An 81745-nucleotide genomic window follows, 5' to 3' on the forward strand; every position below is an offset into this window, starting at 1 on the left:
GTATCGTGATTTACGCAAATACGGTACTGTTCCACATTCAGGCTTTGGTTTAGGTTTTGAACGTTTAATCGTTTATGTAACAGGTTTACAAAACATTCGTGAAGTTATTCCATTCCCACGCGCACCAAGAAATGCGAATTTCTAATTCTATTAAACGTATAACGTGGGCTTTATAGCCCACTTTTATAAACCAGTTCATCAGAACTGGCTTTATTATCTCAACGACATTGTGCTTTAAAGCGTAGCAAATGATCTAATAAAACGATGGCTACCATCGCTTCTGCAATGGGTACAGCACGAATACCGACACAAGGGTCGTGTCGCCCTTTAGTAATCAGCTCTACGGCTTCGTTGTTAAGATTTACGCTACGTCCAGGAATTGTAATGCTTGATGTTGGTTTTAGCGCAATATGAGCGATAATTGGTTGCCCTGAACTAATCCCACCTAAAATACCGCCTGCGTGGTTTGAACAAAAACCTTCAGGAGTCATTTCATCACGATGATCTGTCCCTTTCTGCTCTACTACCCCAAAACCATCGCCAATTTCAACGCCTTTCACTGCGTTAATAGACATTAAAGCGTGTGCAAGATCAGCATCTAAGCGATCAAAAACAGGTTCTCCTAATCCGACTGGCACATTTTCTGCGATTACAGTCAATTTTGCACCGATTGAATTACCTTCTTTTTTAAGTTCTCGAATTAGCTCATCAAATTTTTCAACCGCTTGTGGATCAGGGCAAAAGAACGGATTGCTATTAACTTGTTGCCAATCTATTTTCTGAATATCCGCAATACTGCTCGGATCAATTCTCACAGAACCGATCTGTGATAAATAACCACGAACTTCAACCCCAAATTGTTCCTTCAAATATTTCTTTGCAATCGCCCCTGCTGCAACTCGCATTGCAGTTTCACGAGCAGATGAGCGTCCACCACCACGATAATCTCGGATACCGTATTTTTGCTGGTAGGTAAAATCTGCGTGTCCTGGACGATATTTATCCATAATATCCCCATAGTCTTTTGAGCGTTGATCACCATTTTTAATGATTAAACCAATACTTGTACCTGTGGTTTTACCTTCAAATACACCCGATAAAATTTGCACTTCATCGTCTTCTCTACGTGGTGTTGTATAGCGTGATGTACCTGGTTTTCTACGATCTAAATCGGGTTGGATATCTGCTTCGGTCAAACTCATATTAGGCGGTACGCCATCTACAATACAACCTAAAGCGATGCCGTGAGATTCACCAAACGTCGTTACTTTAAATAATTGTCCAATACTGTTTCCTGCCATTTTCTCTTCCTTATTGTGTTAGTTGCATCATTTTCGCTGGTGTATTTGCATTATGAAGATGCACATCCATCTGCTGAAATGCAATTTTTATTTGATGTTGTTTAAATAATTCGTCTATACGATGATATAAGAAATTACGCGTTTCTGAACGGTCGTCCAATTCTGCAACATAAACGTTCAATTCGTGTTCTATCCAGCCTTCCCCAAAACTCAGTAAATTAACACTTGTTGATGGTTCAGTCATTACTTTTGGTGCTTCTGAAGCTGCTTGGAATAAGAGTTTTCTTACCATATCTAAATCACATTGGTTACTAATTTTCATCTGAATTTGAATACGCGTAATCGTATTATTCAGTGTCCAGTTAATAAAGCGATCGGTTACAAAAGCTTGGTTAGGTAGTACTACTTCTTTGTTTTCATCATCAATCAATGTTGTTGAACGTAAGCGAATTTTGCTAATTACCCCAGTAAATGCTCCGACTGTTACCTTATCTCCCACACGAATTGGGCGTTCAAATAATAAGATTGTTCCTGATACAAAACTACCAAAAATTTCTCGAACCCCAAAACCTAGACCGACTGAAAGTGCGGTAAAGACCCATTGGATCTTACTCCACGAGATCCCTAATGATGTAAAAGCCGAAATACTGCCAAAAGTAACAATGAAATAAGTGAGAACAGCAGTAATTGTATGTGGTGTTCCTTTAGATAACTTTATCCGAGAAAAGAAAGTTACTTCTAAAATACCTGCAATATTTTTCACCAATACATAGGTGATTACAATATAAATGCTCGACCGTAATAAATTCAGTAAAGTAATTGATTCTACAACAGTACCTTTTGCGGTGGTTTCTACTTGTTCCCACAAAATAACACCATTGAGATAATAAGCCACACTAATTAAATCTGACCAAATTGCATAGAGCGAAACAAACAGTAACACCCAAGCAATTAAATCTGCCATTCTGAAAATTTGCTCATTAACCGTAGAGATTTTAATCTTTTCTTCTCTAGGCTCTTCTTTACTTGGCTCTTGAGCCTGCTCGCGAATTTTTTCTCGTTTATTTTGTAAACGGCGATATGCCATTCTACGAGAAGAGATAGTCAATGAACGATAAGCAAAGTAACGTCCAAAAACCCAAACTAATGCAACCAAATAACTCTTAATAATATGCTCAATAACATAAACTGCTGTATAGTAATAACCTAAAATAATCAACACAATCAATGTGACTGGCACAACAAATAGTACTAAACGCAAGAGCTTAAATAACCCTACACTGCGTTTCGTTCCATCTTCTAATACTGCATTTTGGTATTCTTGAATCCCCCTATCAAGCAATGGTCTAATGACAAATAAACATAAGAGTAATGCCAGAATAGTCATTACTTGACCAATGACATCATTGCTGAAATCAATACTATCGACCTGAGAGAAAAGCGATGAAACGACTAAAAGTAATACAACAATCCAAATGGATTGACGAATAATTCGTTGGAAGATCTCATTACTTGCTTGTGGCATTCCAAAATGGCTATAAGCAATACCATTATGTCTTAATAGTTCTAGTACTGTTGCAAAAAATACCCAATAGCCCGATACAGAGGTAATCCATACGGTTGTTGATAATGGATTAGTAAAAAATATAGAAAGCAAAATCGTTGAAATAATCAAAAACAGTAAATTACCTGGTAATGTAAGTACAACTGTCCATAACATTGCTTCAGGTGTATGCCAATGGCTATCATTTTTTAAAGTATTAACTTGGCTAGCTAATTTTGCTAAACGCTGTTTAATCGCTGGTTTCTTCCAAATTATAAGCCCATATAGTAATAATAACGTTAAAATGAACGCTAATTTAGATGGTAAATTTTGTTTAATATTTTCAAAACCAATATATTTAGTTAATTCACTAATTTCCTTTAGCGCTAATTTAGGAAATGTTTCTAACCAAAATAAATCAATTGGATTATTGCTTTGTACCCAAAAACTCTGTTGCTGTAGTTTACTTTGTAATGAGTCACTAAGCTCAATAACTTTATGTTGTATTGATTCAATTTCATTAGATAAATTGAGCTGAGAATTTAATGTTTTAACTAAATCGACTAAAATCTTCTCACGCTCTTTTAAAATATCATTCAATATTTGTCTTTCATCATCATCAAATAATATTTTATTCTTCGTTTGTAATTTATCAATAACATTCGGAATATTATATAGTTCATCTCGCTTTTGTGTAATATCAAACAATTCCACCCGTAAAGTTGCAATATCTTTTGCCAATCCTTTAATCACACTATCTGTTGGCAAACTTTGTTTTTGTTGGTTAATTACTCGAGAAAGGACTAATGTTCCTTGTAACGCACTAATTTGCTCTTCAATATTACGCTTTGTATGTGTTAATGCGTCCAAGACATTTTTTGCTCTTAAATTATCTTGAGATAATCTATTTACTTTTTGTGTCTGCTCAACAAGATATTGGCTTAAATCTGTATTTAAAGTTAATTCTTCCTGAATAATTGGGTTTTCAATCTTATTATTTGCTTTTAATTCTTCAGCTTGTTTAGCTTGTGCTTGATACTCTTTTAAACGATTCGCATTTAATACATCTTGTAAAAAAGAGAGCTGTTTTTGTAATAATTGTTGTTTAAGGTTAATTTCTGTTTTACGAGATTCATCAATTGAAATCAACAAATCAATATTTTGCCCTAGAATTAAATTATAGCGATTATTCACCTCAATATATTTTAATTCTGCATTATATTTATCAATCAGTGATTTACTTGCTTGACTATTATATTTCCAACGATTTAATTTCTCTGCTTGTGCATTATTTTCGGAAATCTGTTTACGAGTAAAATCTAGAGCCGAGCGATAACTAGCTAGACTTGAGCTGACTTCATTTAATTTCGTTTGATTATCTTGCAGTTGTTGATGAATAGTATCTTGCCTATTTTCAACAGCCTCATTACTTAAAGCTGTAAAATTATTAACGCTAGATTCTAATTCTTCTTTTAATTGCTGAATACTCGTTTGATATTTTGCAAGCGTATTAGGTGCATCTTTAATTTTCTTTTCTAAATTTTCAATATCAGCTTGCTGTTTTTTTGTTTTTTCAATAAAAGATAATGCCCCCTCTAGATTTTTTGCTAGAAGAGTCATTTCATCATTTGTATTTGATTTTAAAGCGTCTAATTGTATCTTAATATCGTCTGCAGAAACAAAATTCTCTACAGCTTGAATAGGGTTTACCGCTACTAACCACAGGCAACTTATTATCCCCCAAATTCGTTTATACATTTTTTTCTCTCTTAAATTGTAAAGCGATTTCTTGTTGTAATTTTTTTCTCGGATATTTTATCCCACCTTGAATATGTGATGGGAATGGAACATAAGCAATCGGTAATTTAAATTTTTCTAAATGCTGTTTTGCAAAATCTTCTAACAATCTGACCGCTTGTAAATTAAATAATTCAGTAAATTTCACAACTGCAACAGGTCTAAAGCCAAATTCATTATCACTAATTGGAATTATCATTACTTGCTCAATTAAGCCTGATGATAATAATATTTTTTCAATTTGTTCAGGTTGGATATTTTCTCCACCCGAAATAAACATATTATCTAAACGCCCCTCTACTACTAAATGATTTTGTTTATTCCAATACCCCTTATCTTTTGTTTCAAACCAACCTTGAACATTGATAAAGGGAACAATCTGTTGATTAAGCCAGTAACCTAGCCCTAAACCTGCACCTCTCACCCAAATTTCATCGTGTTCAATTAGGATTTCTCTCTGCCATAGTGGACGACCAACATTATCATTTTCCGCTTTCACCGCACAAACTGTCGATGCCATTTCAGTTAGCCCATATCCAGCATAGGTTTCTATACCTTGTTGCATTGCTTGTGTAATCAATTCACTGGGTATAAAAGCCCCACCTAATAGTATTTTTTGTTTTTTTACACATCTTTCTGTTTGAGCTAAATAACGTTGCAGTTGGGTAGGAACTAAAGAAGCGTGACTAGACTGAGCTAAGCCTTGCCAGAAATCTTGCTTATTTTCAACCAGCATCAATGTTGCCCCTACCGAAAGCCAACGCCATACAATGCCTTGCCCAGAAACGTGGAATAGCGGTAAGCTCAATAACCAGCAATCTTGCTGTTTAAAATCCATTAGTTCGCATACGCCTTTAGCATTATCCAAATGCTGTTGAATTGTATGTACAACGGCTTTCGGGTTACCTGAAGATCCTGATGTTAATGTAAAAGTAGCTGGCAAATTAAAGTGATCTATTTGGTTACAATTTGCTTGTAACATATAAGCGGTAAGATCTTGAGAAAAATCTGCAAAATGCTGATCAGTAATCAAAACTTGTACACTATTCTGTGATAAACAATATTTCAACTGTTTTTCAGGCATCATAGGAGAAATCTGTAATAGCCTCGCTCCCATTGCTAATGTAGCACAATAACATAATAGCCCTGCTAAACGATGAGATCCTTGATAAGCAATCAATGAATTAGACTTAACTCCAATTTGAGCTAAGTATAGCTGAGTAGAAAGTACTAATCTCTGCCACTCAGCCCAAGTAATCTGCTCAGCTATATTTGGAAAAAGTGTCGATGATAAAGATAAAACAGAATTTTCACCTTGTGAATTGCCCTTTTTCCAAATGATAGCGACTTCATTTGGCTGATGTTCCGCCCAATAAGCGGTGGGAAATTGCAAAAATTCTGCGACCATTGACGATAAATCTAAAACTAGGCTAACGAATTTTTGACAAGCTCAATCAATGTTTCAGGTAGTTCCATTTCCTGCATAATTAAACCTAAAATAATCCCTTTACGTTCAGTATTATTATTTGTAATTACCCAAAATGGAGAGTCAGGGATCTGCTTCGCTTTAACACTGCTGCCCGTTGCTAAAATTGTTTCTTTATCTCTTGCAAAATAAATACGTTCACTGCCTTGCACATTCTCAGTAGCGTGTGCAAATTCTTCAGGATTCATTACATAAAGTGCTGAAAGTATTTGTAAAAAACGATTAACAACTTTAGTTTCACTTGTAAACTTACTTGAAGCAATAGTAAATTCTACACGTTTAATCAACTTTTCCTGATCTGTAAGCACTTTCTTGGTTTTCGGTAACTTTGCGAGATCTTTGAGTTCATTGATCATATTTTCTTGCACAAGCACAAATGGCTGGGGCGATGCTGGCAAACGCAATAAACGACGCAGAATATCGGAGGCACTTTCGCCAATTGCTTGAGTACGACTTGCAATATAGTGATATAATTCGTCATCAACTTCGATGGTTTTCATCTTTTCCCCTTAAATATCTTGATTACAAAAAAATTCTAGGCATTATACGCATTTCAGATCTAATTTACAGGATCTGATTTGAATTATTTAGATAAATTTTAGTGAATTTTACAATGGAAAAAATCTATCTCAACTACCAGTTTCAAAAAGCAACAAATTCAAACGATAAAACTCAAACGATGGTATTTATCCACGGGCTATTTGGCGATTTGAATAATTTGGGTGTCATTGCTCGAGCCTTTGCAGAGAAGTACCATATTTTACGTGTAGATTTACGCAATCACGGGCAATCATTTCACTCCGATGATATGAACTATCCGAAAATGGCAGAAGATCTGCGTGATTTACTTCAGCATCTATCCATTCAAGATGCCATTCTTGTGGGACATTCGATGGGTGGAAAAACCGCAATGACTCTTGCAGATTTAGCTCCTAGCTTAGTTGAAAAATTAGTGGTAATTGACATTGCACCTGTGGCTTATCAACTTAATCGCCACGATAGTATTTTTGCGGGGTTGTTTGCGGTGAAATCAGCAAAACCAGAGAATCGCCAAAGCGCCAAAATTGAGATCGCTAAAGGGATAAAAGATGAAGGTGTTCAGCAATTTATGCTGAAATCATTTGATCCTACAAGTCCTGAGAGTTTTAAATTTAATCTATCTAGTTTACATAAGAACTACGCAAATCTAATGGGCTGGCAATCGGTTTCAGTACATAAACCGACTTTATTCATCAAAGGCGAGCTTTCTGATTATTTACAAGAAAAAGACACCCAAACTGTACTAAATCAATTCCCTCAAGCAAAATTATTCGTTGTGAGTAACGCAGACCACTGGGTTCACGCTGAAAAACCTGATGCCGTTGTTCGAGCAATTCAGAAATTTTTAGGTTAATCTGTGTTTATCTAAGAGTAAAAGTCAATGAAACACTTAACATATGGTTTCATTGACTTTTATCGAAAATAGGTCGTAACTACTCTACTCTGTTGCCAAAGTTTCTAAAGGTTTATCTAATTTAATATCTGTTACAATGCCTTTTGCATCAAAATAAACCAATAATGTATGTTGAATTGGATCATTATGCCCTTCACGTTTAATAAAAACATAATCCCAACGATTATCGGCAAACATATCTTTTAACACAGGTGTGCCTAATAAGTATTGCACTTGCTCTTTATTCATTCCAACTTGAAGTTGAGAAACTTTATCTTGCTCTAAATAATTGCCTTGTGGCACATCAATTCGATAAACCACTTTTTTTACGGTTGAACAGGCACTAACGCCCAAGCCTAAGAGTAAAATAGCAACAAGAGATTTCATTTTCATAATCGTAACCTTATAAGTCTCAAAATTAGGTAAATCATACCGAAACTGTGTCAAAAATGCCATTATTTATTGCGAGTAAGCTGGTCGCGTAAATTGGCAGGCAGTCCTTTGATTGTCAAAGTGTCATTTAGTTCATCCCAAATAATACGTTGTGATAATAACTCGGCATCAAAGCTAATTGTTACCCCTTTTCCCGAACCTGAATATTTAGTGAGTGTTTTCAACGCATTGCGTACAGGAGGAATATTTTCTTCTAATCCATATTCTTGATTTTGTGTAAATGTTGCAAAATCTTGTTCATTAAGAGTAGGTAAAGCTGCAGAAAGTTCTTCAATCGCAATTTCTTCACCACTATTGATTTGTCCTTTACAATAATCAAAGACCTGCTTTTTCACCGCTTGGGTTTGATTGCTATTCAGTTCCCCTTGTTCACAATAATCACTAACAGCTTGTAATAATGTCTGATTTTGTAATTGTGGATTTAGCCCTTCATCTGCACTCAGAAAATCCATAAAGAAATCCGCAACTTTTCTCCCCACTCTACCTTTAATAAAGGTAAGATAACGGTTAGATTGTGCATCTAATTTCAACTCGGTGAGATTGATCCGACAAGCAATATCATACTGAGTAATTTCTAAATATTCCGTCCGTTTTACCTCTAGGTGATCATCAACTAAAATTGAACTACGACTATCAATTAAGCCGATAAATAAATATTCAGTGGCTAAGAATGTATAACGGCATAAAATAAAAGTACCACCTGATGCAAACGGATATTTGGCTAACTCATTAGCTAACATTTTGGCAGCACTATGGCTAAAAGGTAAAAAGTCAGTTTCTTGTTCTAATAAACGATTAAGTTGTTGAGCAAAGATAGATTCCGATCTAAATACGCCATAGGCTTTTGCTTTTCCTTGATAGGTTTGGTGCAGCTGTAACATCATTTGCTCAGCCTCTGGTGTAATAGCTAATAAATTTTCACGCAATACGGTATTCAGTTGCGGTGGTTCATCTTGGGTTTGGTGAAGTTGATGTAATACGATTTCTGTAACTGTGATGCTCATAATAATCCTTGTAAGCGGTGAGATATTGTAAATTTTTGACAAATTGACTATCTGTGATTATAAGCTATTTACAAATGATGAAAAACCTTTCAAACTCTGTTTGGAATTTTTATTCACTTTAGAGAGGAAAAAAACTATGACAAAAGTAATTCATACTGAAAATGCACCAAAAGCAATCGGCCCTTATGTTCAGGCAGTAGATTTGGGTAATTTAGTTCTCACTTCAGGTCAAATTCCTGTTAATCCACAAACTGGTGATGTGCCTTCAGACATTGTGAAACAAGCTCGTCAATCATTAGAAAATGTAAAAGCGATTATTGAACAAGCGGGTCTAACAGTTGCTGACATTGTGAAAACAACCGTTTTTGTGAAAGATCTGAATGATTTTGCAGCAGTAAATGCTGAATACGAAGCTTTCTTCCGTGAGAATAACCACCCTGCATTCCCTGCACGCTCTTGTGTAGAAGTGGCTCGTTTACCAAAAGATGTTGGTATTGAAATTGAAGCTATTGCGGTAAGAAAATAAAGAACCACTAAAAATAAGGAACAATAATGAAAGTGATTAAACCAACGTGGTCTGTACCAAATCATATTCACGCTTTTACTACAGTAAGAGAAGGAGGTGTAAGTTTACCACCTTTTACGAGTTTTAATTTGGGCGATCACGTAGGTGATGATCCATTATTGGTTAAACAAAACCGCCAAATTCTAACAGAACAAGGCGGTTTACCCCATTTTCCTATTTTCCTTACTCAAACCCACAGTACCAAAGTACTTCGTATTCCAACTAAGAGTAATGACTTAAATGCAGATGCGGTTTATACCAACCAACCTAATCAAGTTTGTTTAGTAATGACCGCAGACTGCTTACCTGTCATTTTTTGTAGCCAAGATGGAAAAGAAATTGCAGCAGCACACGCAGGTTGGCGTGGTTTATGCGATGGTATTTTAGAAGCTACTGTTAAAGAATTTGCTTGTAAGCCATCACAAATCACAGCGTGGTTAGGGCCTGCAATTGGCCCAACAGCATTCCAAGTTGGTCAAGAAGTTATTGATCAATTTTGTGCCGTTGATCCACAAGCTCAAGATGCTTTTATAGCTGATGAACAAACAAGCGGTAAGTTTCTCGGCAATCTTTACCAAATTGCTACACAACGCCTTAATAAGTTAGGCATTACACAAATCTCTGGCGGTGATTTCTGTACTTATTGTGATGAAAAACAATTTTTTTCCTATCGCAGAGATCAACAAACAGGGCGAATGGCAACCCTGATTTGGCGAGCAGCATAGCTTATCTATTTTTAATGTAGGAGTGTTAAATGTAATGTTCCTACATTTCTCTCAAAAGATTTCACCATTCAAAGCATTTCATATTCTCAATTTTCATTCGTTGCAGTTAGTGGTACAATCTCCAACTATTTTTATTAACTGAAGAAGACTTATGAGTCGTACAAAAAAAACACGCCGAATTACCGATATTATGCCTGCAAGAAAGGCAGATAAACCTTTTGAACAACCAAAAGCTAGACCATCAAAGAGCCGAAAACCGAGTCGTTATGAGTTGGATCTACAAGCTCGTGAAGAAAAGAAAAAGCGTAAACATAAAGGGTTGCCATCAGGCTCTCGTGCTAACGAAGGTGTAGAACAGAAGAAAGCGGTTGCAAAGGAAGTTAAAGATCCTCGAATTGGTAGCCGTAAAAAAGTGCCATTAATGGTGGAATTTGTAAATCAGCCAGAAAAAGGTAAAACGATCAAGCCTGTAATATTAGAAGTGGAAAAACCTCGTCTTTCACCAGAATTAGAATTAGAGCAATTAGAAAATAATGAGTGCTTAAATCAATTATTAGATGATTTAGAAGCTGGCAAAACATTATCTGCTGAAGATCAAAAATTTGTTGATGAATGTTTAGACAGAGTCCACGAATTGATGACCGAATTAGGTATTGAAGATGAAGAAGATGATTCTGAAGCTTTATTACGTCAATTTGAAACAATGGATATAAATAAATTCCGCTAATTGATTAGTAAGGTCGGCTTTAGCCCACCATTTCGATATTATTGCTTTAAATATGATGGGCTAAAGCCCATCCTACGATTATAGAGTTTAACCAATGATGCGTTTTTTCTTACTTATTTTGGCTGTTTTAGTGCTTATCTCAATGGCAGGTTATGCGATTTCATTATTTATGAAATTAAATCGCCAGCAAAAGCAATTAAAACAAGCAAAAAATGCTCGTTATCTTAATATCTTAGACAGTATAGATGTAATTGCACGAGCAATGCTTGTTGAACAGTGTGATTTTTCCGAAGGTGTCTTACGATTAAAACCTTTACTTGATGTATTAGGCAAGAAATTATCTCAATTTCCAGCAATGTGGGAACTATATCAAGTCGTTGAATCAATGCCTATTTTAGAAGAGCGTAAAACACTTAAACGTAATGAGCGAATGAAGCTTGATTTAGAACGTGAAGCAAAAGAAGCGGAATTGGCAGAACAGATTAAAACAGAACTCCAACAGTTATTAGCTGAAATGGAGCAATTTAAACAAGAGTTGAAGTAGGTTATCAATGTCAGAAATTATTTGGGATCTCAATCTCATTCAAAAATATAATCAATCGGGGCCACGCTATACTTCTTACCCAACGGCACTGGAATTTAATGAATCATACAATGATGATGATTTCCAAATTGCCGCTGCACGCTACCCAGATAAACCACTTTCCCTTTATGTACATATTCCATTTTGTCATAAACTTTGCTACTTCTGTGCCTGTAATAAAATTATTACTCGCCACCAGCATAAAGTAGATATTTATTTAGATTATTTAGAGAAAGAAATTAAATATCGTGCTGAGCTGTTTAAAAATCGCCGAGTAACGCAAATCCACTGGGGTGGCGGTACGCCAACTTATCTCGATGAAGAGCAATCTCTTCGTTTGATGGCAATGTTGCGTAAACATTTTAATGTCAGTGAAGATGCAGAAATTAGTATTGAGATGGATCCGCGAGAGATTGAGCTGGATATGCTAGATCACTTACGTCAAATCGGGTTTAACCGAATTAGTATGGGTATCCAAGATTTCAATAAAGAAGTTCAGAAACTAGTTAATCGTGAGCAAGACGAAGACTTTATATTTGCTTTGATGAAGCGAGCAAAAGAATTAGGTTTTACTTCTACTAACATTGATTTAATCTATGGCTTGCCAAAACAGACGGTAGAAAGTTTTCTCTTTACATTAGAGAAAGTAATTGAGCTAAACCCTGATCGAATGAGTGTGTTTAACTATGCACACTTACCAAGTCGATTTGCAGCTCAAATCAAAATTAAAGATGAAATGTTGCCACCGCCACAAACTAAGTTAGATATTTTACAAAAGACAATCGAAACATTAGGTAACGCAGGTTATAAATTTATTGGAATGGATCACTTTGCTAAACCTGACGATGAATTAGCTGTCGCTCAACAACAAGGTATTTTACATCGTAATTTCCAAGGTTATACCACACAAGAAGATGCTGATTTACTAGGAATGGGCGTATCTGCGATTAGTTTATTAGGCGATAGCTATGCTCAAAACCATAAAGAGCTAAAACAGTATTATGCTGAAGTTGAAAATCGTGGTATTGCTTTGCAAAAAGGGCTCACAATGACTAAAGATGATTGCTTACGTCGAGATGTCATTAAAGCCTTAATTTGTAACTTTAAATTAGACTATGTTTCATTTGAGCAAGAGTATCAAATTGATTTTAAAGTATATTTTAAAGAAGATTTGGAATTGCTTGCTCCATTAGTACAAGATGGTTTATTGGATATTGGCGAAACAGGGATTAAAGTTTCACCAAAAGGACGATTACTTATCCGTAATATCTGTATGTGTTTTGATATTTATTCAAGACAACAAGCGAGAAGACAACAATTTTCACGCATTATTTAATAAACAAGCGGTGAGATTTACAAATTTGTTAGCAAATCTTACCGCTTGCTGTTCCACAAAATGATAGGACGATATATGAAACAGCACCATTACAATTTACTTTCACTTGCCGTAATGACGGCTTGTTATAGCAATTATGCAATGGCAGAACAAGAGACAGAGAAACCAATCAATGCTTTACAAGCACAATGTTTGCTTGGTGTTCCACAATTTCACGGTGAAGTCGTGAAAGGTGATCAAACACAATTACCTGTCTATATTGAAGCAGATAGTGCTTTAATCAACCAACCTAAAGATGCAACCTACACAGGTGATGTAAATATTCAGCAAGGTAATCGTACGATCTCAGCCGTTCAAGTTCGAGTAGAGCAAGATGGTGATAATGCTCGTTATGCTTATTTACAAGGCTCATTTGATTATCGTGATAATATTATCAATGCCAAAGGGCGTGATGCGACAATTAACTTAATAAGTAAAGAATCTAATTTGGCTAATGCAGATTACCAGTTAGTCGGTCGCCAAGGTCGTGGAACAGCACAAAATGTTTCGGTTACAGATGAACAACGTGTAATGAAAAATGCGACTTTCACTTCTTGTTTACCAAATGACGAGTCTTGGTCGATAGAAGCAAATGAAATGATTCAACACGTCAAAGATGAATATGCGGAATTATGGCACGCTAGATTTAAAGTCTTAGGTGTGCCTGTATTTTATTCGCCTTATTTACAATTCCCAATTGGTGATCGCCGCCGTTCAGGGCTACTTATTCCAAATGCAGGACATTCAAGCAGGGACGGTTATTTCTATTCTCAACCATTTTATTGGAATATTGCTCCGAATATGGATGCAACTTTTACGCCTACTTATTTCAGCCGTCGTGGTTGGCAACTTAGTCCTGAATTTCGTTATTTGACAAAATTGGGGGAAGGTAAATTTGCGGCAGAGTATATGCAGAAAGATCGTTTACCTGCTTGGACTGAAAAACAAAAATCTCGCCATTTACTGTTTTGGCAACATACCGTTAATTTCGCAAGTAACTGGCGTTTTTCTGCAGACTACACTAGAGTAAGTGATAGACGTTATTTTTCTGATTTTGTATCAAATTATGGAAATAGTACCGATGGTTATGCCACCCAAAATTTTAAATTAGGTTACTATCAACCAAACTATAATATCTCAATTGCAGCCAAACGATTCCAAACTTTTGATGAATCAGGTAGTACTCCATATCGAGTATTTCCACAAATTGATTTCCATTATTACAAAAACGATCTAGTAAAAAATGGGGATTTCTCGTTCTTTGGGCAAGCATCCTATTTTGCTAATGATAGTAAAACAATGCCAACAGCTTGGCGTTTTCACGCTGAGCCTGTAATGAATTTCCCATTTGCAAATCGTTTTGGGAGCGTTAATTTAGAAACCAAATTATATGCAACGCAATATCTTCAGAAAAAGGGTGAAGATGCAAATGCTGAAGATATTCAGCGTAATGTAACGCGTGTATTACCACAATTTAAACTAGACTTGAAGACGACATTAGAAGCAAAACGAAATCTTTTTGATGGTTTTGACCAAGTTTTAGAACCACGAATTCAGTATCTTTATCGCCCTTATAAAGACCAATCAAACATTGGTTCGCAACGTCAGCAAAGTTTAGGGTTAGGCTATGACTCAGCACTATTACAGCAAGATTATTTTTCGCTTTTTAATGATCGCCGTTATAGTGGTTTAGATCGCATTGCATCAGCTAATCAAGTTACTGTTGGGGGAACCACTCGTTTCTTTAACAACCAAACAGGCAGTGAAGTATTTAACTTTAGTGCAGGACAAATCTATTATCTGTCGCCTTCTAAGATTGATAATATTTCTGCCAACAGCACAACTAAACGTTCATCATCTTGGTCATTAGAATCAAACTGGAAATTCCACCCAAAATGGAATTGGCACGGTTCATATCAATATGATATACGTCTAAATAAAACAGCATTAGCCAATACATCTCTACAATATAAGTTTAAAGAGAATAATCTTGTGCAACTTAATTACCGTTATGCAAGCCGTAACTATATTGACCAAAATTTAAGTTCTAACCGTTATGGGCAAGATATTAAACAAGTTGGTGCAGTGATAGGTTGGGAAGTAACAGATAAAGTAGGAATAATGGCATCACATTATCACGATATAGCGTTGAAAAAACCAGTAGAAAGCCAATTAGGTATTACATATAACACTTGTTGTTGGAATGTCTCTCTTTATACTGCAAGACGCTTAGTTGCAACGCCAACGGGTAAATCAGATACGATTAGAGATTTCTACTATGACAATCGTTTTGGCATTAATTTTGAATTACGCTTTGGTAATAATTACAATAGCGGAGTTTCAAAAATGCTTAAACGAGGAATTATTCCTTATACAGAAGCATACGATATCAATTAAAAAGATAGAAAACAAAATGGTTGTTAATAATTTTACTATCTATAACTATTAACAATCATTTTGCTTATTTCACAACCTTACCTATTTTAGCTTTATAGGTGTAATGGACAAAATAGTTGCTGATTTACCCATTACACCTCCATTACACCCCAAGAGATAAAACGGCAAAAATAAACCCACCTTGAGCAGAATGTCTGTAAAGGTGGGTTTGTCAGTGGTCTGAAATGGGGAGCTTGTTCCCCATTTTTGTTTTTGATATTCCTATTTTACTACTGCATCACAGATGAAGATTTGGTTTTCTTCACTTTAATACTTTTTGTACTTAGTGGAATGATCTCAATCCCTGTTGGTGGATTTTGTAATGCAATGGCTAGCACTTCATCAATAGTTTCAACAGGGTGAATGGCTAAGGCAGATTTAGCATTTTCTGGGATCTCTTCCAAATCTTTTTCATTTTCCTTTGGAATAATCACTGTTTTTATGCCACCACGATGTGCTGCCAGTAGTTTCTCTTTTAAGCCCCCGATTGGTAGTACTTTACCACGCAAGGTGATTTCACCTGTCATTGCCACATCAGCACGCACTGGGTTACCTGTTAAGCTAGAAATCAATGCGGTACACATTGCAATACCTGCACTTGGGCCGTCTTTAGGGGTTGCACCTTCAGGGACGTGAACGTGAATATCTCGTTTTTCATAGAAATCTTCCGCAATGCCTAATTTTTCTGCTCTTGCTCGTACCACCATCATTGCAGCTTGAATTGACTCTTTCATTACATCGCCTAGTGAGCCAGTGTAAGAGAATTTGCCTTTACCTGTTACTGATGCGGTTTCAATGGTTAATAAATCGCCGCCTACTTCTGTCCAAGCTAAGCCTGTTACTTCACCAATACGGTTTTGGTTATCCATTTTACCGTAGTCAAAACGCTGTACGCCTAAATAATCTTTGAGATTATCTTGATTTACCGTAATCGTTCTGAGTTTTTTATCAATCACGAGTGCTTTTACTGCTTTACGGCAAATTTTAGCGATTTCTCTCTCAAGGTTACGCACGCCAGCTTCACGAGTGTAATAGCGGATAATGCCAAGAATTGCACTATCTTCAATTGTCAATTCATTGTCTTTAATGCCGTTATTTTCTTTCTGTTTTGCAATAAGATGCTCTTTCGCAATATGCATTTTTTCGTCTTCGGTGTAGCCAGAAAGACGAATAACTTCCATACGATCTAATAATGCAGGGGGAATATGCATTGAGTTAGAGGTTGCAACAAACATTACATCAGAAAGATCATAATCCACTTCTAAATAATGGTCGTTAAAGGCTTTATTCTGTTCAGGATCAAGCACTTCTAATAAGGCTGATGCCGGATCACCACGCATATCCTGTGCCATTTTATCAATTTCGTCTAATAAGAAGAGCGGGTTACGCACGCCAACTTTTGCCATTTTCATCATTAACTGACCTGGCATTGAGCCAATGTAAGTGCGGCGGTGTCCACGAATTTCGGCTTCATCACGCACACCACCTAGTGCCATACGCACATATTTACGCCCAGTAGCATTTGCAATAGATTGTCCTAAAGATGTTTTCCCTACTCCTGGTGGTCCAACTAAGCAAAGAATTGGGCCTTTTAGTTTATTCAAGCGACTTTGTACCGCAAGATACTCTAAAATACGTTCTTTCACACGTTCTAAGCCGTAGTGGTCTTTGTCCAATACTTCTTGAGCTTTTTGCAAATCTTTTTTCACAACTGACCGCTTATGCCAAGGCATTTGTAAAATCCAGTCGATATAACCACGCACGACAGTCGCTTCAGAAGAACTTTGTGGCATTGCTTTGAGTTTATTAAATTCACTATCTACTTTTTCTTTTACTTCAGCAGGGAGTTTTGCCTCTTCAATTTTGGCCTTTAATTTATCTAATTCGCTCTGTTCTTGTTCTTCGCCATTACCAAGCTCTTTTTGGATCGCTTTGATCTGTTCATTGAGATAATAATCACGCTGATTTTTTTCCATTTGTTGTTTTACGCGATTACGAATACGACCTTCCATTTCAAGGGTATCCATCTCTGTTGCCATTGCAACTAACAAGGCCTCAAAACGAGCAATTAAGTTTACTTCTTCAAGTAGTGCCTGTTTTTGTTTTACCTGAGCGACTAAATTAGCTGCCATTGTGTCAGCTAAACGCTCTTCAAAGGTGATTTTTTGTAGTTTTGGCAGAATTTCTGCAGGCACTTTTTTATTACTTTTAACGTAATTTTCAAATTCGGTTAATGCTGTTTTCGCAATCGCTTTTAATTCATCGTTATCTTCTTGATATTCAGACATTAACGGTGTAACACCTGCCCAAAAACCATTTTCATCATCGTGAATGTGTTCGGCTTTCGCTCTTACTTGCCCTTCAACCAACACTTTGACTGTGCCATCGGGTAAATTCAACATTTGGATAATGTTTGCCATTACCCCTACATCGTAAATATCTTCAACGGTTGGATCTTCTTTATTCGGGTCTTTTTGTGTCACTAAAAAGAGTTGCTTATTGGTTTCCATCGCTGCTCGTAAGGCTTGGATAGATTTATCTCGCCCTACAAATAACGGCATTACCATAAATGGGAACACCACAACATCACGCAATGGTAATAACGGTAATTCAATCGGTTTCTTTTTTCTTGCCATTTTCTTTACTCTCCGAAAAATGTAATTCGCTCATTATGGGGTCTTATTTTGGAAATACAAGGGAAAAATAGGAGAGAATTGATAATAAAATAAAAGCATTCAAAAAGCCTTGAAAAAATGCTATATTCCTTAACATTTGTGGTATATCACCACTATTTTTAAACATAACTATCAACATAGCTATCAAAGAAAGCTACAAAGAAAATCATACAAAAAATGGCGAATTATTCAGATATTAGTATTGCCCTAGCAGGTGTTTGCCAAGCGGCAAGTTTAGTCCAAAATTTTGCACATCAAGGTAGTGCAGAGAGAGAAATCCTCGCTCAATCTTTAAAAAGCCTACTCGTTTTACAACCAGATTCAACCCTTGCTGTGTTTGATAATGATCTTCAACATTTAAAACAGGGATTAGAAACGATATTTGCTCAATTTGGTGGAAAACAAGGGAAGTTAGATACTGAAATCGGGCGTTATTGGGTAGGTATTTTAGCGTTAAGTCAAAAGCTAGATAAAAATCCTCAAACTAAAAGTGAATTAGCACAGCGTTTGCTCCAACTTGAGCGTCAATTATCATTATATGACAATGACATTTTACACGAGCAGATGATAGCTAATATGGCGAGCATTTATAGCGATTTGATTAGTCCGTTAGGCTCTCGTATTCAAGTATTTGGTCGTCACGATTTACTTTCTCGCCCTGATATTCAAAATCGTATTCGTGCCACTTTATTAGCAGGTATTCGTGCAGGTATTCTGTGGCAACAAGTTGGGGGAAGTCGTTGGCAATTTTTCTTCTCTCGTAAAAAAATTCTTAATGCAACTCAATCTTTATATTCATCGTTATAACTGGAGAACATTTTATGCAACTCAATGCACTTACTGCATTATCCCCGATTGATGGTCGTTACCAAGATAAAGCAACGGCATTACGTCCTATTTTTAGTGAATTTGGTTTACTCAAATTCCGCGTTACGGTGGAAGTTCGCTGGTTACAGAAACTGGCATCTCACGCTCAAATTCAAGAAGTTTCAGCTTTATCTCAAGAAGCAAACGATTACTTAAACCAAATTGTTGCGAATTTCTCTCTTGAAGATGCAGAACGTATCAAAACTATCGAACGTACAACTAACCACGACGTAAAAGCGGTTGAATATTTCTTAAAAGAGAAAAGCGAAGCCTTGCCTGAATTAGCGAAAGTGAGTGAATTTATTCACTTTGCTTGTACTTCAGAAGATATAAATAATACATCTCACGCACTGATGCTTAAAACAGCGAAAGAAGAAGTGCTATTACCAGAATGGAAGAAAGTGATCGATGCAATCAAAGAGTTAGCCACTCGTTATAAAGATATTCCATTACTCTCTCGTACGCACGGACAACCCGCTAGCCCAAGTACTATCGGTAAAGAGATGGCGAATGTAGCATATCGTTTACAACGCCAATATAAACAGCTCGAAAACTTAGAAATTTTAGCGAAAATCAATGGTGCTGTAGGTAACTATAATGCTCACCTTTCGGCTTACCCTGAAATTGATTGGCATACTTTCAGTCAAGAGTTTATTGAGTCGCTTGGGGTTACTTGGAATCCATATACTACTCAAATTGAACCGCACGATTATATTGCAGAATTTTTTGACTGTGTGGCTCGTTTTAATACGATCATTATTGATTTTGACCGTGATATGTGGGGCTATATTGCTTTAAATCACTTCAAACAACGTACAATCGCAGGTGAAATCGGCTCTTCTACAATGCCACATAAAGTAAACCCAATTGATTTTGAAAACTCAGAAGGAAATTTAGGTTTAGCGAATGCGGTAATGAGCCATTTAGGACAGAAATTACCCATCTCACGTTGGCAACGTGATTTAACGGATTCAACCGTATTGCGTAACTTAGGGGTTGGCTTAGGCTATGCGTTAATTGCTTATGCAGCAACCTTAAAAGGTATCAGTAAATTAGAAGTGAATGAACAACACTTGCGTGATGAATTAGATCAAAACTGGGAAGTGTTGGCAGAGCCAATTCAAACCGTAATGCGTCGTTATGGTATTGAAAAACCATACGAAAAATTAAAAGAATTAACTCGTGGTAAACGTGTTGATGGCGAAGCAATGCGTCAATTTATTGATGGTTTAGAGCTACCACAGCACGAAAAAGATCGCTTAAAACAAATGACTCCTGCAAGCTATATTGGTTATGCGGTGGAGTTGGTTGAAAAATTGTAAAACTTTTTTGAAAATCGACCGCTTATAATAGGCAGGCTCAGATTATTGATAAACCTATTTGTTGTAGGGTGGACTTTAGTCCACCGTTTCATCTATTGATTGTATATGGTGGGCTAAATCCCACCCTATACATTTTATTGTTTGTGTTTATTAGCGGTCTGATTTTATCAATGTTTTACCAATGACAAACAGGTAACGTTATGAAACAGTCTATTCGTCATCAAAAAATTATTGAGTTAGTCAATCAATCAGGCTATGTCAGCACTGAAGAGCTTGTTGCTATTTTGAAGGTAAGTTCACAGACTATTCGCCGTGATTTGAATGAGTTGGCGGAAAATAACCTTATTCGCCGCCATCACGGTGGAGCTGCATCTCCATCTAATACAGAAAATAGTGATTATAGTGAACGTAAACAATTTTTCTCAGAGCAAAAAAGTCGCATAGGGAAAAAGGTTGCAGATATGATTCCAAATGGGGCATCGCTGTTTATTGATATTGGCACAACACCTGAAGCGGTAGCGTATTCGTTACTGAACCATAAAGATTTAAGGGTGGTTACGAATAACTTAAATGCCGCACATATCTTATTACAGAAAGATAATTGCCAAGTGACTATCGCTGGCGGTGAATTGCGTGCCGATGGCGGTATTATTGGTGAGGCGACAGTAAACTTTATCAATCAATTTCGCTTAGATTACTGTATTTTAGGTATTAGTGCAGTGGAATCAGATGGTTCAATGATGGATTATGATTACCACGAAGTTCAAGTTAAACGTGCCTTAATGCGTAATGCTCGTAATATCGTATTAGTAACCGATCACTCTAAATTTACACGCAATGCAATTGTGCGATTAGGCGATATCAAAGAAGTGAATTATCTATTTACTGATCGCCCGTTACCATTAGAATTACAACATTATTTAAGCCATAGTGATGTGGCGGTTTATATCTGTAACGAACAATAATGAAAAATCATTTTACTCGAGATAAATGGCTTGCATACGCTCAGCTAATGCGTTTAGATAAGCCTATCGGCACATTATTACTATTATGGCCTACGTTATGGGCTTTATTTACCGCTGCTAAAGGTGTTCCTCCTTTACCTATTCTAATTATCTTTATATTAGGCGTTATTGTAATGCGTGCAGCAGGGTGTGTAATTAACGACTACGCAGATAGACACATTGATGGTAGTGTGAAACGAACATCGCTACGCCCACTTGCTACAGGACGAGCCACAGCGAAAGAAGCTAAAATTTTGTTTGCTACATTACTTCTTATTGCATTCTTATTAGTTTTACAATTAAATTTTTATACTATCGGATTATCCTTTATTGCTGCAGGACTAGCTATTGTTTACCCTTTTATGAAACGCTACACGCATCTGCCACAGTTTGTGTTAGGAATGGCGTTTGGTTGGTCTATTCCGATGGCTTTCGGTGCAGTAAATCAGAGCCTACCCTTTGAATGCTGGTTACTCTTTTTTGCTAATTTAGCTTGGACGGTAGCTTACGATACTCAATATGCAATGGTTGATCGTGATGATGATTTACGCATTGGCGTAAAATCTACGGCAATTTTATTTGCACAATATGATAATAAAGTTATTGCATTATTGCAGTTTATCACCTTAATTCTCTTAACTTTATTTGGAAAATGCCAAGGTTATCCAACCGCTTATTTTATTGCTCTCGCATTTACAGCAACTCTTTTTATTTATCAATGTAAATTAACTAAACAACGTGAGAGAAGCGCTTGCTTTAAAGCATTTTTGAATAATAATTATGTGGGCTTAGGAATTTTTATCTCTATCTTAATTGGAATTTTTGCTCAATAATGTCGAAAATACCTACAACTGAATTATTCTCGACATTTCTTGCTTGCATAAAGAGAGTAAGGTTTTTATAATCACGCCCGTTACCACTTCTTAAAGCCAGTGTGACGAAATTGGTAGACGTAGCGGATTCAAAATCCGCCGCCCTTAAAAGCGTGTCGGTTCGAGTCCGACCACTGGCACCAAATATCCAAATTCTAATTACTTTCCCCTTATAGATCTAATCTTATATTGAAATGTTCAGTGTAATGAACAAGGGTGTAATGGACTCGATCCTTTACTCAATACCCCTTACCTAATTTTTATCAATTAGCCATTCATATTTATTGTCCGATTTCTGAGTAATAGATAAATCGCCTTGTTGTTGGCAAAGTAATTCAAAATCAGAAAAAATAGTGTAAGGGGAAACTTTCAATAATAAGCGTTCCCCTTTATTTAATTGCTGAATAGCCCTTTTAGTTATCAATAACGGTAAAGGGCAAGAGTAGGCGGTAAGATCGAGTTGATAATCCATTAGGCTTTACGGCGTTCAGCCATTATTTTACCCATTGCATCAAGTTCATCGTGATTTAAATGCGTACGACCAAGCTCAAATAATGGTTCTTCAATCGCAATATGCTGATCGTAACCTGCAACGAAACGAGCAATCAATTTGCGATCTACATTTTTACGTTGCCCTAGTAATAGCTCGTTTAACTGAAGTGACAATAAATCCCAATTATGATGCAGATCGTGATGTTGCTCCGCTAATGTATCCACTGTTTGCTGAGTTTCAGGTAATTGCTTAATTAAAGCGGGAAAGAAATCCTTTTCTTCATCATCGTGATGTAAAGGGGCTGATTGATTAAAATAATTTAAGATCTGCTTTACATCATTCTGTACTGCCTGATTACACCCATTTTGTTCAATATAATCAGGTAATATTTGTAACTGTCGGCAAAAACTTTTCACTTTACTATGACAAGCATAAAGCATATCAATCGGTTGTTCCCAACTAGCAAACTGTTGTGGTGATAAATTAAGCATTTTCATTTTCCTGATTGATTTGTAATGGTGGCACTTCTTTACCAATTTTTTGGTAAAACTCTACCACAAACTGCTCAAAACGATCATCTTCAATCGCTTGTCGAATTTGCTCCATTAAGCGTTGGTAATAGCGTAAATTATGAATAGTATTCAACCTCGCCCCTAAAATCTCGCCACACTTATCTAAATGGTAAAGATAGGCTTTAGTGTAGTTTTTGCAGGTATAGCAATCACATTCAGGGTCAAGAGCGGTTGTATCATTACGATATTTTGCATTACGAATTTTTACAATACCATTGCTGACAAAGAGATGTCCGTTACGAGCATTGCGGGTTGGCATTACGCAATCGAACATATCAATTCCACGACGAACACCTTCTACTAAATCTTCGGGTTTACCTACGCCCATTAAATAGCGAGGTTTATCTGCAGGAATTTGTGGACAAACATACTCTAAAATACGATGCATATCTTCTTTAGGTTCGCCAACCGCTAAACCACCAACAGCATAGCCGTCAAAACCGATATTAACTAAGCCTTCTACGGAGATTTTACGTAATTCTTCATAGACACCTCCTTGAATAATACCAAAGAGTGCATTTGGGTTTTCAAGTTCATCAAAGCGATCTCGGCTACGTTTCGCCCAACGTAATGACATTTCCATTGATTGTTTAGCATAATCAAAAGTGGCAGGATAAGGTGTACATTCATCAAAAATCATCACAATATCTGATCCCAGATCGTACTGAATTTCCATTGATTTTTCTGGCGATAAGAAAACTTTCTCACCACTAATTGGATTTTGGAAATAAACCCCTTCTTCCTTAATCTTACGCAATTTCCCTAAACTAAACACTTGGAAACCACCTGAATCCGTTAAAATAGGGGCGTGCCATTGCATAAAATCGTGTAAGTCACCGTGCTGACGCATAATCTCTTGCCCTGGGCGTAGCCAAAGATGGAAAGTATTCCCCAATAAAATTTGCGCCCCTGTTGCAGCCACTTCTTCAGGTGTCATACCTTTTACTGTGCCATACGTCCCCACAGGCATAAAAGCTGGAGTTTCAACGTGAAATTCGCCTTTAGGGCGAGAAAAAGTCAAACGCCCACGACGAGCATTTCCACTGGTTGTTTTTAATTCGTACTTCATTTTTCCTACAAATAAACAGTTTGTAAAATAAAACGCAGTAAGAGCAAATGGCTCTACTGCGACCGTTAGTTTCGTAGTATAGCTTAATTACCACTAAAATTCAGCTTGAAATCATAAGCGGTAAGTTTTAAGTTATTTTTTGCAAAAGATTCGGAAAAACTTACCGCTTGCATTGTCATATAGCATAAAATAAAAAATCTACAAATCAATTAAGCCCTTTGATTTAATAAAGTTTAATTGAATTGTAGATCAGCATAATTTAATAGATTTGTATTTAATTTTATTCTGGACGAACACCTAAAGTATGGCAAATTGCGTAACTTAATTCAGAACGGTTTAATGTGTAGAAATGGAAATCTTTTACCCCTTCCTTTGATAAAATTTTCACCATATCCATTGCAATGCTAGCGCCAACCAAATTACGAGTTGTTTGGTCATCTTCTAAACCTTGATACATTTTTGTCATCCAACTAGGAATTTTTACATTAGTGATTTTAGCCATCTTTTCAAGTTGTTTAAAATTCGATACAGGTAAAATTCCAGGTACGATTTCCACATCAATTCCTACTGTTGCACAACGGTCACGGAAACGTAGGTAGCTATCAATATCAAAGAAAAACTGTGTAATAGCTCGGTTTGCACCTGCCTCAATTTTTTGTTTTAGATAAAGTAAATCAGATTGTGCTGATTTTGCTTCAGGGTGAACTTCTGGATATGCTGCAACGGAAATCTCGAAATCGGCAACATCTTTTAATAACGCGACTAAATCTGATGCATAAAATGGCTTTTTTGCATAGCCAGCAGGCTCATCACCACGCAATGCAACAATATGGCGAATACCGCTATCCCAATAATCTTTTGCGATTTGACGTAATTCATCAGGTGTTGCATCAATCCCTGTTAAGTGTGGTGCTGCGATAATACCCGTCTCTTGTTGAATTGTTTTTACAATAGAGTGCGTACGATTACGTTCTCCTGAGTTTGCTCCATAAGTTACAGACACAAATTTTGGTTTAAGTACCTTTAAACGATGAATTGAATCCCACAGTAATGTTTCCATCTTCTCATTTTTTGGTGGGAAAAATTCAAATGAAACATTAATTTTGCCATTTAAGTCAGCAACACTTTGATTCAAGAGATCAATTTCTTTTGCGTAGCTCATAAGTACCCCATTGATACATTTATTTGTTGTGTTTAATTATTATATATGATGTTTAATTTGCATACTGTACGCCTCTTTGGACGTTTAGATGGCTAAACTTTAATAAGTTATACCTATTATGTCAATTCCATTATTTTCATTTTATCTATGAATAAAATTCATAATAAAAATAAGCTATATGTAAGTTGATTAAGTTTTGAAACAAAAAAGCGATCAAATGTACAACTATTTGACCGCTTTGGATTTACTATTTTTTATTAGCGTTTCTTCGCTTTTGGATTTGGAAGGTCGGTAATTGAACCTTCAAATACTTCAGCTGCTAAACCAACTGATTCGTGTAATGTTGGGTGAGCGTGAATGGTTAGTGCAATATCTTCTGCATCGCAGCCCATTTCAATAGCTAAACCAATTTCACCTAATAATTCACCACCATTTGAACCCACAATAGCACCACCAAGTAAACGATGCGTGTCTTTATCGAAGATAAGTTTGGTCATACCTTCTGAACATTCGGATGCAATTGCACGTCCTGAAGCGGCCCAAGGGAATTTAGCAACTTCATAGTTTAAGCCTTCTTGCTTACACTCTTTCTCTGTTTTACCTACCCAGGCAACTTCTGGCTCAGTATAAGCAATTGATGGGATCACTTTTGGATCGAAATAGTGTTTTTGCCCTGCAATAACTTCCGCTGCAACGTGTCCTTCGTGAACACCTTTGTGTGCTAACATTGGTTGTCCAACAATATCACCGATAGCAAAAATATGTGGTACGTTGGTACGCATTTGTTTATCAACGTGAATGAAACCACGCTCATCAACTTCAACACCCGCTTTACCCGCATCAAGTAATTTACCATTTGGTACACGACCGATAGCAACTAATACCGCATCGTAACGTTTAGTATCGTTACACGCTTTACCTTCCATTGAAACATAGATACCGTCATCTTTTGCTTCTACTGCGGTAACTTTGGTTTCTAACATTAGTTTGAATTTTTTCTCGATCTGTTTGGTGTAAATCGCAACAACATCTTTATCCGCTGCAGGAATTACTTGGTCAAACATTTCAACAACTTCAACTTCTGAACCTAACGCATTGTAAACCGTACCCATCTCTAAACCGATGATACCACCACCCATAATGAGTAATCTTTTTGGCACTTCTTTTAATTTAAGTGCATCTGTTGAATCCCATACACGTGGGTCATCGTGTGGAATAAATGGTAATTGAATTGGACGAGAACCTGCTGCAATGATCGCATTATCAAATTTAATTGTTGTTGGATTACCATCACGATCACGAGCAACTAAAGTATTTGGATCGGCAAATGTTGCTTGACCTTCTACCACTGTTACTTTACGAGCTTTCGCCATACCTGCTAAGCCACCTGTTAATTTAGATACAACGGCTTCTTTACCTGCACGAACTTTGTCTAAATCAATAGTCGGCTCACCAAAAGTAATACCGTTATGCTCTGCGTGTTTAGCTTCTTCAATCACTTTTGCAACGTGAAGTAATGCTTTAGAAGGAATACAACCTACATTTAAACATACCCCACCTAACGTTGAATAACGTTCAACTAATACTGTTTCTAAGCCTAAGTCTGCACAACGGAATGCTGCTGAATAACCCGCTGGACCAGCACCAAGTACTACCACTTGAGTTTTAATTTCTTTGCTCATTTTTACCTCTGAAGTAAATTGTTTCTCTTAACCATACCGTTATTTTAACGGTTTTAACAATTTTGTAACGAGAACAAGATCACAGAATAGAAAATAAGCGGTCAGTTTTTAAAAAATCTTTGCAAATTTTTTTATCAATCTAACCGCTTTCCTTCTATTACATTACTAAACGGCGAATATCCGCTAATACACCATTGATATAACTTAAGAATCTCGCACCATCTGCACCATCAATCACTCGGTGATCGAATGAAAGTGATAATGGAAGCATTAAGCGTGGCGTAAATTCTTTACCATTCCAAACTGGTGCCATTTCTGATTTAGATACCCCTAAAATTGCAACTTCTGGAGCATTAACAATCGGTGTGAAGTGAGTTGTACCGATACCACCTAAACTTGAAATAGTGAAACAGCCACCTTGCATATCAGAGCCTGATAATTTACCATCACGCGCTTTTTTCGATACTTCCATTAACTCACGAGAAAGTTCGATGATGCCTTTTTTGTTCACGTTTTTAAATACTGGAACAACTAAGCCATTTGGTGTATCTACTGCCACACCAATGTTGATATATTTCTTAATTGTTAGTTTTTGGCCATCTTCAGAAATTGAGCTGTTGAAACGTGGATATGCTTCCAATGCTTTCGCCACAGCTTTCATAATGAATACCACTGGAGTGATCTTCACATCGAGTTTTTGTTTTTCTGCAAGTTTGTTTTGCTCTTTACGGAAGTTCTCAAGCTCTGTGATATCCGTACGATCAAAGTGTGTAACGTGTGGAATCATTACCCAGTTACGGTGTAAGTTTGCACCAGAGATCTTATTGATACGACTTAATTCAACTTCTTCCACTTCGCCAAATTTGCTGAAATCAACTTTCGGCCAAGGTAATAAACCTAAACCTGCACCATTTGCCACTCCTGTACCTGCAGGTGCTTTTCCTGATTTCACTTCCTCAAATACTTTCACCGCTGTTTTCACATAGGCTTCAATATCTTCTTTAACAATACGACCTTTACGGCCTGTACCTTTCACGTTATCTAAATTCACACCAAATTCGCGTGCTAGACGGCGAATAACTGGTGTTGCGTGAGCATAACCTGCACTTGCTACCACTTGTTCTTGGCTTAACCCTGATACATTACCTGATTGTGCTGGTGCTGCTTGTGGTGCAGCTTGTTGTGGTTGAGCTGACGCTACTGGTGCTTGCTGTACTGGTGCAGGTGCTGCTCCTGCCACTTCAAATTTCATAATTAAAGTGCCAGTCGATACTTTATCGCCCACTTTAATTAAGATTTCTTTTACCGTTCCTGCAATTGGTGCTGGAACTTCCATTGATGCTTTGTCGCCTTCAACATTGATGATTGATTGATCAACCGCAACAACATCGCCTACTTTTACCATAATTTCGGTTACGTTTACTTCATCACCACCGATATCTGGTACATTTACATCTTGTACTGCTGACGTTACCGCTTGTGGTGCTGGGGCAGCTGCTTCTACTGGTGCAGATGCAGCTGGGGCTGTGCCTGCAACTTCAAAACGCATTACTAATGAGCCTGTTGATACTTTATCACCAACGTTAATTAAGATTTCTTTAACTGTTCCTGCGATAGGCGCTGGGACTTCCATTGATGCCTTGTCACCTTCAACATTGATGATTGATTGATCAACAGTAACAACATCGCCCACTTTTACCATAATTTCAGTCACGTTTACTTCATCGCCACCAATATCAGGTACGTTTACATCAACAACTGCACTTGCAACAGGTGCTGATGCTACTGGTGCTGCCGCTTTTGGTGTTTCTGCTGCTGAAGTTGCCGCTTCTAATACAAGCATAGGCGAACCTGTTGAGACTTTATCGCCTACTTTTACTAATACTTCTTTCACCACGCCCGCTTCTGGTGCTGGAACTTCCATTGATGCTTTATCACCTTCAACGTTGATAATGCTTTGATCAACAGCAATGGTATCCCCTACTTTTACCATTACTTCTGTAACGGTAACTTCATCGCCACCGATATCTGGTACATTGATTTGTTTTGACATTTTATCTTTCTCCAAAAATCAAATTATAGGGCGTTGTAAACGCCCTTAATGATTACGCATATAACGGGTTAATACGATCCACATTTAAACCAAACTTCGTAATTGCATCAGCAACAACTTTCGCTTCTACCGTACCTTCTTTTGCTAATTGCGATAATGCTGCAACAACAACATAACGCGCATCTACTTCAAAGTGTTCGCGTAAATTTTCACGACTATCTGAACGACCGAAACCATCAGTACCTAATACGTGGTAATGTTTGCTTGGAACGTATGCACGAATTTGCTCTGCATATAGTTTCATATAGTCTGTTGATGCAACCGTTGGTAAGTCTGCTAATACTTGTGCAACATACGGTACTCGTGGAGTTTCTGTTGGGTGTAATAAGTTCCAACGTGCTGCATCTGCACCTTCACGACCTAGCTCATTAAATGATGGAGTACTAAACACGTCTGCAGTTACACCATAGTCATTCGCTAAGATTTGTGCAGCTTCACGAACGTGGCGTAAAATCGCACCTGAACCTAATAATTGAACGTGTCCTTTTCCTTTACCTTCAACTGTTTCAAATTTATATAGACCTTTACGGATACCTTCTTCTGCACCTGCAGGCATTGCTGGTTGATCATAAATTTCATTTAAGGTTGTGATGTAATAGAACACATCTTCTTGTTTCTCACCATACATACGGTTAATACCGTCTTGTACGATAACTGCAACTTCAAATGCAAATGCTGGATCGTATGTTACACAGTTAGGAATAACGCCTGCTTGAATATGGCTATGACCATCTTCGTGTTGTAAACCTTCACCATTTAAGGTTGTACGACCTGAAGTACCGCCAATCATAAAGCCACGCGCTAATTGGTCACCTGCTAACCACATCATATCGCCTACACGTTGGAAACCAAACATTGAGTAGTAGATGAAGAATGGGATCATTGGTAAGTTATTCACTGAGTAAGATGTTGCAGCCGCAACCCAAGATGCTGTTGCACCTAACTCATTGATACCTTCTTGTAATACTTGACCATCTTTTGCTTCACGATAGTAAGCCACTAAATCACGGTCTGATGGTACATAGTTTTGACCAAATGGGTTGTAAATACCGATTTGACGGAATAAACCTTCCATACCGAAAGTACGAGCTTCATCGGCAATAATTGGAACGATTTGCTGACCGATATTTTTATCTTTTAATAATGTATTTAATACACGAGAGAATGCCATTGTGGTTGAAATACCACGCGGTTGAGCATCAAGTAATGCTTGGAATTCTTCTAATGCTGGTACTTTGAAATCTACGGTAAATTTCGGTGTACGTTTAGGTGTATAACCATTTAATGCTTGACGTCTTTCGTGTAAGTATTTGTATTCTGGTGAACCTTCTGCAAATTTGATGTATTCTAAATTTTCAACCTGTTCATCAGTTAATGGTAGGTGGAAGTAGTCACGGAAACCTTTAAGGCTTTCGTATGACATTTTTTTCGATTGGTGTGCAGTATTTTTACTTTCAGCTTCAGGAATTTTATAACCTTTAACCATATGCGATAAAATCACCACTGGTTTATCTGATTTCTGTGCTTTAGCAAATGCCGCAAACATTTTTTCTGAATCGTGACCACCACGGCGTAAATGCCAAATCTCATCATCAGTCATATCTGCAACTAATGCCGCAGTTTCTGGGTAACGACCGAAGAAGTGTTCGCGAACGTAAGCACCATTTTTTGATTTGAATGTTAAGTAATCGCCATCAACAACTTCCATCATCAATTGAGCAAGTTTACCTGATGTATCTTTAGCAAAGAGTTTATCCCAACCACTTCCCCATAATACTTTGATAACTTCCCAACCTGCACCACTGAATAAGCCTTCTAATTCTTGAACGATTTTACCGTTACCGTTTACAGGGCCATCTAAACGTTGTAAGTTACAGCTAATCACGAAAATTAAGTTATTTAATTTCTCACGACCAGCAACAGTTAATGCACCTTTAGATTCGATTTCATCCATCTCACCATCACCAAGGAACGCATATACTTTTTGATCTGAAGTATCTTTTAAACCACGATTTTCTAAGTATTTTAAGAAACGAGCTTGATAAATCGCATTAACAGGACCTAAACCCATAGATACTGTTGAGAATTGCCAAAATTCTGGCATCAATTTCGGGTGTGGGTAAGAAGATAAACCATCTACGAAAGCTTCTTGACGGAAATTATCTAATTGCTCTTCCGTTAAGCGACCTTCAATAAATGCACGAGCATAAATACCTGGTGCTGCGTGACCTTGAGAGAAAATTAAATCGCCACCATTTTTATCTGTTGCGGCTTTAAAGAAATGGTTGTAACCCACTTCATACATTGTTGCTGCTGATTGGAAAGTTGAAATATGTCCACCGAGATCCAAATCTTTCTTCTGGCTACGTAACACCATCGCAATCGCATTCCAACGTACCGCTGAACGAATACGGCGTTCAATTTCTTTATCACCAGGGTAAGCAGGTTGTTCGTCCACAGAAATGGTATTTACATAATCAGTGGTTGTTCCTGTTGGTAATGAAACACCCTTTAAACGTGCTTTATCAATAAGTTGCTCAACGATATATTGTGCACGTTCAATTCCTTCTTCACGAACTAATGAATCAAGTGCTTGTAACCAATCTTGTGTTTCGATTGGATCTACGTCATTACGCAAAATTTCTGACATAGTCTTTTCCTTTTATGTGAGTTAAATAATAAAACATAAGCCAATAATGACTTATTCGTTTGCTAAAATATTAAACAAAAACCAACAATGATATTTGCTTTAGATCAAACAAACGCTAAACATCATCTGTTTCATCTTAAGCAAACACCATCACTAGTTAATGCTATCTACTTGATTTCTAACAACTTTTAAAAGTTGTTGAAAAAATGTAGATAAATTTGCAATCAAGATAACAAAATCTACCTATTTTGTCTATTTTTACCTATCCACAAATAGTGATAAAGGGTTTAAGCATAAGCACTTTTTTAAAGCAACCGTTTGCCTTTTGTGATATGCTAACCACATTATTTTGACTTAAAGGTTTAGAAAAATGAAAAAAGCTGAAATTGCAATTGTAATGGGCTCAAAAAGTGATTGGGCAACAATGTCGGAAGCGGTGCAAATCTTAGAAAGTTTTGCAATTCCTTACCACGTTGAAGTGGTTTCTGCACACAGAACGCCAGATAAACTTTTCTCATTTGCAGAAAGTGCCGAACAAAATGGCTACAAAGTCATTATTGCAGGTGCTGGTGGTGCGGCACATTTACCTGGAATGATTGCGGCTAAAACTATTGTGCCAGTATTAGGCGTGCCAGTAAAAAGTTCAATGTTAAGTGGTGTAGATAGCCTTTATTCTATCGTACAAATGCCAAAAGGTATTCCAGTTGGGACATTAGCGATTGGTCCAGCTGGTGCAGCTAATGCAGGATTATTAGCAGCTCAAATTCTTGCTGCGTTTGATTCTGAGCTTGCACAAAAACTTCATCAATTCCGCCAACAACAAACACAAAGCGTGTTGGATAATCCAGATCCTAGAGTTGAATAGGTTATAAGAAATGGCAAAGAAATTACTGATTCTTCATACAGGCGGTACGATTTCTATGAGTGAAGGGGAAGATGGAAAAGTGTCCCCTTCCGCTAAAAATCCATTACTTGCCGCATTAGATAAACTTAATCACCCAGCAAAACTTTACCAAGAATCATTGCTGAACGTTCCCTCTCCTCATATCACATTGGATCACTGGCAAATATTAAAAGAACGTATTGAACACGCAGTCCAAGCGGAACAATTTGATGGTATCGTAATCACGCACGGTACTGATACGCTTGAAGAAACCGCTTATTTTCTTGATTTAGCCTTAAATACCAAAGTTCCTGTTGCGATCACAGGGGCTATGCGTTCAAGCAATGAACTAGGTGCAGATGGCTTAATCAACTTACAAAGTGCTATTTTAGTTGCCCTGTCTGACGAAAGCCAAAATAAAGGCGTTCTCGTGGTAATGAATGATGAAATTCACCACGCTAAATTTGTCACTAAAACACACACAACCAATGTTGCGACATTCCAAACACCTACTTTTGGACCTTGCGGTTTAGTCACCAAAAACCAAGTGATTTACTTTCAACATCTTTCACAATATGAACATTTCCCAATCGAACGCTTAACAAAACGCAATGTTCAGCTTGTCAAAGCCTATGTCGAAATGGATAGTTTTTTACTCGAACAACTGGCACAACATCAATGCGATGGCGTTGTAATTGAAGCACTGGGTGCAGGCAATTTACCACCGTCTTGCTTATCAGGGGTACAAAAACTATTAGATGCAAAAATTCCTGTGGTACTCGTTTCGCGTGCATTTAACGGAATTACTCAAGATGTCTATGATTATCTTGGTGGTGGCAAGCAGCTCAAACAACAAGGTATTATTTTTACCAAAGGGTTAAGCGGACAAAAAGCCAGAATTAAGCTATTAGTGCTACTCAATCAATCATTAGCTCAACCTTTAGCTAATTATTTTTAACTTAAAACATATTGAAACTTCTACAAGCGGTCAGATTTATTCAAATTTTTGCAAAAAAGCTGAATAACCCCACCGCTTGACATAATGAGAAATAACAATGCAAAAAAGTATTACTTACCCGACTGTATACGTATTAGGAAATGGGCAACTCGGCAGAATGCTCCGCTACGCTGGAGCACCTTTAGATATTGACGTGCGTCCATTAGCTTTTGATGCCCCTGTTTTCGACATTGAACCTAATAGTTTAATTACCGCAGAAATTGAACGCTGGGCTGATACTCCACTTACACAATTACTCGGCAACCATCAGAATTTTGTGAATTTATCGGTATTCGGGCGTTTAGCTGACCGCTTAACCCAAAAATCTTTACTCGATCAATTACAACTTTCTACTTCACCTTGGCAATTACTAGAATCACCAGAACAATGGCAACAGGTTTTTACCAATATAGGCGAAAAAGTTGTTGTCAAACGCCGTACAGGTGGCTATGACGGACGTGGACAATGGATTGTTACCCCTGAAAACGTAGAACAAATTACGTCCGATTTATTCGGTGAAGTGATTGCAGAAAAGTTTATTCCATTTGACGGCGAAGTTTCGCTTGTAGGTGCTCGTTTCCGTAACGGTGAAACACGTTTTTACCCTATTACACATAACCTACAACAAAATGGCATTTTGCGTTACAGCGTAATGAACTTAGAGTTACCAAACCAACAAATTTTCCAACAACAAGCCGAGAAAATGTTATCTGCGATTATGAATGAGCTTGATTATGTTGGCGTAATGGCAATGGAATGTTTTGTAGTTGGCGATAAACTGCTTATCAATGAACTTGCCCCTCGCGTACACAATAGCGGACACTGGACACAACTAGGCTGTTCGATTAGCCAATTTGAATTACACCTTCGTGCCTTATTAGACTTACCAACCCCAGTTTTAACGCCTATCGCACCAAGTGTGATGATAAACCTAATCGGCATTGAACATAACAATGAGTGGTTAAACGTGCCATTTAGCCAACTTCATTGGTATGGAAAAGAAGTCAGAGCAGGCAGAAAAGTCGGGCATATCAACTTATGCCATACAGACAAAACGCAACTTGCTCACTACCTGAAAGAATTTAAACCGCTTTTAACCGATGATTTCCAATCAGGGTTAGAATGGGCTTTAGGGAAATTGGCTTAGACTATTAAACGGTAAAATGAAATAACCTTGTCTATTTTTGTCATAGACAAGGTTATATTTTAAAGTAAGTAGATAATCCTATTTTTCTATCCATAACATAAAATCTGCAACAGTATGGAAAGAACCAAACACTAAAACGATGTCTCCACTACCCGCTTGCAAAAATGCGGTTTCCGTTGCTTGAGCAACGCTATTGAAACTGACCGCATTAGCATTAGGCAAGACATTATTCAGTTTTTCAAGTACCTGTTCGCCAAGCTGACCACGATAGCCATCTAATCCTGCACAATACCATTTATCCACTAAAGTCGATAATGGCTCCACAATACCAGATAAATCTTTATCAACTAATACACTAAATACGGCATATAGTTTTGATTGTGGTTGTTTTAACGCTTGTAAGCGGTCTGCTAAATAACGTGCTGCGTGTGGATTATGTCCTACATCAACAATCACTTGTGCAAGCGGTGGGTTTTGTGAAAATTTTGCAAAATCCTGTTGAGTCAGGGTTTGAAAACGCCCGACCATTTGCGTTTCTGCAATACTTTGTTGCAAAATCTCATTGGTTATTGCAAAAGGCAATTGGGTAAGCACTGCAACGGCTGTTGCACAATTTGGCACAGGAATTTTTGGCAATGGCAAATCTAAATTAACATTTGCAGACTGCCAATATAAGCGGTTGGTTTCGATAGAAAATTTCCAATCAACATCTCGGCGAGAAATTTGGCAATTTAAACTATTTGCATATTGTAAGATGCTTGCTGGGCAATCAGGTTCGCCAATCACTACTGGGATATTTTGACGGAAGATTCCCGCTTTTTCTCTCCCTATCACTTCTCTATCGTTGCCTAGAAATTCAATATGGTCAATATCAATGGACGTAATCACCGCAAAATTAGGATCAACGATATTTGTCGCATCTAAACGCCCACCTAACCCCACTTCCAAAATCGCAACATCTAGTTTAGCTCGGCGAAATAGATCAAATGCAGCCAAAGTTCCAAACTCAAAATAAGTTAAAGACTGTGATTTATGCTGTTCAATATAATCAAAGGTTTGAATAAAATCAGCATCGCTTACTGGTTGCCCTTGAATTCTCACTCGTTCATTGTAGTGAATTAAATGTGGCGAAGAATACACACCAACACGCAAGCCTGCTTTTAAGAGTGCTGTTTCGAGTAATTTACAAGTTGAACCTTTACCATTCGTACCTGCAACGGTAATGACATAAGGTGCTGGATTAAGTAAATTTAGCTTTAACGCAACATCACGAATACGCTCAAGCCCCATATCAATCGGTTTGAAATGGCTTTTTTCTAAATAGGAAAGCCACGTTTCCAATGAATCCGTGGCTTTTGGTGAAATTAATGTTGTCATTTATGCTTCTTCTGACTGTACCAATTCTTCTGACTGAATTTCTTCAGCTTCAACTAACTCGCCTGTTTTAAATGGCGTTGGTTGATTCGTTAATTTAGCAACTAAACGAGTTAGCGTATCACGCATTTCTTTACGATGAACGATCATATCAATCGCCCCTTTCTCAAGGAGAAACTCACTACGTTGGAAACCTTCTGGTAATTTCTCACGCACTGTTTGTTCAATAACACGTGGCCCAGCAAAACCAATCAACGCTTTTGGCTCTGCAATGTTAATATCGCCTAGCATAGCCAAACTTGCTGATACGCCCCCTAAGGTTGGGTCTGTTAATACTGAAATGAAAGGCACGCCCTTTTCACGCATTTTTGCTAATACTGCACTGGTTTTTGCCATTTGCATTAACGAGAAAAGTGCTTCTTGCATACGAGCACCACCCGATGCAGAGAAACAGATGAAAGGCACATTATGTTCTAAGGCGTATTCTGCTGCTCGCACAAATTTCGCCCCAACAACAGATCCCATTGATCCGCCCATAAATTCAAAGTTAAAAGACGCTGTTACCACAGGCATATCGTATAATTTACCCGTAATAACGATGAATGAATCTTTTTCTCCCGTTTGTTTTTGAGCTGCAGTTAAACGATCTTTATATTTTTTGAGATCTTTAAACTTCAAAATATCTTGTGGCTCAAGATCTGCAGCAAGCTCTTCTGCTGAATTTTCATCTAATAATGTAACTAGACGAGTACGCGCATCAATACGCATATGATGTTCACATTTTGGGCAAACTTGCATATTGCGTTTTAATTCTTCGGTATATAACACCTGTTCACAACTTGTACATTTCGTCCAAACACCTTCTGGAATTTTTGACTTACTTGTTGAAGATGAAGATGTTCTACCTAAGATTTTTTCAATCCAACTCATTTTTACACCTTATTTTGTGTTGAGAAAATTGCCTGTATTAAAGCATAAAATTGCTTTTTTGGGTATTGAAAAAATAGAAAATGTGACTACTCCGACAAGAATAGATAATTTTGTAAATTTTCTTCAAGAACAGACCGCTTGATACTTGCTAAAAAGTCAAATTAGTCGTATAAAATAACAATTTTGCAACACAACTCAATGAGGAAATCCAATGTCTATGTTTAGTCATATTCAAGCAGCACCTGCTGATCCAATTTTAGGTTTAGGCGAAGCGTTCAAAGCTGAAACTCGTGCTGAAAAAATCAATTTAGGTATCGGTGTTTATAAAGACGCAAAAGGTCAAACCCCGATTGTTAAAGCAGTAAAAGAGGCAGAAACTCGTTTGCTGGCTAATGAAAATACCAAAAACTATTTAACCATTGACGGTATTGCTGATTTTAATAAACAGACACAAGCTCTACTTTTTGGTGAAAATGCCGATGTGATCACATCTGGTCGTGCAAAAACTGCTCAAAGTTTAGGTGGAACGGGAGCATTACGCATTGCAGCCGAATTTATTAAACGCCAAACGAGTGCAAAAAATGTGTGGATTTCAACACCAACTTGGCCAAACCATAATGCTATTTTTAATGCGGTGGGTATCAATATTAAAGAATACCGTTACTATAACAAAGAAACAAAAGCGTTAGATTGGGATAATCTCCTTGCCGATCTTAGCCAAGCTGAAGCTGGCGATGTTGTCTTACTACACGGTTGCTGTCATAACCCAACAGGGATCGACCCAACACCAGAACAGTGGAAAACCCTTGCAGATCTATCTGCTAAAAAAGGTTGGTTACCATTATTTGACTTTGCTTATCAAGGTTTCGCCAATGGTTTAGAAGAAGATGCCTTTGGCTTACGCACTTTTGCACAAAATAACCCAGAGCTTTTAGTTGCAAGTTCATTCTCAAAGAACTTTGGTTTATACAATGAGCGTGTTGGTGCATTTACGCTTGTTGCTACCAATGCTGAAACAGCAAATAACGCATTCAGCCAAGTTAAATCAATTATTCGTGTACTTTACTCTAACCCATCATCTCACGGTGCAAGTGCAGTTGCAACAGTGTTAGCTGATCCAGAACTAAAAGCAAATTGGATTGCTGAATTAGCCGAAATGCGTAACCGTATTAAAGAAATGCGTGCTAAATTTGTTCAGCTTTTAAAAGAGAAAGGAGCAACACAAAACTTTGATTTTATTATTGCTCAAAATGGTATGTTTTCTTTCAGTGGTTTAAGTCCTGAACAAGTCGATCGTTTGCGTGATGAATTTGCTATTTATGCGGTTCGTTCAGGCCGTATCAATGTGGCTGGTATTACTGAAGATAATATCGATCGCTTATGTGAATCTATTGTGAAAGTGTTATAACACAATAACAAGCGGTGGGATCTGCAAAATTTCTCGCAAATTCTACCGCTTCATTCTTATTACCCTCTCAAATCATTCGCTTGTTGCAATAAATTTCGGCTCTCTTTTAGGAATTGTTCTGAATATTCTCCAAACCATTGATGCACTTTTTTAAAAGTTTCTATAAAGCCCTGTTTATTTTGCTGTTGGAAGAATGCTAGGCTTTCTGCAAAAGTTTGCTGAAGTGATTCAATAACGGCTAAATTTTCTGGTTTATCCGAAATAATATCGGCATATAATGCTCCATCTTGAGCAAATAAACGCCCTATCATTGCTAATTCTAAACGGTAAATTGGCGAAGATAATGCCAATAATTGCGAGAGCTTGATAGGTTGCTGTGAAAGATGTAAACCATACGCAAAGGTTGAAAAATGGCGTAGTGCTTGAATGTAAGTCATTGCGTGATCGTGTTCTTTCGCATCAATATATTCGATTTTCCCACCCCAAATTTGGATCTGTTCTAATAGCCATTGGTATTGTTCAGAAGAACGTCCGTGACAACAAGCGGTCACTTGTTTTGCAAAACTTGCAATATCTGGCCCAAACATTGGATGAAGACCGACTACTGCCCCTTGATGAATTTCAAGCATTTTTGCTAACGGCTGAGCTTTAACTGAAGTGAGATCAGCCAAGATCATATTTTCTGTAAGATAAGGCTTTAATGTTTCAAGTATTGGTAAAGTGTGATCAATAGGTACAGAAACTAAAACTAAATCAGCCTTATGCAAAATCTCTGCGGCATTGCTCCAATCATCTTTATCTAAAATAGCAACAGGATAACCTGAATTTACAAAATAGCGTGCAAACAGACCACCAAGTTTCCCTTTTCCGCCCACTACAACTATTTTTTTGATTGATGGATTCACGGTTTTAAAACCATGTTTATTTTCACTTGCATAAGACTCTCGCATTACTCGGCGTAAAATATCTTCAATGAGATCAGCAGGAATACCACGCTTTTCAGCTTCTTCTCTGCGAGCATTGATCATAAAGGCTTCTCGTTCTGGTGCATAAATAGGTAAACCGTACTGATGTTTAATTTTTCCCACTTCTGCGACTAATGCTAAACGCTGTGCCAGTAATTCGATAAGCTGTTGATCTAATTTATCTATTTCTTCTCTAATCGGTTCTAATGGATTCATACTCATTTTCTTAACTGCTCTGCAAAATGGGTTAGTAATGCTTCTGTTGTTTGCCAATCAATACACGCATCTGTTATAGATACACCATATTGCATCTGTTCGAAAGGTTGTTCCGATGATTGATTTCCTGCAAAGAGATGACTCTCTAACATTAAGCCTATAATTGATTTATTGCCATTGAGTAATTGTTGTAACACATTCTCAGCCACTATCGCTTGTCGGCGGTAGTCTTTATTGGAATTTCCGTGGCTACAATCAATCATAATAGCTTCTGGTAAATTAGCTTTACGCAGAGCTTGTTCACATTCTTGTACATACTGACTTTCAAAATTCGGGTTTTTGCCGCCTCGTAAAATAACGTGTCCATCAGGATTCCCTTTTGTATGTAAGATAGTAACCTGCCCAGCTTGGCTAATACCAAGAAAACTATGCCCTTGTGCTGATGCTTGCATCGCATTGATGGCGACCGCTAAATTTCCATCTGTTCCATTTTTAAAGCCAACTGCCATTGATAATCCCGATGCCATTTCTCTGTGCGTCTGAGACTCCGTTGTTCTTGCTCCAATAGCTGACCAACTAAATAAATCCGCAAGATATTGTGGTGTGATAGGGTCAAGTGCTTCTGTGGCAAGTGGTAAACCGAGTTCAGCAATGTCTAACAATAATTTGCGAGCAACACGCAACCCTTTTTCGATATCAAAAGTGCCATTAAGATTAGGATCGTTGATTAAGCCTTTCCAACCTACTGTTGTTCTCGGTTTTTCAAAATAAACCCGCATCACAATGTAAAGTTTATCTGACACTTTATCAGCCAATATTTTAAGTTTTTTAGCATATTCTAGGGCAGATATAGGATCGTGAATAGAACAAGGCCCAATAACAATAAGCTGACGTTTATCTCGCTTATGAATAATATCTGAAACTATTTTTCTTGATTTTTCAATCTGTTGCTTTAACTTTTCTGAAAGTGGAAATTCTTCCTTTAACATTTTAGGAGTTAAAAGCAGTTTTTCATCAATAATGTTTACATTATGTACACTATCTTGATTAAACACAGTGTTCATTTTTATTTCCTTGTGTAAATTTTAAATTACAAGATAATTTACAAGGTTATATGTAAAGTTTCAACTATTTTTTGTTTAACTTGTTCTACGGTAATACGGTTCATTAAATCTTTGCTCTTTGCTCTTGTCGCCCAAGGAAGCTCTTGCCAAGGTTTACTATATTCTTGCAAAATAGCCTCATCGTAAACAGAAACAACTTTATCTAAATCGTTATAAGGCCCTGTTCTTAGCGGATTATGAATAGCGTAAAGACCAATAATCGGCGTATGTTGTGTTGTTGCGATATGTGCTGGTCCAGAGTCAGATGAAATAACAAGATCTGCTTGTTGAATAACTGATGCCAACTGCTTTAATGATGTTTTCCCTGCTATATTGCGTGTTTTAGGCACAAGTTGATGAATTTTAGTAGCAGTTTCCATTTCATAAGCAGAAGGTGAGCCACAAATAATTACGTTAATATTGTGTTCTAATAAAAAATTAGCAATCTCAGCATAGCGTTCAGGTAACCAATCTTTCTCTTTTTTACTAGAACAAGGTGCGATAACCACATTTTTCTTCTGTGGATCAATAAATTGTTGGCTGTATTGTCTATCTTGCTCACTTATCGGTAAGTACCATTGCGTACTTAAATCTGTTACACCAACCGCTTTTGCAAACATCATTTGTCCGTCTAAAACGTGTGGTGATGCACTCTGTTCTACTTTACAGTGAGTAAAAAGCCACTGCCCTTCTCTTGCACGATCACGATTAAATCCAACCTTAACTTTCGCTTTAATGCCTAAAGAGAGCATTGACGCTCTAAATGCTGTTTGCAAATTTAATAAATAATCAAACCGCTTGTGGCCTAATTGACGCCATAACGCCCAAATACCTTTCCAACCTGTCTTTTTATCATAAGGAACTAGAGTCACGTTTGGAATGCCAGCCATTAAAGTAGCTTCTGCTTTGCCTAAAATCCACGTTATGTCAGCATTAGGGTATTGACGTTGAATAGCTTGCACAACGGCAAGTGTATGGCATACATCACCAATTGCCGATAAACGTAAAACACAGATTGATTGAACAGATTGCATTAGAATTTCCTAATAAAAATATGATATTACAAACATTTTGCTGGCTTTGGTAAACCTGCAATTTTAGTGGCTTGTTTAGCAGGGCCTTCAGGAAATAAACGTTGTAGATAACGGCTATTGCCCTTTTCTTCACCAAATTTCTGTGAAAGTGCCTTAACTAACATTCTAATTGCTGGGGAGGTTTTATATTCTTGATAAAACTCTCTGACAAAAAAGATAATTTCCCAATGATCTTCGGTTAATTCAAGATGATCTTTTTTAGCAATTTCTACCGCTAATAATTCGGACCAATCACCTAAATTTCTTAAATAGCCGAACTCATCGGTTTCAAATTTTTGCTGATTTAATTCAATAAAATAAGTCATACTCAATGTTATAGAAATAAAAAATGACACATTACTGTGGCATATTATTTAATGGTTAATTAGTCGTCATTACCTAATACACCGAAGATATTTAAGAAACTGACGAATAAATTATAAAGTGAAACATATAGATCAACAGTTGCACGAATATAGTTGGTTTCACCACCGTGAATAATATTGCTTGTTGCAAGTAAAATCGCACCGCTTGAGAATACAATAAATAATGCACTAATTGCTAAATTTAATGCTGGAATTGCTAAGAAAATATTTGCAACTACACCAACAAGTAAGACCACAAATAATGCAATCATCATTCCTGATAAGAAAGACATATCTTTCTTAGTCGTTAGTACATAAGCTGAACACGCAAAGAAAACTAAGGCGGTTGCACCAAATGCTAACGCAACTACATCACCTAAGCCATTGCTTAAATACGCATTTAAAATCGGCCCTAAGCTGTAACCTAAGAACCCCGTCAATGCAAATACACTAGCAATACCTGCTGCACTATTTGCTGTTGCGTGAGTTAAAAAGAGTAAGCCATAAAAACCGACTAACATTCCCCACCAAGGTAAACGAGGTAGATTTAATACCATCGCAGCGACTGCGACAACTGATGAAAATGCGAGTGTCAGTGCTAATAAAAAGTAAGTGTTGCGTAACACTTTATGGGTGCTAATTAACGATTCATTTCTGGCACTTGTCACTAAACGTTCTTGCATAAAAACTCCTGTAAATTAAAAGTTATTACTTGGTTAAAAATAGGCTTTAAAGTAGCGATTATTAAAGAGAATGTCAATTTTTATTCACAAACTTCTTCCACCTGTATTGGTTTTGTAGCCTCTCCAATAAGTTCTTTCAATTGCTCCTCAGTGCTAACTAATGTGTTAAAAATTTGCCCACCGCTGATGTGAGCTAAACAATCCGTATAATTCCCAAGGGCATTGATCTGCACAATATTCACTTTTAATTTCGGGCGAGATTGAATTTCTCGGCTTAGTAGCTCACACTCATTCCTATGTGTACAATCACTATTACCATCCGTAATAAAAAGAATTAATGCCTCTCTATCCTTGCCATCGACAAGTTTAAGCGCCCGCTGTAATCCTTCATAAATAGGAATTCCTGGCACTTTATTTTGCCTAATTTTTAAATTTTGGATTTGTTTTTCTAATTTAGCACGTTGTTCACCACTAAAAATACCGTAAGATTTGGCTGATTTCCGTTCATTATTACTCAAACACCCCCTTAATTCGACTAAACCAATATCAATACTGCTATCAATCGATTTCAGTAACTCAAGCATTGCACTTTTAGTTGCACTAGCCCGGTTTGGTTTACGGTACATATAATTAATATCTCTTTGACTAACTTCTCTACGTCTTATCATATCTTCAAATGTCAAGATACTCTCTGGTGTTTCTTTAATAGTATACTTCATAGCCGCTGCATTATTGAAAATAATCACCATTTGAGGAGCTTCTCCTGGAATAATGTTTTGGCGACAAACTTTAGCTGGTTTAACCTCTTCTACCGTTTCTGGAAGCGCTTCCTCTTTCACCGGTTCTTCTACTTTTGGATCTTCCTCTTTAGGTTCTTCTGCCTTCGGCTCCTCCACTTTAGGCTCTTCTACCTTCGGTTCCTCCACTTTTTGTGGCTCTTCTATTTTTGGTGGCTCCACATTTGCTTGAGGCAATGTTTCCACTTCTGGGCGATTAAACCACCAACAAAGTAATGAGCCTAATAAGAGTAACAATAGTAGAGGTAATAAGAAATAGCACCAGCGGTGTTTATTCGTTGTGCTAGCCACCGGCGCTACCGGGGCTGGTGCCTCAACAGCTTTTTTCCCTAGCCCCCAACCTGTTATCACTGGCTCATTATTTACAACAAAAATTTGTTTCGTATTATGCTTTGCCCCTTCAACTAATTGAGATAGGCGAGTAGATTGCTCTTGAGTAATTTCACCTTTACTGGCAAGAGAGTGATTAAGCTGTTCAATGGCTGAAATTCGCTGTTCAATAATAGGGTTGAGTTTATTAAGCTGCTGTTTATCCGCTTCACTATTACTTAACAAGTAAGGTTGCCCTTCCAATTCACTATACCACTCAACCGTTTGGTTATCTGATTTGATTTCTGGGCGAGCAAATAATGTTGCTGTGCTAGGAGAGAGATGTCTAAGAATAATTTGTCTAAGCTCATCGTAATGACTGAAAAGAGCAATAGCATTTTGATTTATTTCTTCCACGGTAAAACGAGCGAGGCGCTGCATAACCAATCCTTATAACTTAAATTTGAACAAAATCCCCTACTCTTGTAGAGAATTGCAAAGAACTAAAAGAGCAAGAGGCGTAATACATCTTGCCCTATTAGATTTTATAGTCCTAATGCTTTTTGGTAAGTCGCTAATTTACGCTGTAATTTTCGTAATTCAGCTTGTTTTACTTCATCTGATACTGATGAATCATTTACCGCTTGAATTTGGCTTTCTGCATCCTTAATTTGCTGAAGAATTTGATCGTTTCCTTTCGCTTTTTCTTTAAGTTGAGCAGCATAATTACTTACAGTCTGATTTAGCTTGTTAAGTTCGGCTTTTTTGCCTTTGAGTTTTTCCGCAGATTGCTCAGCCTTAGCTTTTGCAGCTCGATTCGCTTTTTGAAGGCTACTATTATGAGCTTGCGCTGCAGCTAATTCTGCTTCTTTATCCGACACACGTTGGTCGTAACTTCCTGAGCTTGCACAAGCAATTTTACCAAAAAGCCCTAATGGTGCATTTGGATCACATTCTGCTGTGCTAGCAGAACAAGCCATTAACGTTGCTGCACTAAAAATACATAAAGATAGTTTGACAATTTTCATATTAGCCCACCTGAATTGCTGAACGTTGTTTTACTTGAGCATTAAGAATTTTTTCATAGGTTGCAATTTGTTTATTCAACTGTGCAATATCTCGATCAAGTGCTTTGCTTCTAGTACCAGCTTTCTTTTCTTCTTTTGCAGCACCATTTAAAACTGCAAAATTAGACTTCATTCCTTTTAAGCGATTTTGTGCTGCTTCAATATCCTTATCAATCTGAGCAAGTTGCTTCTTCGCATCTTCTCTTTTAATCGTCCCTGCTTTAAGTTGCGCATTTAACGTTTTGATTAAGCTATTATTTTTATTTGTTTGGCTTTGTAATTTAGCCGTAGATTTTGCAACCATTTGTGAGTTTTTACGAATATCTGCAATATAAGCATTTAGGCGATCTTCTTTTCTAGCGTAAGTTTTACGTTGTTTCTCTAAATAATAATCTGCCGTCATAGCCGCACCACAACCAGCAACTCCTCCTGCAACACCACCGATAATTGCACTTTCAGTACTACCTCCAGCTAATAAAGTTCCACCAGCTCCTAATATAGCACCACCTAAAGCACCGATAGCACAAGATCCCCAACCTGAAGAACTGAAGAACTCAGCATCATCACCACCTGATAAACTACTTGATGAAGATCCTGGTAGATTTGAACAACCACTTAATGCAATGGCTGAGGATAAGGTCAAAATACCAAATGTTTGCTTAAGTTTCATATAAAATTTCCTTCTATAAGTTAGTTTTGTTGTTTGATTTCTGTACATTGCTTGAGCCATTTATCTCGCCCAATTTGCCCATTTTTGTAGTACTGGCTTAAATGGCTCCAATATAAATCAATATATTGAGTAATGTTTACCGCTTTTTCACCATTAGCGAGTCTTTTCTCCCCCATAATTTTCTTTGTTCTGTCTATTTGTGCCTCAATGGTATTTTGGCTATAGGTGTCAAACGTAGCTGTAATTGTACTCGTGTAATAATTCAAAACATAATCACGGGCTTTTTCTGCTTCGGCTAATTTTAGCTTAAAACTTTCTCGTTTTTGTTCGAGTAACTGTTTAAGTTCAGGATCTTGTTCTGCATTGAGTCCTTCTTCAAAACTCTGAATTGCAATTTTTTCTCTTTCAACCACCGCTTCTAAATCAGATATGTTAGCACATAAGAAAGCACCTAGTTGTAAACTGGATCGAGCAGCAGCATCACGCTGTTCATCACGAGCTTGGTTAGATGCTCTTAGCTCTTCTTTTGTTTTATTGATTTCATTTTTTAATTTGTCATCTTCAACATTAGAGGCTAGTTTTTCTAACTTATCAACAATGTTTGTATCATTTTTATCTTTCCCTCCACTACCTAGAGCACTCCACTCTTGACGGATCATTTTAATTCTTTCACTTGATGTCAGTAATGGTGCTGTAACCACTAAACGAAATCCCATATCTCTTTTCTTTGTTGCACCATTTGCATCATAGTAAGGAATTTCAATTCTTGATACATTATCAACCTCACTTTCAGGTTTAATATAACTTCCTCCACGAACGATTATTCCACCTTCTTGTCCGTGATAGCGATCTAATTTATTCGCTTGAAAGCTGTCAAAAACCATTTCAGACACGTTACCTAAAGTATCAAACAATCCTAATGGATTTGGCGATAAACGACCTATCAGCTGTAATTTACCATTTGCCGATTTAGATGACCAAGCATAGTTATTAAATCCATCAGGCATCGGAAAGGTATTTTCACGAAAAACACCTGGATCTACTGCCGCTCCACCACGAGATGCATATTCCCATTCAACATTTGTTGGTAAACGAACAAAACCTTTTGCTCCATCTTCTACCGGAAGTTTATCCGCTGCATTTTTAAGCAACCACTCACTATATTTACGAGAAAACTCAACTGCATCAAACCAACTAACATTTGTTATTGGCATCACCCCTTTCATATTAGGAGCTGTACATTGCTCTCCTTTCATCACTGCATTATATTGTGCTTCTGTAACTTCATATTTTCCGATAAGAAAATAGCGTTCTTTTGACTGATCGCTGAAGCTACCGGCAATATATGCTGGTGTCGCATATTGAGCATAATTATCTTCTTCGTTGCTATTACCACCTAAGGTAATTTTGGTGTCATCTAAAGGTTTATTGGTGTTTGTTTTAATCACCCTAAACACCATACTGCCGTCACAAGGCATTGGTAAAATAACGTCATCTGCAAGTGGTTTTGGGTTAAAAAATTTTTCTTCCCAAGCTGCTTCTGCCACAGTAGTAAAAAGACCTAATCCTAGTGCTACCCATTTTTGTGTGTTATATGTCACGTAAACTCTCCGCTGGTTGAATTTTTACAGCTCGTATTGCACCAATTCCTGCAACAATACTTGCCAAAATTAAAGATAGTAAAAAAGCGATGAGCAAATGCCCTAAATTCAAACTACTGATAAAAATTTGCGATAAATTCTTACCTAAAATGTGGTTAAATATTTGACTCCCGACCATAAAAAAACAGAGTGAAAAAATAAACGCTAATCCACTTAATATCATTGATTGGAATACCAAATAAACGCCCACTGCTCTTTGTTGAAATCCGAGTAAACGTAGCAAAGCAATATCTTTACGTTTACGGTCAATATTTGCTAAAAATGCACCAAATAAAGAAAGCACACAACCAATTATTGATGTTAATGCAATAACAATAAAGATCATATTCAATACCGAATTGATTGCTTTCACATCAGAAATCGCCCTAGCTTCTGTGTTTGTTTCAATGGCTTTTTTTCTCAGTTTTTGAGCTAAAGGTTCTACATCATCAAGACTTTGGGCATAAATACGTGCTCTAGCAAAATGTCTTTCCTTTGCTAATTCCATTCCTTCAATATGCGGAAAGACATCTGTGTAAATGTTGTCTTTATAATTTTCAATACCTAATAACACATCTAAAGGCACAAATACCGCTCTTTTAGATAGACTTTCTTTAGGCAAAATATCATCTACCGAAAATACAAGCTGTTCATTTTCTGCTTGGTTGTTTTTATTTCGAGTAACGATTATGCTAATTTTATCTTGCTTTCCAACTTTCAACTCTTCCGCTGCAAGTGAACTTAGAATAACACCATTTTTACGTGCTATTTTGGCGTGTTCCAATAAAGGATCGCCTAATTTGGTTGGTATGAGATCAACATTTCGGCTATATCTACTTGTTGTACCAGCTTCATTTGCCACCCTCAAATCAACGGAAACACTCAATGAGCGAGTAAGTGGTATCGAAAATTGTGTTTCTGGCTGTTGTTCTAACCAAGTAAACCATTCCTTTGAAAGCATTGAATTGGTCGTGATTTTAATCTCTAATGTAGAAGGATTTTTAAGCAATTTATGATGTAATTGCGAAACTACACCATACTTCAAGCTAAAAAGAAGCAATAGCGGTGCAATAACAGCAACAAGAGAGGCGATAATGCAGAATGATACTTTTTTATCAAACCACAAATCTCTAAGGGCAAGTTTTCCTAAAGTAAGCAATTTATTGAATTGTAATTTTCTCATTTCTACCCCTATTGCTCACTAAAGATTGAATGACGTCTATTATCGCTTAACTTAGCTTGCAAACAACGTATGTTTTTATCTCTAATTAATTCCCAATCGTGAGTTACTGTTATTACAGATATACCTTGTTCTTTCGTTAAGGTTAGCATTAAATCAAACAATACACAGGAATGATAAGGATCTAATGCCGAAGTTGGTTCATCTGCGAGTAATAGAATAGGCTTATGAACAATAGATCTGACAAATGCAACTCTTTGACGCTCACCAATAGAGAGTTGTTTAGGGTATTTTTCAAGTAAATGAGAGATATTTAATTGCTCACATAATGAACTAATCCATAATTTATCGTAAGGAACATTTAACGCTTCACAAGGTAGTTGAATGTTTTGTAGCACGTTTAAAAAGGGTAATAACCCTCCGCTTTGGAGCATAAATCCTAAGCTTTTTGCTCGAATATCCGCTAACTCTTTATGCCGATTTTGTTGAATTAAAGGATGAAGATCTAGCGTAGTTTGTTTGCTTGTAAGCTGATAGCTAGAGATATGATCGGGACTAAGTATTAGTCCGATCATCTCTAATAAAGTGCTTTTTCCACAACCACTTTGTCCACATATTGCCACCATCTCACCGCTTGTTAGAGCTAAACTTGGCAATGCGACACAAAAGCTATTTGATTGGCTACCACGAGTGATAGATAAATCTGAAATTGTGAGCATATTATTCCTAAATATATAAAAGCGAGATCCTATAGAAATCTATGGTAATGCCTCAAGCGGTACTGGATATACATTTTCTTGCGGATCAGAACCTTCTGATAAAGAAATCCAGCGAGATTGATCATCATTGTAAACACGATAGTGTCTCAGTTTACTATTCAAATCACGAATAAATTTCTCTTGCTCCTGAACGCTCATACCTTTCCAAGTATCTTCATCAATCGCCGTTACCTGGCTTTTATAAGGAATATCATCTAAATACTCCCCTAATAGACCTAACTCTGCTAATTTAGTTGAAGTTCCTTCTTTAATTTTATTAGGGTCTTGTCCCATTGCGGCAGCAACAGAACGAAGTTGTGCAAACATATCACCTGATGAAATTAAGCCTTGATTTGCCGCATCAGCAATTTTCTTTACTACCTCGCTTAAATCACTTAGTTGTGATTTTGTCAATAAAATATGAGCTTCTGCTGTTGGTGCAGTAGGCTTCATAAAATCACGATCGCTTACCCAAGCTCTAAATACAGGAGGTGCTTTTGTATTATTTACATTTCCTAAGTAAGATAACTGCATCGCTTTTCCTAACAAAGAGGCATCTTTTTCAATTTCAGATTTATTATCATCTTTGTTATCAACTGCGTGTACAGCACTTCCAATTGCACTTTCACCCGAATAAGCCAATTTAACCTGTGAACTTAATGCATTTGCTAATAATGAGATATTTTTGCCAAACTCATCTACATCACCTGCATTCACTGGATAGTAAAGAGGTTTATTTACAACACTATTAAAAGACAATTCTCTATATTGTGCTTCTGCGATTGCGTGATTCTTTTTACCTGATGGCGTTTTTAAGTGCAAAGTATAAAGTGCAACGCCCCTGTGTTGAGCTTCTAAACGTAACTGCTTCGCATCAAGCCCTGTCGTTGAGATAGGATTATCACCTTCAATTGCACCTGCATCAGTGATTAGAACTAAATAACGAGCACCGAATTCATTCCAATTCACCTCATTAAGAGCTTGGTTAATCCCTGCGTAAGCATCTTCACTAAACTCTTTAGACGATATAGTCGCTTGTTTTAAATTAGCAACTTTATTCATAAAGTCTTTGCCATCTTTCACTGTGTTTGGGCTAACGAACATTTTAGAAGTGTATTCCAAACCAGGGACTGCATCAGTGCTTGAGCGGAAAGCAACCAATCCAAATTTTACTTTATCTAACAAGTTCTCTTTTTCTATTTTTTCATAGACTTTTTTAATTGCATCTCGAGTACGGTTGATATAAGGATCCATTGATATCGTAGAATCAATGACGAAAACCACCGCTGCTCTGAAGCCGACGATCTCTTGATCAGATTTTTGTGGCTGAGTGGTTTTATTATCGCTATTTTTATCTTCTTTTGTAACTGAAGCCACTTCAAGAACACGTTCATAAAAACCTCTTCCATTCATTACCTCTTCACCTTGTAAAATAGGTAGTAAGTAGAAATTTTTCTGAAAATCAACGAATTCTTCTGGCTCTTGCGATAGTATTTCAGGTACAACTTTCTTTTGAGCTAATGCTGTTCGCATTGGTTCAAGGATTTTTGCTGGCTCGCCATCATTAACTACTTTCTCCAAACTTGCTCTATCCTTAAAAAATAACAGAGGATCACGCCCTGAAGGGTTAGTAAATACCATTGTCATTTGCATATTCCAAGGAACAGCACAATTCGCATCAAGCCAACCTACTGTTTTCCCTAGTGTATCAGGTCCGATTTGTAGCATTTCAGTACCTGAAATATTCTCTCGTTTATACACATAGTAACGAGAGAAAGCGGGTACTTTCTCCCCTTTTTTTGCATCATTTGTTGGGAGTAGCTCACAACTTGGCGTGCTTAAAACTCGTTGATAGAGTGTGCTTTTTCCTTCTTGTAAAAGTGGTTTCTGCTCTGCTATTGCATATTGGCTGAATATCATTGAAAGAGCGATAGAAGCAAGTTTGAAATTTTTCATTATTTTTTCAACTCCTCAAGTTTTTGCTTAGCGACAGAATTATTTGGATCATAACTTAACACAGTTTCATACCAATAAATTGCTGTCGATTTATCTTCTTGGAAACAAGCACTACTTGTCTCATACTCTTTAGCGTAAGCTAACGCAATATCTATATTGCCACTTTGAGCTTGGTTAGCATACAAACGCTGAGCAATACCACATTTATTTACCTTTTTCGCATTATCAATAATTTCTAAGATACGCTTCGGTTCAGGGCTGCTTTTCAAGCAAGATTGTAGGAATGCTAAATCATCACTGTGATTTCCATCTATATCACAAGCAGATTTTTGCACTTCTGCTGGCTTATCTGAATTTAAAAACAGATAAATTCCACCGCCTATTAAAAGCAAGATAACTCCTACAATAATTCCTAATAATTTTTTCTTTTTAGGCGTCGCTTGAGGTTCTTCTTTAGATTCTTCTGGTTGAACTTGTACTTCACTTTCAGTACTATCCGAATTTACCACAAACTCAACCACTTCTTCAGGTCCGGTCAATTGTTCGCTATGATCTTCCGTAACAGTATTTTCAACATTCTGTGCATTTTCTGCAATTTTAGGACCAGAAAACTCCCTTACATCATCACTACGAGAGGAGTCACCGCTTGCAAGAGAAGCTAAAATGTTACCTACCATTCGCACAGGACCAGAGTCCGTTGAAGATATATTCGTACTGTCACGCACAGCTAACATATAGCGTACATTGCCAACTTGTTGTACCAATGAATCAATTATATTTGGTCCAATAACGCCCTGTAAGACCTCATCAGAAACATTCATCTCTGCAAGTTTATGCCATACAGGCTCAGCCTGCCAAAGATCACCTTCTACAAAATACTTACCATCTTGATTACGTTGTATGCTTATTTCAACATCAGCTGTTCCTTTCCATTTCGCTGCACTGAAATAAGCATATCCAGGACGATTTTCCTTTAACTCAATTCTTAACACAATATTTCTCCTAAATGCTACCCTTTAATTTCAGCCTGACGATATACCGCTAGAACATTACCAAGTTTTGTATTCGCTACAACATCAATTTCACGACCTGCACTATGTCCTGCGTTACTTTCTGCAAATCGACCAAAAGCAACAAACCAATCAAACAAATAATGTTGTGTAAACTTATTTGTATGTTCATTTAATTTAGGTAGTCCATTAACTTTTTCTACTTCTTGATATTCAAAAATACTACTTTCTACAGCAATGCGGCTTGCAGGTCTTTGTGTAGTAGGCATATCAATAAAGCCTAACCAAGCGATAAAATCTGCAATTGCGGTACTGATGGAGAATACTTGACGCTCAGCAAGCTGATCACGCTTACTACCAGCACTCTCATTTTGGAATACCACTTGAGACAATTTTCCTTGTAAATTCAGTCTATTCGCTCCAGTAATAATTTCACCGACAATAGATTCTATTGTTTGCGTAGAAAAACCAAAGTATTGCATAAAATGCTGATCTGAAGAGATGTTTCTTAGATGCTCAATCCAAGATTGGAAAGCAGCCATCGCAAAGCGAGACTCTACCACCTTATCTTTAGATTTATCTTCCATTGGAATTTGCTCTGGCTCAGCAAAAATATCAAAAGGTTGAGAATCAAAACCAAATCCTGCATCAAACGTTCCAACATTTGATTCTTGCTCTTCTGGTTTTAATAATACCTCTTCATAATCAGAGAAATATAAAGAACGAATTGTTTCTTCTGGTAATTGCAAGTACCTGAGCAATTCACCAACCAAGAGTGCTTTTTTATTCAATTCAGCAACAACTGCTTGTGCCAGCTGACGTTTTTTATTTACTTCCTCGGCACCATCACTTTGATACCAATTCGCAAAACGATTTTCTACAATATGCTGAATAGACGCATTAAGCTGCTCAGTTAAACGTTGTGCTTTAACTTCTGGTAATGCAATTGTTTTTAGGTAGTCACTAATTCTTTGCATACCACCATCGTTTAACTTCATCATTGCATCCCAAGCAATTTCAGGCTCTGCCACGTGTTTTTGTATATCAGGATCATTCGAAAACGTAGAACGCAATAGATTAAGCTGTGCTTGCTCTTGAGCTGCGACACCCAATTCATCAGAGCCATTCATATCCAAAAAGGCAACTTTAAAGCCAGGTTTACGAACAAGAAAAACATTATTAAATGGTTTTCCATTTGACCAGTTATTCAACCATTCGTAATTACCAAAACGTTCTAAAATAGTTTGCTTCAGTAAACCACCTTGCCCCCAGGAGATTTTTAAGAGATCTTCATCTTTACTCAGGTCGGCAGTAATACGCATATCAAACATTGTAATTGCCCATAACAGACCCGGTTTGCGAATACTTCTTGTCTCTGCTGTATCCCCTTGAGTTTTATTGATCCAGCGTTCAAGAACTGGTCCAACACTATTTACATCAGATTGCTTAGTTGAAGGCGTACACACAACTAAGATATTCATTTCTTGGCTATCGGTATAACGTTCAAACAGATAAGCAACCTTACCCCTTAAAATCAGTTGTGAAACAGGATTCCCCTCTTTCACTTCATTTAGTGATGTAATAGCTAATCGTCCGCGATAGCCTGGAAAATCCAATAAATCGACACTTTCTACTGCTGGAACACGAGTTGGATTAACTAATGGGAAAACCAATTCCGCCGTTAAAGCGGTCAGTTCCGCCAAAGAAATTTCAACAGGCTCTCCAACATTACCTTCTTCAATTAAAGGGCGAACAGATATGTTCTCATCTTTATCTGTCCCAAGGCGTTCAAGCATATCCACATTCATAATGCTATCCGCTTGAGAAAGCCCACCCGAGCCATTATCTTTTACTACCGCAGAAATCGGTGCATATACACGCTCTGCATAGCTCAATTTTGCTAATGTTTTTGCAAATTGAATATAAATTTGAGTAAGCTCTGGAATCTCTGCCCAGAGAATAGAAAATAATGTTGCTCGATCTTCTATAGATAAATATGGTGCTAGGGCTGTTGCTTTTGCCCAGTAGCCGCCCTGCAAAGCTGATAATGACTTGCCAAAGCTATCTTGTGCATAATCTTGCAAATCAACTACATCATCTTCCATTACGCCTTTTACAATAGCGGCGTTTTGTTTAGCACTTAACCCTTTTAGCAAGATATTGATACGGGATTGTTCTAGCTGATAAGTAACTCGTTCTTTATCAAAATCGTTAAAATATGAGTTTACTAAAATTTTAGCAATTTCAACTTCTTGGAACAATCTTAATTCAAGAGGGAAACCTGCAACAGCAGCTTTAGCTGAACGAGTAAAACGAGTAACTAATCCAGTCGCTTCTTTCCCTCCACCAGGTGGGTTAATATGACGAATAAAATCTAATTTTTCACCATCAAAAAGCGTTTCTAAATTACCTTTTTCATCCGCAGCTAATGCAGAAATTAAGAAAGATTTACCCGCTTGTGATAAGCCGAAAAAGCCAGCCGCAATAGGCTTAGCAGAAACAGCTCCCAAGCGTTTTGCTTGATTACGTAGGCGTCTTAATTCTAAAATTAAGCTGTCCGCCTCATTATTCAAACGAACGACATTTGGGCGGACCTCACTTACCCAATTAATCGCCTGTTGCGAAGCCTGGAAAACATTGTCCCAAGATTCTACTAAATGGTTTTCTATATTATTGCTCATCGTTTTACACACCCACTATCTAACCAATATTGTGTCTCACCTAATCCTGCATCAGCCATCGTATTAAGACGAAGTTTAATATCTCGGTCTCTGCTGCAAGAACGCCCATTTGAACTTGTTACAGATTTAATATAAAAGTTTTCGGCACGTTCTTTGCTATTTTTATTGTTCTTTATCCCTAAAGTAACTTCTAAAACAACACCTTCATTACCAAGCATCGCCGCCCATTCTCTATTTTCAATTGATAATGTATATAGTGGTGCTGCTACCCATCGTTCCACATTTAACTGGCGGAATCCTAAACGGATAGGACCTCTAACCTCAAAGGAGGTATCAGGAAAATCGTAGTCATCATTATCTAAATCAATATTCTGATAATACACATTAGAATCTTTGATAACATTGTTATTGTCTAACAAGCCGATATATTTCACCGTTGAGTAAGCTTTCATTGCTACAGAACGGAAATAAAAGTTCGGTAAACGTAAATTCTTACTTAAGAAGCAAAGCATCGCACCGACAGCTGCTGTTGTTTTTGGATCTTCAATACGCCCTTGTTTATGGAAAGGATACCAATTCCCTGTTCTATAATGGTGTAGCGGTAAAATTCTACCTGCTGGTAGCGGCAAACGAGATTTAAAAAATGCTTGTACGCCTGGTAAACGAGATGGGCGACCAGTTAAAAGTAATACATCACACTGATAGCTATTAACAACCTCACAGAGTGAATTGAATGTTTTACAAATATCGTAGTAATCACCTCGAATAAATAGGGTATGAATCCTGCGAAGATCTACCCGAACTGGCAAATCTAAAATTGTAAAATCAGGATTTCCTAATGCTCTTGCTATAGGTTCATTGATATAGGATAGTACTGATTCTGTTGGTTGTTCAACTTCTGATAACAATTCCCTAAATGTTAATCCATTAAGTGAATTTTCATTTGTTAATGGATCATACAGCTCATACTCTTTCAATATACGCAATCCTATCGGACTAAATACTTGTAAAGTGAGCTGTTGGCGTAACAATGCATCTTGTACTTTTAATGCTTGTGCCCCAATCAATTCCGAAAGAATTGGATCAGGATCACGCAGTCCTAGTTTTTTCAATGCTTCGGTTAAAGAATCCACCACGACATCACGAATAACATCTAATAAAATGTCATCTCCTGCAACTTTAAATCCATCTCGGAAACGTTGCGTTGGAAGAATATAAGCATTACTTCCGGTACCGCCATTTTCACCATAGTCTAAAGTATAGTCATTGATAACAAGATCCGTTGTTCCACCGCCTATATCCACTGTGGCAATTGTAATACCTTCTTTTTGTTTTTTATCTGGACGGCGTAATGCTTTTATAAACTCTTCAGGACGACCACCATAATTGTTCTGTGTTTCATTAAAGAAATATACAACTTGACCACAAGTTGCTTCATCCCACTGAATAATAACTTCAGGAAGAATTGGCCAATACTTCTCACGTTCAGTGATTTTCTCAAAATCTAAATCGCTCTCAGATTTATCCCAACCTAACGCTTTCCATACCAAACCTGCTGCTTGATAAACAGATTGACGGAAGATTTCTCGTTCGGGTTTTGGCATTGCCGGCGGAATTGTCAAAATAATTGAACGCAAATAACGAGGAGTACGAGAGTGTTCTAATTTAGCACGCTGTGCAGGGCTGTTAATTTGCATTAACGCTTGCATTAATACTTCTGAAAGCATAAAAGTCATCAATGAACGGCGTGAATACTTTGGTTGGAATACTGGCATTTTACGCTCAAACTCCTCATCAATTTCATCACGAAGAGTATGAAGAGCCTCACCAAATTCATTGATTAACCCTGAAAGTGGATCTGCTGTCGCATACGGCTCATAATCTGTTTTGACATACGATGAGTTAAAACGCCAGCCTTGTTCATATTTAGAATCATCCCATAAGTAACGTTTGGGACTAGATAAACCTGTAGAACCTTCATTACCTTCACGACGGCTTGCTAAACGTCCTGCTTCTTTTCCTACACGAGCAATAGTTGGCCACTGAAATGCATCTCGGCGACCACTCTGAACTGAAAAATGGTCTTTACCAAAAAACGCCTGTGCAAATTCAATTCGGCTTTCAAAAGGCTCGCTATAAACCCTTTCAGGTAACGTCAAATCTCGAAGCTGTAATTCATAACGTTTTTTCAAGCCATCTTTTTCTTGTTCGTGATCTTCAATCAAAATACCACATGTTCTTGAATTCCCTACATCTAAAATCATATCTACTGGAATAGATTTGATAATATCATCAGAACGATTTGAAATAACCTTAATTCTAGGCATTTCAATTTCCGTACCAAGCATTGCAAGTATATTCAAGTAGTGACCTTGATAGACTTTTTCTCTAACATCATTTTCTAGGTCATCTGGATGAATTTTAAGACGCTCTGCATCAGGAGCAAGTTCAGTAAAAAGCTCCAATAGCCATTCATTTACCCATTTATAATCTAAAAACCAAGACATTTGATTTGATTGATGAGCTAATCCAAATACCACGCCTGAACGAATATCTTCTTCCGTTGGTGCAAGGTAAGCAACATCAGCACGATTTGGAAAAACTTTCGTATCAAAAGCAATCGTAATGCGGTGTGTGTTACCTTCTTGGTCTGGTGTAGCTAGCTTGATAATTCTAGCACGAGCCCAGTTATATGGACCTTCATCGAAACGATCTGGTGGCACAGTTCTCAGCACAGGAATAGGTAGCCAAACCCCATCAAACAATTTAAATGAATCCTCAACACTGATTTCAAGATCAACTTGAACAATACGTGTTAAATCCGTACTGTCACAGAACCCTTCACCACTTTTATGTTCAATGAGTCTACGTAAAGGAGAGTTTTCGGATTTACCAAAGCTCCCCATACTTTTCGCTCGCCAATCTTTGTCTTTCCAATCAATCTTTAGCCCAAAGTCTAAAAACTGCACGCCGCTGTTCATAATCAGCGACAGTTCTTTTCCATAGTTATGCAATTCTGGCAACATAATCTGTCTCTCTTATCTTAATTTGATTTAATAATAATTGGGAAATTCTGCCCTTTCTCATACTTACCTTGACAGTCTGCTGAACTCTTCGCTCCAGCTCTGCAACTCACGCTTGGTAATTGATAAGTTGAGCCATCACTACATTTTGCAATGCCTGTATTATCAATGTTCAATCTACCTCCATTCATACTTGCGACGACATCACCGGTACATTTCACACCATCACCACGTTTTAATTCGACCTTTCCTTTACCATCATTAAATTTGTAATTTAATCGTAATGGTTTTCCTGTCGTTTTATCCTGAATCCCAGCACCTGCATTCCACTCTCCATTTAGGAAATTCAATTTACCATTTTGCTGGCTATCTGGTGGAATAGTTAGTTTTTTATCATCTTGCTGATTTGGAGCTTGACTATTTTCATCACCTATTGGTAACTCTGGTATGCTTTGATTTTCATCCACAGGATTATCTTTTGAACTATTTTGATTTTCATCTGTGTTAGCTTTATTTTCATCTGCATTAGCTTGGCTTTCAGCCTCATTAGCTTTATTTTCAGCTGCATTGGCTTGGCTTTCAGCCACATTACCTTGATCTTCAGCTGCGTTAGCTTTAGCTAAATCATCTGCGACCGAAGTATCCGGAAGAGTTGGTAATCCGCCATTCTGACCAACAGCTTGATTTGCCTGAGCATTAGTTTCCAAAGTTGCTGGAGCTGTTGTGTCACTAACATAATTTACGGTATCTTTATTTCTTACACTATCTTTATCCCTAAGGACTGGTGTTTGAACATCTATACATCTTTTTTCTAACTCAGGTGTAGTTTGTTCTAATGTATTTAGTAATATTGAATCAGAAATCACAACACCAGATTCATTCACCCAACGATTATTGACAAAATAGTAAAAACTGCCTGAAACTTTTCTAATTTCGCACTCTTTAGGTGTAATTTTAGTTTCGCCTGTAACATTATTCTCAATTGTAACTGTTGGTGTTCCAAACCAATTGAAATGAGGAAATAAAAAGCCTCTAAATAACCAGCATAACAACACGCCTAATAACAATAGCAATGGTAGTATCCACCAAAAACGGCGACACCAGTGTTTAGTAGTAGGAGCTGGTTCTGCTGTTTTTTCTTGAGAGGGTTCATAATTAGAAAGTGGTATTTCTGGGGTTATTGGAGGAACAAGAGAACTTGGTTTTAAGTTTAGAAAAGGGCTTCCATATATTAGGGCATTTTTTTCAGTGAATCCCCAAAAAGTGATCACAGGACGATCATTAACCAAATAAACATGTTCTGGATTTGGGAAACGTAAAGCCTTTAAATTATCAGCATCCTCAATGTTTTTTGATTGTCCACTACATAACAATCTTGCAAAAAGCAACTGATCTCCCTTTGTTGAAGGCGAGGATGTCATTTCACTTCCGAGTTCCAGCATAGTACGCTCAAAAATCTGCAATTCCGCCCAAGCTTTATCTCTCTCTTCTTGTGTGGCTGAAGTCCAAGGTACAATCATATATTGACCGTTTGGCTTATCTGACTCGAATGGAACATACCAATCAATTTGACTACCTTGATCATTACGCTGGGGAATTGCTAAATAATCAGCAAACGCTTTTCCCCGTTTAAATTTGATAGAGTCTCTCAACTGGGAGGCAACAGAATAAACCGCAACACCATCTTGCCCTAAAGCGGTATAATTTTTTATATCTCCGCTTCGTAATAATGCACTTAACATAACATTTACCTTTTCTTTTCAAAATACCTTGTCCAATAAATTGAAATATTCTATAAGATCTGCTTATAAAATGTAAATATCATTAAATTAATATAATTTTTGTGTAAGGATTATTGATATAGTCCTCTTAATGAGTATCAAGTTCTAAGAAATTAGAATAACGTTTAGTCGCTAAACATCTTGGTTAATACGGCTTGAAACCGCATTTTGTTGATTTTTATATTTAGCATCTTTACGGGCATTATAAGGACGTTTCGCCTCGCCACTTAGTATTTCAAAACTTAACGCACCAATTGCCATATTAGGTCTCAGTGCCAAAGGTAGCTTGCCTGCATTAAAAAATTCCAATACGATTTTCCCTTCCCAACCTGGATCAATACGATGAGCTGTAACGTGTACCATTAAGCCTAAACGGGCTAAAGAAGAGCGTCCATCTAACCACCCCACAATATTTGCGGGTAGTTTTACGGACTCTAAGGTGGTAGCTAGAGCCAGTTCCCCTGGGTGTAGGAAAAATGCCTCATTATCAGCAATAATAATTTCATCACTCATTACTCGCTCTAGTTGTGCTGCCATTTCTTCTTTTGGCCCGCTAAGATCGATATAAGGTGTTGAATGTTCACGAAACACACGAAATGAATTACCTAAACGGACATCAATAGTTGCACCATTGATTTTGTCATTTGATGGGCGTGGCGTTAAACTGATAATCTCATCATCTAAATAACGTTCAATATCGCTATCGCACAGACGCATAATTTACCCCTATTTTTGTTTTAATAACTGCTTAATTTGTGCTTTTAAAATGTTGATCGCAATGCGGTTTTTCCCACCTTTAGGAATAATCACATCGGCATATTGTTTGGAAGGTTCAACAAATTGTAAAAACATCGGGCGAACAGTTTTGCGGTATTGGCTTACCACCGATTCCATTGTTCGTCCACGCTCTTCCATATCACGCTGTAAACGGCGGATAAAACAGATATCAAGTGGAGCATCGACAAAGATAGATACATCAATTTCATTACGGATATGTTCATCCGTTAGCAATAAAATACCTTCTAAAATAATAATGCGTTTAGGTGAGAAATGGGTAACAGTAGTTTTGCGGTTATGTTCGGTATAATCATATTCAGGAATTTCAACAGATTTCCCTTGTTTTAGAGTTTGTAGATGAGCAACTAATAAGTCGTGATCCATTGAATTAGGGTGGTCATAGTTGGTCTTTACTCGTTCTTCCATTGCCAAATGGCTTTGGTCTTTATAATAAGCATCTTCTGAAATAATGCCAATATCATCTTGTCCTAATTCATCTTTGAGCTCTTTATAAATAGTTGAAGCAATTAAACTCTTACCCGAAGCTGATGCCCCAGCAATCGCAATCACAATACAAGATTTATTTTCAGTTAAAATCGACATAAAACACCTTAAGGAATGAGAATTTTTGCCATTATACTCTATTTACCTAATATTGCGTAAGCCTAAGCTGGCACTAGCAATTTTATTTTTATACTTATTTTTTAATGCATTGTAGCTACTAACATCATTAACATAAAACTTACCACTGCAAGCAAGAAATGTTTTAAAGAGAATTGTTGTCCTTTTTTAAAAGCCTTAGCACTAAATACAATATATAGCACTAAAAATAGTAATTTTGACAAAATCCAAGTTTCACTGAATGAGAAACCAAAATAGAAAAAAATAATTAAGCCAGAGGCTAAAAGTAGTGTATCAATAAGGTGCGGTGCAATACGTAGAGTTTTATATTGACGCCAATCGATCATACGAGCCGATAACACCCCACGAGTTAATAATAACGCTAAACTCACATAAGCAAGACCAATATGAGCAAAAAAGAGAGATTGCATTATTTAGTTCTCCACAATAACAGATTTTAAATATTGAAAAATTTCACGATAATTTTTTGGTGGTTTATTGGCTTGTTTTTCTTTTTGTGCCCCACGAATTAAATTACGCAAATGTTGGCGATCAAGCTGCGGATATTCGTCTAAAAGTGGATTTAGTGCAACATCGCCTTGTTCTAGAAGTTGATCTCGGGTCAGCTCTAATTTTTGCAACAAGGCTAATTGTTGATTATGACGATTTTCCACTTTATCTAATGCTTCTTGGATAGGTTCTGGATCCACGTTGCGTAACAGCTTTCCGACATATTGAATTTGACGACGGCGAGCTTCTAAACGTAAACGTTGAGCTAATTCAATCGCTTCGCGTAAATTATCTTCTAATGGAATTTTGGCTAAATTGGTTGGGTTTAACGCCATTAGATTTTCGCCTAGTTTTTTGAGATGTTCTGCATCTCGTTTTATTTCACTTTTACTTACCCAGATGATTTCTTCATCTTCATCAGTCCAATCTATTTCATTTTTTCGTTGTTTTCTTGCCATAAAATCCCACGTTTTATAATAACTCGTAATTAAAAAGCCTATCGCAAAGGATAGGCTTTTCTGCTATGATTTTTCGTTTCCCATTCTATGCTGAAATTGTGTTTAGGTCAAACTTCTATCAGCAAAAATGATGTTAAAAATAAGGATAAATAATGGCTTTAACCACCAAACAAGAGCTACAACAACAAGAAGAAATGTTAAGAGAAGCGGTAAGTTCCGCTTTATCTTTTGCAAAAAAGGCAGGGGCAACCGCAGAAGTGGCAGTTACAAAGGTTGCAGGCTTATCTGTTTCTACCCGTTTGGAACAAACAGAAAATATTGAATTTAATAATGATGGTGCGTTAGGTATTTCAGTTTATTTAGGCAAACGTAAGGGTAATGCCTCCACTTCCGATTTACAGCCAGCCTCTATTCAACAAGCGGTGGAATCTGCCTTAGCGATTGCAAAATATACATCGGAAGATGATTGCACAGGCTTGGCGGATAAAGAAATGATGGCGTTTGAGAGTATCGACTTAGATTTATATCACCACGCTGAGATCGATGTGGATCAAGCGGTGCAACTGGCAATAGAAACGGAACACCACGCATTAAACAGTGATGAACGTATTGTAAACAGCGATGGTGCAACATTTAATTCCCATAGCGGTATTCGTGTTTATGGCAATACGCACGGAATGTTACAAAGCTATTTATCAAGCCGTTATTCGCTCTCTTGTAGTGTGATTTCTGCCTATCAAGAACAACTAGAAAGGGATTATGAATACACGATTTCTCGCCAGTTTAATCAATTAGCTACGCCTGAATGGGTAGGAAAACAGGCTGGATTAAAAGCGGTAGAGCGTTTAAATCCACGCCAATTAGCCACCTGTGAAGTGCCTGTTATTTTCTATAATGATGTGGCGACAGGTTTAATCGGGCATTTAGCAGGGGCGATTAGTGGCGGTGCGTTATACCGAAAATCCAGTTTTTTACAAGATAAATTAGGCGAACAGATTTTGCCGAACTGGTTTGCTATTTCAGAACGTCCACATTTATTGCAACAACTTGCATCATCGGCTTTTGATAGCGAAGGGGTGAGAACGGAAAACCGAGAAATTATTACGGACGGTATTTTACAAACTTATCTTTTAACCAGTTATAGCGGTCGAAAACTGGGTATGCAAACAACAGGACACGCAGGCGGCATTCACAACTGGTTAGTCAAACCAAACCGCACTGGTGGGCTAGACGCTTTGCTGAAAGAAATGGGAACAGGGCTGTTAGTCACCGAAATGCTAGGCAGTGCAATCAATGGTGTAACGGGCGAGTATTCTCGTGGTGCAGCAGGTTTTTGGGTTGAAAATGGTGAAATTTGCTACCCAGTGGCAGAAATTACCATTGCAGGCAAGTTGCAAGAAATGTATCAAAATATGGTTGCAGTGGCTGATGATATTGAACACCGCTCAAACATTCAAACAGGTTCTATTTTATTAGACAAAATGAAAGTTTCGGGGCAGTAAGCAATTTAGATTAAGTAAGTGGGGATAAATTCTCCCCACATTGCCTTTGTATATTTCAAATGATTTAAAATACACTTTTTGCTTCTTTTAATAAGGTTTCAGGTACGGTAATGCCTAATTCTTTTGCTGTCTGTTGGTTGATTGATAATTCCATTTTGCTAACAGAGTGAGTGGCAATAGCCCCTGCTTTTTCACCGCGTAAGATGCGAGCTGCAACTTTACCTGTTTCTGCCCCAATATCGTATTGGTTTACTGCATAAGCCGCTAATGCTCCACGTTCTACGGTATCTTTATCTGCTGCAATCACAGGGATTTTTGCTTCTAATGCAGCTTTATGTAATGCTTCATAAGCAGAAACGACCGCATTATCTTCAGAAATATAAATCGCTTGTACTTTACCATTTAGGCTACGAGTAGCTGTACCAATATCTGCACTACGCTGTACTGCAACAGGTACTACTTGAATATTCGCTTTTTTAGCCGCTTCTTTTAATTCGTCAAGCACAATCGCCGAGTTTACTTCCCCTGCACTATACACATAGCCAACCGCTTTTAAGTTTGGTACTAATGTTTGAATAAGCGAGAGCTGTGGTTCAATATCTTTATGATCAGAGATCCCTGTAACATTTGTTCCACTTGGCTCCCAAGATTTAACTAATTTCGCTGCCACAGGATCAGTTACTCCTGAAAAGACAATCGGAATACTACGAGTTGCTGCTACCACTGGCTGAGCACTTGGAGTGGTAATCGGGATAATAATATCGGCTTTGTCGCCCACAAATTTACGTGCAATCTGTGCTGCTGTTGCAGTGCTACCTTGTGCTGATTGGAAATCAATTTTAATGTTCTTTCCATCAACAAAACCTTCTTTTGCCAGCTCTTCAACAACACCTTGACGAATTGTATCTAATGCGGGGTGTTCTACAATTGCGGTAATCGCAACGTTATGTAATTTTTCCTGAGCAATACTCGCCACAGAGAATAAACTTAATGCACTAATCAATAATGTTTTGCGTAATTTCATATAACTTCCTTACTAGATAAAGATAAGATTTTGCCTTTTTGTACTATTACAAAAGTACATTTTGACGTAAATGTAATTTATCTTTGATAATTAAGCAAGTGTTTTTTGGAAAAAGTAAGCGGTAAGATAATGCAAATATTTTGCAAAATCTCACCGCTTATTAAGAATGGTTATATTACTTTACTAATTTTAGGTGTGTTGGCTTAGCTTTAGGTGCTTTTTTTACTTTCGTGGTTTCTATTTGTTCTGTTGAGCGTGCTAGATATTGTTGCTCATCATAATAAACTTCTTCCTGAAACATTACACCATCGCCTGTTTCTTGAGCATAGATAGCTTCAGCAGCACCAAATGGGATATAAATATCACGCAACATTCCTTGAAAACGGGCATTAAAACTAATTGCATCATCATTTACAACGTATTGCCCGATAGAACGTGGTGAAATATTCAAAATAATTTTGCCATCACGCACAAACTCAGTAGGAACATCAACATCGGGATATGACGCATTCACTAAGAGATAAGGGGTATAATCGTTATCTAATAGCCAATTATAATATGCGTGATAAAGATAAGGGCGTAATGGTTTCATTAGTCTTTATCGTCCATTAAATTTTTTGGTGCACTGCCACCCACAGATTGCATAAAACTATCACGTTTAAATACTCTTAGCATATAGGCTTTTACTGCTTTACTTCCTGCACCTGTAAATTCAACCCCCAAATTGTGCATACGCCATAATAATGGCGCAATGTAGCAATCTACTAAGCTAAACTCTTCGCTTAGGAAATAAGTTGTTTCAGCAAACACAGGGCCTAAAGATAACACTTCTTCTTTTAACTGTTTTAAGGCTTTTTTAGCTTCTTCTGTGGTCGGATCTCTATCAACAAGATCAATTAATGAATACCAATCATTTTGGATACGGTGCATATTTAAACGACATTGTGCTCGTAAGACTGGGTAAACAGGCATTAACGGAGGATGCGGAAAACGCTCATCAAGGTATTCCATAATAATTCGAGCATTTGACAAAACTAAATCACGATCAACCAATGTTGGAATAGTTCCACGCGGATTTACTTCCATTAAATCTTCTGAAATAGTGCCAGGTGCAATATTTTCAATTTCATATGCTACCCCTTTTTCAGCTAATACAATACGAACCTGATGGCTATAAATATCTGTTTTTTCTGAAAAAAGAGTTGGTACGGCACGTTTACTTGCGTTGGTCATTTTTTCTCCCATATTAAATACTGTCGAATAATCTGCAGATTTTAACACATCTTATACAATCAATAATAGCCCTATTTTTTTATGTTGGTTTCATTGATAAACCTTTTGACGAACTACAAGAAAAAGTCTAGCATTTCACTACTTACATTACTACTTAGAGGATCTACTAATGGAAAATGCAAAAAAACAATCTTTCCAAGATATGTTGGAATACGTTCATCTCTACCGTTTAAAAAACAAACTATTAAGAGAGACTGCTGATAATGATCGTAAAATTCGTGATAATCAAAAACGTATTTTATTATTAGATAACCTTAACCAATATATTACTGAATCAATGTCAGTAGAAGAAATTAGAGCAATTATTGCTAATATGCGTGAAGATTATGAAAATCGTGTAGATGATTATATGATCCGCAATGCAGAACTTTCTAAAGAACGCCGCGGTATTCGCCAAAAAATGGCTGAACATAGCCACAAAAAATAATATATTCTCTCCCTCTAACTATCCTAAATTATTGATTTAGGATAGTTATTCGCCAATCTTACATTCAGGAAGCCAAATATGAAAAAAATAGAACGACTATTCGCCAATAATCACGCTTGGGCAACCCAAATGAAAGATGAGCAATCTGATTATTTTAAACAGCTTGCCGAACATCAAAAGCCTAATTATCTTTGGATTGGCTGCTCTGATAGCCGAGTACCTGCAGAAAAACTAACAGGCTTAGAACCTGGTGAACTTTTTGTTCATCGTAATGTTGCCAATATGGTCATTCATACGGATTTAAATTGTTTGTCAGTGGTGCAATATGCAGTCGATGTGCTTGATATTGAGCATATTATTATCTGTGGGCATACAAATTGTGGTGGAATTAAAGCTGCTATTGGTACAGAAGATTTTGGCTTAATCAATAACTGGTTGCTTCATATTAAAGACTTATGGTTTAAACATAGCCATTTGTTAGGTAAGTTATCATACGAGCAACGAGCAGATATACTCACTCGCCTAAATGTTGCAGAACAAGTGTATAACTTAGGGCGTTCATCTATTGTTGATGCTGCGTGGAAACGTGGGAAAGCACTTTCTATTCACGGTTGGGTTTATGATGTCAATGATGGTTTCTTAAATGATCAAGGTGTTATCGCAACCAGTCGCCATTCTCTTGAAATAACCTACCGACAAGCAATTTCAAAATTACTAGCAGAAGCAGATGAAATATCTGCACAAAATAGAACGAATACCTAATATAACTATAATATTGATATCAAAAATAAAAGCGACAGCAAATTTGCTATCGCTAAATTATTTTTACTTTATTTAAATTACTTCTGACGCATTGCTGGGAATAAAATCACATCACGAATAGATGGTGCGTTTGCAAAAATCATTGCTAAACGGTCAATACCTAAGCCTTCACCTGCTGTTGGTGGTAAGCCGTGTTCTAATGCAACCACAAAATCATCATCGTAGAACATTGCTTCATCATCTCCCGCTTCTTTTGCTTCAACTTGAGCTTGGAAACGCTCCGCTTGGTCTTCTGCATCGTTTAATTCTGAGAAACCATTACCAATTTCACGTCCGCCAATGAAAAGCTCAAAGCGATCAGTAACATCTGGGTTCTCATCATTACGGCGTGCTAATGGAGAAATTTCCGCTGGGTGAGCCATTAAGAAAGTCGGCTGAATTAGTTGATGTTCTGCCACTTCTTCAAAAATTGCATTAACAACTGAACCTAATCCCCACGATTTTTGGATTTCGATATGTAATCCTTTCGCAATCGCAACGGCTTTATCAAAATCGTGTAAATCTTCAAGGCTAATACCATTGCCGTATTTCACAATTGCATCGTGCATTGTGATACGCTCAAACGGTTTACCGAAGTCAAAAACATATTCACCGTAAGGCACATCTGTTGTTCCTAGAATATCTAATGCTAAACGGCGTAATAACTCTTCAGTGTTATCCATTAAGTCGTGGTAGTCTGCATAGGCTTGATAGTATTCGATCATTGTAAATTCAGGGTTATGACGAACAGAAACCCCTTCATTACGGAAGTTACGGTTTAATTCAAATACACGCTCAAATCCACCTACAACTAAACGTTTTAAATAGAGTTCTGGTGCAATACGCAGATACATATCTACATCTAATGCGTTATGATGTGTGATAAATGGTTTCGCTGCTGCACCACCTGGGATAACTTGTAACATTGGTGTTTCAACTTCAATAAAACCTTTTTCAAGGAAGAATTGACGAATACCTGATACCACTTTTGAACGAATAACAAAAGTACGGCGAGACTCTTCATTTGCAATAAGATCTAAATAACGCTGACGATAACGTGTTTCTTGATCCGTTAAGCCTTTATGTTTATCTGGTAATGGGCGAAGTGCCTTAGTTAATAGTTCAAACTCAGTTGCACGAACAGTTAATTCACCTGTTTTAGTTTTAAATAACGTCCCTTTAACGCCCACGATATCGCCTAAATCAAGCATTGAAATAGTATTTTCATACTCTCCTTCTGCTAAATTATCACGAGCTACATATAGTTGAATTTTATCGCTGACATCTTGAATGGTAATAAATGTTGCTTTACCCATTGCACGACGTAACATAATACGCCCTGCAACTACGGCTTGAATTTCTTTGGCTTTTAACTCTTCACCTTCTACATCATCATATTTTTGATGAAGATCCTGTGCTAAATCTTCACGACGGAAAGTATTAGGGAATGGATTTCCTCTTTGACGTAATTGATTTAATTTCTCACGGCGAGCTAACATTTCGCCATTCAAATCAAGTTCTTGGTTTTCTTGTTCAGACATTTTATTACCTTAATTTAAAAAGAATTCAGTTCATTTAAAACTTGAGATTATAAGGGATTTTATTGCTTTTTGGTAGAAAGTAAGAGTTTAGATGGCAAAGATTTTTTAGAGACAGATCATTTTACTCTTTTTATAACGTGTTTCTAAAGCAAATTTAAACATAAAAAAACGGCTTTGATTACTTCACAATAATCAAAGCCGATGTTTAACTTACTAAATCAATTATAATTTAGGACCTGCCGCCACTAATGCTTTACCTTCATCATTTGTGGTGTATTTTTCAAAGTTTTTCACGAAACGACCCGCTAAGTCTTCAGCTTTAGCTTGCCATTGTGCTTTATCTGCATAAGTATCTCGTGGATCTAAAATTGCAGGATCAACACCTGGTAATGCGGTTGGTACTGCTAAATCAAAAATCGGTAATGTTTTCATTTCTGCATTTTCAATAGAACCATCTAAAATCGCATCAATGATACCGCGAGTATCTTTGATAGAAATACGTTTTCCTGTACCGTTCCAACCAGTATTAACTAAGTAAGCCTCCGCACCTGATGCTTCCATACGTTTTACTAATACTTCCGCATATTGTGTTGGGTGAAGAGATAAGAATGCAGCACCAAAACACGCTGAGAATGTTGGTGTTGGTTCAGTAATACCACGTTCTGTACCGGCTAGTTTCGCCGTGAAACCAGATAAGAAATAGTATTTAGTTTGTTCTGGCGTTAATTTAGATACTGGTGGTAATACTCCAAACGCATCTGCTGTTAAGAAAATCACTTTCTTCGCGTGGCCTGCTTTAGATACTGGCTCAACAATGTTGTTGATATGATAAATTGGGTAAGAAACACGAGTATTTTCTGTTTTTGAACCATCATCATAATCTACTGAACCATCTTCACGCACCACTACGTTTTCTAATAGTGCATCACGTTTGATTGCACCATAAATATCAGGTTCATTTTCAGGTGAAAGTTTAATGGTTTTCGCATAGCAACCACCCTCATAGTTAAATACGCCATCATCGTCCCAACCGTGTTCATCATCACCAATTAATTTACGTTTTGGATCTGTTGAAAGTGTGGTTTTACCCGTTCCTGATAAACCGAAGAATACCGCAACATCACCTTTTTCACCCACGTTAGCAGAACAGTGCATTGATGCGATACCTTTTAATGGTAACCAGTAATTCATCAGTGAGAATAAACCTTTTTTCATCTCACCACCGTACCAAGTACCACCAATTAATTGAATTTTTTCAGTTAAGTTGAATGCAACAAAGTTCTCTGAATTTAAACCTTGTTCTTTCCAGTTTGGATTAGTTACTTTTGAACCATTCATTACCACAAAATCAGGTTTGAAATCAACTAACTCTGCTTCTGATGGGCGAATAAACATATTCTTCACGAAGTGAGCTTGCCACGCAACTTCTGTTACAATACGCACTGCAACACGACTATCTTTGTTTGCTCCACAGAACGCATCAATAACAAATAAACGTTTATTAGAAAGTTGGTTAGTCACTAAATCTTTTAAACTTTGCCACGTTGATTGGTTCATCGGCTTGTTATCGTTTTTAACGGCATCAGATGTCCACCAAACAGTGTCTTTCGTACTTTCATCAAGTACAATATATTTATCTTTTGGAGAACGGCCTGTGAAAATACCAGTATCCACAGCAACAGCCCCAGAAGTTGTTAAGCGACCTTTCTCAAAACCTTGCAACTCGGGTTTCATTTCTTCTTCAAAGAGTTGTTCATAGTTTGGGTTATAAACAATCTCTTTTACATTAGTAATACCTAAAAGTCCAAGTTCTTGTACAACACGATTTGACATAGTAACACCTCATATATGGTTAAATTTAAAAACTGGGCGTATTGTAAGAGTATTTCATCAAAAAAAATGTTACCTACTTCAAATTTTTGAAATTTCATCAAATTTTTTACAAATAAAAATGCTGATTTGATAGAATATGAACAGTTATTTTTACTAAAAATATGGCTGGCACTACAAAAATTTGCTTTTTTGTTACAAAATTCTTTTATATTTATCTACACGAGAAATTTATGAGACTCTTAATTGTTTTTTTATCTTTGTTACTATGCTATTTCCAATTTAGCTTTTGGTTCGGGAAAAATGGATGGTCCGATTATCAAACTATCCAAAATAATGTTGCATTATTGAAAGAGGAACATAAAGCCCTACTTTCTCGCAATAATGTAATTATTGTTGAAATTCAAGACTTAAAAACAGGCTCAAATGCATTGGAAGAACGAGCAAGATCTATTCTAGATATGGTCAAAGGAAATGAGATGTTTTATCGCATTATTCCACGCCAGTAAGTTCTTGAAAATAGACAGGTCAAATACAAACAATGAAACGAAATATTATTGCAATTATTCCTGCATCGGGTATTGGCAGTCGAATGCAAAGTCAGTTACCAAAGCAGTATCTGAAAATCCAAAACAAAACTATTTTAGAACATACGCTGTCGCTATTTATTGACGACCCTCGTATTACACAAATTATTGTTGCAGTCTCTGAAACTGATGCTTACTACTCTTCTCTCTCAATCTTAAAACACCCGAAAATTCAAATTGTTTTTGGAGGAGAAACGAGAGCACACTCTGTATTAAATGGATTAGCTAATCTCACAGAACAAGACTGGGCGTTAGTCCACGATGCTGCTCGTCCTTGTCTGAAGCGGTCGGATCTTGATAAACTTTTGCAAATTACTGATCCTAATGGTGCAATTTTGGCGACTCCTGCCATAGACACAATTAAACGTAGCACCGATGGTTGCCAGATTGCTCATACTGAAGATAGAACAACGTTATGGCACGCATTAACACCACAATTTTTCCCAGCCATTCCTCTTAGAAATGCGATTCAACAAGGGCTAGCAAAACATCTAGCCATTACCGATGAAGCCTCTGCAATGGAATTTGCTGGCTTTCACCCTAAATTAGCCCCCGCTAGGAGTGATAATATCAAGGTAACTCGTCCAGAAGACTTAGCTCTAGCTGAATTTTATTTAATACAAGGAACACAAAATGATTAGAATTGGACACGGTTTTGACGTTCACGCTTTTAGCGAACAAGGCCCTTTGATTATTGGTGGAGTAACAATTCCTTATGAAAAGGGTTTTATCGCTCATTCAGATGGTGATGTTGCTCTCCACGCATTAACAGATGCTTTACTCGGTGCAGTTGCCTTGGGTGATATAGGTAAACTTTTTCCTGATACAGATATGGCATACAAGGGAGCAAATAGTCGTGGCTTGCTGATTGAAGCCTATCGACAAGTACAAGAAACAGGATATAAAGTCGGTAATGTTGATGTTACTATTATTGCTCAAGCTCCAAAAATGCGTCCGTACATTGACCAAATGCGTCAGGCGATCGCAGAAGATCTTGAATGCGACATTTCCCAAGTTAATGTAAAAGCTACTACAACGGAAAAATTAGGTTTTACAGGTAGACAAGAAGGTATTGCTTGCGAAGCTGTTGCGTTGTTGGTCAAGAAGTAATTATTTTTAAGTAAGCTGTAAGAGGTGTAATGGACAAAAATCCCACATTTTTGTCCATTACACCCTGTAAGATAAGTGAAAATTTTGCAAAATTTCAAACCTATCTTACCGCTTGTTAGGTTAAATCACTAATTCACCGACAATAGAGCGAGTTTCAATACGGACTTCTTTAAGTTTAACTTTAACCTTTTGTCCGATTTGATAGCTTTTTTCGCCTTTGATATAAAGAGCAATTTCTTCAGGGTTATAAAGCATTTCGTCTTTATTTGGGTGGATAGTTGAAAATGGTACAAAAATTGATGCTCCATTTTCGAGCACTTTTACACGCAATCCACCACGAGAAACATCGTGAATTTCCCCTTCAAATTCAATATTTTTTTCAACCATTGGGGCAAGATAACGTGCATATAACCAATCAGCAATATCTCGCTCAACCATTCGGTTTTGTTTACGAGCTTCTTGCAAACGCACTAAAATGCTTTCATCAACGGCAGTTGCACTTTGTTGTGCTAATACTTGTTTGATTAAGCGGTGATTAACCATATCGCCATATTTACGGATAGGCGATGTCCAAGTTGCATAGTGGCTAATTCCTAAGCCTAAATGTGGGGCACATTCTGTTTTAAATTCCGCAAAGGTGAGATAGCGGCGTAAACGCATTTCTAAAAAATTCTCAGGGAATTGTTCAATATCACGACGCATCTCACAGTAGCCTTCCAAAGTAGCAAGATGCTCAGGGGCATAGCGTTGAGATAGTGCTTCATAATTTTGCTCATTACCAAGGGTATCTAGTAAGAATTTTTTCGCTAATTCAAGGTTTTTACTATCAAATCCAGAATGTGTATTGAATACACCAGTGTGGGCATATTTAGCTAAATACTGTGCGGCACAAATATTGGCTAAAATCATTGATTCTTCAATCATTTGATTTGCGATACGGCGATATTCAACGTGAATATCACGCACAGAACCATCTTCATTGAGCTCAAAAGAGTAATCCCCTTGCTCTTTAAATAGCAGGGCATTTTTACTACGCCATTCAATTCGAGCGAGAGTAAATTGATGTAACCAGTTAATTTGTTGTTCAATTTGCTCATTTTCAGGTCGCCAGTGGTTATCTACTTTCTCAATAAAATCAGAAACATCGTTGTAGGCTAATTTGGCTTTTGATTCTACCCAAGCAGATGTAAAGCGAGTTTCACCTAAGATATTTCCTTGTAAATCGACTTCAATATAAGCCACTAATGCAGGGCGTTTCTCATTCGGGACTAATGAACAAAGCTCGTCAGAAAGCTCTCGTGGCAACATTGGAATGTTAAAACCTGGGAGATAGTTGGTAAAACAACGTTGGCGAGCAGCTTTTTCAATATTGGAATCAAGCGGAATATAAGCAGTTGGGTCAGCAATCGCAACCACTAAACGCCAGCCTGTTTGTTCTCCATTCTGTTCAATAGGCTCGATGTAAAGGGCATCATCCATATCTTGCGTGCTTGGCGAGTCGATTGTCGTAAAGTAAAGATCAGAGAGATCTTCACGCACTAAGGCATCATCTAAAGTATAAGATTTCTCGCCCGCAACAGACTCTCTAGGTTGCTCGTGGCGTGCTAATGTTACCCACCAAGGTGCGAAATTATCATCTGCTTTACAAATAAATTGAGTAACTTGAGCAAAGAAAAAACGATCATCACGCAATGGGTGTGTTTTTAATTGTGCAACGACCCAATCATTTTCAGCTAATTTTTCTTCAACTTTTTTATGCGTATTGGCAGGAATAAGGGATTTAATGCTTGGGTGATCGACTGCAAGTTGTAATTTGCCATCTTTATTAAATTTTACTTGAGCAATAAAACGATCAAGCATTGGTTCAATCAATGAATCCACTTCAACTTGTTCTTTATCGCCATCACGTTTTACCACTGCACGAATTTTATCGCCGTGCATAATTTTTTTCATTTCTTGGGGCGGAATGAAATAGCTGTTTTTATCGCATTCTAAAAAACCGTAGCTTTTATCTGAGGTTTTAACGACACCTTCAACATATTCTTTATTTGCTTCGATCTGTTGCTTTAATTGAGCTAAAAGGGGGTTATTTTGAAACATTTTGTATTTACCAAAAATAATAAACCACAGAAATATCAACGCTATTTATGGTATTTAATAAAGGGACGCACGAGGTGCGTCCGAATAAATATATAGCGTTAAATTTCCGTGGTGGAAGAAATGTAGATTATTCTGCGTCTAAATCGCCCATTGCGACAATGCTAAAACCTGCATCAACGTGAACAACTTCACCTGTAATACCGCCTGCCAAATCAGAACATAAGAATGCAGCAGAATTACCTACATCTTCAATGGTTACTGTACGGCGTAATGGTGCTGTTTTTTCAAAATTAGATAACATTTTTTTGAAGTCTTTAATACCTGATGCCGCAAGTGTACGGATTGGGCCAGCAGAAATAGCGTTTACACGAATACCATCTTTACCTAAAGTTGCTGCCATTACACGAGTACTTGCTTCAAGTGATGCTTTAGCTAAACACATTACATTGTAGTTTGGAATTGCACGCTCTGCCCCTAAGTAAGAAAGGGTTAAAAGTGCTGAATTTGGATTTAACATTGCACGAGCTTCTTTTGCCATTGCCACAAAGCTATAAGCACTGATATCGTGAGCAATTTGGAAACCTTCACGAGTTGCGGCATTCACATAATCGCCATCTAGTTGATCTGCTGGAGCAAAGCCGATTGAGTGAACAAAACCGTCAAATTTTTCCCAATGTTTACTTAATTGGTTAAAACACTCTTTAATGTTTTCATCGGTTGCAACATCCATTGGCAATACAATATCCGAACCAAATTCTTTCGCAAATTCTTCAACGCGACCTTTTAATTTATCATTTAAGTAGGTAAAAGCTAATTCCGCACCTTCACGTTTCATTGCACTTGCAATACCGTAAGCGATAGAACGGTTGCTTGCTAATCCTGTAATTAAAATGCGTTTGCCTGCTAAAAAGCCCATAAATAATTCCTCTATAATAGTGATAAAATATGCTCAAAATGAGCAAAACGAGCGGATTATAACGAAATTTTACCCTTTCGGGAAATATAAGCGGTCAGATCGGAGTAGTTTTTTGCAAAGTGAACCATTTATTCCACCGCTTATTTACAAAAATTTCACTTTTCCCTTGAAATCAGGGATTTCGGTCTTATTATAGTCAGCTCAAATCAATGGCAGAGAAGAAAAATGGGAAAAAAACGGAGTGCAAGTTCATCACGTTGGCTTGCAGAACATTTTAAAGATCAATTTGTGCAAAAAGCACATAAACAAAAATTACGCTCAAGAGCATATTTTAAGCTAGATGAAATTCAACAAACCGACCGTTTATTTAAACACGGAATGACGGTCGTTGATTTAGGGGCAGCCCCTGGTGGTTGGTCGCAATATGTGGTTACACAAATTGGCAGTAAAGGGCGAGTTATTGCTTGTGATATTTTAGATATGAACCCGATTGCAGGTGTTGATTTCTTACAAGGCGATTTTCGTGAAGAGAGTGTATTAAATGCCTTGTTGGAACGAGTCGGGGAAGATAAAGTTGATGTGGTAATGTCAGATATGGCACCGAATTTTAGTGGTATGCCATCGGTTGATATACCTAGAGCAATGTATTTGGTTGAACTGGCGTTAGATATGTGTCGCCAAGTATTAGCACCCAAAGGCAGTTTTGTGGTCAAAGTGTTCCAAGGCGAAGGTTTTGATGACTACTTGCGTGAAATTCGGGCATTATTCAGCGTGGTAAAAGTGCGTAAACCTGAAGCATCTCGAGATCGCTCGCGTGAAGTGTATATTGTCGCCACAGGATATAAAGGATAGGTGGAATATCCTTTCATTTTATAGTAATCTTTACAGAATTTTTTAGTCCTAAAAAGAGGTAAAACCTTGAACGATATGTTTAAAAATATTCTACTTTGGGTGGTAATTGGCTTAACGCTAATGACTGCATTCCAAGGTTTTAATACGAATTTTGGCAGTACAAACACTGTGGAATATTCGACATTTATCAATGACTTAAAAGAAAACCGTTTAAAATCGGTCAATTTTAAGAATAATGATGAAGTAATAACCGTAACCAAATCGAATGGTTCAGAATATCAAACCGTAATGCCGATTTATGATCGAGATTTATTAAACGATCTTTTAAATAAAAATATTACTGTTGTGGGCGAACCTGCAGAACGTCGTGGGTTGTTATCTCAAATTTTGATTTCTTGGTTCCCAATGTTATTGCTTATCGGCTTCTGGGTTTTCTATATGCGTCAAATGCAAGGTGGCGGTAGAGGCGGAGCAATGGGTTTTGGCAAGAGCAAAGCAAAAATGATCGCACCAGATCAAATTAAAACAACTTTTGCTGATGTAGCAGGTTGTGATGAAGCCAAAGAAGAAGTTGCAGAAGTAGTTGATTTCTTGCGTGACCCAAGCAAATTCCAAAAACTGGGTGGGCGTATTCCGAAAGGGATTTTAATGGTGGGTCCACCGGGAACAGGTAAAACTTTATTAGCAAAAGCTATCGCAGGCGAAGCCAAAGTGCCTTTCTTTACAATGGCAGGTTCGGATTTCGTTGAAATGTTTGTTGGAGTAGGGGCATCTCGTGTGCGTGATCTTTTCGATCAAGCGAAGAAGAATGCACCTTGTATTATCTTCATTGATGAAATTGATGCCGTAGGACGTAAACGTGGTGGCGCAGGTTTTAGTGGCGGACACGATGAGCGTGAACAAACATTAAACCAAATGCTTGTTGAAATGGACGGTTTTGAAGGATCTGAAGGGATCATTATTATCGCAGCAACAAACCGAGCAGATGTATTAGATAATGCATTAACTCGTCCGGGGCGTTTTGACCGTCAAGTAATGGTTGGATTACCTGATGTGAAAGGGCGTGAGCAGATCTTAAAAGTACATATGAAAAAAGTACCATTAGCTCCTGATGTTGATCCGATGATTATTGCTCGTGGTACACCAGGGTATTCTGGTGCGGAGTTAGCAAATTTAGTGAATGAAGCTGCTTTATTCTCTGCTCGTGCTAACCAACGAGTTGTTACAATGAATGACTTTGAAAAGGCTAAAGATAAAATCAATATGGGGCCAGAACGCCGTTCAATGATTATGACTGACGAGCAAAAAATCTCAACGGCATATCACGAGGCAGGACACGCTATTGTAGGTTATTTAATGCCAGAACACGACCCAGTGCATAAAGTAACAATTATTCCACGTGGACGTGCGTTAGGGGTTACGTTCTTCTTACCTGAAGGCGACAAAGTGAGTATTAGTCAAAAACAGTTAGAAGGCAAATTAGCTAGTACCTATGGTGGACGTTTAGCAGAAGAGCTTATCTATGGTAAAGAGAATATTTCAACAGGTGCATCAAGTGATATTCAAGTCGCATCGAATATTGCTCGTAGAATGGTAACTGAATGGGGCTTTTCTGAAAATCTTGGTCCTATCTTATATAAAGAAGAAGAGGGTTTTGGTGCACCAAAAGTGGTATCAGAGGCTACTGCACAGCTTATTGATGAAGAAGTGCGTAAGATTATTGAACGTAACTATGAGCGTGCAAGACAAGTATTGATCGACAATATGGATATTTTACACGCAATGAAAGATGCGTTAATGAAATATGAAACGATCGATATGCCACAGATCAAGAACCTAATGGAACGTAAACCAGTTGGCGAACCAGCAGGTTGGAATGATAGTGGAGATAATACGCCACCATCATCTTCAGATGAAAAAGCGTCAGAAACAAAAGTTGATGACACTTTCTCTGAAACAGAGCCTACTGATAAAAATGTCGGTACTGTTTCAGACAGTGAAGCTGATGTTAAATAATCAATAAAATGCAAGTAAAACCGAGCAGATAAATTGCTCGGTTTTTTTATATGTACATAAAATCTAATCTGAAATCAGGTTATTTATATTTAGACTTATCAGTATCGTTTTACATTCTTTTTTGATATTCTTAGCCCTTATTAAGCTTTGTTCATTTTTAACTTGTTAGGAACTATGATGTTTTGGAAAGCCTATAAAAAAATCGCATTAACTGGAATTACACTCTTCATCGCTAGCTGTTCGAATAATGTAGCGAAAAAAACCGAAGTAAGCATACCTGATGGTTCAAGATGGGGTGCTATTAAAAATGGTCGTCATTTTGTCTCCGAAAATATACCACATTTTGCTACTGCAACTGTGGCAGCAAATGGAAAAATTGTAAACCCTAGAGAGTTTTTACAACAGCTAAATAATGTGTATCAATACTCTGGCAATATTTCAGCCACATTTGGCAATACTTACCGCAAAATCACCGCTTGGGTGAATGCAGGTGGAAACATCAATGAGCTCACACGTTTCGGATTACACTCTCGCCAAATGCGTGGTGAAGATGGCTACCAAAATGTATTGATGACTGGGTATTATATTCCTGTTATTCAAGCACGTTTAACTCCACAAGGTGAATTTCGCCACCCGATTTATGCTATTCCGAAAGGAAATAAAAAATATGCTCGAGCAGAAATCTACAGAGGAGCATTATACGGTAAAGGTCTAGAGTTAGCTTATACTAATTCATATTTAGAGAATTTTCTAATGGAAGTCCAAGGTAGTGGATTTGTTGATCTAGGTGGAGGAAATTTACGCCATTTTGCCTATGGAGATAAAAATGGATATGGCTACACTAGTGTTGGACGTTTATTAGTGGAAGATGGAGAAATTCCTAAAGAGAAAATGTCTGTTCAAGCAATTCGAGAATGGGGAGCAAGAAACCCACATCGTTTACAAGCCCTACTTGAACGTAATCGCTCATTTGTTTATTTCCGCCACGATCCAACCCTAGATGTGAAAGGTTCAGCAGGGGTTCCACTTGTTGCATTAGCGTCTGTGGCATCAGATAAACGCATTGTACCGACAGGCAGTGTGCTATTAGTAGAAATGCCATTAGTTGATCATTCAGGTAATTGGACAGGTAAACACGAATTACGCTTGATGGTAGCACTTGATGTCGGCGGTGCAGTTAAAAATCAACATTTCGATTTATACCAAGGCATTGGCGATCAGGCAGGACATAAAGCTGGCTTAATGAAGCATTATGGACGAGTTTGGTTACTTAACTAATCTCTAATAAAAAAATGTTGGATTTTTATGAGTAATCGTAAATCCAACATTTTGCTATTCTTTACTCTTCTATTGATACTACTTCACTAACCACACTTCCCTGCTCTAGCCTTGTATGTAGAATATCTCCCACATTGATATGCTGAGTAGAAATCAAGGCGATACCTTGTTGATTTTGTGTAACAGAATAGCCTCTAGCCAGCACTTTTAATGGACTTAGCCCTTCAAGCTTGACACATAATTGCTGAAAATATTGTTGCGATAGTGTATTTTTCCGCTGAATTGCAAAAACTAAACGCTGCTCTAATTTTCCCCATTGATGTTGTTGCTGGCGAATGGAATGCGGCAAAGGATTATGTTTTAAGCGTTGGGTTACATTTTTAAATTTCTGCTGTTTATCTAAAAAACGTTGTTCCATATTTTGTATAAGCTGTTTATGTAACAAATTCAATTGCTGTTGCTGACGTTCTAGCTGTTTTTGCGGGTGTTGAAGATAAACACGCTGTGCAAACTGTTTTAAGGTTTGCTGTTGGTGAAACAATTGCATTCGTATTGTCTGCACCATACGATGTTGAACGCCTAGTAACTGCTGTTGGCGAAGTTGAAGTTGTTTTTTTGGATGCTGTGCCATTAGTCGAGAACGCAAATAAGCAAATCTGCGTAAATGGTCAGACCATAAGCGGTCAAATGCTAAATTCACACGATCTTGATAGTGTTGTAATTGGCGTTTACGTTCTTGTTGATCTCGACTGACTAATTCAGCAGCGGCTGAAGGGGTTGGTGCTCGTATATCCGCAACAAAATCAGCGATCGTGACATCGGTTTCGTGTCCAACAGCACTGATAATCGGAATATCAGAATGATAAATTGCCCAAGCTACGCTTTCTTCATTAAAACACCATAAATCTTCTAAAGATCCACCACCACGTCCAACAATCAACACATCACACTCTTTGCGTAAATTCGCCAGTTTGATCATTTGTACAATATCTGCGGTTGCCTCTTTACCTTGCACCATTGTTGGATAAATTACAATCTGTAAACTTGGATCTCGGCGTCCCAAAATATTAAGAATATCTTGTAAAGCTGCTCCACTTGATGAAGTGATAATCCCTACTGTTTTTACATAGTTTGGCAAAGGCTTTTTATGCTCTTGGGCAAAAAGTCCTTCTGCGGCTAATTTCATTTTAAGCTGTTCAAACTGTTGTTGTAATAAACCATCTCCCGCGGGTTGCATAGTTTCAATCAGCACTTGATAATCGCCTCTCGGCTCATATAAGCTCACATTCGCTCTTACAAGCACTTGCATTCCATTTTTAGGCTGAAAATTCACTCGCTGATTTTTCATTCTGAACATTGCACACCGAACTTGTGCCTGCTCATCTTTAAGGGTTAAATACCAATGCCCTGAAACAGGTTGGCTAAAGTTAGAGATTTCCCCCACTAACCAGATGTAACTAAATTCAGTTTCTAATGTATGGCGAACAGCATAATTCAGCTGAGTAACGGTAAGAACATTATTTTGCATTATGTAGCCCTAAAAATGAAAATCAGTGAATTTTATCATAGTTATAATATTTATCATTCCTGAAATATACTATTATGATTTGTTAAAATTTTGTTATTGTGCTAGTCTAGATATTGTAGAAATAATCTACATCTAGTTATATCAATTGTTATAAGGAGAATTTTATGGGCTGGATTGCTGCAATTATTGTTGGTGCGCTTATCGGTTGGATTGCGGAAAAAGTAATGAAAAGCGATATGGGGTTATTGATGAATATCGTTATTGGTATTATTGGATCATCTCTCGGACGCTGGGTATTCGGCGATTTATTAGGAATCGGTTCTGCTCATTCTGCAGGAAGTTTAAATGCTTCTGGTTTATTGTTCGGTGTATTAGGCGCTAGTTTACTCATCTTTATTCTACGTTTCTTTAAGATAATGAAATCTTAATCTAAAAAATAACAGTGATGTCGCCTGCTACCTAGTGGGTGGCAAATTAACAAGCGATTATTTTGCGATAAAATTTTGTACATAGTGTAAAAGGTGTAATGGACAAAAATGTGGGAAAAAAGTGTAGTTAAGCCTTATACTACAAGCCTTTAACCCACATTTTTGAAAATGAACAAAAAATTGCCCTTACTGCCAAAATACCGTTATCCATAAACACGGATT

The 81745-nt window shown here is 37.4% G+C and carries 70 protein-coding genes and 1 tRNA gene (1 of these 71 running past the window's edge); 27 read left to right on the top strand and 44 right to left on the bottom strand.

Annotation, left to right across the window (positions count from 1 at the left end; translation table 11 throughout):
• On the top strand, positions 1–145 hold the end of the coding sequence (asnS, locus tag A1D25_RS04170; protein WP_157394434.1) for an asparagine--tRNA ligase. It extends 1259 nt beyond the left edge of the window; only the last 145 of its 1404 coding nucleotides appear in the window; the start codon falls outside the window, past its left edge; it ends in the stop codon at positions 143–145.
• A gap of 73 nt (positions 146–218) precedes the next feature.
• Here the strand turns inward: asnS and aroC are convergent, their stop codons facing one another.
• The 4 genes from aroC to seqA are packed head-to-tail and all read right to left on the bottom strand — an operon-like array spanning position 219 to position 6627.
• Positions 219–1301, bottom strand: a complete 1083-nt coding sequence (gene aroC / locus A1D25_RS04175) for a chorismate synthase (RefSeq protein WP_157394435.1) — start codon at positions 1299–1301, stop codon at positions 219–221.
• Positions 1302–1311: 10 nt separating this feature from the next.
• The gene (gene mscK, locus A1D25_RS04180; RefSeq protein WP_157394436.1) at positions 1312–4602 is read right to left on the bottom strand and encodes a mechanosensitive channel MscK; all 3291 of its coding nucleotides are present in this window, start codon (positions 4600–4602) and stop codon (positions 1312–1314) included.
• Positions 4595–6049: an o-succinylbenzoate--CoA ligase gene (menE, locus tag A1D25_RS04185; protein ID WP_157394437.1), complete on the bottom strand. Its 1455-nt coding sequence runs from the start codon at positions 6047–6049 to the stop codon at positions 4595–4597. The genes mscK and menE overlap by 8 nt, the downstream gene beginning before the upstream one ends.
• A 17-nt stretch (positions 6050–6066) precedes the next feature.
• Positions 6067–6627 carry a replication initiation negative regulator SeqA gene (gene seqA, locus A1D25_RS04190; RefSeq protein WP_157394438.1) on the bottom strand — a complete coding sequence of 187 codons (561 nt, stop codon included), beginning with the start codon at positions 6625–6627 and terminating at the stop codon, positions 6067–6069.
• Between the two features lie 113 nt (positions 6628–6740).
• Between seqA and A1D25_RS04195 the strand changes: the two genes are divergently transcribed.
• Positions 6741–7520: an alpha/beta fold hydrolase gene (locus A1D25_RS04195; protein WP_157394439.1), complete on the top strand. Its 780-nt coding sequence runs from the start codon at positions 6741–6743 to the stop codon at positions 7518–7520.
• Positions 7521–7604: 84 nt separating this feature from the next.
• Here A1D25_RS04195 and bamE read toward each other — a convergent pair whose 3' ends face one another.
• Both bamE and yejK read right to left on the bottom strand, forming a co-directional pair.
• Entirely contained in the window at positions 7605–7952 is a 348-nt protein-coding gene (bamE, locus tag A1D25_RS04200; RefSeq protein ID WP_157394440.1) for an outer membrane protein assembly factor BamE, read from the bottom strand.
• A 62-nt stretch (positions 7953–8014) separates the two neighbouring features.
• Positions 8015–9016 (bottom strand): nucleoid-associated protein YejK, encoded by a 1002-nt coding sequence (yejK, locus tag A1D25_RS04205; protein ID WP_157394441.1) that lies wholly within the window; start codon positions 9014–9016, stop codon positions 8015–8017.
• Between the two features lie 136 nt (positions 9017–9152).
• On the opposite strand from yejK, the gene A1D25_RS04210 reads away from it, so the two are divergent.
• The 6 genes from A1D25_RS04210 (at position 9153) to lptD (ending at position 15388) form a co-directional block, all read left to right on the top strand.
• Positions 9153–9542 carry a RidA family protein gene (locus tag A1D25_RS04210; RefSeq protein ID WP_157394442.1) on the top strand — a complete coding sequence of 130 codons (390 nt, stop codon included), beginning with the start codon at positions 9153–9155 and terminating at the stop codon, positions 9540–9542.
• Between the two features lie 26 nt (positions 9543–9568).
• Positions 9569–10306 carry a peptidoglycan editing factor PgeF gene (gene pgeF / locus A1D25_RS04215; protein ID WP_157394443.1) on the top strand — a complete coding sequence of 246 codons (738 nt, stop codon included), beginning with the start codon at positions 9569–9571 and terminating at the stop codon, positions 10304–10306.
• Positions 10307–10457: 151 nt separating this feature from the next.
• A complete protein-coding gene (gene yihI / locus A1D25_RS04220; protein WP_157394444.1) occupies positions 10458–11033 on the top strand; it encodes a Der GTPase-activating protein YihI in 576 nt (191 codons plus the stop codon).
• Between the two features lie 94 nt (positions 11034–11127).
• A complete protein-coding gene (locus A1D25_RS04225; protein ID WP_157394445.1) occupies positions 11128–11577 on the top strand; it encodes a DUF2489 domain-containing protein in 450 nt (149 codons plus the stop codon).
• Positions 11578–11584: 7 nt separating this feature from the next.
• The gene (gene hemN, locus A1D25_RS04230) at positions 11585–12952 is read left to right on the top strand and encodes an oxygen-independent coproporphyrinogen III oxidase (RefSeq protein WP_157394446.1); all 1368 of its coding nucleotides are present in this window, start codon (positions 11585–11587) and stop codon (positions 12950–12952) included.
• A gap of 75 nt (positions 12953–13027) precedes the next feature.
• On the top strand, positions 13028–15388 hold the full coding sequence (gene lptD, locus A1D25_RS04235) for an LPS assembly protein LptD (RefSeq protein ID WP_157394447.1): 2361 nt from the start codon (positions 13028–13030) through the stop codon (positions 15386–15388).
• 269 nt (positions 15389–15657) lie between these two features.
• On the opposite strand, the gene lon is transcribed toward lptD, so the two are convergent.
• Positions 15658–18063, bottom strand: coding sequence for an endopeptidase La (gene lon, locus A1D25_RS04240; protein ID WP_157394448.1), 2406 nt, complete (start codon positions 18061–18063; stop codon positions 15658–15660).
• A gap of 216 nt (positions 18064–18279) precedes the next feature.
• On the opposite strand from lon, the gene hflD reads away from it, so the two are divergent.
• The 5 genes from hflD to A1D25_RS04265 all read left to right on the top strand — a co-directional run bounded on the left by hflD (position 18280) and on the right by A1D25_RS04265 (position 22310).
• Positions 18280–18909 carry a high frequency lysogenization protein HflD gene (gene hflD, locus A1D25_RS04245; RefSeq protein WP_157394449.1) on the top strand — a complete coding sequence of 210 codons (630 nt, stop codon included), beginning with the start codon at positions 18280–18282 and terminating at the stop codon, positions 18907–18909.
• Between the two features lie 14 nt (positions 18910–18923).
• The gene (gene purB, locus A1D25_RS04250) at positions 18924–20291 is read left to right on the top strand and encodes an adenylosuccinate lyase (protein WP_157394450.1); all 1368 of its coding nucleotides are present in this window, start codon (positions 18924–18926) and stop codon (positions 20289–20291) included.
• A 200-nt stretch (positions 20292–20491) separates the two neighbouring features.
• Entirely contained in the window at positions 20492–21256 is a 765-nt protein-coding gene (locus A1D25_RS04255) for a DeoR/GlpR family transcriptional regulator (protein WP_157394451.1), read from the top strand.
• Entirely contained in the window at positions 21256–22128 is an 873-nt protein-coding gene (gene ubiA / locus A1D25_RS04260) for a 4-hydroxybenzoate octaprenyltransferase (RefSeq protein ID WP_157394452.1), read from the top strand. The genes A1D25_RS04255 and ubiA overlap by 1 nt, the downstream gene beginning before the upstream one ends.
• 95 nt (positions 22129–22223) lie before the next feature.
• Positions 22224–22310 (top strand) — tRNA-Leu (locus tag A1D25_RS04265).
• Positions 22311–22420: 110 nt separating this feature from the next.
• Here the strand turns inward: A1D25_RS04265 and A1D25_RS04270 are convergent.
• From A1D25_RS04270 to aceE, 7 genes are all read right to left on the bottom strand, one after another.
• Entirely contained in the window at positions 22421–22639 is a 219-nt protein-coding gene (locus A1D25_RS04270) for a sulfurtransferase TusA family protein (RefSeq protein WP_157394453.1), read from the bottom strand.
• The gene (locus A1D25_RS04275) at positions 22639–23151 is read right to left on the bottom strand and encodes a hemerythrin domain-containing protein (RefSeq protein ID WP_157394454.1); all 513 of its coding nucleotides are present in this window, start codon (positions 23149–23151) and stop codon (positions 22639–22641) included. Before A1D25_RS04275 ends, A1D25_RS04270 begins: the two co-directional genes overlap by 1 nt.
• The gene (tgt, locus tag A1D25_RS04280) at positions 23144–24301 is read right to left on the bottom strand and encodes a tRNA guanosine(34) transglycosylase Tgt (RefSeq protein WP_157394455.1); all 1158 of its coding nucleotides are present in this window, start codon (positions 24299–24301) and stop codon (positions 23144–23146) included. Before tgt ends, A1D25_RS04275 begins: the two co-directional genes overlap by 8 nt.
• Positions 24302–24581: 280 nt before the next feature.
• Positions 24582–25463 (bottom strand): methylenetetrahydrofolate reductase, encoded by an 882-nt coding sequence (gene metF / locus A1D25_RS04285; RefSeq protein ID WP_157394456.1) that lies wholly within the window; start codon positions 25461–25463, stop codon positions 24582–24584.
• A gap of 257 nt (positions 25464–25720) precedes the next feature.
• Entirely contained in the window at positions 25721–27145 is a 1425-nt protein-coding gene (gene lpdA, locus A1D25_RS04290; RefSeq protein WP_157394457.1) for a dihydrolipoyl dehydrogenase, read from the bottom strand.
• A 157-nt stretch (positions 27146–27302) separates the two neighbouring features.
• Positions 27303–29198: a pyruvate dehydrogenase complex dihydrolipoyllysine-residue acetyltransferase gene (gene aceF, locus A1D25_RS04295; protein WP_157394458.1), complete on the bottom strand. Its 1896-nt coding sequence runs from the start codon at positions 29196–29198 to the stop codon at positions 27303–27305.
• A 52-nt stretch (positions 29199–29250) separates the two neighbouring features.
• Positions 29251–31908 (bottom strand): pyruvate dehydrogenase (acetyl-transferring), homodimeric type, encoded by a 2658-nt coding sequence (gene aceE / locus A1D25_RS04300; RefSeq protein ID WP_157394459.1) that lies wholly within the window; start codon positions 31906–31908, stop codon positions 29251–29253.
• Positions 31909–32278: 370 nt separating this feature from the next.
• Between aceE and purE the strand changes: the two genes are divergently transcribed.
• From purE to purK, 3 genes are all read left to right on the top strand, one after another.
• Entirely contained in the window at positions 32279–32773 is a 495-nt protein-coding gene (gene purE / locus A1D25_RS04305; RefSeq protein ID WP_157394460.1) for a 5-(carboxyamino)imidazole ribonucleotide mutase, read from the top strand.
• 10 nt (positions 32774–32783) lie between these two features.
• On the top strand, positions 32784–33749 hold the full coding sequence (locus tag A1D25_RS04310; RefSeq protein ID WP_157394461.1) for an asparaginase: 966 nt from the start codon (positions 32784–32786) through the stop codon (positions 33747–33749).
• Positions 33750–33846: 97 nt separating this feature from the next.
• Positions 33847–34935, top strand: a complete 1089-nt coding sequence (gene purK / locus A1D25_RS04315; protein ID WP_157394462.1) for a 5-(carboxyamino)imidazole ribonucleotide synthase — start codon at positions 33847–33849, stop codon at positions 34933–34935.
• 78 nt (positions 34936–35013) lie between these two features.
• On the opposite strand, the gene folC is transcribed toward purK, so the two are convergent.
• Both folC and accD read right to left on the bottom strand, forming a co-directional pair.
• The gene (gene folC / locus A1D25_RS04320; RefSeq protein ID WP_157394463.1) at positions 35014–36312 is read right to left on the bottom strand and encodes a bifunctional tetrahydrofolate synthase/dihydrofolate synthase; all 1299 of its coding nucleotides are present in this window, start codon (positions 36310–36312) and stop codon (positions 35014–35016) included.
• Complete coding sequence (accD, locus tag A1D25_RS04325; protein WP_157394464.1) at positions 36313–37239, bottom strand: acetyl-CoA carboxylase, carboxyltransferase subunit beta; 927 nt, start codon at positions 37237–37239, stop codon at positions 36313–36315.
• Positions 37240–37456: 217 nt separating this feature from the next.
• Here accD and A1D25_RS04330 point away from each other — a divergent pair, with 217 nt between their 5' ends.
• Positions 37457–38647 (top strand): amino acid aminotransferase, encoded by a 1191-nt coding sequence (locus A1D25_RS04330; RefSeq protein WP_205420576.1) that lies wholly within the window; start codon positions 37457–37459, stop codon positions 38645–38647.
• Between the two features lie 59 nt (positions 38648–38706).
• Here A1D25_RS04330 and tyrA read toward each other — a convergent pair whose 3' ends face one another.
• The 20 genes from tyrA to yjgA form a co-directional block, all read right to left on the bottom strand.
• A complete protein-coding gene (tyrA, locus tag A1D25_RS04335) occupies positions 38707–39828 on the bottom strand; it encodes a bifunctional chorismate mutase/prephenate dehydrogenase (RefSeq protein ID WP_157394504.1) in 1122 nt (373 codons plus the stop codon).
• Positions 39829–39830: 2 nt separating this feature from the next.
• Positions 39831–40892, bottom strand: coding sequence for a 3-deoxy-7-phosphoheptulonate synthase (locus A1D25_RS04340; protein ID WP_157394466.1), 1062 nt, complete (start codon positions 40890–40892; stop codon positions 39831–39833).
• Positions 40893–40930: 38 nt separating this feature from the next.
• Positions 40931–41965 carry a glycosyltransferase family 9 protein gene (locus A1D25_RS04345; RefSeq protein WP_157394467.1) on the bottom strand — a complete coding sequence of 345 codons (1035 nt, stop codon included), beginning with the start codon at positions 41963–41965 and terminating at the stop codon, positions 40931–40933.
• 26 nt (positions 41966–41991) lie between these two features.
• Positions 41992–42330, bottom strand: coding sequence for a TusE/DsrC/DsvC family sulfur relay protein (locus tag A1D25_RS04350; RefSeq protein WP_157394468.1), 339 nt, complete (start codon positions 42328–42330; stop codon positions 41992–41994).
• Positions 42331–42389: 59 nt separating this feature from the next.
• Positions 42390–43052 carry a Bax inhibitor-1 family protein gene (locus tag A1D25_RS04355; protein WP_157394469.1) on the bottom strand — a complete coding sequence of 221 codons (663 nt, stop codon included), beginning with the start codon at positions 43050–43052 and terminating at the stop codon, positions 42390–42392.
• 80 nt (positions 43053–43132) lie between these two features.
• Positions 43133–44599, bottom strand: coding sequence for a vWA domain-containing protein (locus A1D25_RS04360; RefSeq protein WP_157394470.1), 1467 nt, complete (start codon positions 44597–44599; stop codon positions 43133–43135).
• A gap of 104 nt (positions 44600–44703) precedes the next feature.
• On the bottom strand, positions 44704–45186 hold the full coding sequence (locus tag A1D25_RS04365; RefSeq protein WP_157394471.1) for a hypothetical protein: 483 nt from the start codon (positions 45184–45186) through the stop codon (positions 44704–44706).
• Position 45187: 1 nt separating this feature from the next.
• The gene (locus A1D25_RS04370) at positions 45188–45895 is read right to left on the bottom strand and encodes a hypothetical protein (protein ID WP_157394472.1); all 708 of its coding nucleotides are present in this window, start codon (positions 45893–45895) and stop codon (positions 45188–45190) included.
• A 20-nt stretch (positions 45896–45915) separates the two neighbouring features.
• Entirely contained in the window at positions 45916–47496 is a 1581-nt protein-coding gene (locus A1D25_RS04375) for an SUMF1/EgtB/PvdO family nonheme iron enzyme (protein WP_240327105.1), read from the bottom strand.
• Positions 47486–48718, bottom strand: a complete 1233-nt coding sequence (locus A1D25_RS04380) for an ABC transporter permease (protein ID WP_157394473.1) — start codon at positions 48716–48718, stop codon at positions 47486–47488. Before A1D25_RS04380 ends, A1D25_RS04375 begins: the two co-directional genes overlap by 11 nt.
• An 8-nt stretch (positions 48719–48726) precedes the next feature.
• Positions 48727–49434 (bottom strand): ATP-binding cassette domain-containing protein, encoded by a 708-nt coding sequence (locus tag A1D25_RS04385; protein ID WP_157394474.1) that lies wholly within the window; start codon positions 49432–49434, stop codon positions 48727–48729.
• Between the two features lie 39 nt (positions 49435–49473).
• Positions 49474–51429, bottom strand: coding sequence for a vWA domain-containing protein (locus A1D25_RS04390; protein WP_157394475.1), 1956 nt, complete (start codon positions 51427–51429; stop codon positions 49474–49476).
• Positions 51429–52421 (bottom strand): flagellar basal body-associated FliL family protein, encoded by a 993-nt coding sequence (locus A1D25_RS04395; RefSeq protein ID WP_157394476.1) that lies wholly within the window; start codon positions 52419–52421, stop codon positions 51429–51431. Before A1D25_RS04395 ends, A1D25_RS04390 begins: the two co-directional genes overlap by 1 nt.
• Before the next feature lie 17 nt (positions 52422–52438).
• The gene (locus A1D25_RS04400) at positions 52439–55120 is read right to left on the bottom strand and encodes a putative virulence factor (RefSeq protein ID WP_157394477.1); all 2682 of its coding nucleotides are present in this window, start codon (positions 55118–55120) and stop codon (positions 52439–52441) included.
• Positions 55117–58146 carry a virulence factor SrfB gene (locus A1D25_RS04405; RefSeq protein ID WP_157394478.1) on the bottom strand — a complete coding sequence of 1010 codons (3030 nt, stop codon included), beginning with the start codon at positions 58144–58146 and terminating at the stop codon, positions 55117–55119. The genes A1D25_RS04400 and A1D25_RS04405 overlap by 4 nt, the downstream gene beginning before the upstream one ends.
• 17 nt (positions 58147–58163) lie before the next feature.
• Positions 58164–59885, bottom strand: a complete 1722-nt coding sequence (locus tag A1D25_RS04410; protein WP_157394479.1) for an SrfA family protein — start codon at positions 59883–59885, stop codon at positions 58164–58166.
• A gap of 171 nt (positions 59886–60056) precedes the next feature.
• Positions 60057–60641: a dCTP deaminase gene (gene dcd / locus A1D25_RS04415; RefSeq protein ID WP_157394480.1), complete on the bottom strand. Its 585-nt coding sequence runs from the start codon at positions 60639–60641 to the stop codon at positions 60057–60059.
• Between the two features lie 9 nt (positions 60642–60650).
• Positions 60651–61304, bottom strand: a complete 654-nt coding sequence (gene udk / locus A1D25_RS04420; RefSeq protein ID WP_157394481.1) for a uridine kinase — start codon at positions 61302–61304, stop codon at positions 60651–60653.
• A 101-nt stretch (positions 61305–61405) separates the two neighbouring features.
• Positions 61406–61753 carry a SirB2 family protein gene (locus tag A1D25_RS04425; RefSeq protein WP_157394482.1) on the bottom strand — a complete coding sequence of 116 codons (348 nt, stop codon included), beginning with the start codon at positions 61751–61753 and terminating at the stop codon, positions 61406–61408.
• Between the two features lie 3 nt (positions 61754–61756).
• Positions 61757–62290, bottom strand: coding sequence for a ribosome biogenesis factor YjgA (gene yjgA, locus A1D25_RS04430; RefSeq protein ID WP_157394483.1), 534 nt, complete (start codon positions 62288–62290; stop codon positions 61757–61759).
• 152 nt (positions 62291–62442) lie between these two features.
• On the opposite strand from yjgA, the gene pmbA reads away from it, so the two are divergent.
• Positions 62443–63792 (top strand): metalloprotease PmbA, encoded by a 1350-nt coding sequence (gene pmbA, locus A1D25_RS04435; RefSeq protein ID WP_157394484.1) that lies wholly within the window; start codon positions 62443–62445, stop codon positions 63790–63792.
• A gap of 64 nt (positions 63793–63856) precedes the next feature.
• Here the strand turns inward: pmbA and A1D25_RS04440 are convergent, their stop codons facing one another.
• The 3 genes from A1D25_RS04440 to A1D25_RS04450 all read right to left on the bottom strand — a co-directional run bounded on the left by A1D25_RS04440 (position 63857) and on the right by A1D25_RS04450 (position 66049).
• The gene (locus A1D25_RS04440; RefSeq protein WP_157394485.1) at positions 63857–64816 is read right to left on the bottom strand and encodes an ABC transporter substrate-binding protein; all 960 of its coding nucleotides are present in this window, start codon (positions 64814–64816) and stop codon (positions 63857–63859) included.
• Between the two features lie 175 nt (positions 64817–64991).
• Complete coding sequence (locus tag A1D25_RS04445; protein ID WP_157394486.1) at positions 64992–65408, bottom strand: ClpXP protease specificity-enhancing factor; 417 nt, start codon at positions 65406–65408, stop codon at positions 64992–64994.
• Entirely contained in the window at positions 65408–66049 is a 642-nt protein-coding gene (locus A1D25_RS04450) for a glutathione S-transferase N-terminal domain-containing protein (protein WP_157394506.1), read from the bottom strand. The genes A1D25_RS04445 and A1D25_RS04450 overlap by 1 nt, the downstream gene beginning before the upstream one ends.
• 169 nt (positions 66050–66218) lie before the next feature.
• Here A1D25_RS04450 and A1D25_RS04455 point away from each other — a divergent pair, with 169 nt between their 5' ends.
• Positions 66219–66536 carry a DUF496 family protein gene (locus A1D25_RS04455; RefSeq protein ID WP_157394487.1) on the top strand — a complete coding sequence of 106 codons (318 nt, stop codon included), beginning with the start codon at positions 66219–66221 and terminating at the stop codon, positions 66534–66536.
• 78 nt (positions 66537–66614) lie between these two features.
• Positions 66615–67298, top strand: a complete 684-nt coding sequence (can, locus tag A1D25_RS04460; RefSeq protein WP_157394488.1) for a carbonate dehydratase — start codon at positions 66615–66617, stop codon at positions 67296–67298.
• A 77-nt stretch (positions 67299–67375) separates the two neighbouring features.
• On the opposite strand, the gene lysS is transcribed toward can, so the two are convergent.
• Both lysS and pckA read right to left on the bottom strand, forming a co-directional pair.
• Entirely contained in the window at positions 67376–68878 is a 1503-nt protein-coding gene (gene lysS / locus A1D25_RS04465) for a lysine--tRNA ligase (protein ID WP_157394489.1), read from the bottom strand.
• 222 nt (positions 68879–69100) lie between these two features.
• Positions 69101–70711, bottom strand: coding sequence for a phosphoenolpyruvate carboxykinase (ATP) (pckA, locus tag A1D25_RS04470; protein WP_157394490.1), 1611 nt, complete (start codon positions 70709–70711; stop codon positions 69101–69103).
• 230 nt (positions 70712–70941) lie between these two features.
• On the opposite strand from pckA, the gene ftsB reads away from it, so the two are divergent.
• The 3 genes from ftsB to ispF are packed head-to-tail and all read left to right on the top strand — an operon-like array spanning position 70942 to position 72405.
• Complete coding sequence (gene ftsB, locus A1D25_RS04475; RefSeq protein ID WP_157394491.1) at positions 70942–71217, top strand: cell division protein FtsB; 276 nt, start codon at positions 70942–70944, stop codon at positions 71215–71217.
• A gap of 32 nt (positions 71218–71249) precedes the next feature.
• Positions 71250–71936 (top strand): 2-C-methyl-D-erythritol 4-phosphate cytidylyltransferase, encoded by a 687-nt coding sequence (gene ispD / locus A1D25_RS04480; protein WP_157394492.1) that lies wholly within the window; start codon positions 71250–71252, stop codon positions 71934–71936.
• Positions 71929–72405, top strand: a complete 477-nt coding sequence (gene ispF, locus A1D25_RS04485; RefSeq protein ID WP_157394493.1) for a 2-C-methyl-D-erythritol 2,4-cyclodiphosphate synthase — start codon at positions 71929–71931, stop codon at positions 72403–72405. The genes ispD and ispF overlap by 8 nt, the downstream gene beginning before the upstream one ends.
• Positions 72406–72525: 120 nt before the next feature.
• Here ispF and A1D25_RS04490 read toward each other — a convergent pair whose 3' ends face one another.
• Positions 72526–74505, bottom strand: a complete 1980-nt coding sequence (locus A1D25_RS04490) for an exoribonuclease II (RefSeq protein ID WP_157394494.1) — start codon at positions 74503–74505, stop codon at positions 72526–72528.
• A gap of 127 nt (positions 74506–74632) precedes the next feature.
• Positions 74633–75421, bottom strand: coding sequence for an enoyl-ACP reductase FabI (fabI, locus tag A1D25_RS04495; RefSeq protein WP_157394495.1), 789 nt, complete (start codon positions 75419–75421; stop codon positions 74633–74635).
• 225 nt (positions 75422–75646) lie between these two features.
• Between fabI and rlmE the strand changes: the two genes are divergently transcribed.
• The 3 genes from rlmE to mltA all read left to right on the top strand — a co-directional run bounded on the left by rlmE (position 75647) and on the right by mltA (position 79567).
• Positions 75647–76273, top strand: a complete 627-nt coding sequence (rlmE, locus tag A1D25_RS04500; RefSeq protein ID WP_157394496.1) for a 23S rRNA (uridine(2552)-2'-O)-methyltransferase RlmE — start codon at positions 75647–75649, stop codon at positions 76271–76273.
• Between the two features lie 75 nt (positions 76274–76348).
• On the top strand, positions 76349–78289 hold the full coding sequence (ftsH, locus tag A1D25_RS04505; protein WP_157394497.1) for an ATP-dependent zinc metalloprotease FtsH: 1941 nt from the start codon (positions 76349–76351) through the stop codon (positions 78287–78289).
• A 177-nt stretch (positions 78290–78466) separates the two neighbouring features.
• Complete coding sequence (gene mltA / locus A1D25_RS04510; protein ID WP_157394507.1) at positions 78467–79567, top strand: murein transglycosylase A; 1101 nt, start codon at positions 78467–78469, stop codon at positions 79565–79567.
• Positions 79568–79628: 61 nt separating this feature from the next.
• Here mltA and xseA read toward each other — a convergent pair whose 3' ends face one another.
• Positions 79629–81095 carry an exodeoxyribonuclease VII large subunit gene (gene xseA, locus A1D25_RS04515; RefSeq protein ID WP_157394498.1) on the bottom strand — a complete coding sequence of 489 codons (1467 nt, stop codon included), beginning with the start codon at positions 81093–81095 and terminating at the stop codon, positions 79629–79631.
• 164 nt (positions 81096–81259) lie between these two features.
• On the opposite strand from xseA, the gene A1D25_RS04520 reads away from it, so the two are divergent.
• Entirely contained in the window at positions 81260–81523 is a 264-nt protein-coding gene (locus tag A1D25_RS04520; RefSeq protein ID WP_157394499.1) for a GlsB/YeaQ/YmgE family stress response membrane protein, read from the top strand.
• Positions 81524–81745 lie beyond the last annotated feature (222 nt).

The sequence above is a fragment of the Ursidibacter arcticus genome (assembly GCF_009761375.1).
GTDB lineage: Bacteria > Pseudomonadota > Gammaproteobacteria > Enterobacterales > Pasteurellaceae > Ursidibacter > Ursidibacter arcticus.

Bases quoted from the DNA above. Each gene is read 5' to 3' on its own strand.
- purE (WP_157394460.1), top strand. From the start codon at position 32,279: ATGAAAAAAGCTGAAATTGCAATTGTAATGGGCTCAAAAAGTGATTGG.
- A1D25_RS04330 (WP_205420576.1), top strand. From the start codon at position 37,457: ATGTTTAGTCATATTCAAGCAGCACCTGCTGATCCAATTTTAGGTTTA.
- A1D25_RS04440 (WP_157394485.1), bottom strand. From the start codon at position 64,816: ATGAAATTACGCAAAACATTATTGATTAGTGCATTAAGTTTATTCTCT.
- A1D25_RS04370 (WP_157394472.1), bottom strand. From the start codon at position 45,895: ATGAAACTTAAGCAAACATTTGGTATTTTGACCTTATCCTCAGCCATT.
- A1D25_RS04345 (WP_157394467.1), bottom strand. From the start codon at position 41,965: ATGCAATCTGTTCAATCAATCTGTGTTTTACGTTTATCGGCAATTGGT.
- bamE (WP_157394440.1), bottom strand. From the start codon at position 7,952: ATGAAAATGAAATCTCTTGTTGCTATTTTACTCTTAGGCTTGGGCGTT.
- folC (WP_157394463.1), bottom strand. From the start codon at position 36,312: ATGACAACATTAATTTCACCAAAAGCCACGGATTCATTGGAAACGTGG.
- A1D25_RS04195 (WP_157394439.1), top strand. From the start codon at position 6,741: ATGGAAAAAATCTATCTCAACTACCAGTTTCAAAAAGCAACAAATTCA.
- yihI (WP_157394444.1), top strand. From the start codon at position 10,458: ATGAGTCGTACAAAAAAAACACGCCGAATTACCGATATTATGCCTGCA.
- A1D25_RS04310 (WP_157394461.1), top strand. From the start codon at position 32,784: ATGGCAAAGAAATTACTGATTCTTCATACAGGCGGTACGATTTCTATG.
- purB (WP_157394450.1), top strand. From the start codon at position 18,924: ATGCAACTCAATGCACTTACTGCATTATCCCCGATTGATGGTCGTTAC.
- lptD (WP_157394447.1), top strand. From the start codon at position 13,028: ATGAAACAGCACCATTACAATTTACTTTCACTTGCCGTAATGACGGCT.
- A1D25_RS04385 (WP_157394474.1), bottom strand. From the start codon at position 49,434: ATGCTCACAATTTCAGATTTATCTATCACTCGTGGTAGCCAATCAAAT.
- A1D25_RS04270 (WP_157394453.1), bottom strand. From the start codon at position 22,639: ATGGATTATCAACTCGATCTTACCGCCTACTCTTGCCCTTTACCGTTA.
- A1D25_RS04450 (WP_157394506.1), bottom strand. From the start codon at position 66,049: ATGACCAACGCAAGTAAACGTGCCGTACCAACTCTTTTTTCAGAAAAA.
- xseA (WP_157394498.1), bottom strand. From the start codon at position 81,095: ATGCAAAATAATGTTCTTACCGTTACTCAGCTGAATTATGCTGTTCGC.
- mltA (WP_157394507.1), top strand. From the start codon at position 78,467: ATGTTTTGGAAAGCCTATAAAAAAATCGCATTAACTGGAATTACACTC.
- purK (WP_157394462.1), top strand. From the start codon at position 33,847: ATGCAAAAAAGTATTACTTACCCGACTGTATACGTATTAGGAAATGGG.
- hflD (WP_157394449.1), top strand. From the start codon at position 18,280: ATGGCGAATTATTCAGATATTAGTATTGCCCTAGCAGGTGTTTGCCAA.
- pckA (WP_157394490.1), bottom strand. From the start codon at position 70,711: ATGTCAAATCGTGTTGTACAAGAACTTGGACTTTTAGGTATTACTAAT.
- lysS (WP_157394489.1), bottom strand. From the start codon at position 68,878: ATGTCTGAACAAGAAAACCAAGAACTTGATTTGAATGGCGAAATGTTA.
- A1D25_RS04210 (WP_157394442.1), top strand. From the start codon at position 9,153: ATGACAAAAGTAATTCATACTGAAAATGCACCAAAAGCAATCGGCCCT.
- ubiA (WP_157394452.1), top strand. From the start codon at position 21,256: ATGAAAAATCATTTTACTCGAGATAAATGGCTTGCATACGCTCAGCTA.
- A1D25_RS04365 (WP_157394471.1), bottom strand. From the start codon at position 45,186: ATGAAAATTGTCAAACTATCTTTATGTATTTTTAGTGCAGCAACGTTA.
- menE (WP_157394437.1), bottom strand. From the start codon at position 6,049: ATGGTCGCAGAATTTTTGCAATTTCCCACCGCTTATTGGGCGGAACAT.
- tgt (WP_157394455.1), bottom strand. From the start codon at position 24,301: ATGAAGTACGAATTAAAAACAACCAGTGGAAATGCTCGTCGTGGGCGT.
- A1D25_RS04425 (WP_157394482.1), bottom strand. From the start codon at position 61,753: ATGCAATCTCTCTTTTTTGCTCATATTGGTCTTGCTTATGTGAGTTTA.
- metF (WP_157394456.1), bottom strand. From the start codon at position 25,463: ATGAGCTACGCAAAAGAAATTGATCTCTTGAATCAAAGTGTTGCTGAC.
- ftsH (WP_157394497.1), top strand. From the start codon at position 76,349: ATGTTTAAAAATATTCTACTTTGGGTGGTAATTGGCTTAACGCTAATG.
- yejK (WP_157394441.1), bottom strand. From the start codon at position 9,016: ATGAGCATCACAGTTACAGAAATCGTATTACATCAACTTCACCAAACC.
- A1D25_RS04255 (WP_157394451.1), top strand. From the start codon at position 20,492: ATGAAACAGTCTATTCGTCATCAAAAAATTATTGAGTTAGTCAATCAA.
- A1D25_RS04410 (WP_157394479.1), bottom strand. From the start codon at position 59,885: ATGTTAAGTGCATTATTACGAAGCGGAGATATAAAAAATTATACCGCT.
- A1D25_RS04445 (WP_157394486.1), bottom strand. From the start codon at position 65,408: ATGAAACCATTACGCCCTTATCTTTATCACGCATATTATAATTGGCTA.
- A1D25_RS04340 (WP_157394466.1), bottom strand. From the start codon at position 40,892: ATGAACACTGTGTTTAATCAAGATAGTGTACATAATGTAAACATTATT.
- A1D25_RS04275 (WP_157394454.1), bottom strand. From the start codon at position 23,151: ATGCTTAATTTATCACCACAACAGTTTGCTAGTTGGGAACAACCGATT.
- aceF (WP_157394458.1), bottom strand. From the start codon at position 29,198: ATGTCAAAACAAATCAATGTACCAGATATCGGTGGCGATGAAGTTACC.
- A1D25_RS04390 (WP_157394475.1), bottom strand. From the start codon at position 51,429: ATGAAAAATTTCAAACTTGCTTCTATCGCTCTTTCAATGATATTCAGC.
- lon (WP_157394448.1), bottom strand. From the start codon at position 18,063: ATGGCAAGAAAAAAGAAACCGATTGAATTACCGTTATTACCATTGCGT.
- mscK (WP_157394436.1), bottom strand. From the start codon at position 4,602: ATGTATAAACGAATTTGGGGGATAATAAGTTGCCTGTGGTTAGTAGCG.
- udk (WP_157394481.1), bottom strand. From the start codon at position 61,304: ATGTCGATTTTAACTGAAAATAAATCTTGTATTGTGATTGCGATTGCT.
- ispD (WP_157394492.1), top strand. From the start codon at position 71,250: ATGAAACGAAATATTATTGCAATTATTCCTGCATCGGGTATTGGCAGT.
- fabI (WP_157394495.1), bottom strand. From the start codon at position 75,421: ATGGGCTTTTTAGCAGGCAAACGCATTTTAATTACAGGATTAGCAAGC.
- can (WP_157394488.1), top strand. From the start codon at position 66,615: ATGAAAAAAATAGAACGACTATTCGCCAATAATCACGCTTGGGCAACC.
- A1D25_RS04520 (WP_157394499.1), top strand. From the start codon at position 81,260: ATGGGCTGGATTGCTGCAATTATTGTTGGTGCGCTTATCGGTTGGATT.
- ftsB (WP_157394491.1), top strand. From the start codon at position 70,942: ATGAGACTCTTAATTGTTTTTTTATCTTTGTTACTATGCTATTTCCAA.
- A1D25_RS04380 (WP_157394473.1), bottom strand. From the start codon at position 48,718: ATGAGAAAATTACAATTCAATAAATTGCTTACTTTAGGAAAACTTGCC.
- aceE (WP_157394459.1), bottom strand. From the start codon at position 31,908: ATGTCAGAAATTTTGCGTAATGACGTAGATCCAATCGAAACACAAGAT.
- A1D25_RS04355 (WP_157394469.1), bottom strand. From the start codon at position 43,052: ATGCAAGAACGTTTAGTGACAAGTGCCAGAAATGAATCGTTAATTAGC.
- seqA (WP_157394438.1), bottom strand. From the start codon at position 6,627: ATGAAAACCATCGAAGTTGATGACGAATTATATCACTATATTGCAAGT.
- A1D25_RS04350 (WP_157394468.1), bottom strand. From the start codon at position 42,330: ATGACTTATTTTATTGAATTAAATCAGCAAAAATTTGAAACCGATGAG.
- A1D25_RS04225 (WP_157394445.1), top strand. From the start codon at position 11,128: ATGATGCGTTTTTTCTTACTTATTTTGGCTGTTTTAGTGCTTATCTCA.
- tyrA (WP_157394504.1), bottom strand. From the start codon at position 39,828: ATGAATCCATTAGAACCGATTAGAGAAGAAATAGATAAATTAGATCAA.
- aroC (WP_157394435.1), bottom strand. From the start codon at position 1,301: ATGGCAGGAAACAGTATTGGACAATTATTTAAAGTAACGACGTTTGGT.
- rlmE (WP_157394496.1), top strand. From the start codon at position 75,647: ATGGGAAAAAAACGGAGTGCAAGTTCATCACGTTGGCTTGCAGAACAT.
- pgeF (WP_157394443.1), top strand. From the start codon at position 9,569: ATGAAAGTGATTAAACCAACGTGGTCTGTACCAAATCATATTCACGCT.
- A1D25_RS04400 (WP_157394477.1), bottom strand. From the start codon at position 55,120: ATGAGCAATAATATAGAAAACCATTTAGTAGAATCTTGGGACAATGTT.
- dcd (WP_157394480.1), bottom strand. From the start codon at position 60,641: ATGCGTCTGTGCGATAGCGATATTGAACGTTATTTAGATGATGAGATT.
- A1D25_RS04360 (WP_157394470.1), bottom strand. From the start codon at position 44,599: ATGCAGCGCCTCGCTCGTTTTACCGTGGAAGAAATAAATCAAAATGCT.
- A1D25_RS04405 (WP_157394478.1), bottom strand. From the start codon at position 58,146: ATGTTGCCAGAATTGCATAACTATGGAAAAGAACTGTCGCTGATTATG.
- accD (WP_157394464.1), bottom strand. From the start codon at position 37,239: ATGAGTTGGATTGAAAAAATCTTAGGTAGAACATCTTCATCTTCAACA.
- A1D25_RS04455 (WP_157394487.1), top strand. From the start codon at position 66,219: ATGGAAAATGCAAAAAAACAATCTTTCCAAGATATGTTGGAATACGTT.
- ispF (WP_157394493.1), top strand. From the start codon at position 71,929: ATGATTAGAATTGGACACGGTTTTGACGTTCACGCTTTTAGCGAACAA.
- pmbA (WP_157394484.1), top strand. From the start codon at position 62,443: ATGGCTTTAACCACCAAACAAGAGCTACAACAACAAGAAGAAATGTTA.
- yjgA (WP_157394483.1), bottom strand. From the start codon at position 62,290: ATGGCAAGAAAACAACGAAAAAATGAAATAGATTGGACTGATGAAGAT.
- A1D25_RS04490 (WP_157394494.1), bottom strand. From the start codon at position 74,505: ATGTTTCAAAATAACCCCCTTTTAGCTCAATTAAAGCAACAGATCGAA.
- lpdA (WP_157394457.1), bottom strand. From the start codon at position 27,145: ATGAGCAAAGAAATTAAAACTCAAGTGGTAGTACTTGGTGCTGGTCCA.
- hemN (WP_157394446.1), top strand. From the start codon at position 11,585: ATGTCAGAAATTATTTGGGATCTCAATCTCATTCAAAAATATAATCAA.